Origin of the sequence: Neobacillus niacini, from assembly GCF_023715785.1 — a bacterium.
GTDB classification, from domain to species: domain Bacteria; phylum Bacillota; class Bacilli; order Bacillales; family Cytobacillaceae; genus Neobacillus; species Neobacillus niacini_E.
Genome location: NZ_JAMBOX010000014.1, coordinates 1 through 115343, shown reverse-complemented (window position 1 = coordinate 115343; position 115343 = coordinate 1). Strand labels below are relative to the sequence as shown.

At 41.6% G+C, this 115343-nt stretch carries 119 protein-coding genes, 1 tRNA gene and 1 other annotated feature (1 of these 121 running past the window's edge); of the genes, 91 read left to right on the top strand and 29 right to left on the bottom strand.

Annotation, left to right across the window (positions count from 1 at the left end):
- From opp4B to M3234_RS21695, 3 genes are all read left to right on the top strand, one after another.
- Nucleotides 1-357, top strand: partial view of an oligopeptide ABC transporter permease gene (opp4B, locus tag M3234_RS21705; RefSeq protein WP_262306706.1) — the 3' portion only. It extends 609 nt beyond the left edge of the window; only the last 357 of its 966 coding nucleotides appear in the window; its start codon lies off the left edge, out of view; it ends in the stop codon at nt 355-357.
- A gap of 11 nt (nt 358-368) precedes the next feature.
- On the top strand, nt 369-1280 hold the full coding sequence (gene opp4C / locus M3234_RS21700; RefSeq protein ID WP_262306705.1) for an oligopeptide ABC transporter permease: 912 nt from the start codon (nt 369-371) through the stop codon (nt 1278-1280).
- 226 nt (nt 1281-1506) lie between these two features.
- On the top strand, nt 1507-2253 hold the full coding sequence (locus M3234_RS21695) for a YjbA family protein (protein WP_262306704.1): 747 nt from the start codon (nt 1507-1509) through the stop codon (nt 2251-2253).
- 59 nt (nt 2254-2312) lie between these two features.
- Here M3234_RS21695 and trpS read toward each other — a convergent pair whose 3' ends face one another.
- Together trpS and M3234_RS29755 are read right to left on the bottom strand one after the other, a co-directional pair.
- The gene (gene trpS / locus M3234_RS21690; protein ID WP_262306703.1) at nt 2313-3302 is read right to left on the bottom strand and encodes a tryptophan--tRNA ligase; all 990 of its coding nucleotides are present in this window, start codon (nt 3300-3302) and stop codon (nt 2313-2315) included.
- 51 nt (nt 3303-3353) lie between these two features.
- Nucleotides 3354-3607, bottom strand: a binding site (T-box leader).
- 56 nt (nt 3608-3663) lie between these two features.
- Nucleotides 3664-4017: a DUF3899 domain-containing protein gene (locus M3234_RS29755; protein WP_396953977.1), complete on the bottom strand. Its 354-nt coding sequence runs from the start codon at nt 4015-4017 to the stop codon at nt 3664-3666.
- A 211-nt stretch (nt 4018-4228) separates the two neighbouring features.
- Between M3234_RS29755 and M3234_RS21685 the strand changes: the two genes are divergently transcribed.
- From M3234_RS21685 to M3234_RS21665, 5 genes are all read left to right on the top strand, one after another.
- Nucleotides 4229-5911 (top strand): peptide ABC transporter substrate-binding protein, encoded by a 1683-nt coding sequence (locus M3234_RS21685; protein ID WP_262306702.1) that lies wholly within the window; start codon nt 4229-4231, stop codon nt 5909-5911.
- Nucleotides 5912-6022: 111 nt separating this feature from the next.
- A complete protein-coding gene (gene opp3b, locus M3234_RS21680; protein ID WP_262306701.1) occupies nt 6023-6955 on the top strand; it encodes an oligopeptide ABC transporter permease in 933 nt (310 codons plus the stop codon).
- Complete coding sequence (opp3C, locus tag M3234_RS21675) at nt 6952-7980, top strand: oligopeptide ABC transporter permease (RefSeq protein ID WP_262306700.1); 1029 nt, start codon at nt 6952-6954, stop codon at nt 7978-7980. Before opp3b ends, opp3C begins: the two co-directional genes overlap by 4 nt.
- A gap of 17 nt (nt 7981-7997) precedes the next feature.
- Nucleotides 7998-9041, top strand: coding sequence for an ABC transporter ATP-binding protein (locus M3234_RS21670; protein ID WP_262306734.1), 1044 nt, complete (start codon nt 7998-8000; stop codon nt 9039-9041).
- Nucleotides 9042-9980, top strand: a complete 939-nt coding sequence (locus M3234_RS21665) for an ABC transporter ATP-binding protein (RefSeq protein WP_262306699.1) — start codon at nt 9042-9044, stop codon at nt 9978-9980.
- A 46-nt stretch (nt 9981-10026) separates the two neighbouring features.
- On the opposite strand, the gene M3234_RS21660 is transcribed toward M3234_RS21665, so the two are convergent.
- Nucleotides 10027-10212 carry a hypothetical protein gene (locus M3234_RS21660; protein WP_066317383.1) on the bottom strand — a complete coding sequence of 62 codons (186 nt, stop codon included), beginning with the start codon at nt 10210-10212 and terminating at the stop codon, nt 10027-10029.
- 541 nt (nt 10213-10753) lie between these two features.
- On the opposite strand from M3234_RS21660, the gene spxA reads away from it, so the two are divergent.
- The 5 genes from spxA (at nt 10754) to pepF (ending at nt 16993) form a co-directional block, all read left to right on the top strand.
- Nucleotides 10754-11149 (top strand): transcriptional regulator SpxA, encoded by a 396-nt coding sequence (spxA, locus tag M3234_RS21655; protein ID WP_066317391.1) that lies wholly within the window; start codon nt 10754-10756, stop codon nt 11147-11149.
- A gap of 339 nt (nt 11150-11488) precedes the next feature.
- Nucleotides 11489-12157 carry an adaptor protein MecA gene (gene mecA / locus M3234_RS21650; protein WP_262306698.1) on the top strand — a complete coding sequence of 223 codons (669 nt, stop codon included), beginning with the start codon at nt 11489-11491 and terminating at the stop codon, nt 12155-12157.
- Between the two features lie 75 nt (nt 12158-12232).
- Nucleotides 12233-13744 carry a cardiolipin synthase gene (gene cls, locus M3234_RS21645; RefSeq protein WP_262306697.1) on the top strand — a complete coding sequence of 504 codons (1512 nt, stop codon included), beginning with the start codon at nt 12233-12235 and terminating at the stop codon, nt 13742-13744.
- 100 nt (nt 13745-13844) lie between these two features.
- The gene (locus tag M3234_RS21640; RefSeq protein WP_262306696.1) at nt 13845-15044 is read left to right on the top strand and encodes a competence protein CoiA; all 1200 of its coding nucleotides are present in this window, start codon (nt 13845-13847) and stop codon (nt 15042-15044) included.
- Nucleotides 15045-15175: 131 nt separating this feature from the next.
- Nucleotides 15176-16993, top strand: a complete 1818-nt coding sequence (pepF, locus tag M3234_RS21635; protein WP_262306695.1) for an oligoendopeptidase F — start codon at nt 15176-15178, stop codon at nt 16991-16993.
- Nucleotides 16994-17514: 521 nt separating this feature from the next.
- Here pepF and M3234_RS21630 read toward each other — a convergent pair.
- The 3 genes from M3234_RS21630 to M3234_RS21620 form a co-directional block, all read right to left on the bottom strand.
- Nucleotides 17515-18393, bottom strand: coding sequence for a ClpXP adapter SpxH family protein (locus tag M3234_RS21630; protein ID WP_311315679.1), 879 nt, complete (start codon nt 18391-18393; stop codon nt 17515-17517).
- Complete coding sequence (locus M3234_RS21625; RefSeq protein ID WP_262306694.1) at nt 18377-18787, bottom strand: globin domain-containing protein; 411 nt, start codon at nt 18785-18787, stop codon at nt 18377-18379. The genes M3234_RS21630 and M3234_RS21625 overlap by 17 nt, the downstream gene beginning before the upstream one ends.
- A gap of 145 nt (nt 18788-18932) precedes the next feature.
- Entirely contained in the window at nt 18933-19517 is a 585-nt protein-coding gene (locus tag M3234_RS21620) for a CYTH domain-containing protein (RefSeq protein ID WP_311315678.1), read from the bottom strand.
- A gap of 111 nt (nt 19518-19628) precedes the next feature.
- On the opposite strand from M3234_RS21620, the gene M3234_RS21615 reads away from it, so the two are divergent.
- The 4 genes from M3234_RS21615 to M3234_RS21600 are packed head-to-tail and all read left to right on the top strand — an operon-like array spanning nt 19629 to nt 22406.
- Nucleotides 19629-19994 carry a UPF0738 family protein gene (locus M3234_RS21615; protein WP_262306693.1) on the top strand — a complete coding sequence of 122 codons (366 nt, stop codon included), beginning with the start codon at nt 19629-19631 and terminating at the stop codon, nt 19992-19994.
- A gap of 23 nt (nt 19995-20017) precedes the next feature.
- The gene (gene yjbM / locus M3234_RS21610; protein ID WP_066317417.1) at nt 20018-20656 is read left to right on the top strand and encodes a GTP diphosphokinase; all 639 of its coding nucleotides are present in this window, start codon (nt 20018-20020) and stop codon (nt 20654-20656) included.
- 46 nt (nt 20657-20702) lie between these two features.
- Entirely contained in the window at nt 20703-21497 is a 795-nt protein-coding gene (locus M3234_RS21605) for an NAD kinase (RefSeq protein ID WP_066317424.1), read from the top strand.
- 15 nt (nt 21498-21512) lie between these two features.
- Nucleotides 21513-22406, top strand: coding sequence for an RluA family pseudouridine synthase (locus M3234_RS21600; RefSeq protein WP_262306692.1), 894 nt, complete (start codon nt 21513-21515; stop codon nt 22404-22406).
- Nucleotides 22407-22432: 26 nt separating this feature from the next.
- On the opposite strand, the gene prpE is transcribed toward M3234_RS21600, so the two are convergent.
- Nucleotides 22433-23173 (bottom strand): bis(5'-nucleosyl)-tetraphosphatase PrpE, encoded by a 741-nt coding sequence (gene prpE / locus M3234_RS21595; RefSeq protein WP_262306691.1) that lies wholly within the window; start codon nt 23171-23173, stop codon nt 22433-22435.
- 90 nt (nt 23174-23263) lie between these two features.
- Between prpE and M3234_RS21590 the strand changes: the two genes are divergently transcribed.
- The 4 genes from M3234_RS21590 to M3234_RS21575 all read left to right on the top strand — a co-directional run bounded on the left by M3234_RS21590 (nt 23264) and on the right by M3234_RS21575 (nt 27849).
- Nucleotides 23264-25135: a monovalent cation:proton antiporter family protein gene (locus tag M3234_RS21590; protein WP_262306690.1), complete on the top strand. Its 1872-nt coding sequence runs from the start codon at nt 23264-23266 to the stop codon at nt 25133-25135.
- A gap of 89 nt (nt 25136-25224) precedes the next feature.
- Entirely contained in the window at nt 25225-25995 is a 771-nt protein-coding gene (gene fabI / locus M3234_RS21585; protein WP_262306689.1) for an enoyl-ACP reductase FabI, read from the top strand.
- Nucleotides 25996-26312: 317 nt separating this feature from the next.
- Nucleotides 26313-27065, top strand: coding sequence for a transposase (locus tag M3234_RS21580; protein WP_262306688.1), 753 nt, complete (start codon nt 26313-26315; stop codon nt 27063-27065).
- Between the two features lie 334 nt (nt 27066-27399).
- Complete coding sequence (locus M3234_RS21575; RefSeq protein WP_262306687.1) at nt 27400-27849, top strand: spore coat CotO family protein; 450 nt, start codon at nt 27400-27402, stop codon at nt 27847-27849.
- A gap of 38 nt (nt 27850-27887) precedes the next feature.
- On the opposite strand, the gene M3234_RS21570 is transcribed toward M3234_RS21575, so the two are convergent.
- Nucleotides 27888-28394, bottom strand: a complete 507-nt coding sequence (locus M3234_RS21570) for a CotY/CotZ family spore coat protein (protein ID WP_262306686.1) — start codon at nt 28392-28394, stop codon at nt 27888-27890.
- Nucleotides 28395-28541: 147 nt separating this feature from the next.
- Between M3234_RS21570 and M3234_RS21565 the strand changes: the two genes are divergently transcribed.
- The 7 genes from M3234_RS21565 to spoVIF all read left to right on the top strand — a co-directional run bounded on the left by M3234_RS21565 (nt 28542) and on the right by spoVIF (nt 32150).
- Nucleotides 28542-28898: a DUF1360 domain-containing protein gene (locus M3234_RS21565; protein ID WP_262306685.1), complete on the top strand. Its 357-nt coding sequence runs from the start codon at nt 28542-28544 to the stop codon at nt 28896-28898.
- 299 nt (nt 28899-29197) lie between these two features.
- Nucleotides 29198-29665 carry a sporulation protein gene (locus M3234_RS21560; RefSeq protein ID WP_262306684.1) on the top strand — a complete coding sequence of 156 codons (468 nt, stop codon included), beginning with the start codon at nt 29198-29200 and terminating at the stop codon, nt 29663-29665.
- 15 nt (nt 29666-29680) lie between these two features.
- Complete coding sequence (spoVAC, locus tag M3234_RS21555) at nt 29681-30157, top strand: stage V sporulation protein AC (RefSeq protein ID WP_262306683.1); 477 nt, start codon at nt 29681-29683, stop codon at nt 30155-30157.
- Entirely contained in the window at nt 30158-31174 is a 1017-nt protein-coding gene (gene spoVAD, locus M3234_RS21550) for a stage V sporulation protein AD (protein ID WP_262306682.1), read from the top strand.
- A 17-nt stretch (nt 31175-31191) separates the two neighbouring features.
- Nucleotides 31192-31548, top strand: coding sequence for a stage V sporulation protein AE (gene spoVAE / locus M3234_RS21545; protein ID WP_262306681.1), 357 nt, complete (start codon nt 31192-31194; stop codon nt 31546-31548).
- 107 nt (nt 31549-31655) lie between these two features.
- A complete protein-coding gene (locus tag M3234_RS21540) occupies nt 31656-31775 on the top strand; it encodes a YjcZ family sporulation protein (protein WP_262306680.1) in 120 nt (39 codons plus the stop codon).
- Nucleotides 31776-31895: 120 nt separating this feature from the next.
- Entirely contained in the window at nt 31896-32150 is a 255-nt protein-coding gene (spoVIF, locus tag M3234_RS21535) for a sporulation-specific transcription regulator SpoVIF (RefSeq protein ID WP_262306731.1), read from the top strand.
- An 18-nt stretch (nt 32151-32168) separates the two neighbouring features.
- Here the strand turns inward: spoVIF and M3234_RS21530 are convergent, their stop codons facing one another.
- From M3234_RS21530 to M3234_RS21510, 5 genes are all read right to left on the bottom strand, one after another.
- Complete coding sequence (locus M3234_RS21530; protein WP_262306679.1) at nt 32169-34184, bottom strand: ATP-dependent helicase; 2016 nt, start codon at nt 34182-34184, stop codon at nt 32169-32171.
- 119 nt (nt 34185-34303) lie between these two features.
- Nucleotides 34304-34726 carry a GNAT family N-acetyltransferase gene (locus tag M3234_RS21525; RefSeq protein WP_262306678.1) on the bottom strand — a complete coding sequence of 141 codons (423 nt, stop codon included), beginning with the start codon at nt 34724-34726 and terminating at the stop codon, nt 34304-34306.
- Nucleotides 34727-34731: 5 nt separating this feature from the next.
- Nucleotides 34732-35244 carry a YjcG family protein gene (locus M3234_RS21520; RefSeq protein ID WP_262306677.1) on the bottom strand — a complete coding sequence of 171 codons (513 nt, stop codon included), beginning with the start codon at nt 35242-35244 and terminating at the stop codon, nt 34732-34734.
- A 133-nt stretch (nt 35245-35377) separates the two neighbouring features.
- The gene (locus M3234_RS21515) at nt 35378-36100 is read right to left on the bottom strand and encodes an alpha/beta hydrolase (protein ID WP_262306676.1); all 723 of its coding nucleotides are present in this window, start codon (nt 36098-36100) and stop codon (nt 35378-35380) included.
- 104 nt (nt 36101-36204) lie between these two features.
- Nucleotides 36205-36429: a hypothetical protein gene (locus M3234_RS21510; protein WP_262306675.1), complete on the bottom strand. Its 225-nt coding sequence runs from the start codon at nt 36427-36429 to the stop codon at nt 36205-36207.
- A 162-nt stretch (nt 36430-36591) separates the two neighbouring features.
- Here M3234_RS21510 and M3234_RS21505 point away from each other — a divergent pair.
- The 5 genes from M3234_RS21505 to M3234_RS21485 all read left to right on the top strand — a co-directional run bounded on the left by M3234_RS21505 (nt 36592) and on the right by M3234_RS21485 (nt 40038).
- Nucleotides 36592-36664 (top strand) — tRNA-Val (locus M3234_RS21505).
- 301 nt (nt 36665-36965) lie between these two features.
- Entirely contained in the window at nt 36966-37223 is a 258-nt protein-coding gene (locus M3234_RS21500; RefSeq protein ID WP_262306730.1) for a (2Fe-2S)-binding protein, read from the top strand.
- A 7-nt stretch (nt 37224-37230) separates the two neighbouring features.
- Nucleotides 37231-37626 carry a (2Fe-2S)-binding protein gene (locus M3234_RS21495; RefSeq protein WP_262306674.1) on the top strand — a complete coding sequence of 132 codons (396 nt, stop codon included), beginning with the start codon at nt 37231-37233 and terminating at the stop codon, nt 37624-37626.
- 5 nt (nt 37627-37631) lie between these two features.
- Entirely contained in the window at nt 37632-38843 is a 1212-nt protein-coding gene (locus M3234_RS21490) for an NAD(P)/FAD-dependent oxidoreductase (RefSeq protein WP_262306673.1), read from the top strand.
- Between the two features lie 16 nt (nt 38844-38859).
- Nucleotides 38860-40038, top strand: coding sequence for an NAD(P)/FAD-dependent oxidoreductase (locus M3234_RS21485; RefSeq protein WP_262306672.1), 1179 nt, complete (start codon nt 38860-38862; stop codon nt 40036-40038).
- Between the two features lie 547 nt (nt 40039-40585).
- Here the strand turns inward: M3234_RS21485 and M3234_RS21480 are convergent.
- Complete coding sequence (locus tag M3234_RS21480; protein WP_262306671.1) at nt 40586-41050, bottom strand: hypothetical protein; 465 nt, start codon at nt 41048-41050, stop codon at nt 40586-40588.
- Between the two features lie 226 nt (nt 41051-41276).
- On the opposite strand from M3234_RS21480, the gene M3234_RS21475 reads away from it, so the two are divergent.
- Nucleotides 41277-42479: an iron-containing alcohol dehydrogenase gene (locus M3234_RS21475; protein ID WP_262306670.1), complete on the top strand. Its 1203-nt coding sequence runs from the start codon at nt 41277-41279 to the stop codon at nt 42477-42479.
- 119 nt (nt 42480-42598) lie between these two features.
- A complete protein-coding gene (locus M3234_RS21470) occupies nt 42599-43525 on the top strand; it encodes an aldo/keto reductase (protein ID WP_262306669.1) in 927 nt (308 codons plus the stop codon).
- Between the two features lie 45 nt (nt 43526-43570).
- On the opposite strand, the gene M3234_RS21465 is transcribed toward M3234_RS21470, so the two are convergent.
- Nucleotides 43571-44743, bottom strand: coding sequence for a pyridoxal-phosphate-dependent aminotransferase family protein (locus tag M3234_RS21465; RefSeq protein ID WP_262306668.1), 1173 nt, complete (start codon nt 44741-44743; stop codon nt 43571-43573).
- A gap of 233 nt (nt 44744-44976) precedes the next feature.
- On the opposite strand from M3234_RS21465, the gene yknW reads away from it, so the two are divergent.
- The 12 genes from yknW (at nt 44977) to M3234_RS21405 (ending at nt 57887) form a co-directional block, all read left to right on the top strand.
- On the top strand, nt 44977-45642 hold the full coding sequence (gene yknW / locus M3234_RS21460) for a YknW family membrane protein (RefSeq protein WP_262306667.1): 666 nt from the start codon (nt 44977-44979) through the stop codon (nt 45640-45642).
- Between the two features lie 110 nt (nt 45643-45752).
- Nucleotides 45753-46880 (top strand): efflux RND transporter periplasmic adaptor subunit, encoded by a 1128-nt coding sequence (locus M3234_RS21455; protein ID WP_262306666.1) that lies wholly within the window; start codon nt 45753-45755, stop codon nt 46878-46880.
- Nucleotides 46877-47569, top strand: coding sequence for an ABC transporter ATP-binding protein (locus M3234_RS21450; protein WP_262306665.1), 693 nt, complete (start codon nt 46877-46879; stop codon nt 47567-47569). The genes M3234_RS21455 and M3234_RS21450 overlap by 4 nt, the downstream gene beginning before the upstream one ends.
- Complete coding sequence (locus tag M3234_RS21445; protein ID WP_262306664.1) at nt 47566-48759, top strand: ABC transporter permease; 1194 nt, start codon at nt 47566-47568, stop codon at nt 48757-48759. The genes M3234_RS21450 and M3234_RS21445 overlap by 4 nt, the downstream gene beginning before the upstream one ends.
- 151 nt (nt 48760-48910) lie before the next feature.
- Nucleotides 48911-50077 (top strand): tryptophan synthase subunit beta, encoded by a 1167-nt coding sequence (trpB, locus tag M3234_RS21440; protein WP_396953979.1) that lies wholly within the window; start codon nt 48911-48913, stop codon nt 50075-50077.
- A 150-nt stretch (nt 50078-50227) separates the two neighbouring features.
- Nucleotides 50228-51910, top strand: coding sequence for an ABC1 kinase family protein (locus tag M3234_RS21435; RefSeq protein WP_262306662.1), 1683 nt, complete (start codon nt 50228-50230; stop codon nt 51908-51910).
- A 335-nt stretch (nt 51911-52245) separates the two neighbouring features.
- The gene (locus M3234_RS21430; RefSeq protein WP_262306661.1) at nt 52246-53889 is read left to right on the top strand and encodes a long-chain-fatty-acid--CoA ligase; all 1644 of its coding nucleotides are present in this window, start codon (nt 52246-52248) and stop codon (nt 53887-53889) included.
- A 327-nt stretch (nt 53890-54216) separates the two neighbouring features.
- A complete protein-coding gene (locus M3234_RS21425) occupies nt 54217-54996 on the top strand; it encodes an SDR family oxidoreductase (RefSeq protein WP_262306660.1) in 780 nt (259 codons plus the stop codon).
- Between the two features lie 146 nt (nt 54997-55142).
- Nucleotides 55143-55583, top strand: a complete 441-nt coding sequence (locus M3234_RS21420) for a hypothetical protein (protein ID WP_262306659.1) — start codon at nt 55143-55145, stop codon at nt 55581-55583.
- A gap of 25 nt (nt 55584-55608) precedes the next feature.
- A complete protein-coding gene (locus M3234_RS21415) occupies nt 55609-56214 on the top strand; it encodes a hypothetical protein (protein ID WP_262306658.1) in 606 nt (201 codons plus the stop codon).
- Nucleotides 56215-56229: 15 nt separating this feature from the next.
- Nucleotides 56230-56796, top strand: a complete 567-nt coding sequence (locus tag M3234_RS21410; RefSeq protein ID WP_262306657.1) for a PCRF domain-containing protein — start codon at nt 56230-56232, stop codon at nt 56794-56796.
- A 17-nt stretch (nt 56797-56813) separates the two neighbouring features.
- Nucleotides 56814-57887 (top strand): alpha/beta fold hydrolase, encoded by a 1074-nt coding sequence (locus M3234_RS21405; RefSeq protein ID WP_262306656.1) that lies wholly within the window; start codon nt 56814-56816, stop codon nt 57885-57887.
- Between the two features lie 77 nt (nt 57888-57964).
- Here M3234_RS21405 and M3234_RS21400 read toward each other — a convergent pair whose 3' ends face one another.
- Nucleotides 57965-58744: an alpha/beta fold hydrolase gene (locus tag M3234_RS21400; protein WP_262306655.1), complete on the bottom strand. Its 780-nt coding sequence runs from the start codon at nt 58742-58744 to the stop codon at nt 57965-57967.
- Between the two features lie 193 nt (nt 58745-58937).
- Here M3234_RS21400 and M3234_RS21395 point away from each other — a divergent pair, with 193 nt between their 5' ends.
- The 3 genes from M3234_RS21395 to M3234_RS21385 all read left to right on the top strand — a co-directional run bounded on the left by M3234_RS21395 (nt 58938) and on the right by M3234_RS21385 (nt 61321).
- A complete protein-coding gene (locus M3234_RS21395; protein ID WP_262306654.1) occupies nt 58938-59480 on the top strand; it encodes a hypothetical protein in 543 nt (180 codons plus the stop codon).
- 106 nt (nt 59481-59586) lie between these two features.
- Nucleotides 59587-60729, top strand: a complete 1143-nt coding sequence (locus M3234_RS21390) for a sensor histidine kinase (RefSeq protein WP_262306653.1) — start codon at nt 59587-59589, stop codon at nt 60727-60729.
- Entirely contained in the window at nt 60722-61321 is a 600-nt protein-coding gene (locus M3234_RS21385; RefSeq protein ID WP_066317601.1) for a response regulator transcription factor, read from the top strand. The genes M3234_RS21390 and M3234_RS21385 overlap by 8 nt, the downstream gene beginning before the upstream one ends.
- An 84-nt stretch (nt 61322-61405) precedes the next feature.
- On the opposite strand, the gene M3234_RS21380 is transcribed toward M3234_RS21385, so the two are convergent.
- Nucleotides 61406-62248 (bottom strand): alpha/beta fold hydrolase, encoded by an 843-nt coding sequence (locus M3234_RS21380; RefSeq protein WP_262306652.1) that lies wholly within the window; start codon nt 62246-62248, stop codon nt 61406-61408.
- 222 nt (nt 62249-62470) lie between these two features.
- Between M3234_RS21380 and M3234_RS21375 the strand changes: the two genes are divergently transcribed.
- From M3234_RS21375 to M3234_RS21355, 5 genes are all read left to right on the top strand, one after another.
- Nucleotides 62471-63385 carry an ABC transporter ATP-binding protein gene (locus M3234_RS21375; protein WP_262306651.1) on the top strand — a complete coding sequence of 305 codons (915 nt, stop codon included), beginning with the start codon at nt 62471-62473 and terminating at the stop codon, nt 63383-63385.
- Nucleotides 63378-64223: an ABC transporter permease subunit gene (locus tag M3234_RS21370; RefSeq protein ID WP_262306650.1), complete on the top strand. Its 846-nt coding sequence runs from the start codon at nt 63378-63380 to the stop codon at nt 64221-64223. Before M3234_RS21375 ends, M3234_RS21370 begins: the two co-directional genes overlap by 8 nt.
- Before the next feature lie 159 nt (nt 64224-64382).
- The gene (locus M3234_RS21365; RefSeq protein WP_262306649.1) at nt 64383-64577 is read left to right on the top strand and encodes an IDEAL domain-containing protein; all 195 of its coding nucleotides are present in this window, start codon (nt 64383-64385) and stop codon (nt 64575-64577) included.
- Between the two features lie 160 nt (nt 64578-64737).
- The gene (locus M3234_RS21360; protein WP_262306648.1) at nt 64738-65520 is read left to right on the top strand and encodes a nucleotidyltransferase domain-containing protein; all 783 of its coding nucleotides are present in this window, start codon (nt 64738-64740) and stop codon (nt 65518-65520) included.
- A gap of 221 nt (nt 65521-65741) precedes the next feature.
- Nucleotides 65742-66350 (top strand): hypothetical protein, encoded by a 609-nt coding sequence (locus tag M3234_RS21355; protein WP_262306647.1) that lies wholly within the window; start codon nt 65742-65744, stop codon nt 66348-66350.
- Nucleotides 66351-66382: 32 nt separating this feature from the next.
- Here the strand turns inward: M3234_RS21355 and M3234_RS21350 are convergent, their stop codons facing one another.
- Nucleotides 66383-67021: a YitT family protein gene (locus M3234_RS21350; RefSeq protein WP_396953976.1), complete on the bottom strand. Its 639-nt coding sequence runs from the start codon at nt 67019-67021 to the stop codon at nt 66383-66385.
- A gap of 248 nt (nt 67022-67269) precedes the next feature.
- On the opposite strand from M3234_RS21350, the gene M3234_RS21345 reads away from it, so the two are divergent.
- The 6 genes from M3234_RS21345 (at nt 67270) to M3234_RS21320 (ending at nt 76076) form a co-directional block, all read left to right on the top strand.
- Nucleotides 67270-67722 carry a CoxG family protein gene (locus M3234_RS21345; RefSeq protein WP_262306645.1) on the top strand — a complete coding sequence of 151 codons (453 nt, stop codon included), beginning with the start codon at nt 67270-67272 and terminating at the stop codon, nt 67720-67722.
- 135 nt (nt 67723-67857) lie between these two features.
- Nucleotides 67858-70620, top strand: coding sequence for a phosphoenolpyruvate carboxylase (gene ppc / locus M3234_RS21340; RefSeq protein ID WP_262306644.1), 2763 nt, complete (start codon nt 67858-67860; stop codon nt 70618-70620).
- A 223-nt stretch (nt 70621-70843) separates the two neighbouring features.
- Nucleotides 70844-73447, top strand: coding sequence for a bifunctional acetaldehyde-CoA/alcohol dehydrogenase (gene adhE / locus M3234_RS21335; RefSeq protein WP_262306643.1), 2604 nt, complete (start codon nt 70844-70846; stop codon nt 73445-73447).
- A 132-nt stretch (nt 73448-73579) separates the two neighbouring features.
- On the top strand, nt 73580-74320 hold the full coding sequence (locus M3234_RS21330; RefSeq protein ID WP_262306642.1) for a hypothetical protein: 741 nt from the start codon (nt 73580-73582) through the stop codon (nt 74318-74320).
- A gap of 16 nt (nt 74321-74336) precedes the next feature.
- Nucleotides 74337-74975 (top strand): polyhydroxyalkanoate biosynthesis repressor PhaR, encoded by a 639-nt coding sequence (locus M3234_RS21325; RefSeq protein ID WP_262306641.1) that lies wholly within the window; start codon nt 74337-74339, stop codon nt 74973-74975.
- Nucleotides 74976-74996: 21 nt separating this feature from the next.
- Entirely contained in the window at nt 74997-76076 is a 1080-nt protein-coding gene (locus M3234_RS21320) for an alpha/beta fold hydrolase (RefSeq protein ID WP_262306640.1), read from the top strand.
- 71 nt (nt 76077-76147) lie between these two features.
- Here the strand turns inward: M3234_RS21320 and M3234_RS21315 are convergent, their stop codons facing one another.
- The gene (locus M3234_RS21315; RefSeq protein ID WP_262306639.1) at nt 76148-76930 is read right to left on the bottom strand and encodes an alpha/beta fold hydrolase; all 783 of its coding nucleotides are present in this window, start codon (nt 76928-76930) and stop codon (nt 76148-76150) included.
- 148 nt (nt 76931-77078) lie between these two features.
- Here M3234_RS21315 and phaQ point away from each other — a divergent pair, with 148 nt between their 5' ends.
- From phaQ to M3234_RS21290, 5 genes are all read left to right on the top strand, one after another.
- Nucleotides 77079-77528 carry a poly-beta-hydroxybutyrate-responsive repressor gene (gene phaQ / locus M3234_RS21310; RefSeq protein ID WP_262306638.1) on the top strand — a complete coding sequence of 150 codons (450 nt, stop codon included), beginning with the start codon at nt 77079-77081 and terminating at the stop codon, nt 77526-77528.
- Entirely contained in the window at nt 77497-78090 is a 594-nt protein-coding gene (locus M3234_RS21305; protein ID WP_262306637.1) for a hypothetical protein, read from the top strand. Before phaQ ends, M3234_RS21305 begins: the two co-directional genes overlap by 32 nt.
- Nucleotides 78091-78279: 189 nt before the next feature.
- Nucleotides 78280-79098 carry an undecaprenyl-diphosphate phosphatase gene (locus M3234_RS21300; RefSeq protein WP_262306729.1) on the top strand — a complete coding sequence of 273 codons (819 nt, stop codon included), beginning with the start codon at nt 78280-78282 and terminating at the stop codon, nt 79096-79098.
- 186 nt (nt 79099-79284) lie between these two features.
- On the top strand, nt 79285-79380 hold the full coding sequence (locus M3234_RS21295; RefSeq protein ID WP_082693063.1) for a YjcZ family sporulation protein: 96 nt from the start codon (nt 79285-79287) through the stop codon (nt 79378-79380).
- A gap of 24 nt (nt 79381-79404) precedes the next feature.
- Nucleotides 79405-79557, top strand: a complete 153-nt coding sequence (locus M3234_RS21290) for a YjcZ family sporulation protein (protein WP_262306636.1) — start codon at nt 79405-79407, stop codon at nt 79555-79557.
- Nucleotides 79558-79606: 49 nt separating this feature from the next.
- Here the strand turns inward: M3234_RS21290 and M3234_RS21285 are convergent, their stop codons facing one another.
- Nucleotides 79607-81328 carry an AAA family ATPase gene (locus tag M3234_RS21285; protein ID WP_262306635.1) on the bottom strand — a complete coding sequence of 574 codons (1722 nt, stop codon included), beginning with the start codon at nt 81326-81328 and terminating at the stop codon, nt 79607-79609.
- Nucleotides 81329-81459: 131 nt separating this feature from the next.
- Nucleotides 81460-81720, bottom strand: a complete 261-nt coding sequence (locus M3234_RS21280) for a hypothetical protein (RefSeq protein ID WP_262306634.1) — start codon at nt 81718-81720, stop codon at nt 81460-81462.
- A 168-nt stretch (nt 81721-81888) separates the two neighbouring features.
- Between M3234_RS21280 and M3234_RS21275 the strand changes: the two genes are divergently transcribed.
- The 3 genes from M3234_RS21275 to M3234_RS21265 all read left to right on the top strand — a co-directional run bounded on the left by M3234_RS21275 (nt 81889) and on the right by M3234_RS21265 (nt 85469).
- A complete protein-coding gene (locus M3234_RS21275; protein WP_262306633.1) occupies nt 81889-83469 on the top strand; it encodes a peptide chain release factor 3 in 1581 nt (526 codons plus the stop codon).
- A 162-nt stretch (nt 83470-83631) separates the two neighbouring features.
- Nucleotides 83632-84378: an RNA polymerase sigma factor SigI gene (gene sigI / locus M3234_RS21270; RefSeq protein WP_262306632.1), complete on the top strand. Its 747-nt coding sequence runs from the start codon at nt 83632-83634 to the stop codon at nt 84376-84378.
- Complete coding sequence (locus M3234_RS21265) at nt 84375-85469, top strand: anti-sigma factor domain-containing protein (protein ID WP_262306631.1); 1095 nt, start codon at nt 84375-84377, stop codon at nt 85467-85469. The genes sigI and M3234_RS21265 overlap by 4 nt, the downstream gene beginning before the upstream one ends.
- A 158-nt stretch (nt 85470-85627) precedes the next feature.
- Here the strand turns inward: M3234_RS21265 and M3234_RS21260 are convergent, their stop codons facing one another.
- Both M3234_RS21260 and M3234_RS21255 read right to left on the bottom strand, forming a co-directional pair.
- Complete coding sequence (locus M3234_RS21260) at nt 85628-85828, bottom strand: alpha/beta-type small acid-soluble spore protein (RefSeq protein ID WP_066317684.1); 201 nt, start codon at nt 85826-85828, stop codon at nt 85628-85630.
- A gap of 101 nt (nt 85829-85929) precedes the next feature.
- A complete protein-coding gene (locus M3234_RS21255; RefSeq protein ID WP_396953975.1) occupies nt 85930-86280 on the bottom strand; it encodes a DUF3905 domain-containing protein in 351 nt (116 codons plus the stop codon).
- Between the two features lie 251 nt (nt 86281-86531).
- Here M3234_RS21255 and M3234_RS21250 point away from each other — a divergent pair, with 251 nt between their 5' ends.
- Together M3234_RS21250 and M3234_RS29370 are read left to right on the top strand one after the other, a co-directional pair.
- Nucleotides 86532-86693 carry a hypothetical protein gene (locus M3234_RS21250; RefSeq protein ID WP_172799274.1) on the top strand — a complete coding sequence of 54 codons (162 nt, stop codon included), beginning with the start codon at nt 86532-86534 and terminating at the stop codon, nt 86691-86693.
- Entirely contained in the window at nt 86694-86825 is a 132-nt protein-coding gene (locus M3234_RS29370) for a hypothetical protein (RefSeq protein ID WP_285858577.1), read from the top strand.
- A 19-nt stretch (nt 86826-86844) separates the two neighbouring features.
- On the opposite strand, the gene M3234_RS21245 is transcribed toward M3234_RS29370, so the two are convergent.
- Complete coding sequence (locus M3234_RS21245) at nt 86845-88593, bottom strand: B12-binding domain-containing radical SAM protein (protein ID WP_262306630.1); 1749 nt, start codon at nt 88591-88593, stop codon at nt 86845-86847.
- A 359-nt stretch (nt 88594-88952) separates the two neighbouring features.
- On the opposite strand from M3234_RS21245, the gene M3234_RS21240 reads away from it, so the two are divergent.
- Together M3234_RS21240 and M3234_RS21235 are read left to right on the top strand one after the other, a co-directional pair.
- A complete protein-coding gene (locus M3234_RS21240) occupies nt 88953-89966 on the top strand; it encodes a 2-oxoacid:acceptor oxidoreductase family protein (RefSeq protein WP_262306629.1) in 1014 nt (337 codons plus the stop codon).
- The gene (locus M3234_RS21235; RefSeq protein ID WP_262306628.1) at nt 89966-92260 is read left to right on the top strand and encodes a thiamine pyrophosphate-dependent enzyme; all 2295 of its coding nucleotides are present in this window, start codon (nt 89966-89968) and stop codon (nt 92258-92260) included. The genes M3234_RS21240 and M3234_RS21235 overlap by 1 nt, the downstream gene beginning before the upstream one ends.
- Here M3234_RS21235 and M3234_RS29580 read toward each other — a convergent pair.
- Nucleotides 92255-92554, bottom strand: a complete 300-nt coding sequence (locus M3234_RS29580) for a hypothetical protein (RefSeq protein WP_311315676.1) — start codon at nt 92552-92554, stop codon at nt 92255-92257. The genes M3234_RS21235 and M3234_RS29580 overlap by 6 nt on opposite strands.
- A 95-nt stretch (nt 92555-92649) precedes the next feature.
- On the opposite strand from M3234_RS29580, the gene M3234_RS21225 reads away from it, so the two are divergent.
- From M3234_RS21225 to M3234_RS21200, 6 genes are all read left to right on the top strand, one after another.
- Complete coding sequence (locus M3234_RS21225) at nt 92650-93828, top strand: pyridoxal phosphate-dependent aminotransferase (protein WP_311315675.1); 1179 nt, start codon at nt 92650-92652, stop codon at nt 93826-93828.
- 325 nt (nt 93829-94153) lie between these two features.
- A complete protein-coding gene (locus M3234_RS21220; protein ID WP_066317703.1) occupies nt 94154-94414 on the top strand; it encodes an aspartyl-phosphate phosphatase Spo0E family protein in 261 nt (86 codons plus the stop codon).
- A gap of 508 nt (nt 94415-94922) precedes the next feature.
- A complete protein-coding gene (locus M3234_RS21215; protein WP_262306626.1) occupies nt 94923-95747 on the top strand; it encodes an electron transfer flavoprotein subunit beta/FixA family protein in 825 nt (274 codons plus the stop codon).
- Between the two features lie 33 nt (nt 95748-95780).
- Nucleotides 95781-96812: an electron transfer flavoprotein subunit alpha/FixB family protein gene (locus M3234_RS21210; RefSeq protein ID WP_262306625.1), complete on the top strand. Its 1032-nt coding sequence runs from the start codon at nt 95781-95783 to the stop codon at nt 96810-96812.
- Nucleotides 96805-98100, top strand: a complete 1296-nt coding sequence (locus M3234_RS21205) for an FAD-dependent oxidoreductase (protein ID WP_262306624.1) — start codon at nt 96805-96807, stop codon at nt 98098-98100. Before M3234_RS21210 ends, M3234_RS21205 begins: the two co-directional genes overlap by 8 nt.
- Complete coding sequence (locus M3234_RS21200; protein WP_098526926.1) at nt 98100-98384, top strand: ferredoxin family protein; 285 nt, start codon at nt 98100-98102, stop codon at nt 98382-98384. Before M3234_RS21205 ends, M3234_RS21200 begins: the two co-directional genes overlap by 1 nt.
- A gap of 119 nt (nt 98385-98503) precedes the next feature.
- On the opposite strand, the gene M3234_RS21195 is transcribed toward M3234_RS21200, so the two are convergent.
- A complete protein-coding gene (locus M3234_RS21195; protein ID WP_262306623.1) occupies nt 98504-98851 on the bottom strand; it encodes a hypothetical protein in 348 nt (115 codons plus the stop codon).
- Between the two features lie 254 nt (nt 98852-99105).
- On the opposite strand from M3234_RS21195, the gene M3234_RS21190 reads away from it, so the two are divergent.
- Nucleotides 99106-99546 (top strand): MarR family winged helix-turn-helix transcriptional regulator, encoded by a 441-nt coding sequence (locus tag M3234_RS21190; RefSeq protein ID WP_262306622.1) that lies wholly within the window; start codon nt 99106-99108, stop codon nt 99544-99546.
- Nucleotides 99547-99639: 93 nt separating this feature from the next.
- Nucleotides 99640-101334: a M3 family oligoendopeptidase gene (locus M3234_RS21185; protein ID WP_262306621.1), complete on the top strand. Its 1695-nt coding sequence runs from the start codon at nt 99640-99642 to the stop codon at nt 101332-101334.
- Nucleotides 101335-101374: 40 nt separating this feature from the next.
- Here the strand turns inward: M3234_RS21185 and M3234_RS21180 are convergent, their stop codons facing one another.
- Entirely contained in the window at nt 101375-103531 is a 2157-nt protein-coding gene (locus M3234_RS21180) for an ATP-dependent Clp protease ATP-binding subunit (protein WP_262306620.1), read from the bottom strand.
- A gap of 188 nt (nt 103532-103719) precedes the next feature.
- Here M3234_RS21180 and M3234_RS21175 point away from each other — a divergent pair, with 188 nt between their 5' ends.
- Nucleotides 103720-104772, top strand: a complete 1053-nt coding sequence (locus tag M3234_RS21175; RefSeq protein ID WP_262306619.1) for a YkvI family membrane protein — start codon at nt 103720-103722, stop codon at nt 104770-104772.
- Between the two features lie 35 nt (nt 104773-104807).
- On the opposite strand, the gene M3234_RS21170 is transcribed toward M3234_RS21175, so the two are convergent.
- Nucleotides 104808-105419 carry a CPBP family intramembrane glutamic endopeptidase gene (locus M3234_RS21170; protein ID WP_262306618.1) on the bottom strand — a complete coding sequence of 204 codons (612 nt, stop codon included), beginning with the start codon at nt 105417-105419 and terminating at the stop codon, nt 104808-104810.
- Between the two features lie 119 nt (nt 105420-105538).
- On the opposite strand from M3234_RS21170, the gene M3234_RS21165 reads away from it, so the two are divergent.
- Entirely contained in the window at nt 105539-105658 is a 120-nt protein-coding gene (locus tag M3234_RS21165) for a DUF6254 family protein (RefSeq protein WP_262306617.1), read from the top strand.
- Between the two features lie 46 nt (nt 105659-105704).
- Here the strand turns inward: M3234_RS21165 and M3234_RS21160 are convergent, their stop codons facing one another.
- Entirely contained in the window at nt 105705-105890 is a 186-nt protein-coding gene (locus M3234_RS21160) for a YkvS family protein (protein ID WP_066318606.1), read from the bottom strand.
- A gap of 229 nt (nt 105891-106119) precedes the next feature.
- On the opposite strand from M3234_RS21160, the gene M3234_RS21155 reads away from it, so the two are divergent.
- The 8 genes from M3234_RS21155 (at nt 106120) to ptsP (ending at nt 115063) form a co-directional block, all read left to right on the top strand.
- Entirely contained in the window at nt 106120-106314 is a 195-nt protein-coding gene (locus M3234_RS21155; protein ID WP_262306616.1) for a hypothetical protein, read from the top strand.
- 100 nt (nt 106315-106414) lie between these two features.
- The gene (locus M3234_RS21150; protein WP_262306615.1) at nt 106415-107368 is read left to right on the top strand and encodes an AAA family ATPase; all 954 of its coding nucleotides are present in this window, start codon (nt 106415-106417) and stop codon (nt 107366-107368) included.
- Entirely contained in the window at nt 107365-108564 is a 1200-nt protein-coding gene (locus tag M3234_RS21145) for a DUF58 domain-containing protein (RefSeq protein ID WP_262306614.1), read from the top strand. The genes M3234_RS21150 and M3234_RS21145 overlap by 4 nt, the downstream gene beginning before the upstream one ends.
- On the top strand, nt 108561-109781 hold the full coding sequence (locus M3234_RS21140) for a hypothetical protein (protein ID WP_262306613.1): 1221 nt from the start codon (nt 108561-108563) through the stop codon (nt 109779-109781). The genes M3234_RS21145 and M3234_RS21140 overlap by 4 nt, the downstream gene beginning before the upstream one ends.
- A 19-nt stretch (nt 109782-109800) precedes the next feature.
- The gene (glpK, locus tag M3234_RS21135) at nt 109801-111291 is read left to right on the top strand and encodes a glycerol kinase GlpK (RefSeq protein ID WP_262306612.1); all 1491 of its coding nucleotides are present in this window, start codon (nt 109801-109803) and stop codon (nt 111289-111291) included.
- 35 nt (nt 111292-111326) lie between these two features.
- A complete protein-coding gene (locus M3234_RS21130; protein WP_262306611.1) occupies nt 111327-112988 on the top strand; it encodes a glycerol-3-phosphate dehydrogenase/oxidase in 1662 nt (553 codons plus the stop codon).
- A gap of 96 nt (nt 112989-113084) precedes the next feature.
- Complete coding sequence (locus M3234_RS21125; protein ID WP_066318609.1) at nt 113085-113348, top strand: phosphocarrier protein HPr; 264 nt, start codon at nt 113085-113087, stop codon at nt 113346-113348.
- 2 nt (nt 113349-113350) lie between these two features.
- Nucleotides 113351-115063, top strand: coding sequence for a phosphoenolpyruvate--protein phosphotransferase (gene ptsP, locus M3234_RS21120; RefSeq protein ID WP_262306610.1), 1713 nt, complete (start codon nt 113351-113353; stop codon nt 115061-115063).
- The last annotated feature ends 280 nt before the right edge of the window (nt 115064-115343 follow it).

Sequence of the window (115343 nt, the reverse complement as noted above, 5' to 3'; positions counted from 1 at the left end):
ACACAATTCTTACGAAATGACATTATCGAAAACAGTCGGAAGGATTTTGTCCGTACGGCCCGTGCCAAAGGGACACCAGAAAGAAAAATTTATAATGTACACATATTAAGAAATTCAATTATTCCGCTTATTACCTTTTTAGGATTTGACCTGGTTGCCATTATCAGTGGTGCAATTATAACCGAGACTATTTTTACTTATCCTGGTCTTGGACAACTATTCCTCCAATCTGTTGGGACAAGGGATTATCCAGTTTTAATGACATTGACAATGTTATTCTCATTCTTAACACTGGTCGGTAATCTTGTTGCTGATATTTTATATGGTGTTGTGGATCCGAGAATTCGATTAGATTAGGGGGAGTTATAATGGAGGTTACTACTCAAAAGAATTCAAATGTCACAACTCACCCCTCGAGGAAAAGTTCATCGCCGTGGACGATTGCTAGAAAAAAATTCTTAAAGAATAAATTGGCTTTGACCAGCCTTATATTTTTATTATTTGTGGCCATTATTTCGATACTCGCCCCGTATATTACTACAGCGGATGTAACTAAGGTAAATATCGGGCAAATGTCATTAACTCCCTCCGGGGATCATTGGCTCGGAACAGATAAATCGGGCCGTGATGTATTTACTCGGTTACTATATGGAGGAAGAATTTCGCTTTTAGTAGGGATTAGTTGTACGTTATTTGTCATTTTCCTTGGAACATTAATTGGATCTATTGCCGGTTATTTTGGCGGTACGGTCGACGGGCTGTTGATGAGATTTACGGATTTCATCCTTAACTTTCCATTCTTAGTCTTTGTTATTGTATTAAATGCCATTTTATTTGGCAAAGTAAATGGGTTATGGGTATTAATTATGACCATCAGTGTCCTAAGCTGGGGAGGAATTGCCAGGATTGTCCGCAGTAAGGTTCTTGCAGAAAAAGAAAATGAGTATATTACCGCGGCGATATCAATTGGCTGCTCACCAGCCAAGGTTATTATAAAACATTTGCTGCCAAATATTCTGTCAACTATTATTGTTCAAGCAACAATTACCTTTGCGACAATGATCGTGGCCGAGACAGGCTTAAGTTTCCTTGGCTTTGGTGTGCCGCAGGAAATTCCAAGCTGGGGCAATATGTTAAATTCGGCGGTTGAGCCGGATGTCCTTCAATTTAAACTATGGATTTGGGTGCCGCCCGCATTAATCATCACCATCACCATCCTATCAATCAACTTTATCGGTGAAGGTCTGAAAGACGCTTTCAATCCAAAATCAAGGAGATAAAATCTACCATCCAAACATGGTAGATTTTTTTTGCTAATCAGAATTTATATCCATAAATTCTGAACGCATAAATTCAACTACGCCTCTGTCTTCGTCCTAACGGACTCTCCAGTCGGCGAGTTTTCATTTTGCTTGGATTGGAGCAAAATATATATTAAGGAATAATTTAACTTATGACTGCCCATACTGATTGACAAACAGTTACTTGAAGTGAGGGGTAGATATAATGTTATATCTTCATGATGTTTGGGTTAATTGGTTTGAAGGGGAAGAAAACGGTTATAACGTTTGCCATTTTCATGAATGGCGCAAGGATGATGGTGTCGAGTTATTGGATCAGGTACCGCTTTTAAAGGTCGAGCCGATTCTATTTAACTACATAGAGAATGACCTATCTGAACTGCCTCAACAGCTTCTGGATGATATATATCAAAAAGCGTACCTGAGAAAAAACCATGAAAGAATTCAGCTTGACTATTGTTTTGTCGTAACCGACGGTATTGGTATAATGGCTGTTGATTCAATTGGCTATAATATCCCGATTCGCAAAAGCAGATTAATTCCTAGACAGGAGCAGCTTGTTTACGAGATGATTGGTACCCATGAACCGACAAAATATAAATTTACCGGAACTTCCAATACGAAGGACTTCCATATTCTATCGCCTGAGCCAATGTTAATGACGGGGCTTACTCGTAAAGAGAGGCAATTAAAACAGCTTTTATTTATGGCGCTTGATCAATTGTTTGCCTCAAACAATGAGGCTGAAATTCGTTACTGGTTCACCGAATGGTGTCCTGAACGATATTCGGTCATTCAGGAATTGAATTTTGCAGAGGCCTGGGAGCAGCTCTATGAGGAAATTAAACTGGGGTGGACGAAAAAACATGAAATATTTTGTGAAAATTTAATAAAGGGGCAGCCATTTTTCGAAAAGCTTTGGGAAATGGAACATGGCCCGAAAGTAAATTAAAAGCCTGGCCCCAAAAGGTGTGAACAACATACCTTTTGCGGATCAGGCTTTTTGGCTATCTATCTTCTGCCGCGTCCTAGTCCCATAGCTTCTTCCATTTTTCTAAGTGTTTCGCCTGCGACTTTATTTGCTCTCTCGGCGCCGCGGTCCAAAATATCATCCAGTTCAGTTGACTCCATTAAGCTATAGTATTTTTCCTGAATCGGTTTAAAGAAATTGACTACCACTTCTGCCAAATCTCCTTTAAATGCCCCATAGCCTTTTCCTTCATACATTGCTTCCAATTCAGCAATCGATTTTCCGATCAAAATGGAATAAATCGATAAAAGGTTGGATATGCCAGGTTTATTTTCTCTGTCAAATTTAACAATACCTTCTGAATCAGTTACCGCACTTTTAATCTTTTTCTCCATTTGTTTAGGATCATCAAGCGGAGTGATAAAAGCCTTTGAATTTGGATCGGATTTGCTCATTTTTTTTGTTGGCTCCTGAAGGGACATAATCCGTGCTCCTACCTTCGGGATGCGGACATCCGGGATTGTCAAAACATCGCGGTATTTTCTGTTAAATCGCTCTGCAAGGTCCCGAGTCAATTCCATATGCTGCTTTTGATCTTCGCCAACCGGGACAAGGTCGGCATTATATAACAAAATATCGGCAGCCATTAATGGCGGATACGTTAGCAAACTTGCATTAACAGCCTCTTTGCCGGCGGACTTGTCTTTGAATTGGGTCATCCTCTCCAGTTCTCCGATATAGGCAATGCATTGCATCAACCATCCGGCTTGGGCATGTGCCGGCACTTCCGATTGGATAAACAAAGTTGCCTTTTCTGGATCAATCCCTACTGCTAGGTATAATGCAGCGAGGCTGCGAATGTTTTTGCGCAAGACGGCGGGGTTCTGCGGGACGGTAATCGCATGCTGGTCGACGATACAAAAAAAGCAATTATATTCATCCTGCAATTCCACGAACTGCTTCATTGCCCCGATATAATTACCAAGCGTAATCGTTCCACTTGGCTGTATACCTGAAAAAATAGTCTTCATGTTTATTCCTCCTAATGTATCTATAAATAAAAAAAAGCCACCCATCCCAACAATAGGGACGAATGGCTCGCGGTACCACCCTAATTACTCAAAAAGAGTCACTTAAGCACCATAACCGTTAAATTGACGGCATGGTTTCCCTTTAACGCAGAGAAAACGTCTAGTCCTACTGATTTCAATCCTAATAAAAGGTTCAGAAAGAAGCTCGGGAAGTCCATTCCGCATAATTCACGTGTTTGTTTCCACCTGCCACAAACTCTCTGTAAACGGCATTATGCGTACTACTCTTTCGTCATTGCTTTATTACTGTATTTTAGTTATATCTAATTATAAAGGAATTGCATAGTTATTTTCAAGTGTGTTAAACATAATAAGCAACAAGGGCAATCAACATAAACAAGCCGGTTACCAGCCCATGAAAAAAAAGCGGCCTTTTATCAATTGTTACCATTTCAGATAGGGATGGGATTTCGGTGAATTTTCGTTTCCTATCTTTGGAAAAGGCAAGATTAAACGATTTTCCAATTGCATCATAAAAACCACTCTGTATGGTATAGATCAGAAGAGATAAAAGTAATAAGGCTGCCGTCATATAAAAAGATATATTGATATAACTAAGTAAAGTAATTTTTTTGTAAAAAAAGAAGGATAAAACCAATATAGCTATTTGTGTAAGTGTAACCAATAAAACTCTTTTCTTAAAATGGGAGTCCACGGTTTAACCTCCATAAACCTTATTTTATAAGGGTTTTTCCTGAAAAAAGGCCTTATAAAAATACAGTATAGCATAGTTATTTGCGCTTCAAACGTAAAATTTGTAGCGAATCTGTAAATTAATTTTTAAAAAGTAATGTACAATAATTTAAAAATATGTATAATAGGGAATGTAGTAATTTTTCAGAATAATAGAAAAGGGAGGTCTACTAGTGAAGAAATCAAAACTTTCACTACTGTTAATTCTAACACTAGTTCTTAGCATGTTCCTTGCTGCGTGTAGCGGGGGAAATAAGAACGAAGGCACCGACAAAAAAGAAGGCGGCGAAAAAGCCCCTAAAGAACAACTTGCAGATGAACAGGTACTAAATATACTTGAATCTTCTGAAATTCCTGCAATGGATAGCGTACTAGCTGAAGACGTTATCGGATTCACCATGATCTCTGCTACAACAGAAGGTTTATATCGTTTGGATCCAGATCAAAAAGTTATTCCAGGTGTTGCAGAAGCAGCTCCAGAATACAATGACGATAAGACAGTTTTAACGATTAAATTGAAAAAAGATGTTAAGTGGGCTGATGGTTCACCTGTAACTGCAAAAGACTTCGTTTATGCTTGGCAGCGTGCAATCAACCCAGATACTGCTTCTCCATACGGTCCATATTTCATGGAAGGTAAAATCAAAAACGCTTCTGAAATCGTTAAAGGCGAAGCAAAGATTGAAGATTTAGGGATTGTTGCAAAAGACGATCACACATTGGAAATTACGTTAGTAAGACCAATTCCATTCATTGAATCTTATCTAACATTCCCATTGTTCTACCCGCAAAACCAAAAGTTTGTTGAAGCACAAGGTGACAAATACGCTTCTAGCGCAGCTACCTTAATTTCAAATGGTCCTTTCAAGATGACCAAGTGGGATGGCCCAACTGCAACTGAATGGGTATTAGAAAAGAACGACAATTATTGGAATGCTAAAGACGTTACTTTAACAAAGATTAACTTTAACGTTTCTAAGGATCCGCAAGCATCTGCTAACGCATTTACTGCTGGTGAAGCAGATATCACACCTAAGCTTGCACAAGCAGCAATCCTTTCTCAATATGAAGGCGATCCTGCATTATTACGCTACCAAGAGCCATCTATTTTCTGGATCAAAATGAACCAGACAAATCCAGCTCTTAAAAATGAAAATATCCGTCGCGCAATCGCACTTGCTGTGGACAAACAAGCTTTAGTCGATGACGTATTGGCTAACGGCTCAATCCCTGCTAACTTCGTTGTACCAAAAGGATTCACTTTCTATGAAGGAAAAGATTTCCGTGAGAAATCAAACGAATTCTTGAAGACAAATAAAGAAGAAGCTAAGAAGCTTTGGGATAAAGGTTTACAAGAGCTAGGAGTCAAAGAAGTTAAACTCGTTTATGTTGGTGGCGATACTGAAACATCAAAACTATCTGACGCATTCGTGAAAGATCAGTTAGAAAAAACTCTTCCAGGTTTATCACTTGAAATGAACGCTGTACCTTTCAAAATCCGTATTGACCGTGAAAATAATAAAGACTATGATTTATTATTTGGTGGTTGGGGACCAGACTATGCTGACCCTATGACTTTCATGGATCTTTGGTTGACAGGCGGAAGCCACAACAACATGGCTTACAGCAACCCTGAGTTTGACAAGATGATTCAATCTGCAAATGAGAATACTGATTTAGCTAAGCGTTGGAAAACATTGCAGGATGCTGAAAAGCTTCTATTAGAAAAAGATGTGGCACTTGCTCCAATGTATCAGCGTTCAGTTAACCTGTTAATTCAACCTAATGTCAAAGGCTTTGCACACCATGCCTTTGGACCTGACTATAGCTATCAGTGGATTAAAATCTTAAAATAAGCTATACTAACCAAATAAAAAAGAGAGTATATTTTTCGAATATACTCTCTTTTTCCCTGTTAGGGAATTGTCGAAAAATGATGAAAATTATATGAATTAGGAGGTGTAGGCATGGCAAAATATTTACTGCAGCGTTTTATCTATATGTTTATAACATTATTTGTTGTTGCATCATTAACATTTTTCCTCATGAAGTTGATTCCAGGAAGCCCATTTAATAACTTTCATAAACTCTCAGTAGTCCAACAGAATATTTTGTTGGATAAATACAACCTAAACGACCCCGTGCCTGTTCAATATTTTAACTATATGAAGAATTTGGCTACAGGGGATTTGGGCGTTTCATTCCAATTTAATAATACCCCTGTATCAGAACTCCTTGCCAGACGTATTGGTCCTTCTGCAATATTAGGTGTACAGGCAATGATTTTTGGTTCGATTATCGGGATCTTTTTGGGAGCAATCGCAGCATTAAAGCAAAATTCTTGGGTTGACTACACGTCCACTTTTCTGGCTGTTGTAGGGAAGTCAATCCCTTCATTTATTTTTGCTGGTCTGCTTCAATACTATGTAGCAGTTAAATTAGGATGGTTACCAGTTATGTTATGGCGGGGTCCTGAGTATTCGGTTCTTCCAACCATCGCTCTGGCCATGTTCCCGCTTTCCATTGCGGCACGTTTTATGCGTACTGAAATGATCGAGGTATTAGGCTCAGATTACATTACATTGGCAAGAGCCAAGGGCGCAAGCTTTTGGCAAATTAGCATTAAGCATGCATTAAGAAATGCATTGATTCCGGTTGTTACTGTTTTGGGACCATTGGCAATCAGCTTAATGTCAGGTTCATTGGTTATTGAGAAAATATTTGCGGTTCCTGGTTTAGGGGAGCAATTTGTAAAATCAATCTCAACAAACGATTATCCAGTTATTATGGGTACAAATCTTTTGTTTGCCCTATTATTTGTGGTTGTTATCTTAGTTGTAGATATTCTATACGGGGTTATCGATCCACGTATTCGTATTTCTGGGGGGAAAGCTAAATGATCAACAAAGAAACCATCATTTCCAAAGATATGTTCGCTCCCGCCCATATTGACCCGTCAAAAAGCGAAAAAATTGCGAAACCAAGTTTAAACTTTTGGCAGGATTCCTGGCTTCGTGTTCGAAAAAATAAAGGTGCAGTTATTAGCTTAATCATTCTAGCGGTTGTCATCCTTATGGCCTTTGTTGGTCCTTTGATTACACCGTATGAATACAGTGACCAAAATACAAAGCATAATAACCTGCCGCCAAGAATCCAAGGATTGGAAAATATCTCTTGGCTACCGTTTGACGGTACTCTCGAGAGACGGAATGGAACTGAATATAACGCCTATGAAGTGCGTAAAATAGATGCTTATTATTGGTTTGGTACTGACAGCTTGGGACGTGACTTATTTGCACGTGTTTGGAAAGGGACGCAAATTTCCTTATTAATCGCGTTCTTGGCGGCGTTAATCGACATGATTATCGGGGTAACATATGGTGCAGTATCAGGTTATTTAGGTGGTAAGGTCGACAGTTTTATGCAGCGGATAATTGAAATTCTCGTAGGGATTCCGAACCTAATTATTGTTGTACTAATGATTATGGTGTTAAAACCAGGGATTATTCCTATCGTCATTGCGTTAACGATTACCGGCTGGACCAGTATGGCGCGGGTAGTGCGTGCTCAAGTATTAAAATTCAAGAATCAAGAATTTGTTTTGGCTGCAAAAACTTTGGGTGCATCTGATAGTTCTATCGTTTTTAAACATATGATTCCAAATATGTTTGGTGTCATAATCATCAATACGATGTTTTCGATTCCAAATGCTATCTTCTTCGAAGCATTCTTAAGCTTCATCGGATTAGGATTGCAAGAACCACATGCATCCTTAGGTTCATTAGTGGACGATGGCTTTAAATCAATGATTGCATTCCCATACCAAATGATTATTCCATCGATCATGATTGCATTAATCATGGTATGTTTCAACCTTGTAGCAGACGGTTTGCGTGATGCGTTAGATCCAAAAATGCGTGATTAGAAGGCAGGTGAATGGTAGTGGAGAAAATATTGCAAGTAAAAGATTTAAATATTTCGTTTCATACCTTTGCAGGTGAGGTAAAGGCAATCAGGGGTGTCAGCTTTGATTTGCTTAAAGGGGAAACGTTAGCGATTGTTGGTGAGTCAGGATCGGGGAAATCTGTAACGACAAAATCGATTATGAGATTGCTTCCTGAACACAATTCCGAGATAAAAGGCGGGGAAATCCTTTTTGAAGGAAAAGACCTGACCAAATTAAGTGATAAACAGATGCAAAAAATCCGTGGGAAGGAAATTTCAATGATTTTCCAAGATCCAATGACGTCATTGAACCCAACCATGAAAATCGGCAACCAAATCATGGAGCCGCTGATTAAGCATCAAAACATGAGCAAGCATGCTGCAAGACAAAGAGCCATTGAGCTATTAAAGCTGGTAGGTATTCCTAAACCGGAAATTCGCATTGATCAGTATCCACATCAATTTTCTGGCGGGATGAGACAAAGGGTTGTTATTGCCATCGCATTAGCCTGCAATCCCAAGGTCTTAATTGCTGATGAGCCGACAACTGCGCTCGACGTTACCATCCAGGCGCAAATTCTTGAGTTAATGAAGGATTTGCAAAAGAAAATTGATACATCGATTATATTTATCACCCATGACCTAGGCGTAGTTGCTAATGTGGCGGACCGAGTTGCCGTTATGTACGGCGGGAAAATTGTGGAAATCGGAACAGCCGATGAAATATTTTATAACCCACAGCATCCATACACTTGGGGATTAATCAGTTCAATGCCGGATATGGATACAGATGATGAGGAGCTATATTCCATTCCGGGAACACCGCCTGATTTGTTAGATCCTCCTAAGGGGGACGCGTTTGCACCAAGGAACCCATTTGTATTGAAAATAGATTTGGAGCAGGAGCCGCCATTCTTTAAGGTTTCTGATACCCATTATGCTGCGACATGGTTGCTTCATCCGGATGCACCAAAGGTAGAACCGCCTGAAGCAGTTAAAAGACGTCAAAATCAGTTTGTTGGCGCAAAGGGGGCGAAATAGATGGCCGAAAGAAAAAAATTACTCGAAATCAAAAATTTAAAGCAATATTTTAATGAAGGTAAACCGAATGAAGTTAAGGCTGTAGATAATGTATCCTTTGATATTTACAAAGGGGAAGTAATGGGGCTTGTCGGTGAATCCGGCTGCGGTAAATCAACCACAGGGCGGACAATCATTCGTTTATATGATGCTACTGGCGGGGAAGTCTTGTATGATGGGGTTAATGTTCACGGCAGGAAATCAAAGAAAGAACTAAAACAATTTAATCGAAAAATGCAAATGATTTTCCAAGATCCTTACGCATCATTAAACCCTCGATTGAAAATAGCCGATGTTATTGCCGAGGGAATTGACATCCATGGCCTGGCAAAATCAAGGCAAGAACGGATGGAACGTGTTTATAGCCTGCTAGAAACTGTCGGCTTAAATCGTGAACATGCAAACCGCTATCCGCACGAGTTTTCTGGTGGTCAGCGGCAACGGATTGGAATTGCCCGTGCTTTAGCCGTTCAGCCAGAGTTTATTATTGCGGATGAGCCAATCTCTGCACTGGACGTGTCTATTCAGGCACAGGTTGTAAACCTGATGAAAAAGCTTCAGCATGAAAAAGAATTGACCTATCTGTTCATTGCCCACGATTTGTCCATGGTTAAATACATTAGTGATCGTATCGGTGTTATGTATTTCGGCAGAATGGTTGAATTAGCAACATCAGAAGAACTTTACCGAAATCCACTGCACCCATACACCCAATCCTTGCTGTCAGCGATTCCAGTACCGGACCCAATCAGTGAGCGGACTAGAAAGCGGAAATCCTATGATCCAGCAAGCCATAATTATGAAGACAACGAACCAGTTGAATTCCGTGAAGTGACACCGGGCCACTTTGTTCTCTGTTCTGAGAAAGAATTCAAGCAGTATCAGGCTCAAGTCAAATAAAAAAAGACGATCTCTGCAATTGAGATCGTCTTTTTTAGACAAATTGTTACTTTCTCTTACCGCCAACTTGTTTCCAGCCAGTTTGGAATCTGGCGCTTTTCTCGACAAATTCACTTCGGCGTTTTCCGCCAAAAACCTTTTCGCCAATTCCGTTTGTAATTGGACCCATTAATGCGGTGATTCCAATGACTAACAGAGCAACAATTAAAAAATCCATTATGTAAGCAGTCATGATTGTCCCCCCATTCGTTGCATTCAATAATAACCCTTACACTCTATTTTAAAAGATATTTGCATTTAATGAAAGAGGAAAATACTAAGGCACCTTTTAACCATTGTCGTTGCAATGAATGCGTTTTCATTTAATGTCTTTTAAATGAGAATATTCCATGCAGTAATTTGAAATTGTTCCGGTTAGATAGTAAATATTTGAAGTTTTTAATTGTATTAGCCTTTGATTACCCACAAAAAGAATGCTGGACAACCGAATTTTTTATTAACCGAAGTGAAGACTTTGTAAAAAACAAGAAGAAAACAAAAAATATTATGAAACTTTTTTGAGAATTATACGTCTTATTAAGTGGAACCTATTCAATTTATTGTTTACTATGACGTGAATATTTTTTGAAAAAAGGATACCTTTTTCATAGGTAGTGGTGTATAATTAATGATATAAATTACTTGTTTATAATAATTTTAATTTTTCTAGTTATTTATCTTTATACAATGGGTACATTATAGATTAGTAAACATTAGAGGAGTGTGAAAGACGGATGGTTACACTTTACACCTCACCAAGTTGTACATCATGTCGCAAGGCAAAATCATGGCTAGAAGAGCATGAAATACCATACAAAGAAAGAAATATTTTCTCTGAGCCGCTTTCCATGGAAGAAATAAAGGAAATTTTGCGAATGACCGAAGATGGTACGGATGAAATTATTTCAACCAGATCGAAGACTTTTCAAAAGCTGGATGTAAATTTAGATACAATGCCTCTGCAAGACTTGTTCAAACTCATTAAAGAGAACCCGGGCTTATTGCGCCGTCCAATCATTATTGACGAGAAACGTTTGCAGGTTGGCTATAATGAGGATGAAATCCGCCGCTTCTTGCCTAGAAAGGTAAGAACATTCCAATTGCGTGAAGCACAAAGAATGGTAAATTAAAAAGGGCCTCCAATGGAGGTCTTTTTTCGTCTTGAAAGGTTTGATGTTTTCCTTGTTATTTGCTATAATGAAAGGAATATCTAAATTAGTAATTCAATTCCCTTATGAGTAATTTAATCCCAGTTCATATGAAAATAGGCAGATTTACGTTTTTTATGATTTTTATTCTTTTTATTTCCCTTAATAGTTTATTTATCATAAAATGAAAGTACAAGAGTATTTACTTTTTTGAGGAAAAATCTGTTCGAATAATCCTTTTTAGAGGAGTAAATGCTAATGGCATTATCTGCTGGGGGTATTTAGTCCCTTCAATATGAACAATGGAAGGGAGAGGTTTAAATGGAGATTGAACGCATCAATGAGAATACGGTAAAATTTTATATTTCATATGTTGATATAGAAGAGAGAGGTTTCGATCGCGAAGAAATATGGTACAATCGTGAACGGAGCGAAGAACTCTTTTGGGAAATGATGGACGAAGTTCATGATGGTGAGGATTTTGTGGTTGAAGGTCCGCTTTGGATTCAGGTACAGGCTTTGGATAAGGGACTCGAAGTTCTTGTAACCAAAGCACAGCTTTCGAAGGATGGACAAAAGTTTGAACTTCCAATTCCAAATGATAAAACCAGAGACTTACCGGTTGATGAAAAAATAGAAGAGTTATTGGAACAACATTTCGATCCGAATTTTTCGGAAGCTGAGGATTTACTCGATGAAGAAATATTGGAGTTTGTCCTTGCCTTCAGAGATTTTGAAGATGTGATCAGCCTCTCGAAGCGTCCTGGATTGGAAAGTATCGTTACAAAACTTTATCATTTTGAAGGCAGATATTATTTGTACACTGAATTTCCTGAGGATCTATTTGAAGAGGATGAAATTGACGATTTGTTAAGTGTGCTCCTTGAATATGGCTACGAAACACAGCTAACCATACATCGGCTTCAGGAATATGGCAAGGAAATAATTTCTGAGAATGTTTTTTCAGAACTCAGGAAACATTTTGACTGATAAAAAATACCGATTTCACTGGTGAAATCGGTATTTTAGCTTAGCGGAAGGTTTTTTGCAGGTGAGGTGAGATACATGAAGAACACGGTAAGGGTTGTCATTTTTTTAATTGTGCTATCCGTACTATTGTTTTTCTTTAGGAATCAGTTGGAGAGCGGTTTAATTGGATTCTTAAGTGTATTGATTTCGCTTTCGGTTATTTTCATTGGATTTGTTATCTTTCTAGAAAATCGGCATCCCGCTCAAACCATTACCTGGTTGATTGTATTGGGGAGTTTTCCGCTTGTCGGATTTATTTTTTATTTGCTTTTTGGACGAAATCATCGGAAAGAAAAAATATTCCGCAAAAAATATTTCCTTGATAAACAGGCCTTCTTGACTGTTGAAGGGGAAAATGACCCAAGAAGCGAGGAGAAGCTTCAGTTAATGGGAGAACACCAAGGGAAATTATTTAAACTCGCGCAGAAGCTTGGCAACAGCCCGATCTCCTTTGATACTGCAACAAAAGTATTAACCAACGGCGAGGAAACCTTTCGTCATATTATTGAAGAATTAAACCGGGCCCGGCATCATATTCATATGGAATATTATATTGTTCGTCATGACCAAATTGGCGAGGAAATAAAAAATGTCTTAATTGAAAAGGCAGGTCAAGGCGTCAAGGTTCGTTTCATGTATGACGCAGTCGGTTCCTGGCAACTATCAAAAGCTTATATAAACGACCTTAAGAATGCCGGTATCGAAACGGTCTGCTTTGGTCCAGTTAAATTGCCGTTTTTAAATAATAAATTTAATTTCCGCAATCATCGCAAAATTATCGTCATCGATGGCAATATCGGGTTTGTCGGCGGATTAAATATTGGCGATGAGTATTTGGGAAGGAACAAGGATATTGGCTTCTGGCGGGATACCCATCTATTGCTTAGAGGTGAAGCGGTTCGGACGCTTCAGTTGATTTTTCTGCAAGATTGGTATTATATGACGAATCATAGCTTTTTGACAGCTGAGTATTTATCCCCGCAAATTGACGAGAAAAGTCACGGAGGGGTGCAGCTGATTGCCGGAGGTCCGGATAATGAATGGAGCGTAATCAAGGACATCTTTTTTTCAATGATTGGCTCTGCGAGAAAATCAGTCTGGATTGCCTCTCCATACTTTATCCCTGACGAAGATATTTTTTCAGCCATTAAGGTTGCAGCCCTTAGCGACATTGATGTCAGGCTGCTGGTCCCAAACCGTCCAGACAAACGAATTGTGTTTCACGCTTCCAGATCCTATTTTCCGGAACTATTGGAAGCTGGGGTCAAGGTGTACGAATACGAACGAGGGTTTATGCATAGCAAAATAGTAATAGTTGACGGTGAACTGGCTTCGATTGGAACATCCAACATGGACATGAGGAGTTTTCACTTAAACTTTGAAGTGAATGCTTTCCTGTTTAAGACAAAAAGCACGCAGAAGCTTGTGGCTGAGTTTTTAAACGATCTGGATTACTCAAAACAATTAGAATTAAAAACATTTGGACAGCGCCATATTGGCTTGAGGTTATTGGAGTCTACAGCAAGGCTTCTCTCACCGCTGCTTTAAAAAAATATCCGTCGAAAGGCGGTTTTTTTTTATTTAGAAGAAGATAAAAGGATTTTGTGGAATCCTGTCGAATATCAACTAAAGAAAGGAGGAGTTGAAAGTGTTAACAGCAAAAACTAAAGTCGGCACGCTGATTTGCTTGGCGAATCAGCAATCAAAGGAATCTTTATTGAGGTTGCGAGATTATGAGGAATTTTATTGTCCAGAATGTGGTGAGCCAGTTTTGCTAAAACTGGGAGACCAGCGGATTTTCCATTTCGCCCATAAAAGGGGAAGCACTTGCCAAGATTCATACGAACGGGAAACTGAGGTCCATTTGGAAGGAAAGCTTCAGCTTTACCAATGGCTTATCTGTCAAAAAATCCCCTGCATACTGGAATACTACGACAAGGAGATTGGTCAGCGGCCCGATATTTTATTCCGGTTTAATGGCAGAAAATATGCTTTGGAATTTCAATGCTCACCATTACCAGAAACCGTATTTATTAAGCGGACGAAAACTTATCTTGAACATGATTATATACCGCTTTGGATTGTTTCATCTCATCATCTTCACCCCACTTATAGAAGGACTGTACCTCTATCTAATTTTCTTTATTTATTTTTACGGGCTTCAGATGCAGGCCAATTTTACATACCCGCCTATTGTCCTAAAACGAGAAAATTTCACATTGTTAGCTCCATTACTCCTTATTCGGTTAAAAATGCTTTCGTTCATCAATCCAACTTTCCAGTGGCATCGACTTTAATACAGGACATTTTGGAGCCGAGTAAACCATCAAATCAGCTCAAATTTTCATGTTGGACCCGCGAACTGGAAAACTATACTTTTAAATGGGCGCTGCATCCAGGCCTTGGCAAAAATCCGTTTTTGCAGGAACTTTACAAGCGAAATCTTAATCTCTTTTTATTGCCCCCTGAAATCGGCCTGCCTGTGCCACATTCCTTTTATATCTATAGTTCCCCAGTCATTTGGCAAACCTATCTATTTCTCGATCTCTTTGCGGATAAGAATCCAGGGGACTTCATTACTTTACAAGAGTTGACCTGGCAGGTTAATAAACGAATCAGTCGTAAAGAAATCATGATCCGCCATTTACCGCAGCTTGATTCGGTACATCCGATGATTCCTGTACTTGAGTATTTTCATCAACTAATGGGTCTGGGTATTCTTACCAGGATAAATACCGGCGCTTGCCAATTGAACCGAAACATGACCATCCCCCGCTCCAATTCAGAAAAAGAAAAAGCAACGCAGCTTTTCCAGCATGTTTATCAGCAATTTTTGAAAAATAGCTAAATGAAAACGGGGGAATGGGCATAATAAAGGAAGCCTTGCAACATTTTTCAAGGCATAATAAAGGAAATTGGTGGAATGAAGAGAATATAATGAAAGGGTAGCAAATTAAACTTAAGAATGGAGGATGGACAATGGCGAATGAAGCTTCTGTGAAATCACTGCCGGCAAGAAGTGAAATACCTGTCCAAGATACATGGAAATTGGAAGATATTTTTGCCAGTGACGAGCAATGGGAGAAAGAATTTCAAGAGGTTAAGAGCCTGATCCCAGGGATTAAGGATTTTGAAGGGAAGCTAGGGACAGGTGCGGAAACTCTTTATCAGGCACTGCAGTTTCAGGACAGATTAATGGAACGGCTGGGCAAGCTTTATACATATTCCCATATGAGGTATGATCAGGACACAACCAACTCCTTTTATCAAGGTTTGGATGACCGGATCAAAAATCTCTACTCCCAGGCAGCTAGTCAACTGGCGTTTATTGTACCTGAATTGCTCTCAATCGAAGAAAGCAAATTGACTGGATTTTTATCTGAAAAGCCCGAGTTAAAGCTATATGAACATGCCCTCCAAGAAATCAACCTTCAGCGGCCGCATGTATTAAGTGCGGAACAAGAGGCGCTGCTTGCAGAAGCAGGTGAGGTAATGAATGCTTCGAGCAATACATTCGGCATGTTGAACAATGCAGACCTGGAGTTCCCTTCAATCAAGGATGAGAACGGGGAGGAAGTGGAAATTACTCACGGCCGTTATATCCGCTTCTTGGAAAGCGGTGACCAGCGTGTCAGACGCGATGCATTTAAGGCAGTATATAAAACCTATGGTGATTTTAAAAATACATTTGCAAGCACCTTAAGCGGAAATATTAAGAAGGATAATTTCTATGCAAGAGTGAGAAACTATAATTCAGCCCGTCATGCTGCGCTTGCTGCCAACAATATTCCAGAATCCGTTTATGATAATCTGGTGAACACCGTTAATGAAAACTTGCATTTATTGCATCGATATGTAAGTTTGAGGAAAAAGGTTTTAGGATTGAACGAGCTTCATATGTATGATCTTTATACACCACTTGTCAAGGATGTCAAGATGGAGATTAAATATGAGGAAGCAAAGGACTTGGTGATCAAGGGCCTCTCGCCACTTGGCGAGGAGTATTCCAACATTCTAAAGGAAGGTTTCGAAAATCGCTGGGTCGATGTCCATGAAAATAAAGGCAAGCGCAGTGGCGCTTATTCCTCCGGAGCGTATGGGACTCATCCGTATATCCTGATGAACTGGCAGGATAATGTCAATAACTTATTTACTTTGGCCCATGAGTTCGGACATTCCGTTCACAGCTACTATACAAGGAAAACTCAAGCGTTTCCTTATGGGGATTATTCCATTTTCGTGGCTGAGGTCGCATCCACTTGTAATGAAGCGTTGCTGAATGATTATTTATTAAAAACAATTGATGATGAACAAAAGCGGATTTACTTGCTGAATCACTATTTGGAAGGTTTTAGAGGCACCGTATTCCGCCAGACGATGTTTGCCGAATTTGAGCATCTCATCCATCAAAAAGCGCAAAATAATGAAGCATTAACAGCCGATTCCTTAACAGAACTTTATTATGAGTTAAATAAGAAGTACTTTGGTGAAAAGGATATTGTCATTGATGAGGAAATTGGCCTGGAGTGGGCAAGAATCCCGCATTTCTATTACAACTATTATGTATACCAATATGCGACTGGCTTTAGTGCGGCAACAGCTCTAAGCAAGCAAATCTTGGAGGAAGGCGACCGCGCGGTTAAACGTTATATCGAATACCTCAGCGCCGGAAGCTCGGATTATCCTATAGAAGTACTGAAAAAAGCCGGTGTCGATATGACAAGCGCCGAACCAATCAAAAATGCCTGCAAGGTATTTGAAGAGAAACTGAATGAACTGGAACAGCTATTATCCTAAGAGAAAGGGATGGCACCTAAAGGGAGCCATCCCTTTTTAGAATCCCTTAAATCTCTTTCTATCATTGATTAACACAGCAGGAATAAAAATCGCGATCAGTAGAAGTGGAATACTGATGAGCAAAGGGAATATTTTCATTAAAGCCAAAATATGCAGAAAAAAAGCGATTAAAAAAAACAACAGCATAATAGCGCTATAAAATTTTTTCAATATAACATTCCACCTCTCGGCTAAAGCGCGAATATAAATCTACATTATCATGTCTATTGACGAAATTATGAAATTATGATTATTTGACAATATTGTGAAACAATCTACAAGAGTATTGTCTCTAACTTGCCCCCATGCTATATTTAATACGTGAAGTTGATCACAACAAACATATACCCCTTTGTTTGACCGTGAAAAATTTCTCCCATCCCCTTTGTTCGTATTAATAGGAAATGCCTTGCAGCGGAAACTGCAGGGCATTTTCGTTTTTATGGAAGAATAACAAAATGCCGGGCATATCCGGCATTTTTTCAGCTCTCGATGTATCGCCAAAATGTTCCGTATTTGGCGGGGATTTGTTCGACCACTTGCTTTAAAACCAATTTTTTCATTTCCCGCTCAATTTGAGACACAGTCATATTATAAACAACAGCTATTTCTTTCGTTGCGACAAACTTGAATGCCTTCAGGAAGGTTTCCAATGGCGGCGGAGTCGACTTTTCCGGCTTCTCGGTTAACATTTCTTCGAGAATCTGAACATAAACGTCATACGGATAACTGCCGGTAATTTTAATCCCTTCATCCTCTACATTTTCATTAAAAAACACGAGGGTTGGAATCTCATGAACATCCATTTCGGATGTAATTTGCAAATCATTCTGAAACGCCTTTGATGCAGATTCCGAATGCATATCTTTGGTGAATTCATCCACATCGAGTCCGACACTTTCGGCACAAGCCTTTAAAACCTCCAGATTCGAAATGTTTTGTTTCTCCAAAAATAGCAGTTCCTGGATTCTGCGCAAAAAGCGGATACCCGCCCGTCTTCCTTGCAGTTCCGACGCTTTTAAAGCTAACGAAACATTATACGGGGCGTCGACAGGAGTTTCATGCCAAAGGCTTCCGTCACATGACATTCCTGACCTGCTGGCTGTTTTTTCCCACAATTCCGCAATACTCTCATAATTTTTCTTTTTGCTAAGATTTAAATTGGCCAATCTGCCGCTCAAAACATGCTTAAGTGAAAAATAACGGCCATATTCAATCTGAAGTTTTTTCAAAATCGGTTCGAGAGCCCAGCATTCCGGGCATAATGGATCAATAAACATATAGATCTCCAGCGGTTTTTTATCGCTGCCGCCGCAATGGTGCTTCGAACTTTGTGACCAGAAACTATTCACGACTTTCACCCGAATCTCTTTTATCGTCTGGCGTATTGATCATATGCTGGGCCGTTAAATAAAGCCGCGAATAAAATTCGTCCCGCAAGTTTCCTGTTAACCCGCACAAATCCATTGCCTGGGACATGCAGGAGAGCCAAGCCTTTGCCCGAGCAGGCGTAACCGGAAAAGGAAGATGGCGGGCGCGCATCATAGGATGGCCATGTTCCTCGGTATACAGCGGAGGCCCTCCTAAATATTGAGTTAAAAATTGCTTTTGTTTACGGGCAATCTCCGTAAAATCATTAGGGAAAATCGGGGCAAGGTCAGGATGTTGTGCAACAAGGCCATAGAATGTTTCAACAAGTCGATGGAGAGTTTCTTCTCCAATGGCCTCGAAAGGTGTTAAGCTTTTCTCAATCATGTTGACAACTCCTCTAATTACTTTAATAAAAAATGCTTTTATGCAACCTTTGCAACATCATTGTTTGCTTTATTGTAACAATGCCCATTTCATATCTCAAATTTCTTGCCTTGATTCTAAGTAGTTTATCAATATAAATACAGTATTAATCTGCGTATTTTTTCTCATAGAACCTCTGGATTTTATTTTTTGTGTGTCGAACGGGAATGCCAAATTGCTTAAGTAAGGCAAGGAAGGATTCTTTGCCTGGCTGTTCTTCGTTTACTTCAAGCTCCAATTCATAATCCTCGTTAGCTAAGTAGAGGCTGTGGTCGAGAACGAGTAATCCTTGGCTATATTCCACCTCTACCCTTCTAGTGGTCATACACCCAAAATATTCTAGGTTTGAGAAGGGAATCCCGTTGTCTTCGATTATTTGTTGAATTTTACCTAATGGGAGCTTGTTAAACCCAATTGCCTGGTGGGCTTCTTCTTCGCATATTTCCTGATTTGTTTCGAGAAGTCCGATATCTGCCGGCTGCTTTAATGTCATCTCCCAACCGTCCGGTTTTTTTCTGATTCTAAGTGCGGTACCTAAGGTCTTCAAGGCAAATTCAGGAGTGTCAAAGTAGTGATTTTCTTGGGAAAAAATTTTTTTCTTGTCGATGTTAAACTCCTTTAAAAACCTTTCGTATTCGTTTTTAGTCAAGATATTTTTGAATTCTATTTCAAGATTTTGGGACATCATCATGTTCCTTTCAAGGGATTCATTTCTCCATTATCTCATTTTAAAATGAAACTGCAATCCTTGGGAGAATTGGGGGGATTATGCTAAAATAGGAAGATGGAGGTGCTAGGCTGCATGAAGAAAAGGATAACAGTAGAGACAGCAGTAATTTCCGCTAGTAAGCTGATTTTTAGCGCGGATGAATCAATTGAAAATCTGCATCCAGGAGGGCAAGTTCTTGTCGATACCGACCAAGTAGCTTTTATATACTTAATGGAGGGACAGGACGATTATACATATATTGCGATACCTGAACGTTTATGGCCGATTGTAAAAACGGCCATGGATCAAGCTTTGCGTGTTTGGATTACTTATCGTGATGGTCAAATGGAGCTAGTTGACTTTCAAGACGAATTGGAATATGTCATCGACAATATTAAAGGGAATAGCAATTATGGAAAAGAAATGGTCGCAAAAGTAGAAGAAGTTTTTCAAGGGTAATTTGTTATTGTCGAGGTGTAGTCATGAAGCATTGGGATCAATTTTTAGCACCCTATAAGCAGGCCATTAATGAGTTGAAAGTCAAATTAAAGGGAATGAGAGGCCAATTTGAACTGGACTCTTCCCATTCTCCAATTGAATTTGTCACAGGCAGGGTAAAACCAATTGCCAGCATCCTTGATAAGGCCAATCAAAAAGGAATCCCGCTTGATAAATTGGAGGAAGAAATGCAGGATATCGCAGGAATGCGGATTATGTGCCAATTTGTGGAGGATATCCATCGGGTTGTGGAATTGTTAAGAAATCGTAATGATTTTGAAATTGTTGAGGAAAGAGATTATATTTCCCACGAAAAGACAAGCGGATATCGCTCTTATCATGTCGTCATCCGTTATCCCGTTCAAACCATACATGGGGAAAAGAAAATCCTAGCAGAAATTCAAATCAGAACGTTAGCGATGAACTTTTGGGCAACCATTGAGCATTCCCTTAACTATAAATATAAAGGCGCGTTTCCTGCCGATATTAGAATGCGGCTACAGCGGGCTGCCGAAGCAGCATTTCGGCTGGATAAGGAAATGTCGTTAATCCGCGGCGAGATTAAAGAGGCTCAAGCTTTTTTCTCAAGAAAGAAAGAATTGACCCAGGAAGAAAATAATTAGATCAGCTTAAAGCAGTTGCAAGCATTTCAAAAGAGGAGTTATCGTGATGAAATTTGCAATTACGTCAAAAGGAGATCAAAAATCCAATATTTTAATGCATAAAATGAGGACGTACCTACTCGATTTTGATCTAAAATACGATGAGGACCAGCCGGACATTGTCATATCGATTGGCGGGGACGGAACGCTTCTATATGCTTTTCATCGCTACAGCAGTCGACTAAGTAAAACGGCCTTTGTCGGAATACATACAGGCCATTTAGGATTCTATGCAGATTGGACTCCCGATGAAATTGAAAAGTTGGTGATTGCGATCGCGAAAACCCCATACCAAGTAGTGGAATATCCCCTGCTTGAGGTAATTATTCGCTATTCGCACGCGGGAAAAGAGTCCCGATACTTAGCGCTGAACGAATCGACCGTCAAAAGTGTAGAGGGGACGCTCGTAATGGATGTGGAGATTCGCGGTCAGCATTTCGAACGGTTCCGTGGTGACGGACTATGCGTATCTACGCCATCAGGCAGCACCGCCTATAACAAGGCATTGGGAGGAGCGATTATTCACCCGTCGATCTCGGCTATCCAAGTGGCGGAAATGGCATCAATCAATAACCGTGTGTTTCGTACAGTAGGGTCGCCGCTGATTCTTCCTGCACACCATACTTGTATGTTAAAACCGGTTAATCGAACTGATTTCCAAATTACGATTGATCATCTAACATTGCTTCATAAGGATGTGAAATCAATCCAATTCCGGGTTCCGGATGAAAAAATCCGCTTTGCGCGTTTCCGGCCGTTTCCATTTTGGAAGAGAGTCCATGATTCATTTATTTCTGATTAAGTCGAGGAGTTTTTTATGGCGGAGAATTTTCGAATGGACTGGGTAATTGATGACAGCAATTCAGGTATGCTCATCAGGGACTTTTTAACATGTAATGAGATATCCCGTACGGCACTTACGGATATCAAGTTTAAGGGCGGTAGCATCCTAGTTAATGGTGAAGAGGTAAACGTGCGGTATAAACTTTTGCAGGAAGACCAGTTAACTGTTATCTTCCCAACGGAAACCCCTGGCTTTCAAGGCGAGGATATACCATTAACCATCCTGTTTGAAGATGATTTCCTCCTTGTTGTGGTGAAACCACCGGGAATGAATACCATTCCATCACGTGAGCACCCATCCGGCAGCCTGGCAAATGCGCTAATTGGTTATTATGAGAAACAGGGAATATTGGCGACAGCGCACATAGTAACTCGACTGGACCGGGACACATCAGGGATTGTGTTAGTTGCCAAGCATCGGCATGTTCACCATTTGTTCAGTTTAATGCAGCGCAAGGGCCAGGTGAAAAGGATTTATGATGCTTTGGTTAGCGGCATGATTCCCGCCGATTCCGGGACGATCCAGGTCCCAATAGGCAGAAAAGCGGACAGCATCATTGAACGTGAGGTAAGAGAAGACGGCCAATTTGCTTGTACCCATTATCGAGTGTTAAAGAGACACCGTGGATTTTCCCATGTTGAGCTTGAACTTGAGACAGGACGTACCCATCAAATTAGAGTTCATATGTCATATCTGGGACATCCGTTATTGGGGGATGATTTATATGGAGGGGATATATCTGCCCTAAAAAGACAGGCACTGCATTCCAAGTCGATCAAATTGATTCATCCGTTTTCCCGGAAAGAAATGACCTTTAGCTCCCCGCTTCCTGCGGATATGGAGGAAATAATCAAGGCTGCCCAATAATTTTATGGGCAGCCACTTTTAATCTGCTAGTCAAATTGCTTAAATTTTTCCTCGACATATGGCATAGTAGAAGGAACATGGACAAGCTCCAACTCGGGGTATCTTAACGCGGTTAATTTACCACCAAATACGGCACCAGTGTCGATGTTATATGTATTGTTGATGATTCTAGGTTCTTTGACAGGGGTATGGCCGTAAACAATTGTAGCTGCCCCATGATATTTTCTGGCCCAATCTCTCCTGACTGGTGAGCCGTCGGGATGCTTTTCACCTGTAATATCTCCATAAAGTACAAATTCTTTTACTTTTCCATTACTCTTGCCAATTAATTCTTCTTTAATCCCTGCATGGGCGATTACAAGATTTTTATTGTCTAATACTAGATAAAGATCGGTCTTTTCATAGAGCTCGATAAATTTTGTGCGAATGGATTGCCTTTCTTGTTTATATAATGATTCATATTCCGCAACCGTTGTTTCAAGCCCGTGTGTAACCTGGACCTTATTGCCGAGAAAAAACCGATATAACTTATTGCAATGGTTCCCAGGTGTGTAGTAAGCCGATTTCTGTTCAACCACCAGCCTCCATACAATCTCAACAACTTTAAGAGACGCTGGGCCCCTGTCCGTTAAGTCGCCAACGAAGCCAAGGACCCGTTTTTCCGGATGGAGTGGGATTCCGCTCTCCCAGGTATACCCAAGTTTAATGGTTAGTTCCTTTAATTCCTGATAGCAGCCGTGGATATCGCCAATAATATCTATTTTCATCTTTTATGGAGCCCCCTTCCCGATTATTTTTTGTCTGGAGTCATACTTTTATAAAAAATTGCCTTGGAAACCTTTATAAGGAGGTAAAGAATGGAACAGCATGTATCCGTTACTTCATTGCTAATTGTAGTGACAATGGCTTTTTTAACGCCAATTCTTTTACATCGCTTTAAACTGAATGTGATACCCGTTGTGGTGGCTGAAATCATAGTTGGTCTTATTATTGGGAAAAGCGGATTTGATATCGTTCATGAAGATATGTGGCTGGCGACACTGTCCACACTCGGGTTTATCTTCCTCATGTTTTTGAGCGGACTCGAAATTGATTTTACCGTTTTTTCCGGTGGCAATAAACACAAAACTCTGCCTAGTGGGAGGAAAGAGCCAAATTCGTTTGTTGTTTCGACGGTCATTTTTATTGGAGTTTTCATCCTTTCGCTTGGGTTGTCTTATTTATTTGTTCTGGCAGGTTTTATTGATAGTGCGTTTTTGATGACACTGATTATCTCAACCATTTCACTTGGGGTTGTTGTCCCGACGCTTAAAGAAGCACACCTGATGAAAACAGTCATTGGACAAATAATATTGCTTATCGCTGTAATAGCTGACTTAGCTACAATGATTTTGCTTGCATTTTTTGTTTCAATCAATGAATCGGGGGGAAATACCTGGCTGTTATTAATCTTATTTGCAGCGGGAATTCTTCTCTATTTTGTCGGAAGAAGATTCAAAAAGCTCAATTTTTTTGAAGCATTATCAACCGGGACGGTACAAATCGGTACAAGAGCGGTTTTCACCTTAATTATCGTATTGGTAGGATTATCTGAAACGGTTGGCGCTGAAAACATTTTAGGGGCGTTTCTTGCTGGAGTTCTTGTCTCTTTGCTGTCACCCAATCAAGAGCTTGTACATAAGCTTGATTCTTTTGGCTATGGATTTCTAATCCCAATCTTTTTTGTCATGGTTGGGGTCGAACTGGACATTTGGTCATTATTCAGTGAAAAAAGGCTGCTACTATTAATTCCATTGTTGCTATTGGCGCTATTATTATCGAAACTACTGCCAGTCTTCCTATTAAGAAATTGGTTTGATACGAAAACCGTCGTTGCATCTGCATTTCTGCTGACCTCTACCCTCTCACTGGTGATAGCTTCAGCAACAATTGGAGAGCGAATAGGTGTTATAACAGAACAGATGAAAGGAACGCTGATCTTGGTGGCCGTTATCACCTCCATTTTTACGCCAATCGTCTTTAAAAAGCTGTTTCCTAGGGAAGAAACTGCAAATAAGAAGGTGCCGGTCGCATTTCTGGGAGCGAATCAAATTACCCTGCCAGTTTCGCTTGAACTAAAATCCGGACTTTACGATCCTGTTCTTTATCATACAAAAATAGAAAAAGCGGATAAGAGAATTGCAAATAATTCTCTTTTTGAAATTCAGGAAATCGAGGACTTTTCAGTTGAATCGATTTCAAAAACCAATGTGTTTGATTCAGAAATTGTCGTGATCTCCACCGGTCAAGAAGAACTGAATGCAACCCTTGCCAAAGCCGCGAAGGAAAGAGGAGTTCCACGGGTGATCGCCAGAATTGAAAGTCCCAAATTGGAGCAAAATCTAAGGAGGGATAATGTTGAAGTGTTTTCGTCCTTATTGTCAACGAAGGCATTGCTGCGGGCACTTATCGAGTCGCCAAAAGTGATAAATATTTTAACAAACCAGGAAACTGGTCTTTATGAGATTGTTATGAAAAATGAGTTGTTTGACGGCATGTCGTTACGAGAATTTCCGTTTACCGGTGATGTTATTTTTGTCAGGATATTCCGTGGCAAGGATTCTATTGTTCCTCATGGCGACACCGAACTGCAAATGCATGATCGCTTGATTGTGACAGGCACAAAGGAGTATGTCGATCAACTGAAACAAGAGCTGGAATTTCATGAAGCGGGAAAAAGATTTTATTAACCCCGCTTCCCTTTGCATTTTGCCGAATTTAGTGTACAATTAGTACCAAGTGCTAATATCTTGTAATATAGTAGGGGGACTTTATAGAAATGAATCTTTCATTAGCCAATAAAACATTTGTGGTGATGGGTGTTGCCAATAAACGCAGTATTGCATGGGGGATTGCCCGTTCGCTGCATAATGCCGGGGCAAGATTGGTGTTTACGTATGCAGGGGAAAGACTTGAAAGCAGTGTCCGCGAATTGGCGGAATCATTAGAAGCGGAGGGAACATTGGTGCTCCCTTGTGATGTCACCAGTGACGAAGCGATTGCAAAATGCTTTGCTGAAATTAAGGCGGCAGCCGGCACGATTCATGGAGTTGCCCATGCAATAGCTTTCGCCAATAAAGAAGAACTTCAAGGTGAATATCTGAATACGACAAGGGATGGCTTTTTATTAGCCCATAACATCAGTTCATATTCATTAACGGCTGTGGCAAAAGAAGCCCGCGGTTTAATGACTGAAGGGGGCAGCATCGTGACCTTGACCTATCTCGGCGGTGAGCGCGCTATTACAAACTATAATGTCATGGGGGTTGCCAAAGCGTCCCTAGATGCCAGTGTCCGCTATTTGGCTGCTGACCTTGGCAAGGAAAACATTCGGGTTAATTCCATCTCTGCAGGCCCGATCCGCACACTTTCAGCCAAGGGTGTCAGTGATTTCAACTTGATACTAAAAGAAATTGAAGAAAAAGCACCGCTTAGAAGGCCAACCACTCCGGAAGAAGTTGGCGATACTGCTTTATTCTTATTTAGTGATTTATCCCGCGGTATCACGGGTGAAAACATTCACGTCGATTCAGGATATCATATTTTATAATGAAAAGCCCGCTGATAAAGCGGGCTCAGGCTGTCGAGAAACTTTCGACAGCCTTTATTTTATATAACAACTTTAACGATTCACCGCGTTAATTTGTTATAATGATATTAATCAATTCGATATGTCTGTTGATTTGCGCTCCAGGCACTTCGCTTTCCGCGGGCGTGCCTGGGAGCCTCCTCGGCGCAAGCGCCTGCGGGGTCTCCCAATGCCCCGTACTCCCGCAGGAGTCTTCGTGCCTTCCGCGCAAATCAACAGGTGTTATTAATAAGTTAAGAAGTTCAACCAATAATTATTAAAAATAAGTGGTGAATTCAATGTTTAAGCCTAAAGAGTCTAGCCAAAGTGAATTTGAATTTGTGTCTATTGATGAATTAGTTCCAGATGATCACCTTCTTCGTTTAATTGATAAATATGTAGACTTTTCATTTCTTCTTGAAAAAGTACGTCCATTTTATAGTGATGATAACGGCCGTCCATCTGATCCCCTTATACTTTTTAAAATGATGTTCATCGGGTATCTCTTTGGTATTCGTTCCGAAAGGCAATTAGAAAAGGAAATTAAAATGAACATTGCCTATCGATGGTTCTTAGGTTTAAAATTTCAGGATCCGGTTCCCCATCACTCTACGATTAGTTGGAATCGTCAACACCGTTTTAAGGATACTGATATCTTTCAAGATATTTTTGATGAAATCGTTCTTCAGGCAATGAATCACAAAATGGTAGGCGGTCGTGTTTTATTTACTGATTCAACTCATTTAAAGGCAAATGCCAATAAACATAAGTTTACAAAGGAAGAGGTAGAAGTAGAGACTCGCGAATATTTTGAGGAACTTAATAATGCTATAGAAGAGGAAAGGATTAATCATGGAAAAAAGCCGTTAAAGGAAAAAATTGAGCGAAGCTTCGCAGACTCAAAAGAGCTGCATGGGCTTCGCTACTACCGGTTGCGGGGAATAAAAAAAGCAAGTGAGCAAGCGCTTCTAACCGCAGCTTGCCAGAACATGAAAAAGATTGCGACACATTTATTCAGGTTGGAAAAGGTGTGTTGCAATACTTCAGGTTGATTATCTCCTGTTGATTGGAGCGGAAGGTGCGAAGACTCCTGCGGGAGTACGGGACAGGGGAGACCCCGCAGGCGCGGAACGCGCTGAGGAGGCTTCCCGAACCGCCCGCGGAAAGCGAAGCACCTGGAACGGAAATCAACAGGCCCCCTAGCAGGGGCAATTTTAATAAAATCGGCCATTCAATTTCCATTAAAATAAAAAATTGCCGAGAAATACACCCTTTCTCGACAATCTGAGCCCGCTGATAAAGCGGGCTTTTGTTATACCAAAAAGTTGTGAACGGGTATAGGCGTTTCGCATACATATATAGTGTAGGCAAAGGGGAGGTGTGCTTATGTCAAAGAAAAAGGGCAAAGGTCCAACGCTGTTTATTAATCAGTCTTTTTCAGGGACTCCATCCGATACCAATATGCAGGAGATTTTTAAAAGCAGGCTGGAAACGGAGCCAAAAGCGGAGGAAATCGAGTCTCCCGTTAAAGAGATGAGGAAGCCGGTACCTTCCGAATCGGGGGATTCAAATCAAACAGATAGAATGCATTCAGGCTTCAACCGGGTCAAACCGTTTAAAGAAATGAATGTTCAGGAGAGATTAGATTATTTAATAAACTTTCCAAAGGTGCTGCCTCCGGTCCCTTGTGTATTTTACACCGCGGATGAGAAATTTTTGGGAACCCTTAGGGCTGCCGATGATCATCAAATAACGATTGAAACCGCAAATCAGCTTTCAGAGACAATACCGATCAATCAGCTCAAAAATATTGTCATGATCGGAATCAAGCGTTAATAAAAAAGGCCAGCCGATTATCCGACTGGCTCATTTGTTTAATTGCAAATTCCCAAGTTTACGTCTGCAATACATTGAATCGCACAGAAGCAGTTCAAGTCGACGGTCACACAGTCGTTGCTTGCCATGAAGGCTGTAACTTGACAATGTTTTGCCAGGTTAATGCAGCACTTGTCATCGCAATTAACCAAGTTTACCGGAACAAAGTTTGTGCCTTCCCTTTTTCCTGGAACAAGAACACGCAATGTGGCACAACAGTTGTCAAATACATCTTCAACGCGGAAGTAGATGGATACGCATGCATTGTCATCATTGTTAAAAAATGCATGGAATGGAGAACCATCTTTTGTTTTTAAAACGAACACACGAGTGTCAACATTTTCCCTTACCGGCGAAATTAGTGAACCAAGGGGCTCGTTGAAACAACTGGTACAGGATTGGCATTCTTCTTCTTGAGCGGTATCTTGTATATCTTTAATCGCGCGAACTACTTGACATACGCAACTTTCGTTTTCGCGATTGTGACGAGAGTTTCCACAACCCATTTATTTTTCCTCCTTAATCCGTAATATATCTTACAGTACTAACATATTTCACAAAAGCCTTTTGGGTTACGGACAATTGCCTTATTTACTAAAATTAGGCTTTTTCCATGATGCGATATCAGTCCAATAATGAAAGGATCATCGGTTATGAAGATAACTATTTTTACTTTCCTACTTCTGTCTCTTGCAGTTTTTAGGCTAACTAGACTTATCGTCCTTGACAAAATTACTGAGTTTATCAGAAGCCCTTTTTATGATGAAATACAGGAAATGAATGAAAATGGGGAAATGGAAATTTACTATACTCCAAAAAAATCAGGCTGGAGGAAATTTTTTGGTGAGCTATTAAGCTGTTATTGGTGCACGGGGATATGGGCTGCTGCAGGAATTATCGGTTTTTATTATTTTTTTCCAGACATTGCCGGTCCCATTATTCTCATATTGGCTGTTGCTGGAATCGCGTCGATATTGGAAACAATTGTACAATTCTTTTTAGAAAAATAAGGTTTTTTGCCTGAGACAAGACCTGCCTTTTCATCATATTCTAAATAGTATCCAACCATTATAGGAGGGAAAAAGGTGACAAACAATAATAAGGGCAAAGGAACTACCAAGATTGTTAAAGCTTCACAGGCAATAAAAAAAGGCGGCTGCGGCTGCGGAAAGAAATCGAGTAAATAAGCCCCCAAAAAACTGCCGGTATCCACTGGCAGTTTTATTTTTGCAATCCTGCCTGTCATAATTTATCGACATCTCGAAAAAACTATATAGTAGTCAAACTTATTGCAAAGGATATGAAACGTATGCGGAATACCTATCGAGCCATGGCAATCGCAGGCATTTTACTTCTTTCGGGCTGCAATGTGGACCAGCAAGGAAAAGACAGTCAACTGGCACTGGTGAAGACAACAAATCCAAAACCAATAGTGACGGATGGCCAAAGAACTCCAACTTGGGTGGAGGAAATTAAGCGGGAGGTAAGCTCCCTCCCAGAACTATATGATGTAGCGGTTGTAAAAGGGCAAGAGGGGACACTTGTTGTCTACAAAGTAAAACATTTGCACCGATTTAAAATGAAACAGATTGAAAAAGACGTAACCAGTTTTCTTGAAAAAAAACATCCCAAGGAAAAATTTACGGTTTCCAGTGATTACAAGATATTTCTCGAAGCGGTTAGGCTTGATGAAAAAATGAAATCACCGAAATTTCCTAAAAAGAAAGCAGAAAAACGGTTCAAGGAAATTGTCAAAATGACAGAAGATACGAAATAAGAAGGGGGAATCCAGATGGCAAGCAAGCAAAAAAACACAACACCGCAGCAGCAAAGGTACCAGGCGCTGCAGCAGAAGCATGAGAAGAAACGGCCGTTATTAAAGAATTGTATCAGGGCGTTTTTTGTTGGCGGATTGATTTGTACGGTTGGCCAGGCCATCAGTTATTTCTACATCTACTTTTTTGATTTTACCGAACAAAGTGTCGGAAATCCTACCGTGGCAACCATGGTTTTTCTGTCGATGCTGCTTACTGGCTTTGGTATATATGACAGGCTGGGGCAGTTTGCCGGGGCGGGAAGTGCAGTTCCTGTTACCGGATTCGGAAACGCTGTGATTTCAGCCGCTATTGAGCATCGGACGGAAGGTTTTGTTCTCGGTGTAGGCGGGAATATGTTCAAGCTTGCAGGCTCAGTGCTGCTTTTCGGCGTATTCGCTGCTTTTGTGGTGGCACTGATTAGAACGCTGCTATCCATGTGGGGGGTTTTGTAAGTGTTAAAAGGGCATCAATCTTGGGTATTTCAAAACCGGCCAATGATTACGGCTACCGGGGTAACCGGGGGCCCATTCGAGGCGAATGGCAATCTGGCGAAGGACTTTGACCTCCTATTTGAGGACTTATGGATGGGACAGGAATCATATGAAAAAGCGCATCGAATCTTAATGGAGGAAGCAATTAAAATTGCCTTGAACAAGGGAAATCTGGAAAAGGAGCAAATTCAATTTTTATTTGCCGGGGATTTAATCAACCAAATAACACCGACCAGTTTTGCGGCAAGGACCATGCAGATTCCTTATTTCGGTTTGTTTGGGGCCTGTTCCACCTCGATGGAAGGATTGGCGTTAGCGTCATTTGTCATTAATTATCAAGGGGCAAAGAACGTCCTGACCGGCGCATCAAGTCATAATGCCGCAGTTGAGAAGCAATTCCGATATCCGACGGAGTACGGCAGCCAAAAACCTCCGACGGCACAATGGACGGTAACCGGGGCCGGCGTCGCCCTCGTCCAGCCTAACGAACCGGGAGCGAATCATCCCGTAACCACGTCAGCGACAATCGGCAAGGTTATCGATATGGGGTTAAGCGACCCCTTTAACATGGGAGGGGCGATGGCACCAGCGGCGGCAGATACGATTATTGCCCATTTTCGCGATTTACAGCTCGACCCTTCACATTACGACCTGATTGTCACTGGTGATTTGGGAAGAGTAGGTCATGATACAGCGTTTGAACTAATAAATAAAAGCGGGCTAGAACTAAAGCGCAAGCAATTCCAGGATTGCGGAATCCTAATTTATAAGGATGATCAGCCAGTTCAATCCGGGGCGAGCGGTGCAGCCTGTTCCGCCACGGTTCTTTATGGACATTTGCTTAATGAGATGAAAAAGGGCACCTACAAAAGGATTTTGCTGGTTGCCACTGGTGCTTTGCTGTCACCGCTTAGCTTTCAGCAAAAAGAAACGATTCCGTGTATTGCCCATGCGGTTGCGATTGAAATGAATGTTTAAAATAGGAGTGAGTGCTTATGTTGGCCATGTTTTTTTGGGCATTTGTAATTGGCGGATTAATTTGTGTGATTGGGCAGCTTTTGTTTGATGTTGCGAAGCTTACACCAGGACATACTTTAAGCTTGCTGGTTGTAGCAGGAGCGATTTTGGCAGGGTTTGGGTTATATGAGCCGCTTATCAATTTTGCAGGAGCAGGGGCAACGATTCCGATTACCAGCTTTGGTAATTCCCTCGTCCATGGGGCACTTGACGATGCCAAGAACCATGGATTGATCGGCGTTTTGACGGGGATGTTTCAAGTAACAAGCTCCGGAGTTTCGGCAGCCATCATTTTTGGATTTCTAGGTGCGTTAATCTTTAAACCAAAAGGGTAAATGCTCATTTTTTCTTCAAAAGGACGAATAGCTTATTCGTGCCTATACACATTTTTTAGTGATTTCATATGTTATTAGTGAGATTACTAAAGAGAGGTGAAGAGTCTATGTGCTTCGGAGGATTCGGAGGGTACGGCTACGGTGGTGGTTTTGGCTACGGCGGCACATTCGTGTTAATCGTAGTTCTATTCATTCTATTAGTCATTATCGGTGCTAGCTGGTATTAAGCCTTACTGGTAGCGATGGAAGGGGTTGGCCTAATTTCGGCCGATCCTTTCTTTTCTTCTCACCAAATTACGCTTCCTTCATACAATAAAGTAGTTTATGAAGGAGTGTGATTCTTGAACATGGATAATGGTTTTTTTAAAAATATAGAGAAGAAAACGGGCGTAAATATGCAGGATATTTTTGATTTGGCCAATTCCTTGCAGCATGCGAATTTTCAAGATGAAAAAACAGTGCGCGGCGTAATCCGCAAAGTTTCCCAGCTGGCCAATAAGCCGGTAAGCAAGGATTTGGAAGATCAAATTGTTAACACCATTATAAAAGATGGAAAAAGACTCGATTTCAATACTATTTCCAACATGATGAACAAGAAATAATGAAAAAGGCCGTTTTCCTTAGTGGAAATTGGCCTTTTTCGTTTTTAAGAGAGGATCTAAAAATCTCGAGCGATAGGATTTTTTGCCTCGCCTATTTTCCGGAACGGAGATAAATAACTGCTCCTGTGCCCTAGTCATGGCAACATAAAACAGTCTCCGCTCTTCCTCGAGGGTTGAAAAGTCACCACTCCTTGCTGATTCCAGCGCATAGTCATGAGGCAAGCTGCCATCTACAGCTCCTAGCAAATAAACGCATTTATATTCCAGCCCTTTGGAACCGTGAATCGTACTCAAGGTGATGGCCTCACGAAAATGCTTGCTTAGTTTTTTCATTTCTTTGGTCATGGCAGACATATGCTCCGCATGTTGTAGTAGTTCATCAATTGTATTAAAACGTTTTGCGGCAACTTTTAAGTCCTTTAAATCGTCGGAACCTCTGTCCAATTGGTTCGATTCACTGCCCCGTTTTTTGAGGTAATCAAGGAATCCAATGTCTGTCTCAATTGTTTCAATTGCTTTGACAGGGGACAGGCCCTTTAAGCCGCGGATAAGCGGTACTGCCGTTTTAAGTTTTTTTACTTGAAATGAATGGGTGGTTTTTAGCTGGGTTATCGCTTCTAGCAGGCTGCAATCTTGCAGAATGCTGATTGCTTTGAGATCCTTTAAAACGGACTGTTTTAAAAATAGTAAAGGCAGGATGTCCGCAATGCCCTGTGGGTCTTCTTCGTTCATGCTCACTTTTAAAAACGCAAGGGTACTCTTGACAATGTAACGGTCATAAAAGGATTCGGTTGCCATATCGATTTTAAACGGGAGATTTGAGGTGGCTAACCGTTCAAACACGGCACGGGAAGCAGCATTGGTTCGATATAGGATTGCGAAATCAGCGGGATTGGCCCCAGCGGCAATTTGTTCCGCTATATCGGTGACAATGATTGTCGCTTCTTCCTCTTCATCATAAGGGAAAAATAAATAAGGCGGTTGGCCTGTGGAATACTGCGCCACCATCTTCTTAGGTTTACGAACTTTATTTGCAGCTATCATTTGATTGGCTACGGTTACGATTTCGTGGGTAGAACGGTAATTCTCTGCCAATGTGACATGCTTGGAGTTTGGAAAGTCCGTTTCAAATTCAAGCAAAAAGGTTGGGTCACTGCCCCGGAAGGAATAGATAGCCTGATCGTCATCACCTACAGCACAGACATTTTTGTTTTTTGCCGACAGCAGTTTAATGAGTTCGTATTGTACCTTATTAATATCCTGGTATTCATCGATTAAAAAGTAGTGAAAGCGATCCTGGTAAAAGCTGAGAACTTCCGGACACGATTTAAATAGCCGATAGCAGCCAATCAGCATATCGTCAAAATCAAACAGCGCCACTTTTGTTTTATATTCTTCATATATTTTATATAAATTCGCTGTAGTCTCTTCCCATGGTGATACTGGCTTTACTTCATCCGGCATGATTAAATTGTTTTTCCAAAATCCGATTTGCTGCAACGCCAAATCAAAGGCAAATTCTTTCTCTGGCAAATCTAGCTCTTTACCGGCATCCTTAAGGATTTTATCGCGCTGCCAATCCTTTTTTATCAATTTATCTGCTGACCATTTTGTTGATTCGTGAAATAGTAAAATGCGATAAAAAATGCTGTGAAATGTGCCGGTTACGAGTTGATTGATTTGATCCCGCCTGATTTTTGGGTAGGATAGCAGCCGGCTTTTCATTTCAGCCGCCGCCTTTGTCGTAAAAGTGACGAGCAAAATGGAACGCGGATCAATCTGTTTGACCTCAAGCATATAGGCCGTTCTGGCAGTCAGTACCCGAGTTTTTCCGCTTCCTGCCCCGGCCAATACCAATAATGCGCCGTCGGTTTCTACTACTGCTGCGGCTTGATTTTTGTCCAAAATGATTCCCTGGTTGGCAAGTTCTTGTAAATATGGCGGCAATTCAGTTGTTACTAAATTTTTGCTTGATGCGAATGGAACAGTGGTCCTAATCGTCTTTACCTGTTTATTCTGAAAAGCAGTTCTCATGATTAATTTAAACCCCTATTAAAAAAATCCAACATGTTCTATCATAACAAAACGATTCAAAAGGGGAAAGAGGCAATAAAAAACACTTGCCGGTTATAATCAGCAAGTGCTAACTATGGTTAAAGTGTCTTCATCATCGTTTTATGAGGGATTCCGGCATCCATGAATTCCTCCGAAACAACTTCATAGCCGAGGCCGGCATAGAATGGGATTGCATGGGTTTGGGCGTTGAGTTTGAGCCTTTGAAACCCTTCAATTCGGGCAAAAGACTCGATTTCCTCCATAATCGCTTTTCCAGCCCCAAGTTTTCTCGCTTCCTTAAGGACACAAATCCGTTCAACCTTTCCGTAGCCATCTGTTTCACGAAAGCGGCCGGCGCCAATTGCCGTTCCATCGTGATACAGGACAAAATGGGTTGATTCATCCTCAAATTGATCAATTTCGTCCTCAATCGGGACGTTTTGCTCCTCGACAAAAACAATTTTTCTAACTGAAAAAGCATCTTCAAGTTCTATCGGGTTTTCCACAATTTTAACATTCACAAGAATTATTCCTTTCCAAGACGAAATGTTTCGTAAACAGTCCAAGATCCATTCTCCAATTGATAGAGAAGGTGAAATCGATCAACCACTTCTTCAAAATCAATTTTTGTCATTCGCAGTGACCCGAATACATCGGAGTGCTCATCATTGGATAGATTTTGACCAATTGTGATATGCGGAACAAACGCATATTCCTGATTTTGTTCACTGTATTCTTTATTAATTTCAGCATGAAGGGCAGTTAGCGCTTTAGAAGGCTCCACTTTAAAATAGATAACATTGTTAACAGGGTAAAAGGAACTGATTTTTGAAGTTTTCAATGTGAATGGTTTTGATTTGCCAGCAATCTGCCGTATTTTATCGGCAAATTGCTTTGCATCCTCCTCAGTCGCTTCGAAAGCATTTTTCAAAGTGAGATGCGGAGTGATTAAAGCATAATGCGGGTCATAGCGTTTCCGGTAGGAATTTGCAGCATCTTGCAGATTTTTGGATGGAAAAATAACGACACCAAATTTCATAGATTAACCTCCAGTAAAGATATTTTTTCTATCAAATGTCAGGAGCACCGACAAGGGGAAATAGAGCTGATAAAAGCTTTCTAAATATTATAGCAAAATTTTGAAATATAAGAAATAATATTCAAGGATTCAGTTAAAACATCATACGAATGGCCCGTCTTAGATCAGGCTGCCAGTATGTCCAGGTATGGCCGCCGACGAATTCTTCATAAAAATAGGTGAAAGGCTTTTCAGTCAGCAATTTCGAGAGCGAACGATTTGGCGAGAGGAAATCACTTAATTTCCCATCTGTTGTCTTTACCTCGGTTTCCTGTTGGCCAATTACGTGATAAACTTCCAGCGGCAGGGGTTCGGTAAAATCGCTGACTTTTTGCAAAACTTGATGATCCACATACGGAGATTGCAGAAGTACTTTACCGAAAGTGTGCGGGTATTCCAGTGCCGCCATTAACGAAACAGTGCCACCAAGCGAACCGCCAATCAATGCTCTTGTTGCCCCCATATGGTAGGTAGGAAACTCCAGGTCTAAAAACGGAACCAGTTCATGTGCAAGAAAACGTATGTATTGCTTGTTTTGTTCACCGCCAGGATGGTATTTCCTGCAGCGGTCCTTAATATTCTTATAGGGTACCCCAATGATGATTAAATTTTCGATTTCCCTGTTATAAAGATACTCGTCTGCCAGCCGCCCGATTCTGCCCAGTTGAAAATAGTCCCGGCCATCTTGGGCGATCAGCAGGGAGTATTTATAAAGGTGGGAGAAATTCGCAGGCAGGTAGACGAGTAACTCGATATCTTCGTCAAGTTCGTTGCTGTGAATGGATAATTCTTTTATCGTGCCCCTTGGATAGTCCATGTTGAATAGATTCCCCCCGTGTTCTGGTTTTTTAACTGAATTTTACCATATTTAGTATGGAATTGCCTGCTGGGAATGGTGTGGGGAGTAGTGGGGGGAGCAGATTAGTGAAGGTAGTGTTGTTTGGTACGGGTTTCAGGCATGATGGAGAGTATATTTTCCCGTTTAAAGGTGCGGATTTGATTCCGCAGCAGGCAGTAGGCCGTAATATACTCTTCAGTCACTTCTTTAATGATCAGGGTCCGCTGTGTTATTTCTTGATTTTCAGCGAGATAAATCATCTCTAAAGGGATATGCTGTTCAATTGATCGGATAAATAAGCCTTCCATAATGAAGCCCTCCTTTCTAATCATATTATAACCGAACGTTAGTTCTTTATTCAATGTTTTTCGGGAACGTACGTTTGTTTTTTTATTAATATGAGTTTTTTTGAAAAAACTATTGACTATTTTAGCTTTTTCACTATAATTATATTTGTAGCTTAAATAAACGATCTGTTAGCTCAGCTGGGAGAGCATCACCTTGACAGGGTGGGGGTCGGGGGTTCAAGTCCCTCACAGGTCATTATTTGAACAGGCTCAAATCCTTTTTTATTAAGGGTTTGAGCCTGTTTTTGTATCTTATAAGAGTACTCCATTTGTAGTTTTCCACAAATTGCCCTCGTTCGTTTTTATGTTTTGCATAATTACAACAGTGAATATCCAGTCTATAATTTCCTTAAACAATATTACTTCCTAATATCAGAATTATCAGGAAAATAAAGAGTGTGTTTTAGGTCTATCTTTATTTCCAATTATGGAAGAATCATTTTAAACAGTAAAAATTTCTTTAGTTCCAGATAAAGTGAAATGGAGGATAGAAAGTGATGGATAAGGTGATCATTTGTAGATGTGAAGAAGTAGATTTGGAAGAAATAAAGGAAACGATTAGTAAATATCAATGTTCAGCGCGGGAAATTAAATTACGCACAAGAGCGGGGATGGGATATTGCGGCGGAAGAACATGCCGGCCTGCATTGAATGCCATTGTGGCAGAAATATCGGGAGAGAAGTTGCGACACGAAATTCCATTGAAAATCCAGCCACCTATAAGGCCGGTATCACTAGGAAAAATAGGGGGATAGTCAAGTAATGAATAAACATCGAATTTTGGAACATCCTGTCCTTGGTAAATTAGCTAATCAGAAAGAAATGACTTTTACGTTTGATGGTAAAAAATATATCGGATACGAAGGAGACACGATTGCATCGGCACTATTGGCTAATGGAATTCGGAAACTTCGTGTTCATGAAGAAACCGGTACACCGCGGGGGATTTATTGCAATATCGGTCATTGCTTTGAATGTCGGGTCACCGTCGACGGCAAACCCGGAGTTCGGGCATGTTTAACAGAAATAAATAGAAATATGGTCATTGAAAGTGGAAAACAACATTCGACCCCGTTTAAACCAACGGATAATGAGGTTGATTTACCTCGGACCTATTCGGAATTTGAAAATATATATAAAGAGGAAAAAGAGGGGTGAGCTGTATGTATGATGTACTGATCATTGGTGCGGGTCCAGCGGGTTTATCTGCTGCAATTGCCTGTCGTGAATGGAATTTGAGTGTTCTTGTTATCGATGAATTTCCCAAGCCGGGAGGGAGATTGCTCGGCCAACTTCATGAAGAACCAGATGGAAAATGGTGGAATGGAATAGAAGAAGCAAAAATTCTTTTAGAAAAGGCAAAGCAACTGAATACAGAAATAAGATGCAGCATTTCTGCTCATCACATTGAAAAAAACGATCATGGTTTTAATGTATATACAAACGAAGGGGTATTTGAAGCTGATAATCTATTAATTGCAACCGGAGCGGCGGAAACACCGGCTCCTTTACCAGGATGGACCCTGCCGGGGGTCATGTCCATCGGTGCTGCACAGGTGATGACGAACGTGCATCGCGTTCGTGTCGGAAATAAGGGCATTGTTGTCGGTGTAAACGTCCTGTCTGTCGCCATTGCACGGGAAATGCAGTTGGCAGGAATTGATCTACAATGCATGGCACTCCCAGCCCTTAATCCAGTAACAGCTGATTATGGAAATCCTGTAAAAGTCATGGAAGGGTTATTACGGATTGCTCATTTAGCACCATCTGCGGCGATCCGTTTTGGCAGCAGCTTTTTAAAAGGGGATGGGGCGAAGGATCTGGCCGTGAAGTTTTTTCCTAAAAGCGGTGTGAAAATGTGGGGCATGCCTATTCACCTTCGTAAAGCTGTTACACGAATAAATGGGAAGAATCAAGTAGAGTCTGTGACTATCTGTGATATTTCGGCAAAGGGTGAGATCATTCCAGGGAGTGAGAAAACAGTCGAGGTTGATTTTGTATGTATAGCCGGGGGGCTTTACCCATTGGCTGAACTTGCGGCTGTTATTGGTTGTCCGTTTCAGTATATTGAGGAACTTGGCGGTCATATTCCGGTCCATAATGAACAGATGGAGACACCAGTGGAGGGACTTTTTGTGGCGGGAAATATTACAGGGATTGAAAGCGGAAAAGTTGCTCGGGCTCAAGGTACATTAGCCGGTCTATCGATAGCAAATAGAGTAATAGGAACAGATGGCCAGCTAGAAAATCAAATTCAACAAGCAAAGATGAATGTTAAAACGATTCGTGAAAATGCAACGATTCAATTTCATCCTGGGATTGAAAAAGGTCGTAATCAAATGGAAGAAACTTTTTATAACATTTTGCACGGATAATGGAGGGGATCAGAATATGACCAACAAAAATCATGCAGAAGTTGCCATTATCGGTGGTGGTATCGTAGGCTGTGCAATTGCATATTATGTTTCAAAAGCTGGTATCGATTGCATGTTAATAGAAAAAGGGGATCTGGCAAGCGGTACCTCTTCACGTTGTGATGGAAACATTTCCATCGTTGATAAAGACCCGGGATTTGATAGTCTGATGTCTTTAGCTAGCCAGGAGCTAACTGCAGAATTGGAGAAAGATTTAAATCTGCCATTTGAGTACCGTAGTCTTGGAAGTATATTGGTCTGCGATAATGATGCCGAAATGGAAGTAGCTAAACAATGGGTGAACATACAGAATCAAGCTGGATTGAAATTCAAGCTGCTTGACAGGACAGATATACGTCAGGAGTCGCCTTATTTTGCTGATGACATCCCAGGCGGCTTAGAATGTGAAACAGATTCACTTATTAATCCTTATTTATTTTGCTATTCTTTGATAGATAAAGCAAAACAATATGGGTTGAAACTGCATACGCGTGCAGAAGTAAAGCTAGTTTCAAAAAAGGGAGATTTCCTCATCGAAACAACTAAGGGTAACTTTACCGCAAAAAAAATCGTGAATGCAGCTGGAGTTTGGTCACCTTTTATCGGTAAAATGCTAGATATCGAGATACCAATAAAGCCAAGAAAAGGCCATATTATGGTCGGGGGAAGACAAAAGCCCATTATCATGAGAAATGTGATGGAATTCGGATATTTGATGAACAAATTTCAACGAGAACGTATTGCGGATTCCAAAACTCTAAAACATGGGGTGGCTTTGGTTCTTGAACCAACAGAAAGTCAAAATTTCTTAATAGGCAGCAGTCGTCAATTTGTGGGCTTTGATGCAAGGATCGACTATGATGTTGTACAAACCATGGCCAGAAGAGCTTTGCGATTCTTTCCGAAACTAGATGATTTCAATATGATCCGGACTTATACTGGTTTTAGACCGTGGACAGAAGATCATTTGCCAATCATTTCAGAGGTCGAAGAAGTACCAGGATTTTATATTGCTGCCGGTCATGAAGGTGATGGTATCAGCTTGGCCACAATTACAGGTAAGTTAATTGAGGAAATGATTACTGAGAAAGAGACAACCATATCAATCGAGCCTTTACGATATGATCGTTTTAACAAAAATGCTGTGACGATGTGAAGAAAATTCAATAATTAATTTAAAAAAGACAATCCCGCAATAAGAGGATTGTCTCTTTTAATGCCAATTAAATTATTTCCAATTGAGTGCATCGGATCCGCCGACGAAAGGCAAGATTACTTTGCTTCGCTCTGGATCAACAGTAATTTTTGTTCCTGCCTTTGGTCTGATTGTATACTCATAGTCACTGGCAATCTTGAACACCAACTATTATTATATTTTAATAGTTTGAAATATTTTGTGAAAAGGTGAAGGGAAAATAAAAATAACTTTATACAAAAACTAACAGGATAATAGTTAAAACGAGGATAAATAACAAGTTAATCATGCTGAGTAATATTTAATATGAAATTATTGATAATATTGTAAAAAAGGAGAAATTCGTGTAAATAGGCGAAGGGGATATATTTCAGCATCAAGTGATAGCTATAAAAAACTCACAAAACGGGGACTAAAAACATTTCCCAGCTTTGTGAGTCACCATTCTCATAAGTTTGATCAGCCGCGTACGGAATGGTACGTTCGTTGGTGTGTGTGAGGTCGGGGATTAAATTTCCCTCCTACTGCCCTTTAACATTATTCCTCGAATGATGAAGCCTACTGCTAACCCAGGAATCATAAATAGCATCGGCAGCCAAACAGGTCCGACCAGTACGCCAAAGATTTTTAAATTAGAGGAATAAATACAGCCCACTGTAACAAAATAAGCGGCAAATACAAATGGAAGGAAGGAATATCTGTCGCTTCCTCCGCCAGCATCCTTAAACGCATCCCACATCGCAAAAAAGTACAAACATGGATAAAACATGAGCCACTGATAATTAGCCCCTGCAATTGCTTTTTCAATCTCGCCGTGAAAACTTAACATGATAATCGAATTAAAATTTGCCTGAGAATTCACAAGAAATTCCAAAAAAATAAACACGAAGCCTTTGAAATATTTTCTATTTAGGAATTGCCCAAATCCAGGAAGGGCAATGCTCCAAAGCAATTTTTCAATTGGGTTAGACACATTTTTTTCCCCTTCCAAGGAGGATGTGGTGCAAAATACCTATATGGAGTGGTCTTTTACGTTAGTACTATTCATTTTGTCCTTATTTCATGGGAATATGAATTCTTAATTTTTTTGAAAATCTACATATTACAGATTCCAACAAAATTTTCTCCAGCCATTAGCTATTATAGGAATTGTCAAATAGTAGAAATTGCTTGTCATATATAGGATGGAGGGGACTTAAATGAATGTAGGGATTTCCAATTTCAGAACACCTCAGAGTATTTTATTCGGCAGGGGAGCATTTGAAAAGATAGGGGAGGAAGCTACATGCAGGGGGAAGAACGCACTGATTGTTTCGGACAAGGTAATGGAGCGGCTTGGGTATGTAAATAAATGTGTGGATAGATTAGCTGTTCACGGTGTTCGTACCAAGGTTTATCTAGGGGTGGACTCTGAACCCACTGATCATCATGTGGCCGAAGCACTAGAACTCATTAAGCAGGAAAAGTGCGACTTACTGATTTCACTTGGGGGCGGCAGCTGTATCGATACAGCTAAAGCGGTTTCGGTATTGGCGGCAAACGGAGGCCGGATAAACGATTATGCCGGAGCATGGGGCAAGTTTGCCATTAAACCTCCAATCCCCCATATTGCCGTTCCTACAACTGCCGGCACGGGTTCGGAAGCAACAGATGTCACTGTCATCACCATTGTGTCGACTGATGTGAAATTAATGGTCAAGCAGCCGGCATTCATGCCAACTGCAGCAATCGTCGACCCGCTGTTAACAATCAGTTCCCCAAAGCATATAACGGCTGCGACAGGCGTAGATGCGCTCAGCCATGCTGTTGAGGCGTACCTGTCAAAAAAGGCCAATCCAATGAGTGATACATTGGCATTATCTGCTATGAAACACATCGCTGCCAACCTGTATCAAGCATACAATGATGGTGAAAACCTCGTGGCGAGGGAAGCGATGTCACTAGGTGCCCTGCAGGCAGGAATGGCGTTTTCCAATGCTTCGGTATGTCTTGTCCATGGGATGTCGCGACCGATTGGCGCGTTATTCCACGTTCCCCATGGATATTCGAATGCCATGCTGTTACCGGCAGTATTGGAATTCAGCAAGAATCATTGTGTTGACCGATTGGCTGACCTGGGTAGATTCTTTGCCCCTGATAAAAGAGAGCTTTCGAATGAAGCACTGGCCTATTTTGCGGTGGAGTCTGTCAAGGGACTTTGCGATGTATTGAACATTCCCAATCTAAAAGGATGGGGGATTGACAGAGGGAAATTTGCAGCCTCAATCAGTAAAATGGCCCAAGACGCCCTCGACAGCGGCAGTCCGGCCAATAATCCGATTGAGCCAACAAAGCACGAAATCGAGGATTTATACCGAATCTGCTATGATTATGACTTCAGTGTCAAAAAGCATGCCTATTAAATGGTTCCCCCAACCCAAGGGACTATTTTCATTCGGTTGGTTTTTTTATTTTTATAATGATTTTAAAAATATGCCAGATTTCGATATAATTAGATAAAAGAAGAAGGAGGCGTTTACATTTGAAATACATACAAATCGCCAATACAGATTTAAAAGTTTCAAATATGATTATGGGAAATATGCGTCTAACTCAGTTGTCGATACCTGAGGCAGAAAAGCTGATTCGTACAGCTCTGGAAGAAGGCATTAATTTTTTTGACCATGCCGATATTTACGGCCGAGGCCAGTGTGAGGAAATCTTTTCAGAAGCCATCCAAATGAATCCCGGGATTCGGGATAACATGATCCTGCAAAGCAAATGCGGGATTCGCGTGCCGGAAGGCTATTTTGATTTTTCAAAGGAGCATATTATCAAATCTGTCGATGGGATATTATCCCGATTAAAAACTGATTTTCTCGATATTTTGCTGCTTCACCGCCCTGACCCGTTAATGGAGCCTGAGGAAGTGGCCGAAGCATTTGAACAGCTGCACACAAGCGGCAAGGTAAAGTATTTTGGGGTATCGAACCATAATCCGGCGCAAATTGAACTGCTGCAGAAATACATTCCGTATAAATTGGTCATCAACCAATTGCAGTTCAGCATTGCCCATACTCCGATGATTGACGCAGGAATTTCGTTAAATATGAAGATTGACCAAGCGATTAACCGCGATAGCAGCATTTTGGAATATTCACGATTGAACGATATGACGATTCAGGCTTGGTCGCCATTTCAGCATGGCTTTTTTGAAGGTGTTTTTCTTGGAGATATGGAGCATTACCCCGAGTTGAATAAAAAAATCGACAGCATTGCCGAAACATACGGTGTAACGAACACTGCCGTTGCCGTCGCCTGGATTACCCGCCATCCGGCCAATATCCAAGTCATCCTAGGTACGACAAATCCGCAGCGAATGAAGGATGCCTGCAGCGGCTCGGAGCTTAAATTAACCAGGGAAGAATGGTATCAAATTTATAAAGCTGCCGGCAATATCGTTCCTTAAACGAAAACAGGGGGGTGAAATTTAATCCCCCCCTTTGTATACCATTTATTTAATTTCAAGTGGGGACAGGCATTGTCTTAGGCTTTTGACTGCCTGTTCCGGATTTACGGAGAAGCCCATCTCATTCATCGTTTCCCCGATTAGCACAATCGCTTTTTCCAGCATGTCCTCAGTCGTATTCCCCATATGTCCGATTCGGAATGCCTTTCCGGCCAAGTGGGCGAGTGCCCCGGCAACAATCAAGCCTTTTTCTGCCAGCGCGGCACGGAAGGCGGCATCGTTAAATCCCTCCGGATATAGGATACAGCTTAATGTTGCGGCTGCTGCATTCTCTTCTGCCAATGCTTTCATACCGTATTCGGAGAGGGCAGCTCTTACTGCCTTGCCATATAGTTTATGGCGAAGGTATCGCATTCCCAGCCCTTCCGCAAGCACCAATTTCATTCCTTCATCATAGGCGTAAATCAGGTTGACCGGCGGTGTGGCAAAATACTTGCCAGGGTCGTTCATAATCGGAATCCAATTATATATATCGCAATAATAAGCGGGTACCCGCTCAATTTGCTCCCTGGCGGCCAAAGCTGTCTGATTAAAGGCAACAATTGCCAGACCAGGCGGTACACCAATGGCTTTTTGCGAACCGGTTAATACCACATCAATTTTATATTCAGGCTGCCCATAAGCTTTGCTCATATCTTCTTCCATTGCGGCCGTAGCACAAACGCCGTCAAGAATGACCAATGCCCCATGTTTTTTAATGATTGGCACCAGGGTATCCAAATCGGCAGCAACACCGGTTGAAGTATCGGCATGGGTAATGGTCACTGCTTTGAAGTTTCCATTGGCAAGTTTTTCCTCAACATCAGAAGGTTCTACCTGTTTGCCCCATTCCGATTGCAAAACCTCAACCTCGATACCGAATGCTTTCCCTAAATGAATAAACCTGTCTCCGAAATACCCCTGGCTAATGACGAGTAGTTTTTCAGAAGCTGCGACCGTATTTACAAGTGCCATCTCCATCGCCAATGTCCCTGATCCGGAAATAACAAATACTTCTCCATCTGTTTTTAGCATTTCTCTTGTTTGTGCAATGGCATTTTTGTAAATCGTGACAAATCTTGGGTCAGTGTGACCTCTAGTTTCCTGACCAAGCGCATCATAAATGGAATCGACTACAGGTGTCGGCCCAGGTATGAGCAGCATCTCTTGGATACGCATTTTTTAGTCCTCCTATATTTCTGCTAATTCATTAGATAATAAATCCTACCTTATGTATATATTTCGATATTGGAAGAAAATATCCTCTTACTTTTTAAAACTCAAAGTTTTTAAAAATAATAATGGTAAACATACGGCGAAACTAAAGCGTAGGAAAAGTGAAACTTTTCTCAAACTTTATCGTATAATCATATTGTAAAGTTTTACATAAATGGAATCAGGGGGTTTTTACTATGGAAATGCAAACAGAGATCAAGAAAGAACATCCCAGTTTGATAGGGATGTTTACGAGTCCTGGTGAACAGTTCGAGAGAATTAAGCAAAATCCAAAAATTTGGCTGCCGCTGACAATTATCTGCATTATTTTCGGTGTCGGAATGGCATTAATGGCGTTATCGATGGATGTGACAACTTTAATTGATCAGGGCATTCCGGAAGATCAGGCCGAATTAATTTTAGGCATTACTAGAATTACAGTTGCGGTTACGGGCATAGTCTCACCGATCATCAGTGTTCTGGTCAGCAGTGCCATTTATTTGTTGATTGCCAAGATTGCCAATTCATCTGTTTCATTCAAGCAATTATTTTCGTTGAATACATTTATCATGTTTGTCGGGGCCATTGGTTTGATTCTTAATATGGCCATCCGCTATGGTATTGGCGGCAACCCGGAAATATATGTAACAAGTCTGGCGGGAGTATTGAATCTTGATAAACCGGGTGTCCTCGGATCGATTGAGGTTTTTGGCATCTGGACAACTGTTTTAACTGCGCTGGGGCTCCATAAAACAGCTGGTTTTTCAAAAGGTTTGGCATGGACAGTTGCGATTATTTTCTTTCTTATCACAATCGGTTTTGCTTTAATCGGTACTGCATTACAATCAGCGCCGCAGCTATAAGCTGACGAACTCAAATTTTGCCGCTGTAGCCCAACTGAGGCAAACGAAAGGAGAATAGGGTCAGGCTCCAGAAGTCGTCATTTTGATGGCCTGGTTTCCTGACGTCCCATATGAAAAAGAAAACATGGATTATAATAGGTGTTGCCAGCTTACTTGTCCTCATGATTTCTATTAGTGTTTATCGGCAGGCTTTTGCCAAAGGACCCACTGTCAAAACTGCTCAGCTTGCCGAGGAGGAAATTTCTTCGCTTCTGATGGTGCCGGGAACGGTAAAACTGGAAGAGGAACAGCTCGTCTATGCTTCTCCGGAAAAAGGAGAATTGCAGGAACTGCTGGTCGAGGAAGGGCAAACGGTCGAGAAAGATACTGTCATTGCCAAACTGCAAAATCCCCAGCTTGAATTGGAAGTCGAACAAAATAAAATTGCCATTGAAACAGCAAATCTCAAAATTTCCCAGCTTGATAAACAAACCAAACAATTAAAGGACAAGGAAAAAACGCTGATTGACCAAGTGGGGAAGGACGAAGCAAAAAAACAGCTGGATCCCGAATTTGAACGAATTGAAATGGAAAAGAAACTGGCCAATCTGGACCTGAAGCAGGCCAATCTGCAAAAGGATATAATATCAAAACGGAAAAGTGATTTGGAGATTAAGAGCACAATTGACGGTGTCGTGTTAACTGCAAAAAAACCGCCAGTATCCATGGCGGCTGGGGCCGGAGCTGAACCTATTATACATATAGGAAAGCTGGACAGTATGACCGCTTCAGGACTTCTATCAGAATATGACACATTAAAGGTTGCGGGCGGACAAAAGGTTATCATTCGTTCCGATGCTGTCCCAAACCAGGAATGGCAGGGTGAAATTACCAAGATTGCCGTTTTGCCGCAAACGAGCCAGGCCGGAATGGCAAATGGCAGCCAAGCTGTCCAATACCCGGTCAATGTTAAAATCTCTGGCGACTTAAAAGCATTAAAACCAGGCTTTCAGGTTCTGATGGAAATCGAGACGGAAAAAAAGACCGCCGAAGTTCTGCCAATCGAGGCCATCCATGATGATGGCGATGACCCATATGTGTTCTTGGTTAAGGATGGAAAAGCAAAAAAACAGCAGGTCAAAACCGGGCTCACTTCAGGGGAAAAACTGGAAATTGTTGAAGGGGTCTCCAAAAAAGACCGGATTATCGTAAAGGGACCCGACAAATTGCGAGACGGGATGGAAGTGACAACCAAATGATCCGCCTTGAATCCATCACTAAATCCTTTTTGGTTGGAAAAGAATCGATCGATATCTTGAACAATATCAGCTTGATCATTGAGGAGGGCGAGTTTGTCGCCATTATGGGTCCCTCCGGTTCCGGTAAGTCCACATTAATGAATATCATCGGCTGTCTGGATAAGCCGACTTCCGGGCAATATTTCCTAGGCGGCGAAGATGTATCGAATTATAACGATAAAGAGCTGGCTCGGGTACGAAATCAGTCGATTGGCTTTGTGTTTCAGCAATTCCATCTGCTACCACGGCTGACAGCCATGAAAAATGTGGAACTGCCGATGATATATGCCGGAATCTCAAAGTCGGAACGGCAGTCCCGGGCTGAAGACGCGTTAAGAAAAATGGGCCTTGAAGATCGGATGGATCATCTTCCGAACGCCTTGTCCGGTGGACAGAAGCAGCGGGTGGCGATTGCCCGCTCGATTGTTAACAGGCCAAAGCTGATTTTGGCGGACGAGCCAACCGGAGCTCTTGATACTAAAACAAGCATGGCAATTATGGAGCAATTTCGCGAACTGAATCAAGAAGGAGTAACGGTGGTCGTTGTTACGCATGAGCCCGAGGTGGCAGAATATGCAAACCGGACGATTCTAGTCAGAGACGGAATGATTCAGGTTTCGGCTGCTGCGGAAAGGGGGCAGCGGACATGAGTTTTATGGAAAATATGCTGATGGCGTTAAGCTCTCTAAAAGCCCATAAACTGCGGAGCATTTTGACTATGCTCGGGATTATTATTGGCGTAGGAGCCGTAATCATTGTCGTGGCGATCGGTCAGGGCGGGGAAGCGATGTTGAAATCGCAAATTACTGGACCGGGAAACACCATCGAGATGTTTTACCAGCCATCTGATGAGGAGATTCGCGCAAACCCCAATATATTTCAACAGGCTCCGTTTAAGCAGGAGGATATTCGGGCATTAGAACAGCTGCCGGAAGTAAAACAAGTCGTCGCATCCAGTACGACCTTATCGGCAGTCCGTTATCAGCAGGATACAGCCGATGTTTCCTCAACTGGAATTAATCAAGCCTATCTTAAATTGAACCAATTAAAGGTTGAGAAAGGGCGAAATTTATCGACTGCCGATTTTCTTGGCGGGAGACGAGTCGCTCTAATCAGTAACAAGTTGCAGGAAGAGCTTTTCAAGGGGAAAAATCCCATCGGAAAGATTATCACATTGGCTAATCAACCAATTGAAGTAATTGGTGTTCTTGAGAAGCCGACAGGACTATTGGCTTTCGGGTCAATGGAAGTGTATCTCCCATTTCAAACATGGAAAATCATTTATGGAAGCAGTGATTTTACCCAGGTGACCATACAGGCGGACTCGGCAGAGCAGCTCCAGACGGCTGGGAAAAAGGCAGCTAAATTATTAAACAGGATGCATAATACGGAAAAATCCTATCAAGTTATCAATATGGAAGAAATCGCTCAAGGGGTGGGCCAAGTCACCCAAATTATGACCTTGATTATCGGAAGCATCGCCGGGATTTCCTTGTTTGTTGGTGGAATTGGCGTTATGAATATCATGCTTGTGTCAGTAACGGAACGGACGAGGGAAATCGGCATCCGCATGGCTCTTGGGGCAACAAGGGGGCAGGTATTAACCCAATTCCTGATAGAGTCGATGACATTAACCTTGATTGGCGGCATCTTGGGAATTTTCCTCGGATGGGGTACATCTGAAATTGTCAGCTTCTTTGCGGGCTGGCCATCCTTAGTGTCCTGGCAGGTTGTATTGGGTGGTGTGTTATTTTCAATGGTTATTGGGGTGGTTTTTGGAATTCTGCCGGCAAATAAGGCATCGAAACTCGACCCAATCGAATCTTTAAGATATGAATAATTTATACTGGAATCGAAAGTGTGCTCACTTTCGGTTCTTTTTATAAGGTACATACTGGCACACACCATAAAATGATGTTAAAATAAATCTGATTATTCAGGTAAATAACAAATTCTAAAACTAGTTTAGAAGGAGACGAGAAGAGATGAGTATGGAGAGGGCGAGTGTAGAAAGTAGAGGCTATTTTGGTGAGTTTGGCGGCAGCTTTGTTCCGGAGGAGCTGCAGCAGGTTTTGAATGAATTGGAAGCACAGTTTTTACGGTATAAGGATGATCCAGAATTTAACGAAGAATTTAAATATTACTTAAGGGAATACATTGGCCGAGAGAATCCGCTGACGTTTGCCGAACACTTAACAAAGAAAATCGGCGGGGCGAAAATCTATTTAAAGCGTGAAGACTTAAACCATACCGGGGCTCATAAAATCAATAATGCCATTGGCCAAATTTTATTGGCAAAACGAATGGGAGCCAAGAGGATTATCGCTGAAACTGGGGCTGGCCAGCACGGGGTAGCGACAGCAACGGCCTGCGCGATGTTCGGCATGGAGTGCGTCATTTATATGGGCAAGCTTGATACCGAACGCCAGGCGTTAAATGTTTTTCGCATGGAATTACTGGGGGCAAAAGTGGTGCCGGTCGCCAAGGGCCAAGGTAGATTAAAAGATGCTGTTGATGAGGCGCTCGGGGACCTTGTGCAAAACTATCAAAATACTTTTTATTTGCTAGGTTCGGCGGTGGGCCCTCATCCATACCCGACAATGGTAAAGTATTTCCAAGCGGTTATCAGTGAGGAATCGAAACGTCAGGTAGTAGAAAAAGAAGGGAAGCTGCCTACGGCGGTGATTGCCTGTGCTGGCGGCGGCAGCAATGCCATCGGTGCATTTGCCCATTATATTGCGGAAAAAGATGTCCGATTAATTGGCGTCGAACCTGCGGAAGCACCTACGTTAACGGAAGGAGTGCCAGCGGTCATCCATGGCTTTAAGTGTATTACGCTCATTGATGAAAATGGTGATCCTAAACCAACCTATTCTATTGCAGCTGGGTTGGATTATCCCGGCATCGGGCCGGAGCATAGCTTCTTAAAAGTGAGTGGAAGAGCGGAATATGTAACTGCAACCGGTCAAGAAGCGCTGGAGGCATTCCAAGTGTTGAGCAAAACCGAAGGGATTATTCCCGCCTTGGAAAGCTCACATGCCGTTGCCCACGCGATCAAACTGGCAAAAGAACTGTCTCCTGAAGATGTCCTGGTAGTAAACCTCTCCGGACGAGGCGACAAGGACGTTGAACAAGTATTTCATATGTTAAAAAAATAATTGTTTTTTCAAGGATGATCCGTTTAACGGATTATCCTTTCTTTATTTTAGTAGAATTTGAACATTTTGAGGAAATCTAAATATTTACTTGAAAGTACCAATAAAGCATGAGATGGTTTAATCAAATATGTGTAAATGGTAGTGATTGCGATGATTAGGAAAAAGGTCCGGCAGATTTCACGTTCCCGTGATATTGTTTATGCCTTTACTAGACATGGGTTTGGGTTTTTGGTAAAAGAAATGGGACTGCTTGACTTGTTGGCTGTTCCAAAAAAGCTTTTTGCCGAAGGCACAAGGAGCAGCGCGGGAAAGTCGACAGGTGAACGGGTCAGGCTATTCCTGGAAGAGCTTGGGCCAACTTTTGTGAAAATCGGCCAAATCGCCAGTACCAGACCTGATATAATTCCTCCTGATATCATTAAAGAGCTTGTAAAGCTTCAGGATCAGGTTCCGCCATTCTCCTTCGAGGAGGTGAAGGCAATCGTTGAACAAGAATTGGCAGACTCCCTGAAAAACACCTTTGCACAGTTCTCGGAAGAGCCGATTGCCGCAGCCTCTATCGGGCAAGTGCATGCCGCCACTTTGCATACAGGTGAAAAGGTAGCGATAAAAGTTCAGCGCCCGCAAGTTAAACAAGTGATGGAAACAGATTTGGAAATCCTACAGGAACTGGCAAGGGTAGCTGATGCAAGAATTGAATGGGCAAGGCGCTATCAGGTGCGCGAGATTATGGAGGAAATCGGTAATTCCTTACGACTGGAGCTGGATTATAAAATTGAAGCACGGAATTCAGAAAAGATTGCTAACCAATTTACTGCCAATCCGAAAGTGTTAATTCCAAAAATCCATTGGGAATATACGACCGAGAAAATGATTACGATGGAGTATATTGAAGGGATCAAGCTAAATGAAGAGGAGCGGCTGCATCAAGCAGGCTATAACATTAAAAACCTAGGGGAAACGGTAGTAAATGCGATATTTCAACAAATATTAATCGATGGGTTCTTCCATGGCGATCCCCATCCAGGCAATATCTTAGCTTTACCGGGGGAAGTGATCGCTTTTATGGATTTCGGAATAATCGGGCGGCTTAGCTCCGATATGAGAAATCATCTTGCTTCATTTGTGATCGCCTTGATGAACCGAAATACGGATGAAGTGGTCCGAGGGATTACCAATATGGGCCTGGTACCGGACGATGTCGACCGCAAACAGATGCGATCGGATGTCGACCATCTCCGTGAAAAATATAGTGATGTTCCGTTTAGTGAAATGAGCATGGGCAAGACGGTCAATGATTTATTTACTGTTGCCTTTCGGCATCGGATTCAGCTGCCAACTGATTTGACTATTCTCGGGAAAACACTCCTTACAATTGAAGGCGTCATCGAAAAGTTGGACCCGGATTTAAATATTGTTAAAATTGCCGAGCCATTTGGCCGTCAATTGCTGAAAGAGCGGTATCACCCTAAAAACATGGCTGAAAAAATGTGGAGTCAAGTCAATGAGTATGGCGATATATTAAACGACTTGCCAAAACAGGTAAAAGAGATGGCGGCAATCATGTCAAAGGGTAGGATAAAAATTGACCTTACCTCCCCGGAAATTGATTCATTTGTCAAGAAGTTAAACCGAATCAGTAACCGGATTTCTTTTAGCATGATTCTTCTTTCAATCAGTACTTTGTTGACTGGGGTTATCATCGGTACTTCAATATCAGGACAGACTTCAAAGCTCCTAACGGATTATTCGATTGTTGAATTAGGCTTCGGAATTATCATAACGTTATTTCTTTGGTTATTATTTTCTATTTTTAAATCAGGAAGATTTTGAAAACAGGTTAATAAAAAGCTGCCAAATCCGCTAGGATACGGCAGTTTTTTTGTTGTCAAAAAATGTTCACAAAATAATGTTAAAGTTTTGTGAATATTCAATAGAAAAAAGACAATATTCGACGTTCTTTTTAGGTTGACAAGTTAATATAAGGAACCAGAAATGCCGTAATTTAAGAAAACCAAGGATACTTGCGAAAATCCTGTCGAGATAAGTGCGTTTACAATTTTTCAATTCATATCAATAATTTAAACTGTATTATGCTTCACTAAGTATTTTTATTATTGAATTCTAACGTGAAGTATTGGTATGAAAACTATCTTTAAGGAGGATTTATGATGGATTATCAGCAAAAGCCTTGGTTAAAGTGGTATGACTCGAGAGTGGATGAGCATGTGAGTGTAAAGTATGAGTCGCTGTATGATTTCTTGGAGAATGCAGTAAACCGGTTCAAAACGAAACCAGCCTTTACGTTTTACGGAAAGGTCATTAGTTTTATTGAAACGAAAATGATTGTAGATCGTCTTGCGGCTGCATTACATAAAGAGGGACTGAAGAAGGGCGATCGGGTCGCAATTATGCTGCCAAATTGCCCGCAATACATGTTTACTTTATTTGCGATTTTTCGCTTGGGCGGGATCGCTGTCCAAGTGAATCCAATGTATGTGGAACGCGAAATCGAATTTGTTCTTGAGGATTCCGGTGCCAAGTTCATGGTTGTCCTCGAGGGCTTTTACTCGAAGGTGAAAAAAGCGCAATCCACTACCTCCTTAAAGAAAGTATTCGTTGTTAGTTTTGGTGGGGAAAGAATGGAGCTCGGCGAAGAGGATGTATACTTAGATGCAGCCCTTCAGGTCGAGGTCTCGTTCCCGGAGGTTGAAATCAATCCACATGAAGATGTTGCTGTCTTGCAATATACTGGCGGCACTACCGGTGTTCCAAAGGGGGTCATGCTGACCCATTATAATTTGTTGGCGAACTTTAACCAAGTTTGTGATTTTATTTATAATACATGGCATGAAATACCCGAATCCTTTAAAATGATCACGGTCCTCCCGATGTTTCATGTGTATGGTCTTTCAAGTGTTGCACTTTGTGGAATTCGGGAGGGTGCCAATCAGATTATCCTTCCTCGGTTTGATGTAAAGGAAGTCATGGAGACGATAAAGCGGGAGAAGCCATTAATTTTTGCCGGAGTTCCGACAATGTATTTTGCGTTGAACAGCCAGCCTGAAGCATTAAAAGAATGCCATTTTGAAGAAGTCTATTATACAGGCAGCGGTGGGGCGCCGTTACCTGTGGAGCAGGCGAAAATATTTGAAAAGATCACTGGCGCCATTCTAAGGGATGGGTATGGGCTTTCCGAGGCAGCGCCGACAGTTGCTTTTAATCCTCCGTTCTTGCCAAGGAAATATGGAAGTATTGGAATTCCAGTTCCGAGTACGGTGCTCAGAGTTGTTCGTGAAACGGAAGACGGTGAGTTTATTGATGTTCCGGTTGGCGATCAGGGTCAATTAATTGTCAAAGGCCCTCAAGTAATGAAGGGTTACTGGAATCGTCCGAGGGATACGGAAGAGGTGTTAAAGGATGGCTGGTTGTTTACAGGGGATATCGCGAAGATGGATGAAGATGGCTATTTCTATATCCTCGACCGCCAAAAGGATATGATCATCGCCAGTGGCTACAATGTTTATCCGCGCGAAGTTGAGGAAGTGCTCTATAAACTTAATGGTGTAGAAGAAGCCATTGTCGTTGGCGTGCCTGATTCCTATCGAGGCGAAACAGTAAAAGCGTTTATAAAGCTCAAAGCGGGCTTTACGCTTTCCCCTGAGGAAATTATTCAGTTTGGAAAGGATAACCTTGCGCCGTATAAGGCACCGAAGGAAGTAGAAATTCTTGCGGAGCTGCCAAAATCATCGGTTGGAAAATTGCTCAGACGGGTATTGCGCGATCAGGAACTCTCAAAAGTAAAGGCTTAATTATAGATTGAAAGATTAATTGGAGAAAGCTAGGGGTTAAAGGTCAAAAAAAGGGGAGTCTTATACAACGACCCGGTCAAAATTGGCCGGGCTGTTTTCTATCATGTCGATTTCAAGCAATTTTCTTCATTCGTTTTATTAATGGTTTGACAATGAAATGACAAAAAATAGGAAATTTTGTCGACAAGGTTAGGTTTACAAATCCAATATTACCCATAATAATTGAAATTATATTAATATTCTATTGTTTTATCACTATATAAACATGCGAGCGGGTCCAATGGAATTGGAGAGGTTCTTAATCCGCTTGATGAAGGAGAATTATTTATGAACTTACAGGACTTATTTAGTTTAAAAGGAAAGACAGCGATTGTTACCGGTGGTGGTAGGGGTTTGGGCCAGCAAATTGCCACAGCCTATGCCGAAGCGGGGGCTAATATCGTTATATGCTCAAGAAATCTTGATGCATGCCAAGCATTTGTAGATGCGCTCCGGAAAAGAGGAGTGCGAGCCTTGGCGTTTAAATGCGATGTGTCTAATCCCGAAGATATCCAATATGTTGTTGACGAAACGGTCAAGGAGCTTGGCGCCATTGATATTCTCGTCAATAACAGCGGAACTAGCTGGGGTGCACCTGCATTGGAAATGCCGGCAGACAAATGGGATAAGGTAATGGATATCAACCTAAAGGCAGTTTTCCTGTTCTCCCAGGCAGTTGGAAAAATCATGAAAGAACAACGCTCAGGCAAAATTATCAACATTGCCTCGATTGCAGGATTAGGTGGACAAGACCCATTAGTTATGGATGCTATCGGCTATACGGCAAGTAAGGGAGCTGTTATTGCTTTTACGAAGGATCTCGCGGTAAAGCTTGCTCCGTATAATGTTCATGTTAATGCGATTGCCCCAGGCTTTTTTCCTACTAAAATGGCAAAAGCGATTTTGGATTATTCCGGAAAAAAAATTCTCGAGCGAACACCAGCCGGCCGTTTTGGTTCCGATGACGATATGAAAGGTCCGGCACTATTTTTGGCATCAGCGGCCTCTGATTATGTTTACGGGCATGTTTTAGTTGTTGATGGCGGTACAACTGCAGGAGTACAATAGATAACTTTGAAAATATTTGCCATTTTTGAAAACTTTCTGAATTCCAGGGGTATTCCCTTGAAGGCTGCCAGTAATTATGTTTAGATAAACATACGAATGTAAATGTTTACACAAACATACCGACCGGTTAGTTAAGAGGGGTTTAAATGGAAAACAAGCATCAAGATTCAGCTGAATATTATAAATACCTGGAGGCGGAAACGAATAAACAAATCCAATCCCTTACTAATTGCCGTAATTTTACGCTAGCATTTGGCAGGGCATTAGAACTCCATTTAAAACAGGTTAAAGTTCACAAAAAATTAACAAACAGATGGTTAAAACGGTTGGACCTTCCTAATAAAGATGAAATAGCGGCTATTTCAGTAACATTAGTAGATTGTGAGGATCAACTGGATAGGCTGGATGAGACCGTTTATCTTATCAGCAAGGAGCATCATCATAATCTTGAGCAATTAAAAACGGTCACTCAATCTTCGAAAGAGTTGCTGGCAGTCTTGCAACAGGAAGTTAAAGACATACACAATAATAAATTAATGACGTTGGAAGAGGATTTGCTGGAATTAAAAAAATTATTTGAGACTTAAACAAAGCGGAGGAGGAACAGTGAACATGGCAGATACAAATGAAAGAGAACAAGAAACAACTGCTGAAGGGGTAAAGCAGCTTTCTAGCTTGGAACTTATGTGGAAGCTGGGTTTTGATGAATTGGATGGTTGGGCAGCACGATATAATAGGCGGGATGAATTATTTTTGGAAGCAGTAAAAAGCTACGTTGAGACGATTAAACGCAATCGGGAAAATATTAAAGGAATTACGGAGCAATTTGGTCAAGAGGTAAAAGCCTGGGAAAAAGCGGCCCGTGAGGAACTATTAGTAACGACAACGACACTGCAAAATTTTTTTCCTGCAAAATCGTACGAGGAACTTAATAAGGCAGTAGATGACATTCAAAAGAAAACTACCTCGCTGTTATTAACGCCATTCCGTTCGGTGGACAGTGTGCAGGCTTTGGACAAATATTTGGAAATGGTTGAAAAGTACATTGCTGTCAGGAAAGCAGGCAGAGAAAAATATATTGATAGTGTTAAAAAATCAACAAGCATATTTTATGAAAATCAAAAAGTGTTTGTCGACTTATTTTCAAACCAAGTTAAATCAGCACTTTTTCCATTCCAAAAATATATGAAAAATGCTGTGGATCCAGCCAATTCTTAAACGAGGTGACCAGGAATGTCAGATAATAAAACATATGACCCATATGAATCTTTTCATAAATTAAGTTTATTGTGGGAAAAGCAAATCAATGATTTTATCTTTCTTTGGACGAACAACAAAGAGTTTGTCAAAATGACTAATGCGGGTACGGAATTCCATTCCCGTTATTTAGAGACCTTGAAGAAGAATCAAGAGGCGCTTGCGAGTGTCCTTAATTTGCCGACAAAGAGTGATGTCACCAATGTTGCAAATCTGACAATCCAAACAGAAGAAAAAATAGAAGCCCTTGAGGAACAAATTTGGGAACTGCAAGACTCTGTTAAATCGCAAAGTAAAGAAATTGAAAGTGTCGTAGAAGTATCGAAGGAAATTATTAAATTGACGAAACAATTAAAAACGGAATTGGTTAAGACAAAAAAAGAACTGGCAGATACAAAGAGCCTGCATGCCGAGCTTCAAGAAATGAAATTTGAATTGCTGAAATTAAACAATTTCAAGGATGAATTTGATGATCTCAAAGGCCTAATTTCAAAAGAAAGGACAGTGGAGCCCGTGCTAACCGGGACAGGTTCGGCAAAGTAAATTGAGGGGAGGTGGCTATGGCAATGGCAACAGAAACACCAATTAAAAATCTGATACCTGAATCCGATTATGAAAAAGAAGCCAATCGATGGAATAATGTGTTAAAGGCTTTAACAGAACCGGAGCCGAAGATGGGGCACACACCAAGAGCGGAGGTGTGGCGGAAAAATAAATCAGTATTATGGCATTATCCGTCCAAACAAAGGAAATATGAGATTCCGTTATTTTTTGTATACTCGCTATTCAATAAACCATACATTCTTGACGTAGCCCCTAAAACAAGCGTTATTGAAGGGCTGACGAACATGGGCTATGAGGTGTACCTGCTGGATTGGGGGGCACCAGGCTATGAGGATAAAAAAATCGGTCTGGATACGTACATCGATAAATATCTTCGCACTGCTGTAAAACGGGCCATCCGCCATTCCGGAGTGAACGAAATTACCTTGGTTGGCTATTGCTTGGGTGGTACGATTGCCTCCATCTATGCTTCTATAGCGGACGAACCGATTAAAAATTTAATTGTTGCAACCGTACCAATTGATTTCCAGCCATTCATCGGACCGGATAAATGGGCCGAAGGTTTAAGACAAGGTGATATCAACATTGACCATTTTATTGATGTATATGGGAATATTCCGCCTAAAATGGTTGAAGGGATGTTCCGGGCCATCGGCGCTCCGGTTTATTTTTCCAACTATACGATGTTGCTGGCCAGAGCCCATGACCATCGGTATGTTGATAAATGGAGACGAATGAACAAGTGGACGCTGGATCAGGTTCCGTTTGCCGGTGAGGCCTATCGTCAGTTGGCAACAGAATTGTTTAAAGAAAACAAGCTTGTGAAAGGCGAATTGATTATTGGCAACAAAAAGGCTGATCTGAAAAACATTGAAGCAAATCTATTTGTCATATCAGGCTCGAGAGACAATTTAGTTTTAGAAGAACAAAGCAAGCCGATAATGGATTTGGTATCAAGTGAAGATAAGACCTATGTGGTCGTGGAAAGCGGGCATGTCGGTTTGGCATTGTCCGGCCTGTTTGCCAAGATTGTCGATCAATGGGCATCTAGCAGGTCCAATCAACTGTAGGCAAATTTAGGGGAATAAAGCTGGGTACAAGATCATATATAATATAGGGGAGTTTAGAGGAGGATAAATCCTCCCCCTTAACTTGCCGTTTTGTGCTTATTTAAAAAATCTCTAAGCACTTTATTGAAGGCATCCTTGGCCTCTAGCTTGGCAACATGTCCTGTATTCCTGAAGATGACAAACTCGGAATGGCGGATCAGTTTATGCATTGAATATTGCACCCAAACAGGGGTGACCGAATCATATTGGCCGCCAATAATCAGGGTCGGCACTGTAATCGCAGGAAGAAGGGCCAAATTATTGACTTTCAAGCATGCTTCCATCGATTGAAAATAATATTTCTGATTTGGCCTGTAAAATTGATGGAATTTTTTAAAGTTTTCTTCCGACCAAGAATAAAGACAAACCTTTGCGGCTGTTTCTTTCATTAACTCCGGAGCCTTATTGGCTGCACGGGCTTTACGATAAGCCAGGAATAGCTTTCCAAGGTATTTGGGGGCATAATGAAACGTACTTACCAGCAACAAGGAGCGGCACAATTTCGGGGCCTGGCGATAAATTTCCTGAGCGACCATGCCTCCCATGGAAAGTCCGCAAATGTGGGCGCTTTCAATTCCGAGTCCTTTTAACAGGGTAATGACATCATGGGCAAAGTTTTTAATCGTGATTTCGCCAGGTGAATGATAATCACCATGTCCGCGTAAATCAGGGATAATCAGGTCATACTGATCGGCTAATTCAAACTGGTTCGCCCAGCCCTCTTTGACTTCTCCAAGTCCATGAATTAACACTAAAGGTTCACCGGCCCCAAGACGCAAATAAGGAATTTCATAACAGCATTTGAATATCTGATTCAAACTTCATTCCTCCCAGTGATAATTTAATACCTTATCTTCCCATCATTTAGACTGTATAAACATATAAAAATATTCTGAGTACTTTATTATATAATCGAGGTTGACAGAATATTACATATAGGTGTAAATTACATATATAGACTAGCATCGATTGACTACATCATATCTACAAGTAATTAAAGGAGGAATAAAAATGGGTGCACCATCAAAGCAAGATGGACAGGCTGAAGTTCGGGAAAACCAATTCGTAGATACGCTTTGGAATCAATACGAACAATCGGTAGATCGTGCAAGACAGCTTCGTGAACAAAGGGAGGAAGCTTATCTGGATGCCGTTAAAGAAGTGGTGAAATTCAATCAAGAATTCAGATTTTCACTGGGCAACCTTTTTCAAACCTACAGAAAGACAAATAGTGAATTGGTAAAGGGTGTTTCCGGCAGACTCAGTAAAAATGGAGAGGCAAAACAGGTTGTCAGCCCAGAAGTTAAGGAGCAGTTGGGTGAGGTTTCTGAGCGTTTTGAGCAGTTGGCTGCAGCTCCAATTGCCGCAGGACTAGATTTAATTGCCCGTTTGGAAAACAATTTTATCGAAGGCAGCGAGAATTATATTAAAGTTTCTAGAGAGCGTCGCCAAGGATGGCAGCAGGTTACTGACGAATATGTAAAGCTGGCAAGAGAAAGCAACCAAAAGTTGGTAAATCGTGTTGAAGACAGCTTTAAAGTTTTAGTAAAATAATTTATGAAAAAACTCCATTGTCCATCAGGGCTTTGGGGTTTTTCTTTTAGGTGAATTTTAGATATGATATAGGGTAAGGATTAAAGTGAAAAAAGAGGGCCCAAACATGATTAAAAGATATTTGACATTCCAAAAAAATAATGGGATTGCCCCCTACATTTGGACAATTCTTTGTATCTTGCCGTTTTACTTTATCTTTCAGGCTCCGAGTACCGCTCAGATTGTGGTGGGAATTTTACTCACGCTAACGTTTTTTATCCTTTATCGAATTGCCTTTATTTCAAAAGGCTGGCTTGTATACTTCTGGACGCTGATCTTGATCGGGATATCGATTACGGCGACAAGCCTGTTCAGCTATGTTTATTTTGCGTTTTTCCTTGCTTACTTTCTCGGTAATATAAAAGACCGGATTGCCTTTTTCACCCTGTATTTTATTCATTTATTAAGTACCACCATCTCGATTAACTACAGCATTGTCATGCATGAGAGATTATTTCTGCAGCAATTGCCGTTTGTTGTGATTACTTGGGTCAGTGTGATTTTGCTCCCATTTAGCATTCATAATCGGAAAGAACGGGGCCAGCTTGAGGAGAAACTGGAAGATGCCAACAAACGGATTGCCGAACTGGTAAAAATTGAGGAGCGGCAGCGGATTGCCCGTGACCTCCATGATACACTAGGGCAGAAGCTCTCCCTCATCGGCTTAAAATCCGATTTAGCCAGAAGGTTAATTACTAAAGACCCCGAGCAGGCCCGGAGTGAGCTTAAGGATGTCCAGCAAACTGCCCGGACGGCTTTAAGCGAGGTCAGAAAAATGGTCTCCTCAATGCGGGGAATCCGCTTGAAGGACGAAATCGAGCGGGTAAAAGAAATGCTTAGAGCGGCCCAAATTAGCTTGGTGTGCGAGGGAGAATTTTCACCGGCAAATGTCTCGCCGTTTACTGAAAATATGTTAAGCATGTGTCTAAAGGAAGCGGTCAATAATGTAGTTAAACATAGCGGTGCGAAATCATGTCTTATATCCATTGGGCAATCAAACGGGGAGATTCTTCTGGCAATTAAGGATGATGGTGTTTTTAAGGGGACCCCGGGTCGCTTGGCAGGGGGCCATGGATTAGTCGGTATTAAAGAACGGCTTGAATTTATAAATGGAAGTTTGGACTTGGATACCAAGAATGGAACGGAATTAATCATTAAAGTGCCGAACGTATTAACACCTCGACAGGAAAGAGGGATTGGAAATGATTAAGATTGTCATTGCCGAGGATCAAAAAATGCTCCTAGGTGCATTTGGTTCCTTGCTAAATTTGGAAGATGATATGGAAGTGGTCGGCAAGGCAGCGAATGGGGAAGAAGCTGTTGCCCTTGTAAGAAGCCTGAAACCTGATGTCTGCATTATGGACATCGAGATGCCAGGAAAAAGCGGGCTCGAGGCAGCTGAAGAGTTAAAGGGCTCAGACTGCAAGGTGATTATATTAACCACATTTGCCCGTTCCGGTTACTTTCAACGGGCCTTAAAGGCAGGCGTGAGCGGTTATTTGTTAAAGGACAGTCCAAGTGAGGAACTGGCAGGCTCAATCAGGAGTGTTATGGCAGGCAGGCGCATCTATGCACCGGAACTGATGGATGATGTTTATGCGGAGGAGAATCCGCTGACAGACCGGGAACGGGAAGTGCTTGAGCTGGTGGCAGACGGTAAAAACACGAAGGAAATCGCCGAGGAGCTCCGCATTAAAACGGGCACAGTCCGGAACTATATATCCATCATCCTCGATAAACTGGAGGTTAAAAACCGCATTGAAGCGATTACCCAGTCAAAAGAAAAAGGATGGTTTAAATAGGGTGCTTCTGGCCCAATAAATTAGGATGTCCGTAATGTATGGACATCCTTTATCATAGTCTTAAACATGTTATAAGGGGAGAAATTAATTTGGTACAGCTTGAAATTTCCCCAAAAAACCTTTTATATATTGGAAGACCTCATCCGGCCGCTCTTCTGGAAGGGCATGGCCAGTTTCTTTTAAAATAACAAGTTCAGAGTTGACCAAGTCATTTTTTAATTTTTCACCAATCTGGAGCGGAACTGATTTATCATGATCCCCCCAAATCAACAGGCACGGTGTTTCAATTTTTTTAATAACATCAGCTGGCAGATCACCCTCACGGTCACGAATCATCCTGGTAAGCGCGACAAAGATTTCATCCTGCAAGAACGGCTGAAGGTAGCCGCGGATCATTTCATCATTAATAATCGAGTGGTTATATAATGCTGCTTGGAGATTTTTTTCCACACCTGTTCTGGCAAAGTAGTATTTTACAAACCGGTGAAAATAGGGAAGGTAGCTTGTCAAAATCAACGGCAGCTTAGCACGCTTCAGATAAGCCGAACTACAGAGCAGAATCGCCTTATCCGCGAGCTCTTGACGCAGGTTAAGAATATTTAAGACAATTTGCCCTCCCATCGAATGCCCGACAAAAATGATGTTGCTTAACCCAAGGGTCTCGATTAGTTCAATGACGGTTTGGGCCAAGTTCTTATAGGAATACACATAACGGCTGCATTTTGCACTTTTTCCAAATGGGGGCAGATCAACAGACAAAACCTGGTATTCCTTTTTTAGCAACGAGATTAAATGACGAAAAGTAAAGGTGGATGAAAGAAATCCATGCAGCAGGACGAAGGTTTTGTCTGCTGTTTGATTAGAATAAAATTCATAATAAACATCAATGTTATTTACCGCCTTATATTCAGCGAGTACATCAGCCATTAATCCTTCCTCCTAATAATTAAGTAAATAGATGAAATTATTGTTCCCCAAAACTTGGACAATACAACCGCAAATAATAGGTTACGAAATGAACTTTTCTTGATGCAATTAAAAATTTTTTGAAAAATTATGCTGAATTTCCAAGAAATCTGATAATATTAAACTAAAATGGAGAATATTGGCGAAAGTCTGCCTAAAGAGATAAAGTTGGGGGGAATATTGGTGGGGTTGGATATTGTAGAGGCGTTAGGTGTAGAAAAGGAGTTCGCCGGACGGCCAATTTTACGGGATGTGTCATTTACCATTCGCGAGGGGAGCATAAATGGTCTGCTCGGTCCGAATGGGGCCGGCAAGACAACCATGATAAGGCTCCTTAACGGGGTGATTGACGCCACGAGCGGCACGATGAAGGTCATGGATTATGATCCAAAAACCCATGGCGATGAAATTAGAAAAAGAGCGGGAATTGTGACGGAAAGTGCCGCACTCTACCATGATATGAGTGCATGGGACAACCTCGTGTTTTTTTCTAGGGTTTATAATGCATATGACCCAAAGCGAATTCGGCAGTTGCTCCAACAATTTGAAATGCTTGATAAAAAGGACCAATTGGTCGGGACGTTTTCTACCGGGATGAAAAAGCGGATTACTTTAGCTAAGGCATTGCTGCATAAGCCGCGGCTTCTGTTTCTGGATGAACCGACGAACGGCTTGGACCCTGAGGGAATCAATGATGTAATCCATTATTTAAAACAGGTGAATGAAGAAGAAAAGGTAACCATTGTCATTTGTTCTCATGTGCTTCACCAGCTTGAAACGATTTGCGATTCGTTCCTGTTTTTGAATGGAGGACGCATTATCGAAAAGGGGACCAGGAGTGAGCTGGAGGACAAATATTTGTCTGAAATTAAGCTGATGGTTGAAACAGGCCTGCAGCCTGCTGATTCGAGGAATTTTCTCGGGTATCCATACATAAGGGTAAGTCCCACACAGCTTGAGTTCACATTGGCTGCAAAAGAGGAGATTACTAGGCTGCTTCAGGGGATTCTGAATGAATCGTGGGTTCATTCCTGCGAAATCACCAACAGAAGTCTGGAAGCCCTTTACTTTAAGATACGAGGTGAGAGCCATGAATAAGCAGATTATCTCCGCCATAGCCAGGAAGGACTTAAAAGCGACGTTTTCATCCAAAAAGGTGTGGGTGCCCATGATTATTTTGCCATTATTACTGTGTATTATATTCCCCGCCGTCTTTTCATACTTCGGTCTTCATACCGGAATCATGATTGCGGATGGGGCGAAGGATTTGGAGAAACCAATAAATGCTTTTATCGAAAGCTTTCCTAACTCTGATATGAGGGATACATTAGTGGCATTGCCGACGCTCGGTTTGAAATCTGTTTATTATTTTTTGAACTTTATGATGATCCCGTTTTTCTTGATAGTGGCAATCATCAATTCGATGGTCACTTCGTCTAACAGCTTTGCTGGAGAAAAAGAAAGAAACACATTGGAAACATTGTTGTTTGCCCCAATTTCGGTAGCGGAATTATTTGTCGGCAAGGTAATTGCTTCACTCATCCCATCTGTAGTGATTACCTTTGCTGCCTTTGTGCTTAATGCGGTGATTGTGAATATCATTGCCTACCCGTATTTTAAAGAAGTACTATTTATCAATGCCAACTGGCTGATATTAATGTTTTGGGTAATCCCGACTCTTGTATTGTTCAACATTGTCCTGAATGTATTGGTTTCGGCAAGAGTGAAATCCTTTCAGGAAGCCCAGCAGTTCGGCGGTTTGATGGTACTGCCAGTTGTCGGCATCATCGTCAGCCAGGCAAGCGGATTTTTCTTCCTAAGCCCATTAGTATTGCTGCTGATTGGCGCCGGATTCTTAATCGGTAACGCGTTCCTGTTAAAACTCATCACCAAATTCAATCAACGAAACGCCTTATTTGAAAGCCAGATTCACTGATGTAAGGAATGGGTGTCCACCACAGAAGGACAAATGTCCGCGAGTGGTGCCTGACACCCTTTTTTATTTACAAAATTTTTTTAATATTTCCAGAATAAAGTGTTTGAATTTTTAGAAAACTAATCGTATAATAATAAAAAGCTTAAGGAGTTGATTTCCATGGAGAGAAAATTACTAAATTCACCACAACATTCGGATGAAAACACTGATTCTGTTATTGCTGAGATGTTCTTGAACAATGCCCTTCTTGAATTTAAAAGGGAGAAAATCCGCGAGGAAATCGACCAAACATTACTAGATGGGAACAAGGAACTGTTCCTTAAATTAACAGAGCAGCTCAAGAAGATCAGCTAATTCATTATCAACTGACGGTCATTGGTATTAGAAGCCCTATCCATATCGGATGGGGCTTCTTGGCCTTTAGGAAACTTTTGGCTGTTAATGCTTTTGGTGTTCTTAGGTCATTTCCATTATTATTGAATAAATCTTGTTGCGTTTTATTAGGAGTGATTAAATGAGAGTAAAAATTTTGGACGAGCTAAAACGAATAGAGACGGAGTATGAGGTGAAAATTTGCTATGCCGTCGAGTCCGGGAGCAGGGCGTGGGGATTTCCCTCGAAGGACAGCGACTATGATGTCCGCTTCCTTTATGTACATAAGCCGGAGTGGTATTTATCGATTGATCAAAAACGTGATGTCATTGAGCTGCCGATTAACGATTTGCTGGATATAAACGGCTGGGAATTGCGGAAGGCGCTCAGGTTGTTTAAAAAGTCTAATCCGCCGTTGATGGAATGGCTGCACTCCGGTATTGTGTATTACCAAGCCTATTCATTGACCGACAAAATGTCGGCAATCCAAAATAATGTATTTTTGCCCCAATCCGCATTGTATCATTATTTAAATATGGCAAAAAGGAACTATCGTGATTACCTGCAGGCCGAATATGTGAAAATTAAAAAATACTTTTATGTCCTGCGCCCGATTCTCGCCTGCAACTGGATCGAAAAACATAACTCGTTTCCGCCTATTGAGTTTCGTGCATTAGTGGAGGATCTCTTTGAGGAAGGGCAGCTAAAGCAGGAAACTCTTACCTTGTTGGAACGGAAAATGAAAGGAGACGAACTAAATCTCGAGCCCAAAATCACGGTGATCAATGACTTCTTGGAACAGGAAATCATCCGCATTGAAAACTACACCAAGACCCTTTCAGTAGAAAAACAGGACATCACTCCACTCTTGGATGAACTATTCCGGGAGTCGTTAACCGAAATATGGGGGTTAATAATTTCTTGAAAAGGCAATTCGCGAGTCACTATTTAAAATAGTGGCTTTTTATATAAAAAGGAAAATGACAGTTTGACAGCGAAATTATATACTACATTACATTATATATACAACTGATTGAAATATCAGACTTGAGACTTAGAGTAATTTCGTTCCCGGGATTGTTTGATAGTGGCAGGAAAAAATATAAGCTTTACTTAAAGGAGAAGATGGAAATAGGGGGAGCCGTCATGACTAGGAAGGTATATATACTTCTTACCGATACTCGATCGATTTTAACAAGATTAATAAAATTATATACAAAAAAGCCGCTAAATCATGCATCAATTGTCCTGGACGATCATTTCAGTAAAGTCTATAGCTTTGGCAGAATAAAACCGCGAAATCCGTTTTTTGGTGGGTTTGTCCAGGAGAATATCCGCAGTGGTTTGTTTCGCGATGCAGATTGTGCCATTTTTTGTTGCACGTTAACGGAACAACAATTCCTTCAGCTCAAAGATAAAATTCAAAAGATGGAAGAAAATAAACATGCTTACAAATATAACTTTATCGGTTTGTTCGCAGTCATGCTGAACAGAGAGTACAATCGAAAGAACGCCTTCTTTTGCTCGCATTTTGTCGCTGCATTATTACAGGAATCGGGGGTCCCTATTTCAGAACAAAAGCCGCTATCGCTAATTACACCATATGATATTAAGGAATCACCCTCACTGGAATTGCTCTTCGAAGGAAAATTATCATCCTATGTGTGTGGGAAGCAAACGATACAGGAAAAGCCGCAGTCTGTGCCGAGAAGAATTTACACCAAGATTATACTAGAACGAATGAAAGCTATATAACTAAAAACTCGCCAAAGTTGGCGAGTTTTTAATTATAAATAAATCCCTTCCCTTGTTTGAGTATGTTTTTTCTCCAAAGTTTCTACCAAATTCTTAATTATTGTTAAAGAACGCTGGAAAACAGGGCTTTGGATAAATGTGTACACAAAAGTGGCGATAAACACTGGTCCGCCTAACAAAAATCCAACAACAAGCACCAAGCTTTCAACGATCATCCGAGCTTGGCTGACGGACAATCTCGTTCGGTCTGAAATCGAAAGCATAAAGCCATCGCGTGGCCCTGCACCGATTCCTGCAGCCACATACATTCCGCCGCCAATCCCCGTAACTACAATACCGGAAAGGAGAATCATGTAATCCACCCATGTGTTGGTCGCTTTCGGCAGGATGTCGAGCCACAGGAAAAAGTCCATAATTGGCCCGATGCTGATCGCATTTAAAAAAGTTCCGATATTGATATATTTCCGGGCAGTAAAAAAGGAAATGATAATTAAAACCAGTCCGCAAACTACCCCCCAGGTTCCGATGGTTAGACCAAAATGCTGAAATAGGGCAACATTTAGCACTTCCCACGGATGGAGCCCAAGGAATTTCACGTTTACCGCAATGGCATTACCCAAGCCAAACAACGTTAATCCGGCAAAAAATAAACAGTAGCGAAATATTTTCAATCTAGTTACCCCCAAGAGACTGCTGAACTTTCAGAGTATTGAATCCATTCTCCTATCTTAAAATACGAATCTGGGAAAAACAATGGTTAAATATATGTATGATTCCTCCATCAAAAGACTGAGGCAAAAATTTACAAGAGGGAATCAAAAAACGATTCTTCTACAAACTTGCTTTTCATCATATACCTTTTACAAAAGACCTTCACTGCCTTGAGGGTCTTTTACTTTGAAAAGGAGAGAGGGAAGCTATGCCAAGTGGAATACACCAAGTAGAGCTGGACTTACCCATTGATGTAATCTGGCGGTTTGTGAAGGATATGGACAATTGGGCGCCGCTCGTGCCGAATTATATCCAACATGAAAAGTTATCCGAGAGCCAATCCTCATGGGAGTTTAAGACCGACATCGGCATCTTAAAAAAGAAAATTAGTTTACTTATTGATATAGTCGAGTGGAGAGAGCCCACTAAAGTTAGTTTTACTCTAACGGGAAAAAGTGAAAGATATTCTGGAGAAGGCTTTTTTGAGGCAAAGCCCTTGAATACAAACAAAACAAGATTGACCGGCTTCCTTGACGTAAATGTTCATGGAAAAATGGCAGCGCCTCTGAATTCTAAACTGGAAACACAGCTTCCCGAATCAGTAAAAGAAATGGCCAACGCGATTTCTTTGAAGCTGGAGGAGCTTGTCGGAAACAAATGACAAAAAGTCAACATAGCTGCGTCCCTGTGCGGGGGCGCAGCTATCATTTTTTAACAAAGAAATGAAATTAATGATTAAACAACTTCGTGAGATATGTTATAGTAATACTTAAAAAAATCAAGGGAAGGTGAGAGCATGGCAGCCGATTTGAGAACCAATAACAACAGTCTTCCATTGCGTCGCGATGTAAAGTTACTCGGAAATATGTTAGGTGAAATTCTTAAAAACCATGGCGGGGACGAACTTTTTGATACAGTCGAAAAAATCCGTCATATGACCAAATCGCTTCGGACCCATTTTGATCAGGAAATCTATTCCGAATTAAAGCAGGAAATAGCCAGCCTGAGCGTCCCGTTGCGAAAACAAGTAATCAGGGCATTTTCAATGTATTTCCATTTAATCAATGCCGCAGAGCAAAATCACCGAATCCGCAGAAGGAGGGAATACCTTCTTCAGGATGACTCGATTGTCCAGCCAGGTTCAATCGATAGTGCGGTTTTATCGTTAAAAGAAAACGATATTCATGAAGATACCATCCAAAATGTTTTAAATTCCATGTCTCTTGAACTGGTTATAACAGCCCATCCCACTGAGGCGACAAAACGGTCGATTCTTGAAATCCAACAGCGAATTGCCGGGATTTTGAAGAGTCTTGACCAGCCATTGCTCTCACAAAGGGAACGAGGAAAACTGGAGGAGAGTCTGTTCAATGAAGTGGCGATTCTCTGGCAGACAGATGAATTACGGTACCATAAGCCAACGGTAATGGATGAAGTGCGCAACGGACTTTATTATTTTGACCAAACGCTTTTTGATGTATTGCCTGATATTCATCAGGATTTGTCCGACTGCCTGGAAAAAAATTATCATAATGGATCATGGGAGGTTCCCAATTTCCTGAGATTTGGGTCTTGGATTGGCGGAGACCGTGATGGCAACCCAAATGTAACCCATGATTTAACATGGGATACACTTAAGCGTCAGCGACGACTTGTCTTGAAAAAATATACTAATGTGTTAGTCGATTTGATGAAACGTTACAGCCATTCAACAACACGAGTGAAGGTCAGTGAGGAACTGCTTGCCTTCCTTGATGAAAATGAAGCCCTGATTTTAACGGAAGACAAAAGGTGGCCGAACCGAAATGAGGTATACCGTCGGGCATTTGCTATCATGATTGAACGGGTAAAACAGGTTGGAAAATCAGATTTGGGATATCGGACCGCCGAAGAATTTTTGGCCGACCTTGAAATGATCACAAGAAGTCTTAAGAAACATCATCCAGTTAAACATGAATTGAAAATTATTCAAAAGCTGATCCGTCAGGTTCAATTATTCGGCTTTCATTTGGCAACACTCGATATTCGCAATCATAGCGGGGAGCACGAGGCGGCAATGACCGAAATCCTGAAAAAGGTCGGAATCGCGGAGAATTATGCCGAACTTTCTGAAACCGAGAGGGTAAATATCCTGCAAAATATTCTTCGTGACCCGCGGCCGCTGTTATTGCTGCATGAAGATTATTCAGCGGAGACACAGGAAATGATCAAGGTTTTTCAAATGATTAAACAAGCCCATGAAGAGTTTGGGAAACGGTCGATTAGTGTGTATCTCGTCAGTATGACAAAATCCCCGAGCGATTTGCTGGAGGTGCTTGTTTTAGCGAAAGAGGCCGGACTATATCGTCTCCATGCTGATGGGAAATTAGAGAGCTATATAAATGTAGCGCCGCTTCTTGAAACGATTGATGATTTAACATCTGGCCCGAAAATTATGGAAACACTTTTCAATATGCCGGTTTACCGCCAGCATCTGAGGGCACTTGGCGATCAGCAGGAAATTATGCTGGGCTATTCGGATGGTAGTAAAGACGGCGGGACATTAACAGCAAACTGGAAGCTGTACAAAGCCCAGATCGAAATTCACGACATGGCTAAGCGCTTTTCCATTCGCTTAAAATTTTTTCACGGCCGCGGTGGTTCTTTGGGCCGGGGAGGCGGACCGCTAAATAAAAGCATTTTGTCCCAGCCAGCAGAAACGATTGGCGATGGAGTGAAAATTACTGAGCAGGGGGAAGTGCTATCCTCACGCTATCTGTTGGAGGATATTGCCTATCGGAGCCTGGAACAGGCAACATCCACACTACTGTTAGCGTCTGCAAAAGTGTCGAAAGTGTCGGAACAGGGACAAATCCGGGACAGTGAATGGGAAACTGCGATTGAGGAAATTTCTGATGCGGCCCTTGCCCATTATCAATCCCTTGTCTTTGAAGATCCGGACTTTCTCAGCTACTTTCATCAGGCCACCCCATTGAGGGAACTGGGCGAACTAAACATTGGCTCCAGACCGATGAGCCGCAAAAATAAAGGGCGGTTTGAGGATTTAAGAGCCATTCCATGGGTATTCGCCTGGACACAGAGCCGCCAGTTGCTTCCTGGGTGGTATGCTTCTGGAACCGGTCTCGAAACATTTGCAGCCAAAGGCGAAAAGAATTTGGATCTGTTGCGCGATATGTATCACAAGTGGCCGTTTTTCCAATCGACCATTGATAATCTGCAGATGGCATTAATGAAAGCCGATATTGCAACGGCAAAGGAATATCTATCCCTTGTTGATGACCAAGGAATGGCTAAAAGAATTTTTACAAACATTCTCGAGGAGTATGAGCGAACAAAAGCCATCCTTCTGAAAATAACCGAGGATAACGAACTGCTTGACCATACGCCAAATATTAAGGAATCTGTATTTAGGCGGAATCCATATGTGGATCCACTGAATTTCCTACAGGTTGAGCTGATTAGACAGCTGCGAAAACAGGACGAGCCAAGCGACGAATTATTAACGGAAGTATTATTAACCATCAGTGGGATCTCTGCAGGTCTTAGAAACACAGGCTGATAAGTCTAAAAGTCATAAACACTATAACATGTGTTTATGGCTTTTTTTTGCGTGCAGACTAAATTTCGAAATTTTTGTGAACATTTGGAAAATGAATGGGTATTCATTCATTTTTACGCATAATTCGACAAAGTTCGGAAATCGCCCGTGATATATTTTTCCCAGAAGCGGGAGAACTTACGCATTACTTGCAAATTCTAAAAAACCTGGAAGGATGATTTAAATGGCTGTGAAAGAAAAAGTGATGCAAGAGAAGCATCAAGTAGTGGAAATGGTTGATGTTTTGGCCAGTAACGGAGCAAAAGCGCTAAACGAATTCCGCTGCTATACCCAAGAAATGGTAGACGAGATTGTCAAACAGATGGCGCTTGCAGCTCTTGAAAATCACCGGTACCTTGCCAAGCTGGCCGTAAAAGAGACCCAGCGGGGTGTTTATGAGGATAAGGTATTTAAAAATATGTTTGCTACAGAGATGATTTATAACAACATCAGGGATATGAAATCGGTCGGGGTCATTAATGAAAACGATCATGAGGGCATGGTGGAGATGGCCGAACCGGTTGGCGTAATTGCTGGTGTCATCCCGATCACCAATCCGACATCTACGGTTATTTTTAAATCTTTAATTTCATTAAAAACCCGTAATCCGATTATCTTTGCCTTCCCCCGCTACGCGCAGAAATGCTGCAGTATAGCTGCTCAAATAATGCAGGAGGCGGCTGTTAAGGCTGGTGCTCCTGAGAACTGCATCCAGTGGATTGAAACACCTTCCCACGAGGCGTTCCAAGCATTAATGAAACATCCGAAGGTTGCTCTTATTCTGGCAACGGGCGGGCCAAACCTTGTTAAAGCCGCATATAGCTCCGGCAAGCCGGCTCTCGGTGTCGGTGCCGGCAACGTGCCATCCTATATTGAAAAAACAGCAAACATTAAACGAGCTGTCAATGATATCATCCTGTCGAAAACCTTCGATAACGGGATGATTTGCGCCTCAGAACAAGCCCTTGTCATCGATCAGGAGATATATGACGAGATAAGAAAGGAGTTCATAGAAAATAATTGTTATTTCTTGAATGAAGAAGAAAGGGTAATGGTGGAACAAGTTGTCATTGATCCTAAACAAGCCGCGCTGAATCCAATGATAGTCGGACTGCCGGCGTATATGATTGCAAAAATGGCCGGTGTCAATGTTCCTGTCAATACAAAGATCCTAATAGCTGAAATGGAGGGTGTGGGGCCGAAGTACCCTCTGTCGTGTGAAAAATTAAGCCCGATTCTTGCCTGTTACAAGGTTAAGAGTTTCGCGGAAGGTCTACTAATTTGTGAACAGACGCTTGAATATGGAGGGCTGGGCCATTCGGCAGCCATCCATACGACAGATCAGGATGTGATTGAAGAATTTTCGCTAAGAATGAAAGCAGGAAGAATTCTTGCCAATTCGCCGACAACACACGGGGCAATGGGCGATGTCTATAATACTTCTTTACCGTCTCTTACCATCGGATGCGGAACATATGGAGGGAACTCAGTGTCACAGAATGTTGGGGCAGCAAACCTATTGAATATCAAGAGGGTGCCGAAAAGAAGAACAATGACTCAATGGTTTAAGGTACCATCGCAAATATTTTTTGAGAAAAACTCGATTCAAATGCTTGCATCCATTCCGGGCATTTCTAGAGCCTTTATTGTTACCAGCGGCAGCTCCCTTACAAATGGCTATGTCGAAAAGGTGCAGTATTACTTAAGAAAGAATTCAAACCAAGTTCTTTGTGATGTGTTTTGGGAAATTGATCAAGAACCAAGTATCGATACAGTCATGGCCGGGGCAGAAAGAATGAGGAAATTCAAGCCAGACTTCATTATTGCTCTTGGGGGCGGTTCGGTCATGGACGCGGCTAAAGCAATGTGGTTGTTCTACGAACATCCTGATGCAGATTTCAAGAGTCTGACCCAGAAATTCTTTGACCCGGGCAAAAGAGTCGTAAAGTTTCCGACACTTCGCACGAAAGCAAATTTCATTGCGATACCGACTACTTCTGGTACGGGTTCAGAGGTCACATCTGCGTCTGTCATATCGGATAAAAAGGCTAATATTAAATATCCGTTGGTTGATGTACAGTTGACACCTGACGTGGCAATCATTGATCCCCAGTTTGTCATGACTGTGCCCAAACATGTAACGGCTGATACTGGAATGGATGTTTTAACACATGCGATTGAAGCCTATGTTTCAGTTTTGGCAAATGATTATACCGATGGATTGGCGATAAAGGCAATCCAGCTTGTATTTGAATATTTGCCAAGGGCATACCGGGATGGCGGCGATGAGCTTGCCCGAGAAAAAATGCATAATGCTGCAACAATCGCCGGAATGGCTTTCGGAAATGCCTTCCTTGGTATTAACCACAGCCTTGCCCACGTGCTTGGAGCACAGTTTCATATCCCGCATGGTCGGGCTAACGCCATTATGCTCCCATATGTCATCCGCTTTAACGCGATGAAGCCGAATAAATTAATGACGTTCCCTAAATATGAGCACTTTATTGCCGATGAGCGGTACGCAGAAATTGCCAGAGCTCTTGGATTGCCGGCAAGCACTGTAGAAGAGGGGATAGAAAGTTTAATCGGAGCGGTAATTAAACTTGTAAAGGAATTGGAGATGCCGCTGTCCATTAAAGACTATGGAATTAACAAAGAAGATTTTGAAACTAAACTAAATGAACTTGCTGAGCGAGCCTTTGATGATCAGGATACAATTGCCAATCCAAAAATGCCGCTGGTAAGTGAACTTGCGGAAATCTATCGTCAAGCATATAAGGGATTATAAGATATGCCCTAAGTTAAATATCGAAAATTCTGTGAACAGGCAATAAAGTAGTGTCAAAATTTGGCTAAACTTTCATCGGAGATTTTTAAAATTTGATATAATTTAGAAAACTCTTCCAAAGGAGAGATAATCATGGCCGAGAAAAAAGAACATGGAAAACAGACTAATAGAAATGAACAGGATTTATTTGAGCAGGCACCGGAACAAGAACTGGCAGTAACAGCGGATGCAGGGAAATCGGAAGAAGCACCCGAAGTCCGGGCAAATGAGGAAAACGTGGATGAGCAGGAAAAGCAGGTTGAAGCGGTCAATCAAGAGCAGCTTTCAAGCCTGGATCTGCTATGGCGGCTTGCTTTTGGGGAATTGGACGAATGGGCGAAACGGGCGAATTTCCGTGACGAGGTATTTTTAACCGAGGCGAAGCTTTTTACGGAAAGCATGGAACGGAATCGGGAAAATATCAAAGCAGCAGCCGAGAAGTTCAGTAAGGAATTTGCCGAATGGGAACGGACTGCTCGGGAGGAATTTCTAATGTCGACTACCAGTCTGGGCCATTTTTTCCCGATTAAATCATACGAAGAAATTAATCAGCAAATTGACCAAATTCAAAAGAGAACATTGTCTATTCTGGAAACTCCTTGCTCGGCTATAACGAATCACCAGGCAGCGGAGAAATATTACGAGATGATTGGACAATACATCGCCATTAGGAAAAAATTCAGACAACAATATATAAAAACGGTGAAACAGGCAGGAAATCTGATCTATGAAAATCAAAAAGGGTTAGTCAATCTGGTTTCCAGACAAATTAAAACGTTGGTGTTCCCACTTAATAAATATTTGGAAAAATCAGAGGAGCTTACAAAATCATAACTGGGGGGTGTTCAATATGAGTAATGAGAAACCATTTGACCCACTAATGGGGTATAAACTGATAGGGGAAATGTGGGAAAAGCAAATAATGGGTCTGTTATTTAAGATGACCGATAACAAAGAATTTGTCCGCACAGCCAACATGGGACTTGACCTGCATTCAAGATATGTCGAGCGATTAAGAAGAAACCAGGAGCTTATCGCGGCCGTTATGAATATTCCCACAAAGAAGGATGTCGCTAATGCAGCAAAGCGGTCAATCCAGGCTGAAGAAAAAATTGATAGTTTAGAAGAGTTGATATGGGGGTTACAGGACGGTTTAGCGGAATGGAGCAAAGAAAATTTATCTTTCCTGCAACAGGTGGCCGATACTGTCAATCAGATAAAGTCTGAATTACAGCAAACCAGGGCCGAATTGGAAGAAACCAAAAAAAAAGGTGCTGATTTCCATGAATTGCGCCAAGGTATGCTTGAACTGAAAATTATGCAAGTGAATCTTCAAGATATGAGGAAAGAGCTTGCCCAATTGGAGGGCATCAAACAAGAATTAGCCGATTTTAAGGAAATGCTGGGCAAAGAGAAAGATAAGGAGAAAGAGAAAGCGAAGAAAACAAAAAAGGAAAAAGAGTTAGTTCTGCCTGGGACTTCTAATTAATGATGAGAGGGGGATATGACATTGAGCACAAGAGTATCAGCCAAAAACTTTTTACAGCCATTTAATTTAGAAAAAGAAACGACAAGATGGAATCAGGTTTATAAGGTTATGACAGAGCCCAAGCCGGATATTATCCCTACCCCGAGGGAATGTGTGTGGAAAAAAAATAAAGCGGTATTATGGTATCATCCTGCAAAGGAAAAAAAATATGACATCCCGGTCTTTATGGTTTATTCATTATTGAACAAGACTTATATTTTGGATGTTGGTGAGGGGAGCAGTGTTGTCGGAGGCCTGGTTGAACGAGGCTATGACGTTTATCTGCTTGATTTTGGTACACCAGGGCTTGAGGATGCCGATATAACCCTTGATAATTATATTGTCGATTATTTGGAAACAGCTATTAGACGAGCAATTAGACATTCAAGTGCAAAAGAAATTTCTTTGATGGGATATTGTTATGGAGGAGCAATGGCTGCTATCGTGGCCTCCATTACAGACCTCCCGATAAAAAATTTGGTACTTGCCGCCGTCCCAATCGATTTTAGCATTTCGACTGTACCGCAAAAATGGCTCGAAGGGATTCAAAGGGGCGAGCTGAACTTTGACCGCTTCGCCAATGCCTATGAAACCCTTCCGTCGGAGTTCCTTTACCTAATGTTTAAGCTGATTACACCGTTGGAAGGAACCAAGTTTGTCAACTTGTATACCCGCGCGCATGACGAGAAATATGTTGAAAAATGGCGGCGTATGGATAAATGGACAAAGGATTCACAGTCATTTGCGGGTGCTGCGTTCAAACAGTTATTTAACGATCTGTACAAAGAAAACAAACTGTTAAAAGGTGAGCTGGTGATTGGTAACAGGAAAGTAGATTTAAAAAATATCAAATGCCCACTGTTTGTGTTCTCTTGTTCACGTGATACATTGGTTGCCGAGAAGCAAAGCCTGCCAATAATGGACCTTGTTTCAAGTGAGGATAGGACCTATGAGGTATATGAAGGCGGCCATGTTTCGTTGGTCGTTACAGGGGCATTTGCGGAAATTATGGACCCGTGGCTGGCCAAACGCTCAAATCAAGTTACAGAAACCCTCGTATAAACAAGCGGGGTACTGAATAAATTATTAACGGGAAGTCAGGGTGGGGGCCCTTTCTTCCCGTTTATATCATATTATCCGGCATTTTTTTGCTGATCGAGGAATTTCCGCAGCAGACGGTTGAACCGGTCTTTTGCCTCCAATTTGGCAAGATGGCCGGTATTCCTCAAAATAATAAATTCAGAATGCGGGATCAGCTTGTGCATACAGGCTTGAATCCAAACTGGCAAAACGGTATCATATTGCCCGCCGACAATCAGGGTCGGAACATGGATCGTCGGAAGCAGCGCCCGATTATTGACCTCTAGACAGGTTTTTAACGACTTAATAAAAGTTTCACGTTTTGGCCTGAATAGCTTGTTAAATTTCTCCACTGTATCATGGTTCCAAGAATACAGAGCCATACGTGCCAGATATTCAGCTTCTTTACCAGAAGCAGTGACCGATTCAAACTTTGCCTTGCGATTTTCAAATAACAAACTTTTGAGTTTCTCCGGGAAAAAGTGAAATGTACTGACTAAAATGAGAGAACGACAGTGAGAGGGTGACTGGCGGTAAATTTCCTGTGCAACGGCTCCACCCATTGACAAACCAAGAATGTGAGCGTTTTCAATTTTTAGTTCGTGCAATAATGAAATGACATCAGCAGCAAAGTTTGGAATGGAAATTCCATCGAATCTAGTACACTCTCCGTGACCGCGCAAATCAGGTATGATTAATTCATATCGATCAGCAAGTTCATATTGATGCTGCCACCCCTCCTTTACTTCACCTAACCCATGGATCAGCACCAATGGCTCCCCCATGCCAAAATGCAAATAAGGAATCCCTGATTTACTTTTTTTCGCTTTTTCCATTTCACACCACCTTTTTCATTTTTATTAGTGTATAACCAAGCTGACAAAATTGTAAACATTTTACTGCAACTTTTAGTAATATTTATTGACAATATTGACAAAATATTACTTATAGGTGTAAAATACATATAGGTGAGGTGATAAAGATATGGTAAACCAAGATAATCAATCAGTCAATCCTTCAAAAAATTTTGTGCTGCCATTTATTTTATTGCTTCTTAGCAAAGTCTCTCTACATGGATATGAACTAAGCCAGAAGCTTGAATCATTCGGCTTTAAGACGCTAGATCAGGGGAATTTATACAGAATGCTAAGGCAGTTGGAAAAAGAAGAACTTGTTTCTTCTGAATGGGATACAACCGGGGCGGGTCCGGCAAAAAGGAAATACTCCATTACTAAAGCAGGTATTACATACTTAAAGGGCTACGCCAATCAACTGGAAACATACCAATCCCTACTTGACCAATTTTTCAAAATGTATACCAGTGTTCTTGAGCTCTATTTTCCTTCATTTCAAAAGAAGGATCCGATAGAGAAAGTCAATACTAGTAAGGGGAGGAAGAACGATGGCACAGAAGAAGATGGAAACGGTACCTGAAGTTGAAGAAAAAGTCATGCCGGGAGCTAAAGGATCGTTTGTCACTACTTTTTGGGATCAATATGAGCTATCACGCGAACGTTCGGAAAAGCTTCGCGAAGACCGGGAGGATGCTTACCTAAATGCCATTAGGGAAGTGATCAAGTTTAATAAGCAATACAGAAAGTCTTTGGCCAAATTATATGACCAGACGAAAAAGACGAACAAGGAAATGGTTTCAGAAGTTGCTCATCAGTTTAACGCCCGTAAAGAGGAAAATAAGGAAGACGTTATCCCTGTTGTTCAGGAAAATGACGGTGAGGAATTGAAGAAACAACTGAAAGAGGTTTCAGGCCAATTGGAGAAATTGGCATTGACACCAATCAAGTCATTTGTTCAGATTGTGGATCAACTCGAGGATAATTTTGAAAAAAATGCCGAATCGAATATTGCCTTTGCACGAGAGCGCCGCAAAGCATGGCTTGAAGTCAGAAAGGAATATGTGAATTTGGCAAGAGACACACACTTAAATCTGGTCGAGCGCAGCAAAAACAGCTTGAAGGAGCTTGTTAAAACCCGCTAAGCGTAAATAAAGGAGTCTAGTCAACATTGACGGTCAACAATCATTACATTAGATAAAGCCATAATTCCTTATTAAAAGGGAGTTGTGGCTTTTTGTTTTTATCTTGCCAACCTGATAAGATAATGAGAAAATGGGAAAGTTGGATATTACTATTTACGGGTAAGGGGAATTTAAAACGTGGAATTACTAATGATTATAAAAGCAATTATATTGGGATTGGTGGAAGGATTAACGGAATTTGCCCCCGTATCATCCACAGGACATATGATTATTGTGGATGATATGTGGTTGAGGTCTGAGGAGTTTTTGACAAAACATGGTGCCAATACCTTTAAGGTTGTCATTCAGTTGGGTTCAATTTTGGCTGTGGTTGTTACCTTTAAAAATCGATTTATCAATCTATTAAGCTTTGGACGTTTCAGTAAAGCTGAAATCCAGGGTAATGGCCGCCTCAAGTTATCACAGGTAATCGTCGGACTCATTCCGGCTGGTGTGTTGGGCGTCCTATTTAACGACTATATTGACGATTATTTATTTTCAACAGCAACTGTATTAATTGGTTTGGTTATTGGGGCACTATTGATGATAGCGGCGGATTATCTCGGTCCGATCAGGCCAAAAACGCAGTCAGTTGATGAAATAACGTATAAACAAGCGTTGATTGTCGGTTTGTTCCAATGCTTATCGCTATGGCCAGGCTTTTCAAGATCCGGTTCAACGATTTCCGGAGGGGTATTGACCGGAATGAGCCATCGGGTTGCCGCTGACTTTACGTTCATTATGGCCGTGCCGATTATGGCGGGTGCGAGCTTTCTTTCTTTATTAAAAAACTGGGAATATATGACGATGGATGCTCTGCCTGTTTTCGTGGCCGGGTTTATCAGTGCCTTTATCTTTGCGCTTGTTTCAATCCGCTTTTTCTTAAAGCTGATTAATAAAGTTAGGTTGGTACCGTTTGCCATCTATCGAATTGTGTTGGCAGGAGTCATTTATTTTGTTTTCTTTTAAGAAATGGCTAATACATATGGTGAAAAACAGCTTTCCAATTGGAAGGCTGTTTTTTTGCCTAAAAATATCATAAAAAGATGGGCTTATCCCTTTTTTTCAAAATTGGGTAATAGGGATATGTGTCTATTGCACATTATTATCTAGGTGAATAGGATATATAGAATTCAAAAAAGGAGGTAATGTTAAATGTCAGGTGCAGTTGGCGGCTACGGTGCAGGATTCGCCCTGATCGTTGTTCTGTTCATCTTGTTAGTCATTATAGGTGCTGCTTGGATTTGGTAATATTATAAAAAGGAGGTAATAAATATGGCATTTGGATATGGCGGATTTGGTGGCTTTGGCGGCGGCTTCGGCGGCTGCGGTTACGGCGGCTTCGGCTATGGCTATGGTGGCAGCTTCGTATTAATCGTTGTATTATTCATCCTGTTGATTATTGTTGGGGCTGCTTGCTACTATTAATAAATGAAAAAATAAACCCGTCTGGATCACCAGACGGGTTTTTACGCATTTAGATTGCTTCATCCATTTTACCCCTAACTATTTCCTCTACTTCAAATCCCTCTAATGTTTCTTTTTTCAATAAAGCATCGACCAATTGCTGATACTGATATGGATGGTCATCAATAAGCTTTTCCGCTTTATGGATACCTTTTGAAAATAGTTCCTGCATTTTTTCTTCTTTGTCCTGCTTGTTGAACGTCAAGGTAAACCCGTCTTGAAGCATGCCAATTTCGACCATTTGCTCAATAATATGTTTGGCTTGCTGGACGTCGCCGCTGACGCCGATGCTGTGTTCGCCAAGCTGTTTTCGTTCTGCGACACCGCCTGCCAATACCATTGCAACGCGGTCCAGCAAATCGCTGGTTGTCGATAAATGAAGCTCTTTTGGAATCGGGGCCACATAACCAAGCGCCTCGCCACGTGGAATAATGGTTGCTTTTCTCACCGACCCGGGTTTCGTTAAGGAAGCGACAAGGGCATGGCCAGCCTCATGGATGGCAACACGGCGTTTCGTTTCAGGGTCCTGAAGCGAACGGGATGTGCTTCCCAAAATGGTTCGGTCGAGAGCGTAGTCAAGGTCTTGTTTCCTAATCATTTCGTGACGGTTGCGAATCGCATGACGGCTTGCCGTTTCGAACAGCGAAAATAGCTCAGCCCCTGAGAAGCCGGAAGTGCTTTCCGCCAATTCATCTAATGATGAAAGAACATCCGGGGCTAGTGACTTGCCTCTTACATGAATGTCAATAATCTCTCTACGCCCCTTTGTATCCGGGAGCGGAACATGGAAGGAGAAGTCGATTCTCCCCGGGCGGACGAAGGCTTCGTCGAGCATATCTTTCCGGTTGGTTGCAGCAATAAATAATATGCCATCATTGGAATGACCTCCATCAAGCTGTACCAGTAGCTCGGTCAATGTTTTCTCCGCTTCCTCGTTGCCATGCGCTTTTCTTCTGCCGGCAAGGGCGTCCACCTCATCGATAAATATGACGGCAGGGCGCTGTTTTCTAGCCTCCTTAAACAAGGAGCGGACACGGCTTGCGCCAACACCGACAAACATCTCATTAAAGGCTGAACCGCTTGCGGTAAAAAATGAAGCATTTAGTTCTCGGGCAATGGCTTGTGCAAGCAGGGTTTTCCCCGTCCCAGGAGGTCCGTATAATAGGATTCCTTTCGGTGGATTGATTCCTAATTTGCGTGCCCTTTCGGTATCTTTTAGAGTTGTTAATGTTTGCTGGATTTCTTCTATCATTTCGTCACCTAGTCCGCCAACGTCATTTAGGGTTATGTTCGGCAACGGACGGGCTTTTGAGACACTATTATTCATCGAATTGCCTGGGCCAAAGCCGCCTTTTGTCTTGTAAACAGCAAAAACAGCTCCGGCAAGCAAGAGGAGAACACCGCCCAACACCCATTTCCCGTAACGGCTGCTGGAGGAAAAGGAATAGGCGATATTATATCGTTCGACCAGCTTTTCGACCATCTGGCTATTTGGCGGGACGTGGGAGACATATTCTTTTTCTCCTGCCTTCAGATAAAGGCTGCCATCGGTTCGTTGTATGAGAGTAACAGACTTTCCATTTTGATTCTGAACAATATTCTCAACTGAAGAAAATGGGATTTCAATTTCTTTATTTACCGATTGAATTGACCATATGATTCCGGTACAAATTAAAAGTAAAGCCGCAAATAGAGGAATAAATTTCGTTGCGGTTTTTTTGCTTTGATTCATTAGCTCATAACCTCCCTATACAAGAGTCTTAATCTATTATAATGCGATTTCCAATAAAATGGATGTGGAAATCAGTGGAAGCTTGAGCAATAGAAAAACACACCAATTAGGATACTGGTGTGTTTATGGATTTAGGATAATAATCGAAGGTGAGGAATAATCGGCATCAATACACTTTGGGCAAGAACTCCGACGCTGACCCCGATGCAGGAAGCTTTTTTCCATTTAAAGACATGAACTTTTTGATCTTGGCCTTCATATAAAAATAGCAGCTGCTCGCCTTCTTCCGCAATGCCGATTTTTTTATATTTAATTTTATTTTGATCAAGAACAATCTCAAACGCTTTCTGGATTAACTCCAGGGTTGGCTGGTCAATCTTTGTAATATCCATGGTTCCTCCTAATTCGCGATTTCAATATATCTACATTATAGTCCTTTCTCCAAATGGATAAAAGAAATTATCATTCCCATTCACTGAAATATTGCAAACTGACCGTTTGCGAGATAATATTGAAATATTGGACAAAATTTTAAAGTTGTCAAAAGAGAGGAAGACAAGATGGGTAACAATTTGAAAAAAGAAGTGTTATCGCGCCGGACGTTTGCGATTATTTCTCACCCGGATGCCGGTAAAACGACATTAACCGAAAAATTATTATTATTTGGAGGAGCCATCCGTGATGCCGGAACGGTCAAGGCAAAGAAAACGGGGAAATTTGCCACAAGTGACTGGATGGAAATTGAAAAGCAGCGGGGAATCTCCGTTACCTCCAGTGTCATGCAATTTGATTATGATGGATATCGTGTAAATATTTTGGATACCCCAGGCCACCAGGATTTTAGTGAAGATACGTATCGGACGCTAATGGCTGTCGATAGCGCCGTGATGATTATCGATTCAGCCAAGGGGATTGAGGAGCAAACCCTGAAATTATTTAAAGTTTGCCGGATGCGGGGAATTCCGATTTTTACCTTTATGAACAAGCTGGACCGGCAAGGCAAGCCGCCGCTTGAACTTCTGGCAGAATTGGAAGAGGTACTTGGGATTGAATCCTATCCTATGAATTGGCCAATCGGGATGGGAAAAGAGTTTCTTGGGATTTATGACCGGTATTATAATCGTGTCGAACAATTCCGGGTGGACGAGGATGAACGCTTTATTCCGTTAAATGACGATGGTGAAATTGAGGGCAGCCATAAACTGAAAGATTCAGGACTGTATGACCAAACATTGGAAGAAATCATGCTGCTAAATGAGGCCGGGAACGAATTTTCAGCCGAAAGGGTGGCTGCGGGAAATCTGACACCTGTTTTCTTCGGCAGTGCACTGACCAATTTCGGGGTCCAAACCTTTTTGGAGACGTATTTGCAATTTGCACCGCCGCCGAAGCCACGTAATTCATCAATTGGTGAAATAGATCCGCTTTCAGAAGAATTTTCTGGTTTTGTATTCAAAATCCAAGCCAATATGAACCCGGCCCACCGTGACCGGATTGCTTTTGTCCGCATTTGTTCTGGAAAATTTGAGCGCGGAATGTCTATCAATGTCCCACGTTTAGGGAAACAATTAAAGCTTTCCCAATCCACTTCCTTTATGGCGGAGGAGCGCAATACAGTTGAACAGGCAGTCAGCGGTGATATTATCGGTTTATATGACACGGGAACTTATCAAATTGGCGATACGTTGACTACTGGAAAGAATGATTTCCAATTTGAAAAATTGCCTCAGTTTACCCCGGAACTATTTGTCAGGGTTTCGGCGAAAAACGTTATGAAGCAAAAATCGTTTTATAAGGGAATACAGCAGCTTGTTCAAGAAGGAGCGATTCAGCTTTATAAAACGATAAGAATGGAGGATTATATTCTGGGGGCTGTTGGGCAGCTTCAGTTTGAAGTATTCGAGCATCGAATGAAGAATGAATATAATTCCGAGGTACTAATGGAGCGGCTCGGCTCCAAAATTGCCCGCTGGGTAGAGGATGACAAGGTAGATGAGAATCTGTCGAGCTCCAGAAGTCTTTTGGTAAAAGATCGTTACGATCATTTTGTGTTCTTATTTGAAAATGAATTTGCACTTAGATGGTTCCAAGAAAAAAATCCTCAAGTTAAACTTTATAATCCGATGGACCAGAATGACTAAAAAAAGGCGGAGCATTTTCCGCCTTTTTTTATTGGATAAATTTTTTTAAAACCCCCATAACATAATAGACACAAACGTAATTATTTAGTAATAGCAATGCTTTGCCCCCATAAAGACCTATAAATAATTCTATGTTATAATGGGTCGAATAGAGGTGAGCAAATGCTGAGTTTATTATTTTTGGCCAAGAAGAAGAAGCGGACCTTAGAAGAAACAGTCAGCCTCATTCAACAAGGTGACCAATCATTGCTTAATGAGTTAATCGAAGCATATAAACCTTTTGTCGCTAAAACAGTTTCCTCTGTGTGCAGGCGCTATATTTATGATACCGACGATGAATTTAGCATTGGGCTTATCGCGTTTAATGAAGCGATTGAAAAGTATTCACCTAAAAAGGGCAGCTCCTTGCTAAGTTTTTCCGAGGTTGTAATTAAACGGCGGGTTATTGACTATATACGGAAGCAAACCAAAAACCAACATATTAGTATTGATATCACCAATGAATTGCAGGAGGACGAATCCCCAGGAACTGCTATTGTAAATGAGCTTTCTTTGGAGGATTACGAAAAGAAGAATGACGAACAGCTTAGAAAAGAGGAAATTATTCAATTTCAATCCTTATTAGCATCTTTCGGTCTAAAGTTCAGCGATTTGGTGGAAAATTCCCCAAAACATGCGGATGCGCGAAAAAACGCCATCTTAACCGCAAAAATATTAGTCGACCATGATGAACTAAAAACAATATTGTTTGAAAAAAAACGACTGCCCATCAATCAGCTTGAAAAATTGGTGGATGTAAGTCGAAAAACGATTGAACGCAATCGCAAATATATTATTGCAATTGCCTTGATACTATCAAGTGATTACGTGTACATGAAGGATTATCTAAAGGGGGTGCTTGATACATGAGAAAAGGAATAATCATGGATATGGATGAAGGTTTACTTACAGTTTTAACCCCTGACGGAGAATTTCTGCATGCAACAAGACTTGATCGGCCCTATGCAATAGGTGAGGAAATCAGCTTTTTTCCAATTGAAAGAACTATACAGAGTAAAAAGCCTTTTCTCTTTTTTGGACTGAAATCGGTTTTGGCCCTATCGGCTGCGCTCTTAGTTGTGTTTGGATCTCTTTTTCCTATGTATCAGAGCAATCACGCTTACGCCTATATGTCGATCGATGTAAATCCTAGTATTGAACTTGGAATTAATAAAAAAATGCAAGTGGTTGAGTTAACCGGCTTCAATAAAGAGGGCAAAGAAATTATTGCACATCTTAATAATTGGAAGAAACAGGATGTTGCAAAAATAACTAAAACCATCATCAATGAAATGGAAAAGGAAGGTTATTTAAAGGTCAAGAAACAACTAGTGCTTTCCACAGTAAGGACGGAAGAGGCAGAAAAACAGATTGAGAAACAACTTGAAGCAAACATTAAGGAAATAAAAGCTGCTGCAACTGAACAGCAGTTGGAGTTAACGGTCGTATCGGGAACGGAACAGGATTTGCAAAAAGCTCATGAGCTAGGACTTACAACCGGAAAATACCAAACGAAAAGTCGCAATATAAAGCAACATAACGAGAAAAGTAAGGGAGATTCACAGCCGAGTGTCAAGGTACCTCCTGGCCATTTGAAAAAGCAGGATAACGATAACATTGGAATCAGTAATGATATAGTTGAGGCAGCACATCAGGCTGGAAAACAAATGCCTCCAGGGCAGCAAAAGAAGAATGAAGAACAAGCTGAAAAACTGATACCTCCAGGGCAGCAAAAGAAGAATGAGGACCAAGCTGAAAAGCTAATACCTCCAGGGCAGCAAAAGAAGAATGAAAAACAAGCTGAAAAACTGATACCTCCAGGGCAGCAAAAAAAGAATGAAGAACGACCCGAAAAACTAAACAAGGGCCAGTTAAAAAAACAGCTTAATCAAAATTTCGACTCCGGCCACAAAAAACAACCGCAAAATAATAACCGGAAAAATAGAAATCAACACAAATAAAGTCCGGCTGCTGCCGGACTTTTGCCATTTGTATTAAGTTTTTTAGCTAATAACAAATTATGAAATTTTTACTAAATTTTATAATTTGTTAACGCATATAATTCAAAACTAAGCCTCTGTCTTCGTCCTAACGGACTCGCCAATCGGCAAGTTTGAATTTATTGTTGGTTTTGTCCAGACATTTGGGCCTGAGCTTGCTGCACAAGTCTTTTTGTGATTTCTCCACCGACAGAGCCGTTAGCCCGGGATACCGTATCTGAACCCAATTGTACGCCAAACTCTTGCGCGATTTCATATTTTACCTGATCCAAGTATTGCTCGATACCAGGTACCAATAATTTATTTCTGCTGTTAGCCATCAATTATCGCTCCTTTTATCACAGAGAATTTTTTCGCTCTGTAAAGATAGTATGAAATATATTTGTGATTTTCATAAATGGTAATGTTTTGAGTAACTGGCTCAATCTGCCCCTTTGCTCACATCCTTGGTCGGATGCATAAAAGGATAGGCTTGGGGCTTTCTCATGCTTTCCAGCAATTCGCGATTTTCTGTCGTATTCCAGCCGATATCGTTTGTTGGATGGACCCATTCATCGCCAGCCATAATCGCCGGGTCTGTTTCTTCTGTCCAGTTTTCCAAAGGAGAGTTTTCAGAAGCATAGTGGCTGTCACCGATTACTACCCCGTGTTCATTGACAAAGGGGGCCTGCATATCAATACCTGTCCCTGCAAAACTCGGGGCGTTAATTTGATGCGGCATTGTTTCATCTATGCCAATTTTTTCCCGTTTTTCACGTCTGTCTTTTTCCACGATGATCCCCCCTCGTTTATTTTTATTTTGTTCATAAAGTCAAATTTTATTTAGCTAATAAGGAATATAAAATTTTTACCAAATTTTTTTATCACAGCTTCGCACGCATAAGTTCAACTACGCCTCTGTCTTCGGCCTACCGGACTCGCCAGTCGGCGAGTTTCCATTTAAGAAAAAATAAGGAAAGGAATGTTTATAAAAAATTTGTTAAAAACTATAGTTGTAACGATAATTTTTAGGGAGGTCTACTGATGGCAAAGCGCAAGGCAGAATTTGATGCAGTCGAGAAATACAGCAAAACACCTAAGAAAAATATTCAGGAAAGTGAATTCTCGGCCGAATTTACGGATGACAACAATGCCATTAGATTTCAAAACCGCAATTCCAAACAAGGAAAAAAGGGAAGAAGCTAAATGAAAGGCCGACGCAAAACTCCGCCTAGGATTCCGATTGAGGAATTTAGCGTGGAAATCGGCGACGTAAACGGTGTACCGTTGAAGGAAAATTTGAGAAAGTTGTTCAGGAAAAAAGAGAGTAAAAAATAAGCCGGAAAAATCCGGCTTTTTACCTTTCTAAAAACGAAAATACATGTGTATTTTGACTGGAAGGGTCGAAATAGGCCAATAAATACCCCGGATGTTTATCAATCTCTCCTGTATTGAGGTACTTTGTTAAATCAAAGGATAGGTGTTCAAGCACCGTATGCTTGTATAAGTCTTTTTCATCCAGCTTTAATTGGGAGAAATCCTCTCCAGCAAGCATTGGTGATTCGCTTAGAAGACTGTAGATTTTGGTCCGGCTGCTTTTTTCCAATGTGTGCTCCCACCATGGCTTCCTTGGTTTATATTTATGTTTGATCAGGTAATCATACTTCATTAAGCCGATAATAACATCCATATCTTCGACGGATTTCTGCTGCAAAAACGAAAATAATCTCCGGAACAAATCCTCGAGCTGATGCCCAATTCTTGACCAACCCTGTTCATCCCAATAGGACCCAAATTCCTGAAAGAAATCAAACGGAGTCGGAAAAACATGAGTTACCAAATACTCTACAGTAGTATCCATGCGATGGTCGTTCCAATACTTTTCCAAGACATCCTCCACTTGCTTAATCCTGACAATATCATCGAAAGGCAAAACATTATTGCTTAGGATTTCATAAGGGGAATGGTCCATATATACATAATTATGCTCTGCAGCGCGCAGCCTTACCCCAGTACCGCGCAGCATTTTTAAAAAGCCAAGTTGCAACTCCTCCGGCCTCATTTCAAAAACATCGTTAAAGGTTTTTCGAAATGAGGAATAGTCTTCCCCCGGAAGACCGGCAATCAAATCCAGATGCTGGTCAATTTTTTTGCCTTCTTTCACCATGGTGACGGTTCTGGTCAGTTTGGCAAAATTCTGTTTGCGCATGACAAGCTCATTCGTATAGTCATTGGTGGATTGAACACCAATTTCAAAACGGAATAAGCCTTTTGGCGCCTCCTGATTCAAAAATTCAATGACCTCAGGACGCATAATGTCAGCGGTAATCTCAAATTGGAACACAGTCCCGGGCAGATGTTCATCGATCAAAAAGCGAAACATTTCCATCGCATAACTGCGGCTAATGTTAAAAGTGCGGTCAACGAACTTAATCGTCTTAGCACCGTTTGCCATCAAATAACGAATATCTTCCTTAATCCTATCCCGTTCAAAATAACGGACTCCAACCTCAATCGATGAGAGACAAAATTGGCAGCTAAAGGGGCAGCCCCGACTTGTTTCTATATAAGTAACCCGTTTACCCAAATGCGGGATATCCTCGGAAAAGCGAAAAGGGGAGGGAAGTTCCTTTAAATCGAGTTTATTCCGCTGCGGGGTAATGACGATCTTGCCGGCAGTATCCCGGTAGGCTACACCATGGACATTTTGCAAATTATTGGTGGTCTCCAGTTCGGTTAACAGCTGTTTAAATGTTTGTTCCCCTTCGCCCATGACGACGTAATCAATCTCAGGGTACTTTTCCATCCATTCTTTTGTATCGTAGGACACTTCAGGTCCCCCTAAGACAATCCTTAGCTCCGTGTCAATTTTTTTAAGCATATTGATAACCTTTAATGTTTCTTCAATATTCCATATATAACAGCTGAAACCAATAACATCTGCTTTTTGTTGATGGAGATCTGAAACAATATTCATCACTGGGTCCTTTATGGTATATTCTTTCAATTTCACATCATATTCGGGAGAGGCATATGCCTTCAAGCAACGTATGGCAAGATTAGTGTGAATGTATTTTGCATTTAATGTAGAACAAATAACCTTCATGAAATAGCTCCTTTTCAAAAATAAAACAATATATAATTATAACTTATTTTTACCGTAAAAGACAGTGGACAACCCCTTGTTAACACGCGAAACGCGATTGATCCCAGAAAACAGCTGCCAACCATTTTGTTATGATGAAACTAACTGTTATATTACAACCTAAAATCTGTTATATAATTAAATAATTTGATTTGATAATGATTTATATGTAAAAAGATAAAGTGTTTCATAGATTTTTGGCACATGTTTGATTTTTGTCACAGCTAATTAAATATAAATGTCCTACAATGGTTTTGGAAGTTAAATTTTTTATGTCTTTTTCGTGTAGTTTTTTTGAACGAAGTGAGGAGGGGGACATTATGTCAATTTTACCGAAAAAAAATGAACTAGGATTTTTTGAAATCCGTTTGGAATCCATCGGCGGCCTCGGGGCCAATCTAGCCGGAAAAATGCTGGCAGAAGCCGGTGTCCTAAGCCTAGGTCTTAGAGGGTCGAACTTTTCATCTTACGGTTCCGAGAAAAAGGGATCCCCGGTTAAGAGTTTTATCCGTTTTTGCGACCCGGATGTGGAAATTCGCGATCACAGCCCAATTGAACAACCGCATGTTGTTGGTGTGTTTCACGAAGCTTTGTATAAAACAGTAAATGTTGTCAGCGGTTTGCCTGCTGATGGGATTGTGTTGGTCAATACTACAAGAGATTTTGATGATGTAAAAAAGGATTTACAACTTGAGTACGGTACTCTGGCTGTTGTTGACGCGTTAACCATCGCCGTTGAAGAAAAAACAAAAGTTAATACCGCGATGCTTGGGGCACTATTCAGAATTTGTGATTTCCTTGACCCTGAAGCAATGAAAAATGTTATTCGCAAAACATTTGAGAAAAAGTATCCACATTTGGTTGAGCCGAATTTACGAACTTTTGACCGCGGTTACAATGAAGTACAGTTCAAATCCTATGCTGTTCCTGATGGTGCAGTAGGCAAGGCGTTTGTCCGTCCACAGCCTCAGCTTGGATTTTTAACGCAGGAGCTTGGCGGTGTAATTACTGCTCAGGCAAATAGTATTTTAAAAGATTTAAGCGGTTCAAGACAAGGGTTCCTTCCTGAATTAAATCGTGAAAAATGTATTGATTGCGCCGCGTGTGATAATGTTTGTCCGGATTACTGTTTCGTATGGGAAGAGGGCGAGGACAAGCGCGGAAGAAAGCAAATGTTCCTTAAAGGGATTGATTATCAATATTGCAAAGGCTGTCTAAAATGCGTGGAGGCCTGTCCGACAGATGCGCTTAAAGATCTTCGGGAAATGATCGGTTATGCAGACGCAAACCGCGTGAAGAAAAACTTTCCTTATGCAGCAGGAGGTAGTTTATAATGGCTATTTTAGAAGATAAATTGACTTCCAAAGGGGTTGCCGAACAGGTTTCAACCTTTGAATCAGGAAATGAAATGGCTGCAATGGCAGCAGCACAGATCAATTATCATATCATGGGTTACTTCCCAATCACTCCTTCAACTGAAGTTGCCCAGTTTTTAGATCAGATGAAAGCCCGCGGTGAACACGATATAAAGCTAATTCCGGCAGATGGCGAACATGGTTCGGCTGGAATTTGTTATGGAGCAGCTGCTACCGGCGCCCGTGTATTCAATGCAACTAGCGCCAATGGTTTCTTATATATGATTGAACAATTGCCGGTCCAGGCAGGCACAAGATTTCCAATGGTTATGAACCTGGTGACTCGTGCTGTAAGCGGTCCGCTTGATATCCGCGGTGACCACTCTGATCTTTACTACGGATTGAACACAGGCTGGGTAATTTTGACGGCAAGAACGCCTCAGGCTGTTTACGATATGAATATTATGGCGTTGAAAGTGGCCGAGCATTCCAAGGTCCGCTTGCCGGTTATTGTCGCATATGATGGATTCTGGACCTCCCATCAAAAGCGCAGAGTCGAATACTTTAAAGATCGCCGTGTCGTTCAACAATTTGTCGGCGAGTGTCCGACTGATTACAATTTTATTAGGGATCCGAAGCAGCCGGTGACAATCGGTGCCCATATGAACGGTGAGGATTTGATGAATAATCACTTCCAGCAGTCAGAGGCAATGTACAATGCTGCAGAAGTGTTCAAGGAAGTTGCATCAGAGTATGCAAAGCTTTCCGGAAGAGAATACCCTGTTCTAGATTTATATAAAATGGAAGATGCCGAAGTTGCATTATTCCTCTTAAACTCCGCTGCCGAGTCGGCCAAGGATGTTGTTGATCAGCTTCGTGCCCAAGGCATTAAAGCAGGGGTAATCAGCCCGAATATTATTCGTCCATTCCCAGCCATGGAAATCCGTAAAGCCTTGAAAAATGTGAAAGCATTATTAGTTGGCGAACGTGCTGATTCTTATGGCGCTCATGGACCTAATTTGACTCATGAAGTGAAATCTGCGCTTCAAGATGACAAGGATAACAAAACAATCGTTTTAAGCCGAGTTTTTGGCATGGGCGGCAAGGATTTCTATGCGAGTGATGCCCATGAATTCTTCAAGATGGCCATTGACGCTATGGAGAGGGGCTATGCTGAGAAGCCGTTTGACTATTTTGGTGTGGTTCCGGGGAATCCTGAGAAAATTCTGAAGCCTGTCATTGCCCCTCAGCATGGCGATGTGTATAAATCCGGATTGATAGAAGTCAAAATGGACGAAGAAACAAATAAATTAAAGGTGAAAATCCCGCCGCTAAGAATGTTGACTTCGAAACCGAAACGAATCGCTTCTGGCCATGGGGCCTGCCCTGGCTGCGGTATTTTCGGCGGACTTGAATTATTCTTTAAGGGGATTGAAGGCGATATTGTCACCCTATTCCAAACAGGTTGCGCCTATGTTACAACAACAGCCTATCCATACAGTTCACATAAGCAAACGATGATGCACAACCTATTCCAAAATGGTGCCGCAACCTTATCGGGTACTGTTGAGGCGTTTATGGAATTAAAGCGCCGCGGAGAGATCAATGTATCTGATGATGCAACATTCGTCATGATTACCGGTGACGGCGGCATGGATATCGGTATGGGTTCAGCAATTGGTACGGCACTACGCGGCCATAAATTGATTATGCTGGAATACGACAATGAAGGCTACATGAATACTGGTTCGCAAATGTCTTATTCCACACCGCTCGGCCATATGACCAGCACATCCGGCGTCGGAAAGACACAAAAAGGGAAGTCTTTCCACCATAAAGACACCGTTCAAATCATGGCAGCCACCAATATTCCTTATGTTTTTACCGGATCGGAAGCATTCCCGCAGGATCTGGTCAAGAAAGGTGCCAAAGCCCAGTGGTATGCACAAAATGTGGGCCCGGTATATGGCAAACTGTTAATTACCTGTCCGCTTAACTGGAAATCCGAAGACCGCTACGGGACAAAAATTCTTGAAGCAGCCGTCAATTCTTGCTTCTTCCCACTTTACGAGGTGGAGCAGGGGGTAACAACGGTTACCTACAATCCTGAGGAGAAGAAAAAGCGTGTTCCGGTAACCGAGTGGTTTAAATACATGGGTAAAACAAAACATCTACTAAAAGAAGAAAACAAACATTTAGTGGAACAGTTTGAAACAGAAGTGGAGAAGAGATGGCAACGGCTCATAGCTAGGCATGAAAATCAATGGTTATAATAGTAAAGCATGGCAGTCAGGGGCATTCCCCCTCCTGCCATGCTTTTTAGTTATAATACTCCGGTTTGCGGTCGGTAAAAATCGGGATTTGACTGCGAATATTTTTGACCAGATCCAGATCGATTTCTGCTGATAAAATTTCCTCGGTTTCACCAGCCAGTTTACTGTACTGACAAACAAGCTCACCCCGCTGTCGTTAACATTTGCAACGGAGCCGTAATTTTTATCTGGTTCGCCAAAAGCAATATCCATTTGCAGACAAGCAATTTTTAAATTACCTTTCTCTCTCCTCATAGTAAAATTCTGAATTTTTACTTTACAAGCTGTTATAAAGTAATATCATTTGTGACTAGAATTTCAACCTTATAATAAAAAAAGTGGGTGAGAATGTGATGAAATTTCCGCAATCAGAACTATTAAAAAGTCTTCCAAAGCAATTTTTTGCCTCGTTAGTAAAAAAAGCCGGGCTATACATTGAACAGGGCTATGATGTAATTAACCTTGGGCAAGGCAATCCAGATCAGCCCACTCCCCAACATATTGTCGCAAAGGTCCAGGAAGCCGCTGCGAATCCGGTGAATCATAAGTATTCTCCATTTCAAGGGTTTCCTTTTCTAAAACAGGCAGCGGCACATTTTTACCTGCGGGAATATGGTGTTTCGATTAATCCAGATAAGGAAGTTGCCATACTGTTTGGCGGCAAAGCTGGGTTGGTAGAAATTCCGCAGTGCCTGCTCAATCCGGGAGATACAATCCTTGTCCCTGACCCCGGATATCCGGATTATTGGTCTGGTGTTGCCTTGGCAGGGGCTGAAATGACGACAATGCCATTTACAGAAGAAAATCAGTTTTTGCCTGACTATGATAAACTTTCCCCGGAGATTTTGGCAAAGGCAAAATTAATGTTCCTTAACTATCCAAATAATCCGACAGGTGCCCAGGCAACCCCCGAATTTTTCGAGGAAACAGTGAAGCTCGCGAATGAGCATAACATTTGTGTTGTTCATGATTTTGCCTATGGCGCCATTGGTTTTGACGGATTAAAACCGCCGAGCTTTCTTCAGGCAAAAGGTGCCAAAGAAATAGGCATCGAAATATACACGCTATCAAAAGCCTATAATATGGCAGGTTGGCGTGTCGGTTTCGCTGTTGGTAACGAAAGTGTAATTGCTGCACTTGAGCTCCTCCAAGATCACCTTTATGTCAGTTTATTTGGAGCCATACAGGAGGCGGCAGCCGAAGCGCTTACAGGACCTCAGGAATGTGTCAAGGAATTAAATGCCCTGTATGAGCGCAGGCGTAATGTTTTTATTGGCGGACTTCGTGACTTGGGATGGAATGTGACGGCTCCCCAAGGATCATTTTTTGCTTGGCTCAAGGTGCCCGAAGGATTTACATCCGTGGATTTTTCCGATTTGCTTCTAGAAAAGGCCCACATTATTGTGGCACCGGGTATCGGCTTTGGGACCTCCGGTGAAGGCTATGTCCGCGTAGGACTATTAACAAATGAGGATCGGTTGGTTGAAGCAGTTCGAAGAATTGGCAGGTTGGATCTTTTTAAAAGATAGTCAATATGGATTAAAATTTACACAGGGACTTTGGTCACAATAAATATTTCAAGAAAATTTGATGTTCAATTCTTGGCTGAAAAGTCAAGAGGTTTTTAAGAAAAGTCCGTGTTATTTTACAACGAGTTACCATTCAGAACAAGCTGTGATATTTGTCGTAAAAACAAGAATAACAGCAGAAAAAATGTCGAAAAACGAGAGTTTTATAATGTTTTGTCTACTTTTGCGAATGTATTTACTTTTACAAATTTTCTTGTCATAATTCATCAAGTAGTCTAATTTTTTAGCGAATTACAGTAAGAGTGTATGAGGCAGGGGGATAACATTGTTCGAGTATAGTAATGGCATAAGCGAAAGTGAAGTTCAAAACGATATTATTGAAGAGATTAAGGTCAAAAGGGACTTAATGATAAAGAGCGCAAATACCTTTGGTTTTACTAGTGAAGAAACAATTAAATACAGTCAGGAATTGGACGAACTAATCAATGAATATCATAAAATGATGGGACAAGCCTCCCGACAATGCGAAGAGGTCCGATTTGCTTTTAAAGAGATGATCATGATTTGGCCCAAGGTCTTAGTTTAATCATTTTTGCAATAGACAATAATAAAGGTACTGAAATAAGGTCTTTATTTCGCTAACATCAGTAGCTCTGAATGCGGAAAAAAGACCTTATAGTACAAGAAGGTTTTAGCATCTTCAGTTAATTCTTCTAAATGTATCAGACAACATTTCTCCTTTGTTAACTCCAGTTATTAATAATTTCAACAAATTTAGACAGTAGATGTGATTTTTATCATTGTTTATATCTCAATATTTCATATAGTTAAATTAGTATAATCATAGAGACAACACATCACGGTCTTCACCATTTGAAATCTTCTTATGTTTTTCCTTCTAAAAAAATGACGTTTATCGATAGTTTTTTTTTAACTCCTGTTTTTTTGCAATTGACATAAAACATATTAGAAAACGATTAATATTGGGTAATATGCTTTTATTTCGATACATATATCGTAAATAAAAGCATTTTAATAAACCATCCAGCAAACGCTTACAACATTCCAGGATTATTGGAGGAGGGAAGTCCTACATGCACATTGTCGTATGTGTCAAGCAAGTTCCAGATACGAAAATCATCAAAATCAATCCCAAAACAAACACACTGGACCGCAGGAGTGCACCAGCCATTTTGAATCCTTACGATGCACATGCTGTACAGGAGGCGGTGAAAATTAAGAAAAAAACGGGTGGGACCGTTTCCGTATTATCAATGGGACCGCCGCAGGCAACCGCTGTTATTAAGAAGAGCATCGAAATTGGCGCTGACCAAGGGTTTCTAATCACTGACCGCGCATTTGCCGGTGCGGATACACTTGCTACGAGTTACGCCCTGTCGAAGGCATTGGAAAGAATCAGTAAAGAAGAACCAGTCGATATGGTGATCTGCGGAAAACATGCCATTGATGGGGACACCGGACAAGTAGGCCCGGGAATTGCCAGAAGATTGGATGTTCCTCCGGTTACAAATGTCATAGAGGTAACTGAAGTTAATGAGCAGGAGAAAACCGTGGTAATCAAACGGAAGCTGACCAACGGCTATGAGCTGATTCAGTCGCAAATGCCTTGCTTGTTGACTGTGGAAAAGGAAATAAACGATATTGAATATTCACCAATGCCGAACATGATTAAAGCGGCAAGATATGATCCGATCATTTGGGCCGTAAGTGACCTAGAGGATGTAGACCGTTCACAGCTTGGTCTTAAAGGGTCCCCAACCATTGTCGGAAAAATGTTTACACCGCCTCGTCCGGAGGGCGGCAAGAAGCTTGAAGGCTCCGCCGATGAGCAAGTCAATCAATTAATAGAGATTTTGTTGGAGAAAAAGGACCTATTTACATTGCAGTCATCTAAATAACCACGATTATTTTTGAAGCAGGGAGGGGCTTATGTGAATCTTGACGATTACCGCGGAGTCTGGGTGTTCATCGAACAAAATGCCGGAAAAATAGAGGGTGTTTCTCTTGAATTGCTTGGTGCGGGACGAGAACTTGCTGATAAGTTGCAGGTTCCGCTTGGAGGATTTTTGCTTGGAAATGAAATTAAACAGTTGGCCAATCAAGTGATAGCCTACGGCGCTGACGAAGTGTATATGATTGATAATCCGATACTGAAGCATTATCGGACAGAATCGTATATGAAGGGTGTTATGCTTCTTGCCCAAAAATACATGCCGGAAATTATTCTTTACGGGGCCACCCCGAATGGAAAGGACTTGGCAAGCGCAGTCGCGACAGATTTGAATACCGGTTTAACCGCCGATACGACAATGCTTGATGTTGATGTCGATAACAGATTGCTTGAGGCGAGCCGGCCAGCGTTTGGCGGCAATATTATGGCGACAATCCTATGTAAAAAACATCGTCCGCAAATGGCAACTGTACGACCAAAGGTAATGAAAGCACTGGATCCGGATTCAGGAAGAGTTGGTAAAGTCATTGAAGAAAAAATTACTCTCCAGGAAGAGGATATGCGCACAAAAGTGCTCAAAATTGTGAATGACGTAACAAAAAAAGCCAATTTGGCTGATGCCCATGTCATTGTATGCGGCGGTAAAGGAATGGGCGACATTCAAGGCTTCCAGCTTATTCATGAATTGGCCGAAACAATCGGGGCAAGTGTCGGGGGCACCCGCGATGTTGTGGAAGCAGGGTGGCTGCCGCACGAACAGCAGGTTGGCCAAACAGGGGAAACGGTGACGCCAAAAATTTACTTTGCGATTGGGATTTCAGGCGCTATCCAACATGTTGTCGGCATGAAAAACTCGGAACTGATTATTGCCATTAATAAAGATCCGAATGCACCAATATTTGATGTAGCCACCTATGGAATTGTCGGGGACGCACTGGAAATCGTTCCGAAACTAATCGCGCAATTTAAGAGTCAAAAAGTTGAACAAGGCGGTGAATTGAGCTATGCCTGAAAAATTTGATGTCATCGTGGTTGGGGCTGGGCCTGCCGGTACCGCTTGTGCCTATACATGTGCCAAAGGCGGCATGAACGTTTTGCTGATTGAACGCGGAGAATATCCGGGGGCAAAAAACGTAATGGGCGGAGTTCTATACCGTAAGCAAATGGAAGAGCTAATTCCTGAATTTTGGAAGGAGGCGCCATTAGAACGGCCTGTAGTAGAGCAGCGCTTTTGGATGATGGATAAAGAATCCGTTGTTTCATTCGGCTACAAAGGCCTCGAGTGGGCCGTTGAGCCTTACAATAACTTTACCGTTCTAAGAGCACAGTTTGACCAATGGTTTGCCAAGAAAGCCGTCGAAGCAGGAGCACTTCTAATTAATGAAACAGTTGTAACGGAATGCATTGTAGAAAACGGCAAGGTTGTTGGCGTCCGTACGGACCGTCCTGATGGGGAGGTTTTTGCAGATGTTGTCGTCCTCGCAGACGGGGTAAACTCGCTGCTCTCAAAACAACTTGGCTTCCATAAGGAATTCCGTCCTGATGAAGTTGCCTTAACAGTAATGGAAGTTATTAATCTTCCAAAAGACAAAATAAATGACCGTTTTAATTTGCAGGATAACCAAGGCTGTACAATTGAGATCTTTGGTGATTCCACCAAAGGAAATTTGGGAACCGCGTTTTTATATACAAACAAGGAAAGCCTGAATATCGGGGTTGGAACTACTCTTTCCAGCATGATTAAAGCGAAATTAAAGCCATATGATTTACTGGACTATTTAAAAACACATCCAATGGTAAAACCGTTCTTGGAAGGCGGTGAGTCCGCCGAATATCTGGCCCACTTGATTCCGGAAGGCGGTTTTCACTCCGTGCCAAAGGTAGCCGGAAATGGCGTTCTGGTCGTTGGAGACGCGGCGCAGCTTGTCAATGCCATCCATCGTGAAGGTTCGAACATGGCAATGCACTCTGGACAGTTAGCGGCTGAAACCGTAATTGAAGCAAAAAACCGCGGCGATTATAGTGAATCCAGTTTGAACGGCTACCGTGAAGCTCTATATAACAGCTTTATTATTAAAGACTTGGAGAAGTATAAGGACGCGGCTCATACATTTGAAAAGTATCCGCAATACTTTAAAGAGTACGTCCCAATGATGAACCAGGCCGCCAGCAAGTTCTTTACCGTTGATGGCACTCCTAAGCGGGACAAACAAAAACAAATTATCAAGAGCATGACAGCCGAGAGAGGCACGCTTCGCGTATTGCAAGATATTTATCGAGCTTGGAAGGCGGTGAAATAATGTCAACGAAGAATATTGAAGAAAAGCAGTATCTTCTCAGATTCAAGTGTGACACGAAGTCCCATCTAACTGTTCTTGACCATGACATTTGCATGACGAAATGCCCGGATAAAATCTGTACCGTATTTTGCCCTGCTGAGGTTTATAAATGGGAAGGGACGCGGATGCAGGTTGGTTACGAAGGGTGCCACGAATGCGGCAGCTGCCGGATCGGCTGTCCATATCAAAATATTAAATGGGAATACCCGAAAGGCGGACATGGAATAGTCTTCCGGCTTGCCTAATGAAAAAGTGCTGTTTGCCAACTGCAAGCAGCACTTTTTTTAGCGTTTTTACTGTATGTATGTTTTTTCACAAGGGATTTTAAAAAGAAGGTGAAGCAAGAAGGTAAGTTTTGAAGGGGTTAGCTTATTTTTTCTAATATAGCGGTGGAGGAAAGGTCATCATTTTTGCTTGATGCTGTCATTGAGGAGGCCAGTTTAAGCGCATGGTCAATCAATTCCAAGTTAGCAGAGCAATAATAAGGCTTTTTCCAATTAAAGTCACCTTCACCATCAGCCGGATAGATGCTGACTTTCCAGTGGTAATAGATTTTTGCTTGCGGGAGCTGCACCCCTTCAACGGCAATGAGCCAGTGGGTTGATTTTGAACCAGGGTAATAAGCGTCTGTTTCCTTTAATGCTCTGTGATCGTTGCTGCCAATGGGTACTAAGGCCACTTGGTAAAAATCATGGTAATTAGGGGTTTTCAAAGTTTTACCCTCCCTTTTATTTTCCTTCTTTATTTTCTATCTTTATTATATGAAACTTTGAAACTATATTTGTGTGATAAATGTTAAAATTTTTTGAAAAATCACCAGAATACATAAAATTGTCATAAAAGGGATGGGCAACCCGTCCTTTTTTCCAGAGCAAATTGACAGTTGGCCAATATTTTTTTATAATAATTTTGAAATCGAGATAATTTTCAGGATCAACCTAACAAAATGTAAAAGGATGAGTTTTTATGGAAAATGATTCAACCGCTAAATCCTTAAAGTTGTTTATCGTTCTTTCTAGAGCCTTTAAGGCCATTAATGAGCATGTAAATAAAGTCATCCAGGCTAATGGACTAAATCCTACGGAATTTGCCGTACTTGAACTTCTTTATCATAAAGGCGACCAGCCGCTTCAGCAAATTGGTGCAAAAATTTTGCTGGCTAGTGGCAGCATTACCTATGTGGTCGATAAGCTTGAGCAAAAAGGCTTATTAAAAAGAATTGCATGTCCTACCGACAGACGTGTGATTTATGCCTCCATTACAGATGAAGGAAAAAACATGATTCAGGATATTTTTCCCGAACATGCCAATCAAATTGACAAGCTCATGTCAAGCCTTAACGAGTCAGAGAAAGACACAGCCATCGATTTACTAAAAAAATTGGGATTACCAGCGGGAAAATTTTAAACGGCCAATCGGCCGTTTTTATTTTTGTAGCTAGGATAGATAGTATATAATGAGGTAGATTGGAATAATTTGAAAAATTAAAGGGGGATGTTTATGGGCTTTCAGGACTATACATATGTTCGTCCCAATCTGGAGGACGTAAAAGATAAATTTGCAGCTGTGCTTGAACAGTTCAACAATGCTTCATCAGTTGAAGACCAGAGCAAGGCGATGAGTGAGATTAACGATCTTAGAAATGATCTTGGCACGATGTTCAATCTTTCCCATATCCATCATTCGATTGATACGAATGATGAATTTTATAAAGCAGAGCAAGATTATATGGATGAATTGGGTCCCGAGGTTGAGGGATTGGTGTCCCAGTACTATCAAGCATTGGTAAGTTCAAAGTTCCGTCATGAACTGGAAACAAAGTGGGGCACCCAGCTGTTTGCACTAGCTGAGGGACAACTGAAAACTTTTAACCCAGAAATCGTCCCACTGCTCCAACAGGAAAATCGATTGGTGACCGAGTACACTAAACTCGTCGCTTCGGCAAAAATAGATTTTGAAGGGGAAGAACGGACCCTTGCACAAATCGATCCGTTTATCGAATCGAAGGATCGGGACATGAGAAAACAGGCTGCTGAGGCAAAATTTGGTTTCTTTGCACAGCATGAGGCGGAACTTGACCGGATTTATGATGATCTTGTCAAAGTGAGAACCGAGATTGCAGCCAAGCTTGGGATGAAGAACTTTGTTGAACTGGCCTATTATCGAATGATGCGGACTGATTACAATGCAGAAATGGTTGCCAATTTCCGCCAGCAGGTAAAGGATTTTATTGTGCCGATTGCATCAAAATTAAAAGAACGCCAACGGGAACGTTTGGGCATGGACCAATTAAAGTATTACGATGAAAGCTTTGTATTTCAAACCGGTAATGCCGTCCCGAAAGGAAGTCCGGAATGGATTATCGAGAACGGCCAAAAAATGTACCAAGACCTCTCGAAAGAGACGGGGGAATTTTTCAACTTCATGCAGAAAAATGGCCTGATGGACCTTGTAGCCAAAAAAGGGAAAGCTAGCGGCGGCTACTGCACGTATATTGAAAATTACAAAGCTCCGTTTATCTTTTCCAACTTCAATGGAACGTCAGGGGACATTGATGTGTTGACGCATGAGGCTGGCCACGCCTTTCAGGTGTATTCAAGCCGCCATTTTGAGATTCCGGAATATTATTGGCCAACTTATGAAGCAGCTGAAATCCATTCGATGAGTATGGAATTCTTTACCTGGCCATGGATGGAGCTATTTTTCAAGGAAGATACCGATAAATATAAGTTCTCTCATCTAAGTGAGGCGTTATTGTTCCTGCCGTACGGGGTCTCAGTTGATGAGTTCCAGCATTGGGTTTATGAAAATCCGGAGGCGACACCTAAAGAAAGGAAAGCCAAGTGGCGGGAAATTGAGAAGAAATACTTGCCGCACAAGGATTATGATGGCTTCGTTTATCTGGAAAACGGCGGTTTCTGGCAGCGTCAAGGACATATTTATAATTCACCGTTTTACTATATTGACTATACCCTGGCACAAATTTGCGCGTTCCAGTTTTGGAAGCGGTCACGGGAAAATCGGGAAGAGGCCTGGGCCGATTATGTAAATCTTTGCAAGCTTGGCGGCAGTATGTCATTTACAAAGCTGGTCAAGGCAGCTAATTTAATATCGCCATTCGAAGATGGCTGCATTCAGTCAGTAGTCGGCGAAATTGAGGATTGGTTAAATTCAGTAGACGATAAAAAGCTATAAAAAAATGCGAAGCCGTGATACATGGCTTCGCATTCCTTATTTATACCGTCACCGTTTCAGGAAGTACTTTCAATTCACCATCCACGATTGTGGCCGTTAATTTTTTGGCTTCTGGCTGTTCGAGGATGAAATCGGTGATTCTGTCCTCAAGCTGTTCCTGAATCACACGGCGCAGCGGGCGGGCACCGAATGCCGGATGGTAGCCAAGTTCAGCCAGCTTATCTCTCACTTTCTTTTCAATGGTCAATTCAATGTTTTGTTCAGCCAATGTATCTTGCAGCTCATTAATCATCAAATCAACAATGGTCAAAATATGGTCCTTATCGAGTGAGTTGAACTCAATAATACTGTCAAAGCGATTTAAGAACTCAGGCTTGAAGAAACTGCCCAAGGAATCCAAAATTGAAGCTTCTTCCATTGCTTCGCTTGCATTGAAACCAACATGGATTGGCTTAATGCCGACACCGGCGTTACTTGTCATGATAATCACAGTGTCCTTAAAGCTTACCACTCTGCCTTGGCTGTCAGTCAGGCGTCCGTCTTCGAGAATCTGTAGGAACATATGCATTACATCTGGATGCGCCTTTTCAATTTCATCCAATAAAATAATGCTGTACGGATTGCGGCGAACCTTTTCGGTCAGCTGTCCTGCTTCCTCGTGACCAACATAGCCTGGAGGAGAACCGATTAATTTTGAGATGCTGTGTTTTTCCATGTATTCGCTCATATCAAGGCGGATCATCGACTCTTTTGTTCCAAACAGTTCCTCAGCGAGTGTCTTCGTTAGTTCAGTTTTACCGACACCGGTAGGGCCAACAAAGAGGAATGATCCAATTGGCCGGCTTTTTGGTTTTAAGCCGGCACGGCTGCGACGAATTGCTTTAGCCACTTTTGCCACAGCTTTTTCCTGGCCAATGACCTTTTTATTTAGATTTTCCTCCAAGTGTTTCATTTTAAGTTGCTCATCTGCTTGAAGCTTTCCAACAGGGATACCGGTTTTTTGTTCAATGATTTCCTGAATAAGTGAAATCGTAACAATCGGTCTTTCTTCAGTCGTAACACTGTTTAATGATTTTTCAAGAAGGGCTTCTTCATCGCGAAGCTTAGCAGCCGCTTCATATTGCTCATTTTTCAACGCAGCCTCTTTTTCTGCAGCAATTTCCTTTAGTCGCGATTCAATTTGTTCATTACTCTTATAATCGGATAACAGGTTTAATCTTGAACCTGCTTCATCCAGCAGGTCAATCGCCTTATCCGGTAAGAAACGGTCTTGGATGTAGCGCTGAGACAAGTTCACGCATGAGCGGATTGCTGCCTCAGAGTAAATGACCTCATGGTAATCCTCATATTTCTTTTGGATACCTTTTAGAATGGCAATCGCTGCTTCTGTGTCCGGCTCTTGAACCTGTACAGGCTGAAAGCGCCGCTCAAGTGCTGAATCCTTCTCGATTTGGCGATATTCCTTAAGTGTTGTGGCCCCGACCACCTGGAGCTCGCCACGGGCTAGTGCCGGCTTTAATATATTCCCTGCATCCATCGAACCTTCGGCAGAACCGGCACCGACAAGCAAGTGAATTTCATCGATAAACAGAATTATATTTTTTCGTTCTTGCAGTTCGGCAATCAATTGCTTCATTCGTTCTTCAAACTGGCCGCGGATGCCTGTATTGGCAACAAGTGAGGCAACATCGAGCAAATAGACCTCTTTACCCTGCAACTTTCCAGGTACATCACCTTCAGCTATTTTCAGGGCGAGTCCTTCCACGATGGCCGTTTTACCAACACCGGGCTCACCGATTAATACCGGGTTATTTTTGTTGCGTCGATTTAAGATTTCAATAACCCGCTTTATTTCTTCATCACGGCCAATGACCGGGTCAATTAAACCAGCTTTGGCCATTTGGGTGAGGTTGCGGCCGAAATGGTCAATAAAGCCGCCATGGTCCGACTTCGGTTGATGCTGTAGTTGGGAATTTGGGGTGCTTCCTGTTTGGCCGAATAAGGCGTTTTTATTCGCAAACAAATCCTCAAACGGGAAGCTATGAAATGGATTCATATTCACCCCATAGCCTGTTCCTAAAGTTTGTTTTTCTTTTGCATAGCATTCATGACAAAGCTTTAAATCCGTTCGCTTTCCGTTAACATTCATTGATAATTGTACATTTGCTTGGTTTTGATTGCATCGTTGACAAAGCATAAATGAAAACCTCCTTGGTTTAATAGTTTATCGCTTTGACTTTGACTAACTTTGACCTTATACCCATAGTATACTCTGACCTTTTTTGACTTTCAAGTGTTCTGCCTATAGAAATACTTTCCTATATAGGAAAATGCTCGTCATTGTTTGTCCCTTTAGTCATATATTGAAGGTAAGGGGGAGATGATGTGAAAAAAAGCTGGAGTCAAGCCTTTCAAATTGCAGCGGTTTATGTAGGTACCGTTGTTGGGGCAGGGTTTGCTACGGGAAAAGAAATCGTCGAATTTTTTTCGCGATTTGGTTTCTTCGGCTTCATTAGCATATTAATGAGCGGCTATCTATTTGTCATAATCGGTTCTAAGTTAATGAGAATGGCCGCACAGATAAAGGCAAAATCCTATCAGGAATTTAATGAATATCTATTTGGAAGATGGGCGGGAAACGTCATAAATTTTTTTATGTTGTTTATGTTGCTGGGGGTCAGTGCCGTGATGCTTGCAGGGGCAGGAGCCGTGTTTGAGGAACAGCTTGGGTTGCCGAAATATATTGGGGTATTCCTGACAATTTTCCTTTCCTACATAGTCATGCTCGTGGGAACAAAAGGGCTTTTTGCGGTTAATACATTCGTGGTGCCGGTAATGATCGTTTTTAGTTTAATCTTAATGATTTTATCGTTAAAAATGCCGAACTTTTTGGAGCAATTTTTGTATATACCTCATGCGTCGGATGGTTGGAAGAGTGTCGTGGCCCCGTTTTCCTATGCCGCGTTGAATCTGGGGCTTGCACAGGCAGTTTTGGTCCCGATTGCGACCGAGGTTAACGATGATTGGACGATTAAATGGGGCGGAATTCTTGGGGGGCTTGCATTGACTGTTATCCTGCTTTCAAGTCATTTTACCTTAATTATGCTGCCAAACCTTGAATTATATGAAATTCCAATGGCGATTATTATGAAAAACCTGGCTCCGTTTTTCTATTGGGTTTTTGTCCTTGTCATTTATGGGGAGATCTTCACCTCTGTCATTGGCAACGTCTTCGGATTGGACAGACAGTTGCAGCAATTCTGGCCGCTCCCAACCGTTGTTACGGTTACGATTATTTTTGCCGTTTCGTTTATGATCAGTTTGGTGAACTACAGCACTTTGCTTTCTTATCTATATCCTTTATTCGGTTACATTTGCATGAGCTTTTTTATTTTGTTATGGATGAAGCCATTCACTCCAGGCGGGAATATAAAATAAGCAGCTGTTCTAATCAGAGCAGCTGCATTTTTGGATTACCTGAACGGGGCAATAATAAAAATCATTATGTCAAAAATAATATGGGAAACAATGGCCATCGGCATGCTTTTTTTCCAGTAATAAAGCAAGCCCCACGCAAATCCTGACAGTAAAGCTGCTAACATCAATAGCCAAGAACCGGAGTAAATATGCACTGTTGCATAAAGCACTGCCGCCAATACAATACTGATAGCAGGTTTGAAATAGTTCATTAATCTTTTTTGAATAAAACCGCGCCAGAATAGTTCCTCTCCTGGTGCAGCGACCAGGATAAGGGCGATGTACTGCCAAAATAAATGCGGCGCAAACCATTTATACAACCGGTTAAGATCTTTTTGAAACGGAATATTGAAAAGTTCAAAGCCTTTAATTCCCAGCCAAAAAATAAAATATATCAGGAGTCCGGAGATCGCTCCGACCAGAATATATTGACCAAAGGATGCCTCGTCGTCTACATCCCCCTGGAATTTCGAATAGGCGATTAAGGCAAGGATCGAACCCGTAAAGATATACCAAAATATTGCCTTATCATGAAAGGAAAAATAGATCAAGGCATGGGCACATGCCAATCCTAATAAAAGGCGAATATCAATGATCAGATTTTTCATGAGATAACTCCTTAAAAATGAATAGCTAAAAAGGGAAAAGAATACAATTTTCATTTTATCCAATTCCAACATAAGAATATCTATATTTGAAAAAAATAAACGGGAAAGGAGTGAAGAGCATGAGCAGTTCGAAAAGTCAAAAGGAACGGCAATGGACCGTACGCAAACAAGATCAAAATCCCCATGGAAAAGTTAAATCGCTTAAACAGTTAGCAAAAGAAACGGACCAGGGACAATAAATGAAAGAAAAGGCAGCGGGAAGGTCTGCCTTTTCTTTCACTCTATTTAAACGCTTTCTCTAATCACTTTATAGTTTTTATGATTGACGACTGTTCGTTGATCTAATTCCAAATCACGATAATTGTCCATATATGTCAGGTCGACGATAACTGAATTCTCATTTACCTTTTCAACGATCCCTTGCAGTCCACCGCGGAATTCAATGACATTACCTACTTCTGCTCTTTTCAACAATTAGCCTCTCTCCTTTAGCTAGTATACTATAAAAAACTATTTAAGTAACAGTTTGCACTACTTTTCCAAATTCGTAAAGATTTTTATTTGACAATTTTGTTAACTTACTATCATTATATTAATACTATAAAATAAAAAATGGAAACGCCTTCAAATTTTACGAAAACTATTGACTTTTATAAGGATCATTTCGTTAAATAATAGATAAGTAAAGGTGGGTCAATATATGAATCAAGAGCATATAACCGAAATTTTAAACAAATTGATGACGGGGGAGCTTTCGGAATATTATGTAACGAAGGAAAATTTTATGGAATTTCGTCAGGTTCTAGTAAAAAGGAAAGATTTTAAACATTTTCGCGGCATTGCGCAACGCGACGGAAATGTATTATACCAGTATTTATCGGAACCAAGAAGTTAACACGGGAAACCTAGAAAAGGGTTTCCTTTTTTTAATTTTGAAAAATTTCAATTTTTGTTAAAATAGAAAAGAACTGTAAGAAAAAGAGACTGGGGGAAATATGGTGACGATAACTGACAATATACAAAAGTTAAAACAGGAGATTGATAAGGTGATTGTCGGAAAGGAATTAGAAGTGGAAATGATGGCAATCGCCTTATTGTTTAATGGGCATATTTTGCTTGAAAGTGTGCCGGGAACCGGGAAAACCATGCTGGCTAAGAGCTTTGCCTCGGCAATAGGAGGGGATTTCTCAAGAATTCAATTTACTCCTGATGTTCTTCCCAGCGATGTCACAGGAATTCAATTTTTTAATCCAAAGGTGCAGGAATTCGAACTGCGCCCGGGACCCATAATGGCTAATATTGTCTTGGCGGATGAAATAAACCGGGCTACACCGCGGACACAGTCAAGTTTGCTTGAGGTGATGGAGGAACGCCAGGCAACAATTGATGGGATCACGGTGCCATTAAAAGAACCATTCATGGTCATTGCCACACAAAATCCTGTTGAATCCCAGCAAGGAACCTTTCCTTTGCCTGTTGCCCAAATGGACCGGTTTTTTATAAAAATAACTGTCGGTTATCCGGGATATGAGGATGAAAAAAGGATTATGCAAATCCATCGTGGGGCCCAGCAATTGAAATCTTTAACTCAAGTATTTACGAGCGAAGACATACAACAATTAAAGTTTTCCGTAAACAACACGAATATAACTGGAGATATTGAGGATTATATCTTGGCCATTGTAAGAAAAACCCGCGAACACCCCAGTGTCGAGTTGGGTGTCAGCCCACGAGGGACTTTAGCACTGATGAGAGCCTCCCAAGGGAAGGCTTACTTGAACGGACGTACATATGTTATCCCGGACGATGTGAAATTTGCAGCCCCATACGTTCTCGGGCATCGACTCTTACTTTCAATTGAAGGGACATTAACAAAAACTCCTGAAAGCATTATTGAGGATATCCTTGCTGCCGTTTCAGTTCCTGTCGAAGCGGGGGCGAATGGATGATCTGGAACAAATATGAAGTAGAAGACCGAAAATTGCAGGGAATTAGTGTGCTTGCGATTGTTATGATGTTAATCAGCCTTTATATGCAATCAAAATTGGTGCTGTTTCTCGGAATTCTGTTTCTGGCCATTGCGGCAGCCAATCAGCTTTATTTAAAAAAGGCGGGAGAGCGGCTGTACGTGGATTATAGCCACGACAAAGCCAGATTCTTTATTGATGAAAAGGGCAAATGGTCATTTATAATCCGTAATGATGGATATCCGATTTTAAAAGCGGAACTTCGAGTTTTTTTTGATTACTTTGTAGCACCGGAAAGCGAGGAATCCTCTTCCAGTCGTGGGCTGCATGAAATTTCAATTCCAATTTCCATCTTTACCGGGCAAACAAAGCAAATTAGTATTCCTTTTACGGCAAACACAAGGGGAATTGCTAAAATTCGAAGGCTTGAATTTCAAATCCCAAGCTTCTTGGGGTTTGGAGAGACTGCACTGGAATCCAAATTACCCCTAACCCTTCAGGCGATTATCTATCCTCAGCCGATTCCTGTAAAAGGGTTAGCGGAACAGTTATCCAAGCTTCAGGGGGCGAATATCGTTCCCTATTCGGTTTATGAAAACCGACTCGGCCCCTTGGGAACAAGGGATTATGTCGCATCTGACAGCTTTAATGCAATCCATTGGAAAGCCAGCGCCCGAAAACAATCACTGCAAACGAAGCTGTATGAGAAAATTTCTGAAACAGGCTGGACGGTTGCCCTGAATATCTCTGATGGTCATTCTATCAATGGGAATCTTGAAGGCTTGATCAGCAGTATTACTGAATTTGCTTATTTTGCCTTTCATAAACAGCTTTCCTATGCGATGTGCATTAATGTGCGCTCGGCCGGGAATACCCCATTTCTGTATTTGCCAAAAGGTGACGGCGGGGAGCATTTGCAGAAGGTACTTGAAACCTTGGCTTCCATTAATCGGCTAAACACCAGCATACCCTATGATCAGATGTTGTCCTTTTATAGCAGGCATCTTGAAAGCCAGCCCTTTTTTATTCATACAGGGATTAGAACGCAGGAAGGTAATGATCAGCTCCTATTCATTCAATCTCAAAAAGGCGTGAGGCTGTTTGAACTGAAACTTGAAGAGGAAAATGGGGTATTAACCAAATTGGAAGTCCAAAACGAAAGCAGGAAGCTTCTATGACAAAGCGTGTCATTACGATTGCCTATCATTTTGTTTTGGAACTAATGGCCGGTTATCTTTTGCTTTTTTTATATTATATTGGTAAAAACAAATTCCCACCCATCTTACCTCTTACCCTTTTGGGCTTGGCTGGAATTATTCTGTACTCGTGGATGCTTGGAAGCCTTTTTAACAAGGGGAAATGGATTTATCTAGCCATTGTTCTCCCCTTACTGATATTTGCCGGATATAAGGCTGGTTTGACTGTTTCTTTGACAGTAGTAGTAGGGTTATATATATTTTGGCGGGGAATCTCACTAAGTGAAAATTACCCCGGAGGGTCTCACTCCCTGTTATTATTTTGGTCTTTTTCAATAGGCATTATTGCTATGGTTTATTCCTCAATGGCAGGGTATATCTATCAAAATCAAATGATTATCATGCTGATCCTGCTGGTGATCCTCACCCTTTCCGGCAGCTATTTTGTTAAATGGAATTCGCTCGGGACTGACAAAACAAAATTCTCGGTATTTTTCCTGAAAATTTTGTTATCCGTTTCAGGAATAGGGATCATTCTCGCATTCACCTTAAAATACATTCAGTTTTTATTTTTTGGATTCTTTCAATTGCTCGCCAAAGTTATTACCGGTTTTGCAATGCCGATTTTCAGATTCATCGAATATTTGCTTAGCTTAAGAGGGAATAAGGATCATAATATTAAATACGAACCGGCGGAGCCACTGCAAGGGGGAAATGATTTTCAGCCTCATTCGTATAGTTTCGCGGAGAATATCATGTATTTTTTTGTCTTATTGGCGGTGGTAGCATTTATTTTTTATGTGATTAAACGGAAAGCAAAACTGCAAAGCGTAACATTTGATTCTTTGCATGCTGTGGAAATAACGGACGGAGTCAGTGCCCAGAACCCAACCTGGTTCCTTAAAAAACGTGGAAAACCGCCAGAGGATTTCATCAGGAGAGAAATCTTTCAATTGGAAAAGTATGCCGATAAATTAAAAATGGGGCGGCTTCCCAATGAAACGCTGGAGGAATGGGTGCACAGGGAAGGGCTGCCCTTATCGGATGATTCGCTGCAAATCTACTATAGCGTTCGCTATGGTGGAGAAATCGTGTCAAGCAAGGATATTAATCTGGTTAAATCAGAAACAGAAACGGTTAAAATGCAGTTAAAAGAACGAAAAAAATATAGAAAAACCAAGTTCAAGACTGATACCTGATTGAAATGGGGGATTTCTAATGGAACAATTTATCTTATCTTTGGATCAAGGAACAACGAGCTCTCGGGCAATTATTTTTAATAAAAGAGGTGAAATTGTCCATACCGCCCAGAAGGAGTTTACGCAAATTTTTCCTAAACCCGGATGGGTTGAGCATAACCCCAATGAAATTTGGGGGTCGATCCTGTCAGTTATAGCCGGCGTGTTATCTGAATCCGCCATCAAGCCAGGCCAAATTGCCGGGATTGGAATTACTAACCAGCGGGAAACCACCATTGTTTGGGATAAAGAAACTGGTGAACCCGTCTATAATGCGATTGTTTGGCAATCAAGACAGACGAGTGAAATTTGCGATGAGTTGAAAGCCAAGGGCTACGATGACACCTTTCGCCAGAAAACAGGCTTGTTGATCGATGCTTATTTTTCCGGGACAAAGGTCAAATGGATTTTGGACAATGTGGAGGGGGCGCGAGAAAAGGCGGAAAGCGGCAAACTATTATTCGGTACCGTCGATACATGGCTGATTTGGAAGTTGTCCGGCGGGCGGGTTCATGTAACCGATTATTCCAATGCCTCACGAACTCTGATGTTTAATATCTTTGATCTTAATTGGGATGATGATTTATTGAGAATATTGGATGTGCCAAAATCGATGCTGCCGGAGGTCCGGCCATCCTCACAAATATATGCCAAGACGGCAGATTATCATTTCTTTGGCAAAGAGGTGCCAATAGCAGGAATTGCCGGTGACCAGCAGGCTGCCCTATTCGGCCAGGCTTGTTTTGACACAGGGATGGCAAAAAACACTTACGGCACTGGCTGTTTTATGTTGATGAATACAGGGGAAAAAGCCGTCCGTTCTCAGCATGGGTTATTAACAACGATTGCCTGGGCCTATAATGACAAAGTTGAATATGCTCTTGAGGGTAGTATCTTTGTTGCCGGGTCGGCTATCCAATGGCTCCGAGACGGCCTTAGAATGCTAAAGGATGCCAAACATAGCGAGGACTTGGCAAAAAAGGTGGAGTCAACAGATGGCGTGTATGTTGTTCCTGCCTTTGTCGGACTGGGAACGCCATATTGGGATAGCGATGTCCGTGGTGCCGTGTTTGGGCTGACAAGAGGGACAGCGAAGGAACACTTTGTCCGTGCAACACTCGAATCTCTTGCTTATCAAACAAAAGATGTCCTATCGGCAATGGAGGCAGATTCCGGAATTCAGCTAAAGACACTCCGGGTTGACGGCGGTGCAGTAAAAAATGATTTCTTGATGGAATTCCAAAGCAATATTTTAAATGTACCGGTTGAAAGGCCAATCGTCAATGAGACGACGGCGCTCGGAGCAGCTTATCTTGCTGGATTGGCAGTCGGGTTTTGGAGTAGCCAAGAGGAAATCTCAAAACTATGGGCCATCGACCGGCAATTCAGTCCAGTAATGACGGATGAAAGCCGTACCGCATTATACGATGGCTGGAAGAAGGCGGTCAGGGCGGCGATGGCTTTTAAATAATATCCTTAAAGGCGAGGGAGCGGAGAGACCAAAAGATGAGATTTTCAAACTTGGACCGTAATGGAATAGTCAATAAATTAAAAAATGAAAAGTTTGATGTATTGGTTATAGGTGGTGGAATTACGGGTGCCGGCATTGCCTTCGATGCCGTGACCAGAGGGATGGCGGTTGCATTGGTCGAAATGCAGGACTTTGCGGCAGGGACGTCCAGCAGATCCACCAAACTCGTTCACGGGGGGCTGCGCTACTTAAAACAATTTGAAGTGAAAATGGTTGCCGAAGTCGGAAAAGAAAGGGCAATAGTTTATGAGAATGGCCCCCACGTTACCACGCCGGAATGGATGCTGATGCCAATCTATAAAAACGGAACCTTTGGCAAATTTAGCACCTCAATTGGTTTATGGATTTATGATTTCCTGGCAGGTGTAAAAAAATCAGAACGCCGCAAGATTTTATCAGCGGAACAAACGTTGGCCAAAGAACCTCTTGTTAAAAAGGATGGTTTACAGGGCGGGGGCTATTATGTCGAATACCGTACCGATGACGCAAGGCTGACTATTGAGGTTATGAAAGCCTCGGTTGATAGCGGAGCTGTTGCCTGCAATTATACAAAGGTTATGAAGCTTGTTTATGAAAACGGCAAAGTGGTGGGGGTGTCGGCTGAGGATCAACTGACAGGTGAAAAATACGAGATTCGCGGCAAAATAGTCGTCAATGCGGCCGGCCCTTGGGTCGATGATATTCGAGAAATGGACCAATCAAAGAAAGGAAAAACGTTGCAACTATCCAAGGGGGTCCATTTGGTTATCGATCAATCCCGTTTCCCGTTAAAACAGGCGATTTACTTTGACACCCCTGATGGACGCATGGTTTTCGCTATACCAAGAGACGGCAAAGCGTATGTCGGAACAACCGATACCTTTTACAATGACGATCCCGTTAATCCTAACATCACCAAAGAGGATTGTACTTATTTGATCAACGCAATCAACTATATGTTCCCGGATGTAAATATTACCAAAAAAGATATTGAATCCAGCTGGGCCGGTGTCCGTCCACTTATATATGAGGAAGGCAAAAATCCTTCCGAAATCTCCCGTAAGGATGAAATTTGGGAGTCGAATTCGGGACTGATCACGATTGCCGGAGGAAAATTAACCGGCTATCGAAAAATGGCCGAAACAGTGGTTAATCTTTTAGCCAAAAAGTTACATTTGAAAGAGAGAAGGAGTTTTCTTCCATGTCAGACAAGAACTAAGCCGATTTCAGGCGGAAATATTGGTGGGGCACCTAACTATATATCGTTTATTGCAAACGAGATCGGTAATGGAACGAAACTTGGATTAACAAACAAGGAAGCTGAAAAGCTTGCTAAAATGTATGGCTCAAATGTAGGTGTTGTGTTTGAACTATTAAAGGCAAATATGGAGGATGCAGCAACATGCAAATTGCCATTGGACATATTTGCAAAACTTATCTACGCCATTGAATATGAAATGATTGCCACCCCAATTGATTTCTTAAATAGGCGCACTGGAGCAATTTTGTTCGATATCCAAACTGTTTACAAATGGAAAGATTATGTCATTCGATACATGGCTGACAGGTTTAATTGGCCTGAACAAGATAAGCTGAAATATATCGAGTCGGTTGAAGCTTCTTTAATGTGTGCGAGAATTGATGAGGAGAATTTGTGAATAATAGCACAAAACATTTGATTAGAACTGAAGAAAATGCTATTCTACGTTTTGTATAACAATTTTTTTATTTCTCAACAAAGGAGTATGAAGATGATGGCAGAGAAGCAATTTACAGTTATTGCAGATACAGGGATTCACGCAAGACCTGCAACATTATTAGTTCAAACAGCGAGCAGATTTGATTCTGATATTAATTTGGAATATAAAGGGAAGACAGTCAATTTAAAATCTATTATGGGTGTAATGTCGCTTGGTATCGGCAAAGGAGCTGACATTAAGATTACTGCAGAGGGCGGGGATGCTGAAGAAGCATTAACGGGTCTCGAAGAACTAATGAAAAAAGAAGGTTTGGCATAATTATGGCTTTTTTACAGGGTATTGCAGCATCAAATGGTATTGCAATCGCAAAAGCATACCGTCTTGTCGAGCCGGATTTATCGTTTGAACAAATAAAAGTGGGAGATTCGGCTGCTGAAGTCGATCGATTCCGCAGTGCAATGGAAAAGGCAAAATCAGAACTAGAAGTGATCCGCGACCGTGCTGCGGTCGAATTGGGAGCAGATAAGGCTGCGATCTTTGAGGCCCATTTACTTGTGTTAAGCGACCCCGAGCTAAACAATCCGATTGAAGACAAAATTAAGTCGGAAAATGTGAATGCGGAGGCTGCCCTTAAAGAGACTGCTGATATGTTTGTTATGATGTTTGAACAAATGGATAACGAATACATGAAAGAGCGCGCGGCGGACATTCGTGACGTCACAAAGCGTGTCTTATCCCATTTACTCGGTGTCCAACTGCCAAATCCAAGCATGATCAACGAAGAAGTAATTATTGTTGCTGAGGATTTGACACCATCGGATACAGCACAGTTAAACCGACAATTTGTAAAAGGTTTTACGACAAATATTGGCGGACGTACCTCCCATTCCGCAATTATGGCGCGTTCCCTAGAAATTCCTGCTGTGGTCGGCACAAAATCTGCGACAGAAGAAATAAACAATGGCGATCTGATCATTGTGGATGGGCTCAAAGGTGAGGTACATATTAATCCAACTCCGGAATTAGTAGATGAATATCGCAGTGTCCATGAACAATATGAGATGCAAAAGGCAGAATGGGCCAAGCTTGTGAATGAGCCTACTGTTTCTGCCGATGGTGTACATGTTGAACTTGCCGCTAATATTGGAACACCAAATGACTTGAAGGGTGTTATTGAAAATGGCGGAGAAGGTGTGGGCCTATACCGCACAGAATTTCTGTACATGGGCAGAGACCAGCTGCCGACAGAAGAAGAACAGTTTGAAGCCTACAAAGCTGTACTCGAAGGAATGTCAGGAAAACCAGTAGTAGTTCGGACATTGGATATTGGCGGAGATAAGGAACTTCCGTATTTGGACTTGCCAAAAGAAATGAACCCATTCCTTGGCTTCCGCGCCATTCGCTTATGTTTAGAAGAGCAGGATCTCTTCCGGACGCAGCTTCGTGCCCTGCTTCGTGCAAGCAGCTATGGGAATTTAAAAATTATGTTCCCGATGATTGCTACTTTGGACGAATTCAGACAGGCAAAGGCGATTTTGGAAGAGGAAAAGCAAAAGCTTATTTCTGAAGGCCAAAAGATTGCAGAACAAATTGAATTGGGTATCATGGTGGAAATTCCATCTACAGCTATCCTTGCTGACCAATTTGCCAAAGAAGTGGATTTCTTTAGTATCGGAACAAATGATTTGATCCAATATACGATGGCTGCAGATAGGATGAACCAGCGTGTTTCCTACCTGTATCAACCATATAGTCCATCCATCCTGCGCTTGGTCAAAATGGTAATTGATGCAGCGCATGCCGAGGGCAAATGGGCTGGAATGTGCGGCGAAATGGCTGGAGATGAAACAGCTATACCTGTGCTTCTTGGCCTTGGTCTTGACGAATTTTCAATGAGTGCAAGCTCCATTTTGAAGGCCCGTTCCTTAATTAAGGGCTTGAAAAAAGCAGAAATGGAAAAGCTTGCTCAGGAAGTATTGAATATGCAAACAACCGATCAGGCTGTACAAGCGATCAATGCTGCCATCAAATAAAGCAAAATGAAAAGAGCCAACTTTAAGTTGATCAGGCTGTCGAGAAACTCTCGACAGCTTTTATTTTTATTGACTCTTTTTTAATGATTTTAGTGTGTTACTATCTAGATAGTCTATGCAAGTTGTCTGTAGAATTGCGCTCCAGTCGTTTCAGCGCCGAGTTATCATGAACGAAACTAGCTCCTACTCGTAAATACGTAGGTTAATTTGGTTAGAATGTTTACTGGAAAAACAAACCAAATCAGAGCTGCAATACGAAAGGAGCTAGTTATTATGAAGG

Excerpts from the sequence above, each read along its gene's own strand:
- M3234_RS21530 (WP_262306679.1), bottom strand. The coding sequence starts at position 34,184 with ATGAGAACTGCTTTTCAGAATAAACAGGTAAAGACGATTAGGACCACT.
- M3234_RS21300 (WP_262306729.1), top strand. The coding sequence starts at position 78,280 with ATGATTATAAAAGCAATTATATTGGGATTGGTGGAAGGATTAACGGAA.
- M3234_RS29370 (WP_285858577.1), top strand. The coding sequence starts at position 86,694 with ATGAAAGGCCGACGCAAAACTCCGCCTAGGATTCCGATTGAGGAATTT.
- M3234_RS21515 (WP_262306676.1), bottom strand. The coding sequence starts at position 36,100 with ATGGACTATCCAAGGGGCACGATAAAAGAATTATCCATTCACAGCAAC.
- M3234_RS21495 (WP_262306674.1), top strand. The coding sequence starts at position 37,231 with ATGAATAAACATCGAATTTTGGAACATCCTGTCCTTGGTAAATTAGCT.
- pepF (WP_262306695.1), top strand. The coding sequence starts at position 15,176 with ATGGCGAATGAAGCTTCTGTGAAATCACTGCCGGCAAGAAGTGAAATA.
- M3234_RS21345 (WP_262306645.1), top strand. The coding sequence starts at position 67,270 with ATGCCAAGTGGAATACACCAAGTAGAGCTGGACTTACCCATTGATGTA.
- M3234_RS21285 (WP_262306635.1), bottom strand. The coding sequence starts at position 81,328 with ATGAATCAAAGCAAAAAAACCGCAACGAAATTTATTCCTCTATTTGCG.
- M3234_RS21200 (WP_098526926.1), top strand. The coding sequence starts at position 98,100 with ATGTCAACGAAGAATATTGAAGAAAAGCAGTATCTTCTCAGATTCAAG.
- M3234_RS21600 (WP_262306692.1), top strand. The coding sequence starts at position 21,513 with ATGGCGGAGAATTTTCGAATGGACTGGGTAATTGATGACAGCAATTCA.
- spxA (WP_066317391.1), top strand. The coding sequence starts at position 10,754 with ATGGTTACACTTTACACCTCACCAAGTTGTACATCATGTCGCAAGGCA.
- M3234_RS21355 (WP_262306647.1), top strand. The coding sequence starts at position 65,742 with ATGACTAGGAAGGTATATATACTTCTTACCGATACTCGATCGATTTTA.
- trpB (WP_396953979.1), top strand. The coding sequence starts at position 48,911 with ATGGAGAGGGCGAGTGTAGAAAGTAGAGGCTATTTTGGTGAGTTTGGC.
- mecA (WP_262306698.1), top strand. The coding sequence starts at position 11,489 with ATGGAGATTGAACGCATCAATGAGAATACGGTAAAATTTTATATTTCA.
- M3234_RS21445 (WP_262306664.1), top strand. The coding sequence starts at position 47,566 with ATGAGTTTTATGGAAAATATGCTGATGGCGTTAAGCTCTCTAAAAGCC.
- phaQ (WP_262306638.1), top strand. The coding sequence starts at position 77,079 with ATGGTAAACCAAGATAATCAATCAGTCAATCCTTCAAAAAATTTTGTG.
- M3234_RS21365 (WP_262306649.1), top strand. The coding sequence starts at position 64,383 with ATGGAGAGAAAATTACTAAATTCACCACAACATTCGGATGAAAACACT.
- sigI (WP_262306632.1), top strand. The coding sequence starts at position 83,632 with ATGCTGAGTTTATTATTTTTGGCCAAGAAGAAGAAGCGGACCTTAGAA.
- M3234_RS21395 (WP_262306654.1), top strand. The coding sequence starts at position 58,938 with ATGGGTGCACCATCAAAGCAAGATGGACAGGCTGAAGTTCGGGAAAAC.
- M3234_RS21185 (WP_262306621.1), top strand. The coding sequence starts at position 99,640 with ATGGGCTTTCAGGACTATACATATGTTCGTCCCAATCTGGAGGACGTA.
- M3234_RS21695 (WP_262306704.1), top strand. The coding sequence starts at position 1,507 with ATGTTATATCTTCATGATGTTTGGGTTAATTGGTTTGAAGGGGAAGAA.
- M3234_RS21325 (WP_262306641.1), top strand. The coding sequence starts at position 74,337 with ATGAGTAATGAGAAACCATTTGACCCACTAATGGGGTATAAACTGATA.
- M3234_RS21235 (WP_262306628.1), top strand. The coding sequence starts at position 89,966 with ATGGCTATTTTAGAAGATAAATTGACTTCCAAAGGGGTTGCCGAACAG.
- M3234_RS21455 (WP_262306666.1), top strand. The coding sequence starts at position 45,753 with ATGAAAAAGAAAACATGGATTATAATAGGTGTTGCCAGCTTACTTGTC.
- fabI (WP_262306689.1), top strand. The coding sequence starts at position 25,225 with ATGAATCTTTCATTAGCCAATAAAACATTTGTGGTGATGGGTGTTGCC.
- M3234_RS21180 (WP_262306620.1), bottom strand. The coding sequence starts at position 103,531 with ATGCTTTGTCAACGATGCAATCAAAACCAAGCAAATGTACAATTATCA.
- M3234_RS21250 (WP_172799274.1), top strand. The coding sequence starts at position 86,532 with ATGGCAAAGCGCAAGGCAGAATTTGATGCAGTCGAGAAATACAGCAAA.
- yjbM (WP_066317417.1), top strand. The coding sequence starts at position 20,018 with ATGAAGCATTGGGATCAATTTTTAGCACCCTATAAGCAGGCCATTAAT.
- M3234_RS21575 (WP_262306687.1), top strand. The coding sequence starts at position 27,400 with ATGTCAAAGAAAAAGGGCAAAGGTCCAACGCTGTTTATTAATCAGTCT.
- M3234_RS21275 (WP_262306633.1), top strand. The coding sequence starts at position 81,889 with ATGGGTAACAATTTGAAAAAAGAAGTGTTATCGCGCCGGACGTTTGCG.
- M3234_RS21370 (WP_262306650.1), top strand. The coding sequence starts at position 63,378 with ATGAATAAGCAGATTATCTCCGCCATAGCCAGGAAGGACTTAAAAGCG.
- M3234_RS21125 (WP_066318609.1), top strand. The coding sequence starts at position 113,085 with ATGGCAGAGAAGCAATTTACAGTTATTGCAGATACAGGGATTCACGCA.
- adhE (WP_262306643.1), top strand. The coding sequence starts at position 70,844 with ATGGCTGTGAAAGAAAAAGTGATGCAAGAGAAGCATCAAGTAGTGGAA.
- trpS (WP_262306703.1), bottom strand. The coding sequence starts at position 3,302 with ATGAAGACTATTTTTTCAGGTATACAGCCAAGTGGAACGATTACGCTT.
- glpK (WP_262306612.1), top strand. The coding sequence starts at position 109,801 with ATGGAACAATTTATCTTATCTTTGGATCAAGGAACAACGAGCTCTCGG.
- M3234_RS21565 (WP_262306685.1), top strand. The coding sequence starts at position 28,542 with ATGAAGATAACTATTTTTACTTTCCTACTTCTGTCTCTTGCAGTTTTT.
- M3234_RS21435 (WP_262306662.1), top strand. The coding sequence starts at position 50,228 with ATGATTAGGAAAAAGGTCCGGCAGATTTCACGTTCCCGTGATATTGTT.
- M3234_RS21295 (WP_082693063.1), top strand. The coding sequence starts at position 79,285 with ATGTCAGGTGCAGTTGGCGGCTACGGTGCAGGATTCGCCCTGATCGTT.
- prpE (WP_262306691.1), bottom strand. The coding sequence starts at position 23,173 with ATGAAAATAGATATTATTGGCGATATCCACGGCTGCTATCAGGAATTA.
- spoVIF (WP_262306731.1), top strand. The coding sequence starts at position 31,896 with ATGGATAATGGTTTTTTTAAAAATATAGAGAAGAAAACGGGCGTAAAT.
- M3234_RS29580 (WP_311315676.1), bottom strand. The coding sequence starts at position 92,554 with ATGAGGAGAGAGAAAGGTAATTTAAAAATTGCTTGTCTGCAAATGGAT.
- M3234_RS21290 (WP_262306636.1), top strand. The coding sequence starts at position 79,405 with ATGGCATTTGGATATGGCGGATTTGGTGGCTTTGGCGGCGGCTTCGGC.
- M3234_RS21415 (WP_262306658.1), top strand. The coding sequence starts at position 55,609 with ATGGCAGATACAAATGAAAGAGAACAAGAAACAACTGCTGAAGGGGTA.
- M3234_RS21620 (WP_311315678.1), bottom strand. The coding sequence starts at position 19,517 with ATGATGATGTCCCAAAATCTTGAAATAGAATTCAAAAATATCTTGACT.
- spoVAC (WP_262306683.1), top strand. The coding sequence starts at position 29,681 with ATGGCAAGCAAGCAAAAAAACACAACACCGCAGCAGCAAAGGTACCAG.
- ptsP (WP_262306610.1), top strand. The coding sequence starts at position 113,351 with ATGGCTTTTTTACAGGGTATTGCAGCATCAAATGGTATTGCAATCGCA.
- M3234_RS21150 (WP_262306615.1), top strand. The coding sequence starts at position 106,415 with ATGGTGACGATAACTGACAATATACAAAAGTTAAAACAGGAGATTGAT.
- spoVAE (WP_262306681.1), top strand. The coding sequence starts at position 31,192 with ATGTTGGCCATGTTTTTTTGGGCATTTGTAATTGGCGGATTAATTTGT.
- M3234_RS21315 (WP_262306639.1), bottom strand. The coding sequence starts at position 76,930 with ATGGAAAAAGCGAAAAAAAGTAAATCAGGGATTCCTTATTTGCATTTT.
- M3234_RS21145 (WP_262306614.1), top strand. The coding sequence starts at position 107,365 with ATGATCTGGAACAAATATGAAGTAGAAGACCGAAAATTGCAGGGAATT.
- M3234_RS21560 (WP_262306684.1), top strand. The coding sequence starts at position 29,198 with ATGCGGAATACCTATCGAGCCATGGCAATCGCAGGCATTTTACTTCTT.
- opp3b (WP_262306701.1), top strand. The coding sequence starts at position 6,023 with ATGGCAAAATATTTACTGCAGCGTTTTATCTATATGTTTATAACATTA.
- M3234_RS21430 (WP_262306661.1), top strand. The coding sequence starts at position 52,246 with ATGATGGATTATCAGCAAAAGCCTTGGTTAAAGTGGTATGACTCGAGA.
- M3234_RS21605 (WP_066317424.1), top strand. The coding sequence starts at position 20,703 with ATGAAATTTGCAATTACGTCAAAAGGAGATCAAAAATCCAATATTTTA.
- M3234_RS21465 (WP_262306668.1), bottom strand. The coding sequence starts at position 44,743 with ATGCGTATCCAAGAGATGCTGCTCATACCTGGGCCGACACCTGTAGTC.
- M3234_RS21475 (WP_262306670.1), top strand. The coding sequence starts at position 41,277 with ATGAATGTAGGGATTTCCAATTTCAGAACACCTCAGAGTATTTTATTC.
- M3234_RS21405 (WP_262306656.1), top strand. The coding sequence starts at position 56,814 with ATGGCAATGGCAACAGAAACACCAATTAAAAATCTGATACCTGAATCC.
- M3234_RS21500 (WP_262306730.1), top strand. The coding sequence starts at position 36,966 with ATGGATAAGGTGATCATTTGTAGATGTGAAGAAGTAGATTTGGAAGAA.
- M3234_RS21280 (WP_262306634.1), bottom strand. The coding sequence starts at position 81,720 with ATGGATATTACAAAGATTGACCAGCCAACCCTGGAGTTAATCCAGAAA.
- M3234_RS21330 (WP_262306642.1), top strand. The coding sequence starts at position 73,580 with ATGGCCGAGAAAAAAGAACATGGAAAACAGACTAATAGAAATGAACAG.
- M3234_RS21490 (WP_262306673.1), top strand. The coding sequence starts at position 37,632 with ATGTATGATGTACTGATCATTGGTGCGGGTCCAGCGGGTTTATCTGCT.
- M3234_RS21360 (WP_262306648.1), top strand. The coding sequence starts at position 64,738 with ATGAGAGTAAAAATTTTGGACGAGCTAAAACGAATAGAGACGGAGTAT.
- M3234_RS21615 (WP_262306693.1), top strand. The coding sequence starts at position 19,629 with ATGAAGAAAAGGATAACAGTAGAGACAGCAGTAATTTCCGCTAGTAAG.
- M3234_RS21260 (WP_066317684.1), bottom strand. The coding sequence starts at position 85,828 with ATGGCTAACAGCAGAAATAAATTATTGGTACCTGGTATCGAGCAATAC.
- M3234_RS21265 (WP_262306631.1), top strand. The coding sequence starts at position 84,375 with ATGAGAAAAGGAATAATCATGGATATGGATGAAGGTTTACTTACAGTT.
- M3234_RS21450 (WP_262306665.1), top strand. The coding sequence starts at position 46,877 with ATGATCCGCCTTGAATCCATCACTAAATCCTTTTTGGTTGGAAAAGAA.
- M3234_RS21130 (WP_262306611.1), top strand. The coding sequence starts at position 111,327 with ATGAGATTTTCAAACTTGGACCGTAATGGAATAGTCAATAAATTAAAA.
- M3234_RS21570 (WP_262306686.1), bottom strand. The coding sequence starts at position 28,394 with ATGGGTTGTGGAAACTCTCGTCACAATCGCGAAAACGAAAGTTGCGTA.
- M3234_RS21540 (WP_262306680.1), top strand. The coding sequence starts at position 31,656 with ATGTGCTTCGGAGGATTCGGAGGGTACGGCTACGGTGGTGGTTTTGGC.
- M3234_RS21520 (WP_262306677.1), bottom strand. The coding sequence starts at position 35,244 with ATGAAATTTGGTGTCGTTATTTTTCCATCCAAAAATCTGCAAGATGCT.
- M3234_RS21245 (WP_262306630.1), bottom strand. The coding sequence starts at position 88,593 with ATGAAGGTTATTTGTTCTACATTAAATGCAAAATACATTCACACTAAT.
- M3234_RS21140 (WP_262306613.1), top strand. The coding sequence starts at position 108,561 with ATGACAAAGCGTGTCATTACGATTGCCTATCATTTTGTTTTGGAACTA.
- M3234_RS21165 (WP_262306617.1), top strand. The coding sequence starts at position 105,539 with ATGAGCAGTTCGAAAAGTCAAAAGGAACGGCAATGGACCGTACGCAAA.
- opp4C (WP_262306705.1), top strand. The coding sequence starts at position 369 with ATGGAGGTTACTACTCAAAAGAATTCAAATGTCACAACTCACCCCTCG.
- M3234_RS21380 (WP_262306652.1), bottom strand. The coding sequence starts at position 62,248 with ATGGCTGATGTACTCGCTGAATATAAGGCGGTAAATAACATTGATGTT.
- M3234_RS21190 (WP_262306622.1), top strand. The coding sequence starts at position 99,106 with ATGGAAAATGATTCAACCGCTAAATCCTTAAAGTTGTTTATCGTTCTT.
- M3234_RS21425 (WP_262306660.1), top strand. The coding sequence starts at position 54,217 with ATGAACTTACAGGACTTATTTAGTTTAAAAGGAAAGACAGCGATTGTT.
- M3234_RS21170 (WP_262306618.1), bottom strand. The coding sequence starts at position 105,419 with ATGAAAAATCTGATCATTGATATTCGCCTTTTATTAGGATTGGCATGT.
- M3234_RS21590 (WP_262306690.1), top strand. The coding sequence starts at position 23,264 with ATGGAACAGCATGTATCCGTTACTTCATTGCTAATTGTAGTGACAATG.
- ppc (WP_262306644.1), top strand. The coding sequence starts at position 67,858 with ATGGCAGCCGATTTGAGAACCAATAACAACAGTCTTCCATTGCGTCGC.
- M3234_RS21215 (WP_262306626.1), top strand. The coding sequence starts at position 94,923 with ATGCACATTGTCGTATGTGTCAAGCAAGTTCCAGATACGAAAATCATC.
- yknW (WP_262306667.1), top strand. The coding sequence starts at position 44,977 with ATGGAAATGCAAACAGAGATCAAGAAAGAACATCCCAGTTTGATAGGG.
- M3234_RS21660 (WP_066317383.1), bottom strand. The coding sequence starts at position 10,212 with ATGACTGCTTACATAATGGATTTTTTAATTGTTGCTCTGTTAGTCATT.
- M3234_RS21485 (WP_262306672.1), top strand. The coding sequence starts at position 38,860 with ATGACCAACAAAAATCATGCAGAAGTTGCCATTATCGGTGGTGGTATC.
- M3234_RS21420 (WP_262306659.1), top strand. The coding sequence starts at position 55,143 with ATGGAAAACAAGCATCAAGATTCAGCTGAATATTATAAATACCTGGAG.
- M3234_RS21390 (WP_262306653.1), top strand. The coding sequence starts at position 59,587 with ATGATTAAAAGATATTTGACATTCCAAAAAAATAATGGGATTGCCCCC.
- M3234_RS21625 (WP_262306694.1), bottom strand. The coding sequence starts at position 18,787 with ATGATTGAGAAAAGCTTAACACCTTTCGAGGCCATTGGAGAAGAAACT.
- opp3C (WP_262306700.1), top strand. The coding sequence starts at position 6,952 with ATGATCAACAAAGAAACCATCATTTCCAAAGATATGTTCGCTCCCGCC.
- M3234_RS21205 (WP_262306624.1), top strand. The coding sequence starts at position 96,805 with ATGCCTGAAAAATTTGATGTCATCGTGGTTGGGGCTGGGCCTGCCGGT.
- M3234_RS21665 (WP_262306699.1), top strand. The coding sequence starts at position 9,042 with ATGGCCGAAAGAAAAAAATTACTCGAAATCAAAAATTTAAAGCAATAT.
- M3234_RS21155 (WP_262306616.1), top strand. The coding sequence starts at position 106,120 with ATGAATCAAGAGCATATAACCGAAATTTTAAACAAATTGATGACGGGG.
- M3234_RS21240 (WP_262306629.1), top strand. The coding sequence starts at position 88,953 with ATGTCAATTTTACCGAAAAAAAATGAACTAGGATTTTTTGAAATCCGT.
- M3234_RS21510 (WP_262306675.1), bottom strand. The coding sequence starts at position 36,429 with ATGGAAGGCTTATTTATCCGATCAATTGAACAGCATATCCCTTTAGAG.
- M3234_RS21410 (WP_262306657.1), top strand. The coding sequence starts at position 56,230 with ATGTCAGATAATAAAACATATGACCCATATGAATCTTTTCATAAATTA.
- M3234_RS21385 (WP_066317601.1), top strand. The coding sequence starts at position 60,722 with ATGATTAAGATTGTCATTGCCGAGGATCAAAAAATGCTCCTAGGTGCA.
- M3234_RS21305 (WP_262306637.1), top strand. The coding sequence starts at position 77,497 with ATGGCACAGAAGAAGATGGAAACGGTACCTGAAGTTGAAGAAAAAGTC.
- M3234_RS21580 (WP_262306688.1), top strand. The coding sequence starts at position 26,313 with ATGTTTAAGCCTAAAGAGTCTAGCCAAAGTGAATTTGAATTTGTGTCT.
- cls (WP_262306697.1), top strand. The coding sequence starts at position 12,233 with ATGAAGAACACGGTAAGGGTTGTCATTTTTTTAATTGTGCTATCCGTA.